Below are 115,343 nucleotides of genomic sequence, written 5' to 3'. Positions count from 1 at the left end.
GACGGCAGGTCAGCGACGCTGACCCCCACCGCCGCACCGGCCGTCGTCACCGCCAACATGGCCGAGTTCGTCGACGCGGCCGCCGACACCGAGGCCCGCAAGCAGCACAACGCGGGCATCGGCGCGCTCATCGGCGCCGGCATCGGCGCTGTGCTCGGCTTCTTCCTCGGCGGAGTAGGCGCGCTGGTCACCATCCCGATCGGTGCGGGCATCGGCGCCCTCATCGGCTACTCGACGCCGTAACGGGTCCCGAGTGGTGGCCGGCCTCGCGCGGCCACCACTCGGATCGTCGCCCGGGTCGCCACCATAGGGTGGCGCCCGGAGGACACACGAGTGTTTTACGAAACTGTCTGTGGGACAAGATAAGTTGAGCAGCGAAGCCGTGAGACCGCGCGGCGCTCAGGAGGCTCCGCTGTGTCCGACCCCGCACGCTATCCGATCGCTCATCAGGGCCGGACATTTCAACAACTCCCCCCGCGGCCGCGGCAGTCGTCGGGTGGGTGGATCGTGGCGGCGGTACTGGTGATCGTGGGCGGAATTCTCGGCGCCATCGGTGTCGGCGCCATCGGATTCTTCCGCATGTCGGACAGCGTCGACCGATACCAGCGCGTCACGGTCCCTGGTTCCGGCGATCTGAACCTCGCGACAGGCGATTACATCGTCTACTTCGAGTATCCGGGTGCGGCCACGATCGAGCCGCCGGAAGCAGTGCGAGCCCGATTGACCGACCCCACGGGGCAAGTCGTGCCGACCGAGGCCCTCAGTGGTGAGCAGTCGTATCAGCTGAGTGGCCACGAGGGAACCGCCGAGTTCACCTTCCACGCGGACCGAGACGGCGTCTACACCCTCGAAACCGACGGCGGCCCCGGCATCACCCTGGCCATCGGCCAAGACCTCGGCTCCGCCCTCGCAGGCCCGATCCTGCTCGCGGTGGCGATCGCGGTCACCGCCATTGTGCTCGGCATCGCCATTCTGATCGTCACCCTCATCCGCCGCAGCCGCTCCCAGCGACCACCGGCAAGCGGATTCAGGCCCGCGATGCCTCCCTCGATCTAGACAACGCTCCGGCGCAGGGCAGATACCTTCGCGGCAGTTCGCAGCCGGACGCTCGTCCGATCAGCTGGCTCGGACTTCTCACCAGCGCGGCTAAGGTCGGCAAGGTTGGTATAGCGGCCGAATCGAGGGAGCGATCATGAACGCGTCGAACGAGCGCACACGCAGTGGCTGGGAAGACATCGTCGCCGCGGATCCGGCGCATTCGAGCCGGTATGTGGAGCGGTTCCGGGCGCTCGCCACGCAGGGGACCGACATCGTGGGTGAGGCGCGGTTGGTCGACGCGATGCTCGGACGTGGCAGCCGGGTGCTCGACGCGGGGTGCGGGCCGGGGCGGACCGGTGGATACCTGCACGATGTGGGGCACACGGTGGTGGGCGTCGACGTCGACCCGGTACTGATCGACGCGGCACGCGCGGACCATCCCGGTCCGACCTGGCTGGTCGGCGACCTCGCCGAGCTGGACCTGCCCGTCGCCGACTTCAACGCCATCGTGTGCGCGGGCAATGTGATGACGTTCCTGGCCCCGTCCACCCGGTCGGCGGTGCTGGCGGGTTTCGCCGGGCATCTCGCGCCGGGCGGGCGGGCGATCATCGGGTTCGGTGCGGACCGCGGCTACGAGTTCGCCGAGTTCCTGACCGACGCCGGAAACGCCGGGCTCACCGTCGACCTGCTGCTGTCGACCTGGGATCTTCGGCCCTTCACCGACGACTCCGACTTCCTGGTCGCGGTGTTCTCCCGAACCCCCGGTCCTGGCACCTCGACACGGCCCGACGCATGATGGTCTCCGAGGAGCACTAGACCAGGAGGCGCAGGTGTCCGAAACGACGGTGGACGAGGTGCTGGCCGAACTGACCGCCCTCGACGACCCGAAGATGCGCGCGGTGAACGAGAAGCACGGCGACGATCACGGCGTCAACCTCACCAAGCTGCGCGCGCTCGCCAAACGCCTGAAGACACAACCGGTGCTTGCCCGGCAGCTCTGGGACACCGACGACACCGCGGCGAAACTCCTCGCCCTGCTGATCTGCCGCCCGAAGATGTTCGAGCGTGACGAACTGGACGCGATGATCCGCCAGGCGCGCACACCCAAGGTCCACGACTGGCTGGTCAACTATGTCGTGAAGAAGAACCCGCACGCCGAGGAACTGCGTGTCGGCTGGTTCGACGACCCGGACCCGGTGGTCGCGAGCGCGGGCTGGGCACTGACCACCGAACGAGTCGAGAAGAAGCCCGAGGGCCTCGACCTCACCGGTCTGCTCGACCTCATCGAAGCGCAGATGAAAACCGCACCCGATCGCCTGCAGTGGGCGATGAACCACTGCCTCGCCCAGATCGGTATCGACCACCCCGAACACCGCGCCCGCGCCCTCGACATCGGCGAACGCCTCGAGGTCTTGAAGGACTACCCCACTCCCCCTGGCTGCACCTCCCCGTTCGCGCCCACCTGGATCGCCGAGATCGTGCGTCGGCAGAGCGCCTAGCGGTTCCTGTGCGGCGTGCTCACACTGCGGTGGCCGTGCTCGCGATCGTAGGTCGCCCGCGGGCGGCCGATGGCCGTTAGCGTGTCCGCATGGGTGTGGATGAGATCTGTGATCGATTCGTCGAGGACTACGCGGCCGCTGATCCGGTCACGGCGACCATGTTCGGCATCGCGGGACACGACGATCGCCTGACCGACTATTCGCCCGCCGGGCACGAAATTCGGGCGCGGATAGCGCGAAACGCGTTGCACGCCATGCTCGACGCACAACCGGCCGATGACGGCGAACGGGTGGCGAAAGCTGTGTTCACCGAACGGGTCGGGCTCGACGTGGAGATCCATGACGCCGGGCTCCCTCTCGCCGCGCTCAATGTGATCGAGAGTCCGGTCCAGAACATTCGGATGGTGTTCGACGTGATGGCCGCCGAGACTGCCGAGGACTGGGCGGTGATCGCCGAGCGTCTCGCGGGGGTGCCCGAGGCGCTGGCAGGCCTGCGGGCCTCGCTGCTGGTCGCGGCGGAGCGCGGGCAGGTCAGTGCGCTGCGCCAGATCATCAAGGTCGCCGAGCAGGCGGACACCTGGGCGGGTTCCGGCGCGAACACCGGGTTCTTCACCACTTTTGTCGCCGCCGCGGAAGCTATCGAGGGTGCGCCGCTGGCGCGGCTGCGGCAGGGCGCGCAGGCTGCCGAGCAGGCCTACGCCACTCTCGCCGAGTTCCTGCGCGCCGACCTCATGGCGAGCGCGCCCGCCAAGGATGCCGTCGGCGAGCAGACCTACCGCCTCTGGTCACGCTATTTCACCGGCGCGAACCTCGACCTGCGGGAAGCCTACGACTGGGGCTGGGCGGAGTTCGCCCGGCTCGAGGCCGAGATGATCGCCGTTGCCGCCCGGATCGCACCGGGTGCCTCCCTCACCGAGACCGCGGCAGTGCTCGACGCAGACCCGAAATACCGGGTGCGCGGGCGGGCCGGACTCCGGGCGTGGCTACAGCAGATGTCCGACGAAGCCCTGGCATCGTTGCGCGAGGAGCACTTCGAGATCCCCGACGAGCTCATGCGATTGGAATGCACCATCGCGCCGCCGGGCGGAGTCGTCGGTGCGTATTACATCGGCCCGACCGCCGATTTCAGCCGACCCGGACGCATGACCTGGTCGGTGGAGCCGGACAAAGAGGATTTCACGACCTGGCGCGAGGTCAGCACGGTCTATCACGAGGGTGTGCCCGGCCATCACCTCCAGATCGCGACCGCGGTGTACGAGGCGGATTCGCTGAACACATACCAGCGGTTGATGTCGTTCACCTCCGGGCACGGCGAGGGGTGGGCGCTCTATGCCGAACGCCTCATGCAGGAACTCGGCTACCTCGACGACGACGGCCACCTGTTCGGCATGCTCTCCCAGCAGCTGTTCCGCGCCGCCCGCGTGGTCGTGGACATCGGGATGCACCTCGAATGGGAGATTCCGGCCGGCGCCGACTTCCACGAGGGCGAGCGGTGGACTCCCGATCTCGGCCTGGAGTTCCTGCTGACGCGGACCCTCGAGGACGAGGCCACCGCTCGCGACGAGATCGACCGCTACCTGGGCTGGCCCGGACAGGCACCCGCCTACAAGATCGGTGAACGCCTCTGGCTGGCGGCCCGCGAAGAAGCCCGGGCGCGCGCTGGAGCGTCGTTCGACATGCGGCGATTCCACACCCGCGCTTTGCGATTGGGCGGCATGGGACTGGACACGATGCGGGCACAACTCGCCGCCATGGAGTGAGCGGACTTCAGAACAGGCTGGTCTGCGCTGGTTCCGGCGTCGCCGTGATCGTGGAGTCGAGTTCGATGCGGCGACCGACGAGGCGCGTGTCGTTGACCAACACGAGTTCGCTCGCGCCCGCGGGGTCCCGGCAGGCGATGGTGTGGCCGTGCGCGGTCACCGCGTCGAGGACGTATTCGCCCGGCTCACCGGCGATTTCGGTGGCGACCGGGAATCGGCCGTTGGCCTGGATCGTTGCGTAGAAGTCCCGCCCGCCCGACCAGGCGATATCGGTGCGCGTGATGTCGGCGGGCAGCGTGCCCGCGGCGTGCTCGGCCGCTTCGGCGACCGCGGATTCCAGCACCGCCCAGGGGCGCAGCGGTTTCGTGAGGATGCGGGTCTTCGTGACCCCGGCGACCGCCTGCCCGATCCCGGCTCGCTCGGTCACCGTCCGCTCCAGATCCCGAACGTGCAGTCCATCCGGGGAATCGGTGATGAACCGGGCGACCAGCGCACCCTGTTCGAAGAGACGGCGATTGCGCCGCGACGCCGAGGCCGTACCGACCTTGGTCATCCCGTCCCCGAAATACGCGATGTAGAGGTGGTGTGGCTGCGACATGTAGTCGCGGACCTGTTCGGGCAATGCCGCGAGCGGACCCCGGTGGCTGTGCACCACCGACCACCCCTCGGTGATCCGGCACTGCTCGCACTGGCGCCCGGTGTCGACCCGTGCGCGACGAGGACAGGCGACTCGCCCGCGACGTCCTGCCCCGAACCCGTTGTAGCCCAAGCAGAATCGTGCCGAATCGGTGATCCGGAACGCCAGCCGCGTGCCGACTCCGGGCAGCAGCTCGGTGGTCCCGTCGTCGCCGAGCAGCTCGTAGAACCATCGACCCTGCTCGTCCCAGCGAGTGCCGTAGTACAGGGCCGTGGAGGTCATCGGTCGAACCTACACCGGCCGGTCGGTGCGGATCACAAGTCGGCAGCCGAAAGATATCTGAACCACCAGTAACCCCCGCACGATTTCCCACACCGTGAATCGGTCCCCTACGTTGAGCGCACAGCAGGGGTGCGAAACCGGTAAGGGGCAAACAATGGACGATCTCGAGCTGCTACTCGACACGGCATTCACTGTGACACCGACCGTTCACATGGATTGCCTGACGCAACAGCTGATGTTCGCCGTCGAATCCTGCTCGCGCAACGGAATCCCCTTTCCCCGAATATGGGAAGAGGTCGAAGACGCACTCGACATGGTCCCGGCGGGTATCCCCGCGGAGTGGCGTTCAGGATTAAGGCTCTACCTCAGCGATCACGTGATTTCGGCATTCATGAATGTGCCGGCCGACGCGAAACCGCTACCCGGCGTGTGAGCTTTTTCGGACCGGCGCCAACGCTCGATCACCGGCATTGGACAGATTCCAACGCACCGCCGCGCGGCCTCGGCCGCTGTTAGCGTGCGGCAGTGCGTATCTGGCTGTTCCCGACGATCGTCCTGACCTTGCTCAGTGCGCTGATGGCCACGATGTATCTCGGCTACATCGTCGACCCCGAGAAGAATCTGCACGACTTCCCGATCGCGCTGGTCGACCAGGATGTGGGCGATACGCTGGGTTCGCCACCGCAATGGCGCGATATCGGCAACGAGATCACCACCGCATTGCGCGACGCTGTACCCGCGGACAAGATCGACCTGCGCGTACTGGGAATTGCCCAGGCCGAAAGACAGCTACGCAGCGGCGAACTCTACGGCGCGATCATCATCGCGGGCGACTTCACCAAACGACTCGGCAATCTCGGCACAGGGAGCGTGATTCCCGGCGAGATCGAACGTCCCACGATCACCGTGCGGACCAATCCACGCACCGGCGCGTTCGCCTCGGCGATCGTGCAGCGATTCAGCGACCGGGCATTGACCGAGGTGAACACACGGATCGGTGAGCAGCTACTCGATACCGTGACCGGGACACTCGGTCCTGACTACGCACTGCCGGGTGCGACCGCGGTGACGCTGCGCAACCCGGTCCAGGTGATCCACACCGAGTTCCATCCGCTGCCCGACGGCAGCGGCGCCGGGCTCGGCGCGTTCTTCTACGCGCTCGTCCTGCTGCTCGCTGGCACGCTCGGCGCGATGATCGTGCACACGATGGTCGACGGCGCACTGGGATTCGTGCCGACCGAGTACGGGCCGTGGTCACCGGACGTGCGGCCCGCGCGGATCTCCCGATGGCGCACACTGCTGCTCAAATGGGGCGTGCTCATCGTCGCGGCACATCTTGTGGCGGCGGTACTGCTCGTCGTCGCGCGCATGCTGGAGATGCCTGTCGCACAGCCCCTTCCGCTGTTCCTCTACAGCACGTTCGCGATGATCGCCGTCGGTGTCACCGGCCTGTCGGTGCTCGCCGCGCTCGGCTCGGCGGGGCTGCTGGTGAACCTGATCGTGTTCGTCATTCTCGGGCTGCCGTCCTCGGCCGGTTCGGTGCCGATCGAGGCCACACCACGTTACTTCGGCGTGCTGGCCTCGTTCGAACCGCTGCATCAGGTGTACACGGCGGTCCGCGCGATCCTGTACTTCGACGCCGATCTGGGATCCGGGCTCGCGAGGGGCTTCTGGATGACCGCGCTGGGCCTGGCGGTCGGGCTGGTCCTCGGTGCGGTGAGCACGTCGGTCTATGACCGCGTCGGACTGCACCGCAACCGTGCAGCGAACAGGTGACCCCACGGGCTTGTGAGTCCGCACAACCCCGGCTGTGAGGTCGTCGTGATCCCACCAGGCCATTCCATGGGACCGGCGACTACGACCTCCGATGTGGCTATGTTGCGATTCACACAAGTCCCACGACCAGCCCCATTCGCTGTCTGCCACACCGGAGTGCACTCGATGAATTCTCAAGCCATGGACCGGATACCCAATCCGCTCACCATCGCGGGCGGCCGGGCCGCGTCGAGTTTTCTGGGAAACGCCGACGAGCTGGTTTCGCAGCTGGTCTCCTATTTCGCCGAGAACGTGATGCCCTGCCAGTCACTGCCGAGCGAGGCGATGCGGGGTGACGTCACCGAGTTCACCCGCCGCTGCCTGGCGCTGGCGATGGAGATGCTGGACAAGCGCACCACGCCGTCCGAGCAGCAACTGGTGGCGCTGCGCGCGGCATCCGCCCAGCACGCGCGGGAGGGCGTGCCCGTCGGCACCCTGTTGCGCGCCTACGCCGAGGGGTTCCGGATCGGCTTCGAGCTCGTCGTCGGGCAGGTGACCGCAGCCGACCTCGCCGAGGTCGTCGCGGGTACCCGTCTGCTGCTGCGCACGCTCGAGGTCATCAACGCGACCGTGACGAGCGCCTATCTCGACGAGCAACGCCAGGTCGCCAAGGAACACCAGACCGGCGCGCAGACGATGGTGTCGGCGCTGCTGAGCGGCCACGGTGTCGGCGCGCTCACCCGGCAGACCGGAATCAGAGTCGCCGATTCCTATCAGGTGGTGGCGCTGATGATTCCGGAGCTGGCCGAGGAGCACGACCCGCGCGTGGACGCGCAGGTGGTGGCGCGCCGCAAACTGCGGCGCGTGCAGGCCGCACTGGCCGATGCTTTCGCCTCACGGTCACTCGCCCTGCTGAGTACCAACGGTGGCACCCTGCTGATCCCGAGCGATGAACCCGAGCTGCCGCGCATGACCGGCGATGTCCTCGCCACGATCGGCGCGACCTCGGGAGTCGAGCTCACCGCGACCCTGGTGCCCGCCCCGACCGAGCAGATCCCGCAGGCCACCGAGGAGGCACACGAGCTGCTCGAGCTGGTGCGCGGCATCGCCAAACCCGCTGGGCTGTACGAGCTCTCGGATGTCGCGATCGAATATCAGCTCACCCGCCCCGGTCCGGCGCGCGAGCATCTGGCCGGTGTCATCGCCCCACTCGCCACCCATCCCGAGCTGCTGGAAACGCTGCGGACCTATATGGCCACGGGCCTCAATCGGAAAGCCACCGGCCGGCGACTGCATGTGCACCCCAACACCATCGACTACCGGCTGCGTCGAGTGAGCGGGCTGACCGACCTCGATCTGACGACCGCGGAGGGCATTCTGCGGGCCCGTATCGCACTGCTCGCCGACGATATGGTGCACACCAGGGGCGCCGCGTGATCTCACGTGGCGCCCCTGGCCGGGCTCACGCGATCAATGCCAGGGCCGCGGCGATGCCGGATCGGTAGCAGGCCTCCAGCTGGGCGCCCAGCAGATAGTCACCCGCAAGCTGGAGTCCCGCAACGGATTCGGTCTGTTCGCGCACCACCGTGCGGAAGCCGGCGTGATCGGGCAGGTAGGCGCAATGCGCCGCGGCCCAGCTGCGTGTTTCGGTACGCACCCGCTCGATCGCCGGGCCGCCGAGATGACCGCGTACCTTCGCCTCGGCGTCGTCGATCCACGTCGCCAAGAGCTGCGCATCCGGGCTCGGCCGGGCATCGCGCCCGCTGAAGGTGTAGCGGACGATGTCGAGATCGTTCACGCCGTAGACCCCCGCCGCACTGCACGGCCCCGAGTCGAACGCGATCGAGCGAACGGTGCTGCCGAAGAAGGGCTGCTCGTACTGCACCACCGCGACCGTGGACGGGTAGTAGGCCACCTCGCTCAATGCCTTGCTCAGCGCGGGAACCACGGGTTCCAGCAGTCCGGCGGCGGCGTGCGCCGGGGTCGCCAGGACGACACCGTCGTAGGCGGAAAAGGTAGTGGCACCGCCGTTTTCCGCCGTATCGAGTCCGATCACCCGGCCGTCCCGCACCACGAGGCGATCCACACGGGTGCCGAGCCGGACCGGCACCTGTCCGGCGAACCAGTCCAGCACCGGCTGCATGCCGTCGACGAGCTGGTCGTAGCGGTCCTGCACCATGCCGAGGCTCACCCCGAACGCGCCGAGGTATACCTCATCCGGTTCGGCGGCGTTGAGCCGGACTGTCAACGGTCGCAGCACAGTACGTCCGAACTCGGTGCCGAAATGCGCGCCGAGCGCGACGTTGTCGTTGGCGGTGCCCGCTTTCCCGAACCAGTCCGACCCCAGGTAGCGATTGCGTTCGTCGAATCGAACGCGCGCACCGTAGTAGAGCATGCGCGCCGCGTCGATCGGCGAACCCATGCGCAGCAGATGGCGAAGGAATCCGGCGATGCCGGGGTTGTCGAGTGTCACCAGTTCGCCGTTGATGATCTGCGAGCTGTTGATCCCGAAGGGCTCGTACGCCCGCTCCCCGGACGCGGCGACGAACCCGCGCAGCTCGTGGTAATGGCGGCCGATGTTCTTGCCGCCCATCATGATCGGCCGACCGCCGAGGGTGTCGAAGCCGCAGCGGCCGCCGAGCACCGTGTCCTGCTCGAGCAGTTCGACGGTGTGGCCTGCCCGGTGCAGCGCGAACGCGGCGCCGATGCCGGACAAGCCGCCGCCGACAACCGCGTACCGTTTCGCCGATGCTGTGGTCATGATCCGAGCTCCTGTCGTTGCGTGGACACGGGATAGTGCGCCAGCTCGACGTGAGCGAGGGCGATGCGGTTGCCGTACTGGTGCAGCGCCACTTCGACCGTGATCTCGTCCAGGTCGAGATCGCCGACGGCGGCGGTGGTGCAGGTGATGGGGGCGTCCAGTTCGGCGAAGTCGGTGAACTGGGCTTCGAGGTCGATCACCGCGGCGACCGGTGAGGTGAGCAGTCCCGCCGAGGTCGCGGACAGCACCGCTGCCTGCCGGAACGCCTCGAGCAACAGCGGGCCGGGGACATGGTCGTATTGGTGGTCGAAGAAGCTCGGATGGCCGCGGTCCACTACCACGACGAGGTCTTGGGCCGTGGTGCGGGCGAGCACGACATTGCGTGGGTCGCGCCTGCCGACGAGTTCGGGTGGCAATCGCCGCACCGAGTCGGGACCGACCGCAGCGAGGGTGGAGCGCTTGCCCTGCTGGAGTTCGCGGAACTCGTCGTAAGCGTCACGGGGAAAGGTGATTCCACTGCCGCGCAGCGTCATGGCCAGTGCCCCGTGGACGGACAGCGTGGCGTCGAAGGATACATCGTGGTAGTAACCGCGCCCGGTGCCCGCCGCGCCGGGTCGCAGGCGCACCACCCCCTCGAGCGGGTCGCGTTCACTGTCGCGGAACAGGCTCAGGTCTTCCACCGCGAACGCCATCCGTTGCAGGCTGGCCGGTGCGTCGGCGGGCACACCCAGGTGTCGCTGACCGACGACGAGCAGTGCCTGGCGGACGGCCTCGACGGCGGAGAACGGATCGTGGTAGGCGACGAGCCGATCGAACCACAGCGAGTGCGCCCGTGGCACCTGCACGGCGGCAAGGTATTCCGAGCTGCCGACGACGGCGGTGTCGGCGACGTAGACCTCGGCGAGTCCGCGCCGGTGAGCCAGCGCGGCGGGCACCAATTGTTCGAATCCGAGGGTGCCGCGTACCGGCGACAGTCCCCCGTTCACGCGAGCACCGCCTCGTGGGTCGGCGCGTCGGTCCAGATCCTGGTGGCGAGTACGGCGCCCAGTGCCCGTGGCGTCGGGTGGGTGAACAGATCCTCCAGTGAGAGCTGGGTGCCCGCGGCGGCATTGATCCTTCCGCGGAGTTCGAGGGCGGACAGCGAGGTGAGCCCGATCGCGAGAACCGTGGCGTCGAGGTCGATCTCGTCCTCGGTGAGGTCGATGAGGATCTCGCGGATCTGATCGACCACCAGGTTGACCGCGACATCGCGGCGCCGGTCCTCGGGAACGGTCAGCAGGTCCGAACGCGCGGACGGTGCCTCCCCTGCCGGTGCGTCACGCCGGGCGGCAGTCCGGTCACCGGCGAGTTCGGCGCCGGCGACCCCGATCATGCTTTCGAGGACGGCACTGTCGGTGTGAACCCAGTAGCGCCGATGCTGGAACGCATAGGTCGGCAGATCGACGACCCCGGTGGTGTCGTCGGAACACAGTGCCGACCAACCGACTTCGGCACCGGCCACCCAGGCTCCCGCAACGGCTTTGATCGCCGAACCGGCTTCGTCGGCCCCGGGTCGCAGCACCGGAATGGCCGTGCTGCCGGTATCGGCGAGTGTCTCGTAGACCAGGCCGGACAGGGTGTCTCCCGCACCGAGTTCGAGATAGGTGACGACGCCGGATTCGTGCAGCCGCAGCACACTCTCGTGGAAACGCACCGGCTCGCGGGCCTGACGTACCCAGTAGTCGATCGAAGTCAGCTGTCCCGGTGCCGATTCCGTGCCGGTCACGGTGGAGAGGAAAGGGATGCGCGGTTCCTGGAGTCGAACGGTCGCGACGACCGAGCGGAATTCGTCGACGATCGCGTCCACGTGCGGCGAGTGGAAGCCACGGTCTACGCCGAGCCTGGCTACTCGTCGGCCGCGTTCGCGCCAGTGCCGGGCGAGCTCACCCACCGCGGCGACATCGCCGGCGATCACGGTGGCGTTCGGCCCGTTGGCCGCGGCGACCGACACCTCGGTCTCGCGACCGGCGATGGAGGCCGCGACCTCGGCCATGGTTGCCCGCACGGAGACCATCGCTCCCGGGTCCATCCGCTGCATCAGCCGACCGCGCGCGGCGACCACAGCCACCGCGTCGTCCAGGGACAGCACACCCGCGACGTGCGCGGCGGAGAGTTCACCGATCGAGTGACCGACAACGAAATCCGGTACTACACCCCAGGATTCGAGCAGCCGGAACAGCGCCACCTGCACGGCGAACACGGCGGGCTGGGTGTAGTCGGTCCGCGCGAGCAACTCACCCGTTCCGAACATCTCGGTCCGCAACGGATGCTCGAGATGGGCGTCGAAACCCGCGCAGATCGTGTCGAGCGCCTCGGCGAACACCGGGTACGTGTCAGAGAGCCCGCGTCCGATGCCCGCCAGTTGTCCGCCCTGGCCGGGGAACATCATCGCCAGCTTGCCGCCGGTGCCGCGGCGTGACAGGACTGCCGAGGGGGCGGTGTGTTCCTCGGCGATGGCCGTGAGTCCGTCCAGGAACTCACCGCGGGTGTTCGCCACGACGACGGCGCGATGGTCGAATCTCGTTCTCGTGGTTGCCAAGGAGTGCGCGATGTCGGCGAGATCGTCCGGGGAATTCGTGACAGCCGCGCGTAGGCGGGCCGCCTGGTCACACAGTGCGGCGGCGGTGCGTGCCGAGAGCAGCCATGGAGCCGGCGAGGGCGTGGGCCTCGAATGCGCCGGGGCGAAGGTCTGCGTGGAGGCGGCCGCGGGCACCACTGCGTGGCGGGTATCGGCCGAGATCATCTCGGGTCCTTCGGGTTCCGGTGCTTGCTCGACGATCAAGTGGGCGTTGGTGCCGCTGATCCCGAAGGACGACACCGCGGCCCGGCGTGGGTGTTCGGTGGTCGGCCACGGCTGTGGCCGCAGCACCAGCCGGATTCGATCCCCGGTCCAGTCGGCGTGCGAGGTCGGCGCGTCCACGTGGAGCGTGGGCGGAACCATCCCGTGGCGAATGGCCTGCACCGCCTTGATCAGTCCGGCCACGCCCGCGGCCGACTGCGTGTGTCCCATATTCGATTTCACCGATCCCAGCAGCAGTGGCGGCGCATCGTCGCGCTGCCCGTAGGTGGCGAGCAGGGCCTGCGCCTCCACCGGGTCACCGAGCACGGTGCCGGTGCCGTGGCCCTCCACCATGTCGATGTCGGACGCGCGCAGGCCGGCATTGGCCAGCGCGGACCCGATCACCCGCTGCTGCGCCGGTCCGCGCGGTGCGGTGAGCCCGTTGGACGCGCCGTCACTGTTCACCGCCGAACCGCGCAACACCGCGAGCACTCGGTGTCCGTGCCGCTGCGCCTCCGAAAGACGTTCCAGGAGAACGACACCGACTCCCTCACCCCAGGCGGTGCCGTCCGCGCCCGCGGCGTAGGACTTGCATCGCCCGTTGGGCGCCAGCGCGCGCTGACGCGAGAACAGCGCGAACGGCATCGGGGTGGACATCACCGTCACGCCGCCGGCGAGCGCCAGGCCGCATTCGCGCAGGCGTAGCGACTGCATCGCCTGATGAATCGCGACCAGTGACGAAGAGCAGGCGGTGTCGACGGTGACCGCCGGTCCTTCCAGACCCAGCAGGTACGCGACCCGACCCGCCGCCATCGAGGCATGGTTGCCGGTGAAGTAGTAGGTCTCCGCGCCATCCCAGGCCTGCGTGGCGCCGAATCCGTAACCTTGATCGCTGAATCCCACGAACACACCGGTATCGGTGCCGCGCAACGTCGTCGGGTCGACGCGGGCCTGCTCGACCGATTCCCAGGCGAGCTCGAGCAGCAGGCGCTGCTGCGGGTCCATCGCCTCGGCCTCGCGCGGGCTGATCCCGAAGAATCCGGCGTCGAACTCGCCCGCTCCCCCGAGGAAACCACCTTCTCGCACATAGGATTTGGCGAATTTGTCCGGGTCGGGATCGTAGAAGCCGTCCACGTCCCAGCCGCGATCGGCCGGGAACTCCGAGATCAGGTCGCGCCCCTCGATCAGCGCCTCCCACAGGTGCTCGGGCGATTCGATCCCACCGGGGAATCGGCACGACATTCCCACGATCGCGATCGGTTCCCGTGCGCGTGCCTGCTCGTCCTCGAGCTGCTGTCTGGTCTCCTGTAACTGCCGGGTGGCGCGTTTGAGATACGTGCGAAGTTCCGCTTCGGTGGCCATCGGTCTCTCGCTTTCTGTCTCGGCTCAGACCGAACGGACCTGGTCGATGAGATCGAACAGGGCGTCGTCGTCGGCACCGTCGATGTTGTCGACCAGATCGCGCGCCGAGTCGCCGCGCAGGGTGCGCACGAGGTCGTTGATCCGCAGCAGCAGCTCCTCGACCCGCTCCGGCGGCAGCTCCACACCGGCGCATCCCGCCGCCACTGCGTCGAGCTGTCCGGCGATGCGGGCGCCCGGGTCGTCCACGGGCGCGATCTCGGTGCGCAGGTAACTCGCCAGCGCGGCGGCATTGGGGTAGTCGAAGACGATCGTCGTGCGCAGCTTCGCGCCGGTGGCCGCCTCGAGCCGGTTGCGGAATTCCACGGCGCCCAACGAGTCGAAGCCCAGGTCGGTGAACGCGGTATCGGCGGGCACCGCCTCCGCCGACGCGTGACCGAGGACGGCCGCCGCGTGCGACCGGATGACGCCGAGGATGATCCGCTCCTGTTCGGCGGGCTCCTGACCGGTGAGGCTCGACAGCAGCTTCACCGACTCATCGGAGCCTCCGCCGGCCGCCCGGCGCGGGCCGCGCAGCAGCGAGCGCAGCATCGCGGGCATCTCGTCGACATCGCCGAGCGAGCCCAGCGCCGTGAGGTCAAGGCGGGCGGGTACGGCCAGTGCTCTGCCGGTCGACAGGGCATTGTCGAACAGGGACATGCCGTCGTCGTCGGTGAGCGGGATCAGCCCTTCACGGCGCATTCGCCGCAGGTCGCGCTCGGTCAGGTGCCCCGTGATGCCGGTCCCGCGCTCCCACAGCCCCCACGCCATCGCGGTGGCGGTCAGGCCACGGTGTCTGCGGTGCTGGGCCAGCGCGTCGAGGAACCCGTTGGCCGCGGCGTAGTTGGCCTGGCCCGGGTTGCCGAGCAGGCCCGCGATCGAGGAGTACATCACGAACATCGCCAGCGGGCGCCCGTCGGTCACCTCGTGCAGGTGCCAGGCGGCATCGGCCTTGGGGCGCAGCACTGTGGCGATATGTTCGGGAGTGTGCTCGCTGAACAACGCGTCCTCGACGACGCCCGCGGTGTGGACGACGCCGGTCAGCGGATGCGCGGCGGGGATCGCCGCCACCAGTGCGGCGAGAGCGTCGCGGTCGCCGACATCGCAGGCGGCGATGTCGACCTGGGCGCCGAGCGCGGACAGTTCGGCGGCGAGTTCGCTCGCGCCGTCCGCGTCGAATCCGCGACGACTGGTCAACAGCAGGTGCCGAACTCCATAGGTGGTCACCAGGTGCCGGGTGGCCAGCGCGCCGAGTCCACCGGTGCCGCCGGTCACCAGAACGGTGCCGTCGCGGTCGAGCGGGGTCGGCACGGTCAGGACGTATTTGCCGACGTGGCGTGCCTGGCTCAGCTGACGGAACGCCTCGGGTGCACGCCGCACGTCCCATCGGGTCACCGGAAGTGGTTGGAGGTCACCGAATTCGAACAGCTTGCGCAGTTCGGTCAGTATCTCGTGCAGCCGGTCCGGGCCCGCCTCCATCAGGATGAAGTTCTGGTATCGGACGCCCGGGTGGGTTGCCGCGATCTCGTCGGCGTCACGCAGATCGGTCAGACCCATCTCGATGAACCGACCGCCGCGCGGCAGCAGGTCCAGCGACGCGTCGACCTTGTCGCCCGCGAGGGAGTCGAGCACGACATCGACACCACGTCCGCCGGTCGCTTCGAGGAACTTCGCCTTGAACTCGGTGGTTCGCGTATTGCCGATCCGCTCGTCGTCGAAGCCGTTCGCGCGCAGTACATCCCACTTGCCGGGGCTGGCCGTGACGTAGAGATCCAGCCCGAGATGGCGGGCCAGCTGGACCGCGGCCATGCCGACGCCGCCGGTGGCGGCATGGATCAGCAGCGACTCCCCCGACCGCACCCGCGCCAGGTCGACCAGCGAGTAGTAGGCCGTGGCGAACACGATCGGCGCGGCCGCCGCCTCGTCGAACGACCAGCCTTCCGGAATCTTGACGACCGTGCGCCGGTCGGCCACCACCGTGGCGCTGACGCCGGTGAAGATGCCCATCACCCGATCGCCCACCGCGAAGTCCACCACATCGGGAGCAACCTCGATGATCACCCCCGCACCCTCGCCACCGATGGCGGTGTTCGGGATCGGGTACATCCCGAGCACGATCAGCACATCGCGGAAGTTCACACCCGCCGCCCGCACCGCGATCCGCACCTGCCCGGGTCCGAGCGGCTCGATCTCGGCCGGCGCCAGGAGCATGTTGTCGCCGTGGAGGGTTCCGCGCCCGTGGTCGACCAATCGCCACTCGTCCTCGCCGAGCAGCTCAGCCGACCCGACCGTGTCCGCACCCGCGCGCACCAGGCGCGGCGCGTGCGTCTCCCCGTGCCGGATCGCCAGTTGCGGCTCGGTGGTGAGTGCGGCGCAGCTGCGCACCGCCTCGCGGTAGTCGCCGCGATCATCGAGGTCGAGCAGCGCGATGCGACCGGGGTTCTCGTTCTGCGCGGACCGCAGCAGACCCCACACTGCCGCCCCGGCCAGGTCACCGACATCCTCGGCGCCATGGATCGCCACGGCGCCGCTGGTCACGAAAATCACCAGGGCCTTGGCGAATTCGTCGTCGGTGAGCAATCGCTGCACCACCGTCTGCACGGCGATCACCTGCTCGCGCACGGCGGCGGGAACGGACGCGGTCGCATCGCTGTGCACGCGCACGACAACGAGATCGCGATCAGCGCGTGCGCAGCGCTCGACAACTACTCTGCTGTCGGCAAAGTCCAGCTCGGACCATTCGCCCTGTTCCGCGATGGGTTCGGGCGAGGGTACGGTCACCCAGTTCATCTCGTACAGTCCGCCGTCCGAGGACGCCGGGCGCTGACCCAGCGCTTCGAGGGAGATCTCGCGCAGCGCCAGTGATCGCGCACCGGCCACCGGCCTACCTGCCGAATCGGTGAGTTCGAGACCGATGCGGTCGGGGCCGACCGGTGTGAGGCGAACCCGCAGCGACGACGCGCCGACCGCGTGCAGCGAGACGCCTTCCCAGGCGAACGGGAGCCGGATCTTGCCGGATTCGGTCGGGCCGACCGTGCCGGTCGCGATCATCGCGTGCAGTGCGGCGTCGAGCAGCGCGGGGTGCAGACCGAACTCGGCGGCCTCCCCGGCGGCTGATTCGGGCAATGCCACCTCGGCGAGGATCTCGTCGCCATGGCGCCAGATCTGGCCGAGGCCACGAAAAGCGGAGCCGTAGTCGTAGCCGACCGCGGCCATCGCCTCGTACGGGTCGCCGACTGCCACCGCCACCGCACCCGCAGGAGGCCAGGCACCGTCAGCGGACGCCGCGACCTCGTCCGACGGCTGCAAGGTGCCGGTGGCGTGTCCGGTCCACGCCAGCTCCTCCACCGAAGCTGTCTGTAGACGCGAGTACACCCCGACTGTCCGATGCCCGGATTCCTCAGCCGGTCCGACCAGCACCTGTAGTTCCACCGCGCCGGTCTCGGGGATCGCGAGCGGGGCTTCGAGCACGAGTTCGCCGACGGTTGGGCATTGCACGAATTGGCCTGCATGCCAAGCGAGTTCGATGAACGCGGTGCCGGGCAGCAGGACCGCGCCACCGATCCGGTGTCCGGCCAACCACGGGTGCGAGTGCAGCGACAGTCGCCCGGTCAGCAGCAATCCTCCGTCCTGGGCGAGGCCGATCTTCGCACCGAGCAGCGGATGGTCGTCGGCGTCCAGCCCGGCGCCACGCACATTGCTGCCCTCGCTCACCTCGAGCCAGTACCGATCACGCTGGAAGGCATAGGTAGGCAGGTCTACCGGGCGGGCGTCGGCCCCTTCGAAGAGCGGGCCCAGATCCAGTGCTGCCCCGTGGGAATACAGCGCGGACAGTCCTGCGACGAACGCGAGGTCGCCCGCGATGCCCGGCCGCTGCAACGCGACGGCGGCCATCGCCGCACCGTCGTCGACGATCTCGTGCACCATCGCCGTCAGCGCGGACCCGGGGCCCATCTCGGCGAAGCAGTTGACCCCGCCCTGTTCACGCGCCCACCGCACCGCGTCCAGGTAGCGAACCGGCTCGCGCAGGTGGCTCACCCAGTATTCCGGCGAGCACAACTGCGCGGCCTCGGCCACCTTGCCGGTGAGCGCCGAGATCACCGGCAGGGTCGGCGGGCGATAGGTCAGGCCCCGGCAGATTTCGCCGAATTCGGCCAGCACAGCATCCATCTGGGGCGAATGGAACGCATGACTCACCCGCAATCGGTGGGTACGCACGCCGTCGGCCGCCAACTGCTCGGCGATGGCGTCCACGGACGCGTGCGCACCCGAAACAACCACGGACGCGGGCCCGTTCACCGCGGCGATGCTCACGTCGCCGTATCGACGCACGAGTTCGGCGACGGTCTCCGCGTCCGCGGCGACCGCGACCATCGCCCCACCCTGCGGCACGGACTGCATGAGCCGACCACGCGCGGCGACCAGGGTGCAGGCATCCGGCAGCGACCAGACCCCGGCCACATAGGCCGCCACGATCTCGCCGATCGAGTGACCGAGCACGAAAGCCGGTCGCAATCCCCATGATTCGGCCAGACGGTACATCGCCACCTCGGTAGCGAACAGCGCGATCTGGGCGACCTCGGTTCGATCGAGCGAGGTCGCGTCTGCCCGATCGTCGAAGATCATCTCGCGCAGCGGCGTATCGCGATGCTGATCGAATTCCGCGCAGATCTCGTCGAAGACGGCGCGATAGAACGGATAGCCCTGGTACAGCTCGTGCCCCATCCCGGCACGTTGCGCACCCTGACCGGGGAACATCACCGCGGTGACGGCCGCGATCGCGCTGCCACGCACCACATTCGGTGCGCCCTGCCCATCCGCGAGCGCTCGCAGCCCGGCCGTCAGCTCCTCGGCATCGTAGCCGACGATCACGGCGCGATGCTCGAACCGGGCGCGGGTGTCGAGCAGCGCGACACCGATATCGACCGGGTCGGCGCCACGTTCTGCCTCGACCCGACCGAGCAGCGCGCCTGCCTGCGCGGCCACCGCCGCGGCGGACCGCGCGGTGAGGACCCACGGAATCACCGGCGGTGCGACGGATGCGGGCGATCGCTCGATCGCCGGGGCGGATTCGCCCCGCTCGATGACGACGTGCGCATTGGTGCCGCTGATCCCGAACGACGACACCGCGGCGCGCGGCGTCCGCCCGGTCGCGGGCCATGCCCGCGCCTCGGTGACCAACCGGACCGAACCGGACGACCAGTCCACGTGCGGCGTCGGCTCGTCGACGTTCAGCGTCGGCGGCACCACGCCGTGCCGCATCGCCATCACCATTTTGATCAGCCCACCGACCCCGGCGGCGGCTTGCGTGTGCCCCATATTCGACTTGAGCGACCCGAGCAGCAGCGCCTCGCCGCCCTCGCGCTCGGCGCCGTAGGTCGCGAGCAAGGCCTCCGCTTCGATGGGGTCACCCAGGCGGGTGCCGGTGCCGTGCGCCTCGACGACGTCCACCTCGGTCGTGCTCAACCCGGCATCGGCCAGCGCGGATCGGATCACCCGCTGCTGGGACCGCCCGTTCGGGGCGGTCAGACCGTTGGACGCGCCGTCGGAATTCACCGCGGTGCCACGCACCAGACCCAGGATCTTGTGCCCGAGGCGCCTGGCCTCGGAGACGCGCTCGAGCAGCAGCATGCCGACGCCTTCGCCCCACGCGGTGCCGTCGGCGCCCGCGGCGAACGACTTGCATCGGCCGTCGGCCGCCAGCGCACGCTGGGTGGAGAACGCGACGAACGCGGCGGGCGTCGCCATCACGGTGACACCGCCGGCCAGCGCCATCGTCGACTCACCGGAGCGCAACGATCGCACCGCCTGATGAATCGCGACCAGCGAGGACGAGCACGCCGTGTCCACGGTGACCGACGGACCTTCCAGTCCCAGCACATACGACACCCGGCCCGAGGCGATACTCGACGCCTGACCGGTCATCAGGAACTGTTCGATCGTCGCGCGCACCCGCTCGTCGATATCGCGCGACGACGGGCCCTCGGTGTCGGGCATCAAGCCGACGAAGACGCCCGTGGCACTGCCGCGAACAGTCGTCGGGTCGATGCCCGCCCGCTCGAAGGCCTCCCAGGCCGTCTCGAGCACGAGTCGCTGCTGCGAATCCATCGCCTGCGCCTCACGCGGGCTGATCCCGAAGAAGTTCGCGTCGAATCCGGTGGCGCCGTCGAGGAATCCGCCCGTGCGCACATACGACTTGCCCGGCACACCCGGCTCGGGATCGAACAGACCCTCGACATCCCAGCCGCGATCGGCCGGCCACGGCGACACCAGACTGCGCCCCTCGACTGCCGCCTGCCACAACTCCTCCGGCGAGGTGACCCCACCCGGATAACGGCACGCCATGCCGACGATGGCGATCGGCTCGGTCGCCCGCGCTTCCACATCATCGAGGCGCGCGCGGGTGGTCTGCAGTTCCCGGATCGCCTTCTTCATGTAAGTGCGTAGTTCGTCTTCGCGAGCCATAGGGCAAACATCTCCTGCATCAGAGGTATCGACAGGGAATCGAGCAGTGCGGCGGGATCGGGTATTCGCCCGGCAATCCACTCGACAACACTGACCGGCGCCACGCTACGACAGCGGGCAACCGAATTCCCCGCGCGCCGGGCCTCTTTGGGAAACGACCAACAGTCCTCGCGTCGTCCCTGACATTTTCCAAACGCATTGCCACCCGGTGACCGCGATTCGTAAGGTCATGCGCCATGGCAAGGACTCCCGATCCGATACCGGATCAGCACGGCCGACGATTCGTGATCACCGGAGCCAACGGCGGCCTCGGTGAGGTGGTAACCCGCACGTTGGCAGCCCGTGGCGCCACGGTGATCATGGCGTGCCGTGATACCGAACGGGGTCGCGCCATCGCTGATCGGCTGGTCGGCGATATCTCCGTGGCGGCCCTGGATCTTGCCGATCTGTCCGACGTACGGCGCTTCGCGCAAGAGCGCGGCGAATTCGATGTGCTGATCAACAATGCCGGATTGATGAATGTGCCGTTCGCCCGTACCGCCGAAGGATTCGAAACACAATTCGGCGTCAACCATCTCGGTCACTTCGCTTTGACGGGCCTGCTCCTGGATCGGATCCAGGACCGGGTCATCTCTTTGTCGAGCATTTCCCACGGGTGGACCAAAGCACTACCGCTCGACGATCTGCGCTTCGAGCACCGCCGATACAGTCGACACGCGGCCTACCCGGAATCGAAGCTGGCCACCCTGATATTCGGCCGCGAACTACAGCGCAGGCTCCGCGAATCCGGGTCGACGCTGCGTTCCTACGCTGTGCACCCCGGCGTCGCACCGACCGGCCTCGTCGCCAAGACGCAGACGCCACTCGACTACGTCGCCGAACCGTTCATCCGCCTGGTAGGCCAATCACGCACCGCGGCAGCGCAATCGATGCTCTACGCCGCCACCGCCCCGGATGCGGATCCCGATATCTATTGGGGCCCGACCAAGCTGTTCAACACCCGGGGACCGGTCAGCGCCTGCCCGTCGAGCGCGCTGTCGCAGGATCGGGCCCTCTGGCAGCAGTTGTGGACGGCATCCGAACGCGCCACCGGTGTTCGCTACCCCGCGTCGGCGGTGATCCGTGAGAATTAGCCTGCGCACCCTGGCCTGCGCCGTCATGGTCGGGCTTCTCACCGCCTCCGGCCCGCCGTCGGCCGCCGGGGCACCCCCGGTGTACCCGGCTCCCGACCCCGATCCCTTCTACGCCGCGCCCGCCGACATCGCGAGCAAGGAACCCGGGGCGGTCCTGGCGGTCCGGGTCCAGGAGCCACTGCCCTACTTCCCCACCGCCACAGTCACTTTGGTGAAGTTCCGGTCCAATGATTCCCAGGGCAGGCCGATCGCCGCGACCACCACGATCCTCACCCCGAAAGACCATCGCCCCGGCGCGCCGCTGCTGTCCTACCAGCACATCATCAATGGTCTCGGCACCCAGTGCGCGGTCTCGCGGGCCCTCTACGCCTACGATCCGAATCTGCTCTATCGTGCTGTGCCGCTGCTGAACACGATGCTGCTGCGCGGCTGGAGCATCGCGCTGCCCGACCATCTCGGCCCCAACGCCGCCTACGGCGCGGCCAGACTCGGCGGCCAGATCACCCTCGACGGCATCCGGGCCGCGACCAGGGTCGCGCAACTGGGTCTCGCCGACAGCCCGGCGGCCATGCTCGGGTACTCCGGCGGCGGCATGGCGACCGGCTGGGCGGCCGCGCTCGCACCGCAGTACGCGCCCGAACTGCGCCTGGTCGGCGCCGCGCAGGGCGGGGTGCCGATGAACATCACCACGATGGCGCGCGCACTCGGCTTCGCCCCGCATCCCATGTTCGGCCTCGCGATGGCCGCGGCACTCGGACTCGAACGCGAATACCCCGACCGCCTGCCGATCAGCGGGCAGCTCAACGACACCGGCTTGGCGGTGCGCGATGCCATGGCCAACGGGTGCACGGTCGAACTCATCGCCGCCGGAGCCATGCACAGCGCCTCCGACCTCGCCTCGACCGTCTCACTGATCGACGACCCGCGGGCGTGGGAAGTCGGCGACGCCAACAGCCTGGAACTGTTCGAGCCCGTGCCGACGATCCCGATCTTCGAGTGGCACACCCCCATCGACCCGCTCATCCCCGTCGACGCGGTCGATCGCACGAACCAGCGCTACTGCGAGGCCGGGACACCGGTGCAGTCGGAGCTCTATCCGAGCCCCGACCACCTGGCCACCGCGGTCATGGGTTTCCCGTCTGCCGTCGCGTGGCTCGACGCCCGCTTCCGCGGCGAGCCCGCACCGAGCAACTGCTGACTTCCGCCAGAGAGAAGGATCCACCATGCGCCGGATTTTGACGGCCGCACTCACGGTGCTGTTCTACGGCCTCACCCTCGCCATCTTCGCTCCCGCGGCGACGCCGGAGCCGCGCTACCCCACCCCCAATCCCGATCCCTTCTTCACCGCACCGGCCGATATCGGCGACTTCGCGCCCGGTGATGTGGTGCGGCAACGGAAGTTCGACCTCGGCCCCTACCAGGGCACCGACATCTGGCACGTCGCCTTCCGCTCGACCAACTCCGCGGGCGACCCGATCATGGGCGTCACCACGGTCCTGATCCCTGCCGGCGTCACGAACCCGCCGCTGGTGTCCTACCAGGCGCTGATCAATTCCCTCGGCACCAAATGCAACCCGTCCACCTCGCTGATCAACGACGAAACCCCCGACGCGTTCGGCGCGGCGCTGCCGCTGGGCCGCGGTTGGGCGGTCGCCTTGCCGGACTACCTCGGGCCGAATGTCGCCTACGGCGCCGCCCGGCTCAGCGGCATGGTCACCCTCGACAGTGTGCGAGCGCTCCAGCGCGCGCCCGAACTCGGCCTCGGCCAGTCCCCCATCGCCCTCGCCGGGTACTCCGGCGGCGGGCTGGCGACCGCGTGGGCGGCCGCGCTGCAACCGACCTACGCACCGGAACTGAAGCTCGCGGGCGTCGCCGCCGGCGGCATCCCGGCCGACCTCGAACAGATGGCCCTCGGGATCGGCTTCGGGCACCATCCCGGTTTCGGCCTCGCCTGGGCGGCGGCGATGGGCCTGGAGCGCGAATACCCCCGGCGTCTGCCCATTTCCGACCAGCTCAACGGCGAGGGCCTGTGGTTCCGTGACTTCACCGCTGACGAATGCCGGCGCTTCCTGCTGTTCCACGGTGTGGCCCGCAGCGCCGAACAGCTGGCGGCGACCAAGTCCCTGATGGACAGCCCCGAGGCACGAGCGGTGTTGCGGGAGAACAGTTTGCGCTACGACCCCGAGGTGCCCGAGACGCCGATGCTGATCTGGCAGGGCGTCTTCGACGAACTGACCCCCTTCGACGCCGTCGAAGACGTCGCCACCCGCTACTGCGCGGCAGGCGCGCCGGTCACGTTCTCCCGCTATCAGATAGCCGAGCACATGACGACCGCGGTGGCGGGTCTGCCCGAGGCCTGGAACTTCATCGAAGCCAGGTTCCGGGGCGAACCCGCGCCGACCCGCTGCTGATCAGAGCGCGCCGAGCAGGTCTTCGAGATGGATGGGCACGTGGCGAACGCGGACACCGGTGGCGTGGTGGATCGCGTTGCCCACCGCGGCCGCCGAGCCGACGATGCCGATCTCGCCGATTCCCTTGCTGCCCATCGGGTTCAGATGCGGATCGTGTTCGTCGATCCAGCTGACGTCGATGTCGCCGATATCGGCGTTGACCGGGATGTGGTACCCGGCGAGGTCGTGGTTGACCACGGCGCCCAGGCGCGGATCGAACTCGCTCTGTTCGAACAGCGCCATCGACAGACCCATGGTGACAGCGCCGATGAACTGTGAACGGGCCATCCGTGGATTGATGATGCGGCCCGCGCCGAAAACGCTGACCACGCGCGGAACCCGGATCTCGGCGGTGTCGGTGTTCACGCGGACCTCGACGAAGTGCGCACCGAACGCATGCGTCGAGAAGTTCTCTCTCCCTGGATATTCGGGCGCCTCGACGGTGGTCTCGGCGCCGTCGGCGGGTTCCGGCCCGAAGCGGTCACGGAAGGCCCGCGCGGCCGCCACCACGGCCGAACCCCAGGACGCCATGCCGGTCGAACCGCCCGCGACCGTCCCCTGGGGGAGATCGGAATCGCCGATGCGCAGATCGATGCGATCCGAGTCGACCCCGAGGGCGTCGGCGGCGATCTGGCCGAGGGATGTCCAGGTGCCGGTACCGATATCGACGGCGTCGATGGCGACTTCGTAGCGATCCCCGGTGTAGCGCACGCGGGCGCTGTTGCCCGCGGAGGTATCGGCCGGGTAGGTCGCCGCGGCGACTCCGGATCCGACCAGCCATCGGCCTTCGCGCCGCGACTTCGGGGCCGGGTCACGCTCTGCCCAGCCGAAGCGCTTCGCCCCGGCACGCAGGCATTCGACCAGCCCACGGGTGGAGAACGGGCGCCCCGATTCCGGGTCGACCTCTGGTTCGTTGTGGATGCGCACAGCGATCGGGTCCATGCCGAGGGCGATCGCGAGTTCGTCCATCGCCGTCTCCGCGGCGAACATGCCCGGACAGTGCCCGGGCGCCCGCATCCAGGACGACACGGGAACATTCAGTGCCGCGAAACGGTGCGAGGTCGATCGGTTGGCCGCCGCGTACATCACGCGGGTGACCACGGCGGTCGGCTCGGCGAATTCCTTCACGGTGGAGGCCTGCGCGATCGCGTCGTGAGCGATGGCGGTCAGGGTGCCGTCGGGGTGCGCGCCGAGCCGGACGCGCTGGCTGGTCGGCGTCCGATAACCGGCGAGGGAGAACAGCTGTTGCCTGGTCAGCGGCAGTTTCACGGGTCGCCCGTCGCAGAGTTTCGCGGCCATCGCCGCGAGCACGATATTGGCGTGCGGCTCACCTTTGGATCCGAAGCCACCGCCGACGAAAGGCGCGATCACCCGCACCCGCTCGGGCGCCAGGCCGAACAGGGGCGCGATCTCGGCGCGCACCACATGCGGGCCCTGGGTGGAGTCGAACAGCGTCAAGGTGTCGTCGGTCCAGTGCGCGATGGTGGCATGCGGTTCCATCGGGTTGTTGTGGACCATCGCGGTCGTATAGGTGTGGTCGATGGTGACCGGGGCGATCGCCATGGCGGCGTCGACGTCACCGATCGTGGTGTCGGGCGGGAAAGCCGCCGCTCACTTCCCCGGGGTTGTGGAGGTCGTCCCGGTCGGCACTGAACGTGACGTCGGCGGTCTGCTCGTCGTAGGTCACCCGCACGTGCGCGGCCGCTTCGCAGGCCACCTCCAGGCTCGTCGCTACGACGGCGCCGATCGCTTGCCCGCGGAATGCGATCTCGGCGTTCTGCAGGATGAACAGTTCGTTGTCGTCGTCGACGGCCAGCCGGGGAGCGTTGTGGTGGGTGAGCACGGTGACGACGCCGTCCATCCGTTCGGCCACGGAGGTGTCGATCTCGCGGATGCTCCCGCGGATGATCGTCGACTGAATCACGAAGCCGTACAACGGATCCTGTTGCGGATTCTCCATCGCGTAGGGCGCGACACCGCGGAGTTTGGCCGGCCCTTCGATACGGGTGGGCGAGCTGCCGATCGCCGGTGAGTTCATCGCACCTCGCTCAGCTCGCGCAGGGCCGCGACGAGCACATTGCGCGCCAAGGGGATCTTGAAACCGTTCTGCCGCTGTGGGCGCGCAGCGGCGAGTTCGACATCCGCCGCGGCGGCGAAGTTCTCCTCGGTGGCCGCCCGGCCGCGCAGTTGCGCTTCGGCGGCGAATGCTCGCCATGGTTTGGCCGCGACACCGCCGAACGCGATCCGCACATCCCGCACGACGCCGTCGGCGATGTCGACGGCGGCGGCCACCGAGACCAGGGCGAACGCGAACGACGCACGATCGCGGACCTTGCGGTAGGTGGAGGTGCTCGCCCACTCGAGTGCGGGCAGGTCGACGGCGGTGATCAGGTCACCGTGGTCGAGGATCGTGTCCCGGTCGGGTTCGTCGCCGGGCAGCCGATAGAGGTCGACCAGTGGGATCTCGCGCTCACCGACGGCGCCGAGCACCCGCACCACCGCACCCAGCCCGGCCATCGCCACCGCCATGTCGGAGGGATGGGTGGCGATGCACTGATCGGACGTGCCGAGGATGGCCTGGTCGCGATCGAACCCGCCGATCGCCGAGCATCCGCTGCCGGGTTCACGCTTGTTGCACGGCACAGTCGAATCCTGGAAGTAGGGACATCTGGTGCGCTGCAACAGATTTCCGCCGGTGGTGGCGAGATTGCGCAGCTGGGCCGACGCACCCGCCAACAGCGCCGCCGACAGCATCGGGTACCGCGCCCGGATGGCCGGATGCGCGGCGAGATCGGCATTGCGCACCGCTGACCCGATGCGGACACCGCCGTCGGGCAGCTGGGTCACCTGATCGAGCGGCAGTCCGCTGACATCGACGAGCTTGCCCGGCGCGATGATCCCGAGTTTGAGGTGATCGACGAGATTGGTTCCCGCACCGAGGAATACGGCGTCGGGCTCGACGAGTACCGCTGCTACCGCTTGCCCCGCGTCAGTGGCGCGTTCGTAGGCGAACTCCCTCATCGAGCGACCTCCTGAATCGCCGCGACGATGTTCGGATACGCCCCGCAGCGACACAGATTGCCGCTCATGCGTTCCCGGATCTCGTCGGCGCTCAGCACGATCTCGCCCGTGGGGTCCGCCGTCACGTGACTCGGTGCGCCCGCCCGCACCTCGTCGAGCATGCCGACCGCCGAACAGATCTGGCCCGGCGTGCAGTAGCCGCACTGGAAGCCGTCGTGTTCGAGGAATGCCCGCTGGACCGGATGCAGGTCGTCACCGTCGGCCAGTCCGTCGGCGGTGACGATCGTCGCCCCGTCGTGTGCGACGGCCAACGCGAGGCACGACGTCGCCCTTCGGCCGTCCAGCAGGACGGTGCACGACCCGCATTGCCCGCGGTCGCAGCCCTTCTTCGGGCTAGTGACGCCCAGTTGTTCACGCAGGGCATCCAACAGGGTGGTGCGGGTGTCGATGTCCACCACCCGCGTCCGCCCATCGACGGTCACACTGATCCGCGCTCGCATCGAAACGGCCTCTCGTCGTGGGACACCGACTCCGCACAGGCCCCTCCGGGCCCGCTACCAGCACGTACGCAACCACAGTACGCACTTCGGCCACGCTACCAATCCGGCCGTCGACCGTCGTGCACCCCGACCACATCCGCCGTGGTTTCGCCGGAGATCACCACCGGCGTGATCGCCGGGACGTGCGCGCTGTGTTTCAGCCGGCGAAGCGGGCGTTCACCCAGGCGAGGGCGTCGTCGTTGCCCGCGCCGAGGATGGCGCGGTGATCGACGCCGGGGTAGGTGCGGTATTCCACGGGTTGGCCGGTCAGCTGCTGCTGAGCGACCATGGCGTCGGTGCCGGCGGGCAGGACGACGGTGTCGGCCTTGCCCTGCAAGACCAGCATCGGGGTGGTCAGCGCCAGCCCGCTGGGGTCGTTGTCGTCGAGAACCCGCACCAGCGCACCGGGATCGGCGTCGGCGGAGAACGTGTCACCCGCGCCGAGCCCGCCCCAGGAATCCCGCGCACGCAGCTGTCCGATGCAGCGGTCATCGGCCTGGCCCACCATCGAATCAGCTTCGGCGGTAAGGAATGCCGACGGATCGATGTCGGCGACGGTCTGGGCGCCACGGATGAACAGCGGAATGAACGACACCGAGCCCGCCGGTGCGTCCACCTTCTCGGCGATGCCGGTCCGCCGGGCGAGGGTGAAGGCCTGCACGACCGGCCCCAGATGCGAGGCGGGCGCCATCGCCACCGCACCGAGCAAGCGCAGTTGCGGCGCCCACTGCTGCGAGCGCGCGTTGGCGTAGACGGCGGCCTGACCACCCTGCGAATGTCCCATCGCCACCCAGCGAGTCCCGATCTCGGGCGCGATCACCCGCGCCGCCAGGGCCATGTCCGCGACCGCACGCTGCTCGGCCTCCCCGATGAGATAGCCGTGCGGGCCCGGCGTACCCAAACCCTGATAGTCGGTCTGCGCCACCGCGTATCCGGCAGCGATCCATCGTGCCAGGGTCTCGCGCGTCAACGAGGTGTAGTCGTGAGCGGGAAATCCGGCGCCGGTGTCCCGCGAAGGTGCGCACACGTCGGCGGTGCCGGTGGTGCCGTGTGCCCAGGAGATCAGCGGCCAACCGCCGGCCGGCGGGGTGCCCTCCGGGACAGCGACCGTACCGGAGACGGCGACCGGCTGACCGTGCACATCCACCGACCGGTAGAGCACAAGGAAATTGCGCGCCCCCGGCAGTCCCGGCTCCCCGCCAATCGGCTGTGACGAGATCACCGATCCGTGCTCGCCTGCCACCGATTCCGGTGCCGGAGAATAGAATTCGAGACCGGCCGACGTGGGCTCGGCGGTGGCGGCCGGGACCGCCGAAGCGCAGACGGCCAGCACCACCGCGACTGCCCGTGCGCATCGACGCAGGACGATCGACGCCGGCTCCGTGCCTGATTCCATCACCACTGAATCCTCCTGATTCGTCGCGTCGAACACGTCCCGGTCGGGCCGCGGCGCAATATACCGCTCCGCCCGACAGCGCTCCCGTGGCGCACCGATGAGTTTGCGGGGGCGACATCGTCGTAGTGATAGACAGTGGATCGATCGGGATCCGCGCGCGCCGGGGCACCGAAAGGAACGAGCTATGAGGATCGCTACGTCGAAGGACGGCACCGAACTCGCCTACGACGTGTCCGGTGACGGGCCTGCGCTCGTGTACATCACCGGCGCGACGTGTTTCCGGCGGTTTCGGCCGATCGCCGCCGACGTGCGGGTGTTCGCCACGCGCTTCACCGTGTACAACTACGACCGGCGCGGCCGAGGCGACAGCGGGGACGTACAGCCGTATGCGATCGAGCGGGAAGTCGACGACATCGAGGCGATGGTCGATGCCGCCGGTGGGCGCGCGATTCTCTACGGACATTCCTCGGGTGCCGCGCTGGCGCTCGAAGCGGCGGTACGGATGCCGGACAAGATCGACAGGGTCGTGATCTACGACGCCCCCTATGTGCACGACGAGGCCGAACGGGCGTCCTACGCCGAGCTGGCCGCGACGGTGCGTGCGCTGCTCGACCAGGCGAAGAACGCGCGAGCGCTGAAGGCGTTTCTGCGTGGGATCGGGATGCCGGGCGCGTTCGTCGCGCTGCTACCGCTGTTTCCCGGGTGGACGACGATGAAAGCACTCGCCCCCACACTGATGTACGACATCGCGATCACCGAGACACTTCCCCCGGTGGAACGTTTCGAGAAGATCCGGGTTCCCGTGAAAGTCGTTGTCGGGGAGAAGAACCCGCCCGGGATGCAGCAGGTGTCCCGGGAGCTCGCCGAGGCGATTCCCCAGGCGAGGCATCAGGTGCTCGCCGGGCAGGACCACATGGTCAGTGCCAAGGCGTTGCTGCCGATTCTCACCGATTCCGCCGCGAACGATTGAACCCGGACCTGGCTTATCGGCCCCAGATCTATGTCGTCGTCCACGACGCCGGGGGAATCGTTCGGGTGGGCGCGGGCGCGGCGGCCAGAGCCTCGGTTCGGCTCGGGTAGACGGGTAGCCACTCGGTGAGACCGGCCGCGACGATGATCCGGTTGGTGACCGACGGCACGGGATTGACCACACTCATGCGCAACTGACTCTGCTGCGCGCGGGTCGCCATGTCGAGGATCGCCCGGCAGGACATGAACGTCACGTCTCTGATGTCGATCACCAAGTGGCCCGACTCCCCCTCCGCCGTGATGGCTCCGTCGAGAATGGTGCGCCATCGAGGCAGGTTGCAGGCGTCGATCTCGCCGTGCACGTGCAGAACGGTGGCCGTGTGATGGAGAGTGACCTCCGCACGCAGTGTTGAGTCGGATTCATCGATCCGCGACGGTTGGTCGCCATGGCCGGAATGGGTGTTCACGAGTGCCCGATCCCTCGACACCGGCAGGTGTACACACTGCCCCGGCCGGTCCTGGTTGCTCAAGACCGGCTGGTGATTTCCATTTCAGCACGCTCAATCGACTGTGTCTGCGATTGTGATGGATCTGATGCGCCCGGCGTCGCGATCAGCGGCAGCCCTCGAGGGTGGCGTCGGCGAGCTCGCCGATCACATCGGCGATCTCGCGTCGTCGATTCATCGCCGCCAGCTGCCGGCGCGCGCCGTTTCCGCGCTCGCCGAGCGCCCTGACCGCATCGGTGACGAAGTCGTGATCACCACAACGATGCAATGCCGATGCGATGTCCTCGACGAGCCCGGCCAGCAGGTCCCGGTGGGGAACGACGCGCCCCGCGACGAGGTCGAGGCCGTTGCCGTCGAGCCCGGATCGCGCGGCGTTCCAGTAGGCGGCGCGCAGGACTTCGCCGGGCACGTTGGGAGCGGGAATGTCCTGCGCGATCGCGTCGAGCGCGGTAGTGACGATTCCGCGGATGAGGGCGGCCAGCAAGGCGGATTCCTCGGCTGTCGCCGGGACATCGCTCACGCGGATCTCGACGGTCGGAAAGGATTCCGACGGGCGGACATCCCAATAGACCATCTTGTTGTCCAGGATGCTGCCGCTGGATCGCATCATCGCGACGATCGATTCGTAGTCACGCAGCGACCCGAAATACGGCGGCGGACCCGCGCTGGGCCACCGGCGCCACAGAATACTGCGCCAACTCGCGTAGCCGGTCTCGCTGCCGCGGTAGATCGCCGAATTCGCGGTCAAGGCGAGCAGTACCGGCAACCGTGGCCGGACATGATTGCTCACCAAGACCGCGGTTTCGCGGTCGGGCACCGCCACGTGCACGTGGCACCCGCACAGCCCCTGCTCGTGGGCGATCATGCCGAAAGCGTGCGCGATGCGCTGATAGCGCGGCGTATCGGTGACCGGGTATCCCTCGGGGACGGTGGGTGGTACCGCGACCGCCAGCAACCGGGTGCCGTGCTCGGCCGCGCATTCGGCCACCCGGCGCCGTGCGGTCCGCAAGTCCGCCAGCAAGGCGCCGATCTCGGAGTGCACCGCGCTGCTCGTCTCGACCTGACAGCTCGTCAGCTCCAGCTGCAGATCGATCCCGGCCTTCTTCGCCGTCTCGGCGACCAGCGTGTTCTTCGGCGCGGGCGCGCCGGACTCGGGATCGGTCAGCAGGAACTCTTCCTCGACGCCGACCGTCGGTACATGCGCGGACACTTCTCACCTCCAGCACCTGCGGAGCGGGCCCGGGTCATCGGTCCGGTGAAGGACCGATGACCCGAGCGGCGTGACCGGTCAGTCGCGGAAAGCGTCCTTGACCTTCTCGCCCGCGTCCTTCAGGTTCGACTTGACCTGCTCGCCGCGACCCTCGTTCTCGAGATCGCGATCGTCGGTGGCGCGGCCGGTGGTTTCCTTGGCCTTGCCTGCCAGCTCTTCGGCCTTGTTCTTCGCCTTGTCAGCGATACCCATGGCATTCCTTTCAGGCTGTTTCTCGGCCACTCGGTGGCCGCGGGCCGTCCTGGGGACCCATCGACGGCCTACCCGGGTCTGTCAGGTGCAAACAGGCGCGGCGCCCAGGGTGAATAATCAACGCATGACCGAACTGGACAACGCATCCACCGCAGAGCGCGCGCTTGTCGAACGCGTGGTCGGGGTCGGCGACTCGTTGACGGTCGGCCGATTCCGGTTTCGATTCGCCACCCGGCAATGGGAATGGTCCGATGAGGTCGCGCGGATGCACGGCTACCAGCCCGGCACCGTGCCGACCACCGAGATGCTGCTCTCGCACAAGCATCCCGACGATCGTGATCGGGTCGCGGCCATGATCACCTCGGTCGAGGACAGCGGCGCGTTCTCCAGCCACCACCGCATCATCGATACGCACGGCCGGGTACGCGATGTGCTGGTCGTGTCGGAGCCGCTCGTCGACGCGGACGGGACGGTGATCGGCACCGAGGGCTATTACATCGACCTGTCCGACACCGCGGCCGGATACCGGCGCGAGGCACTCGACAGCACCCTGCCGGGGCTGCTGGAGGCGCGCATGGTGATCGAACAGGCCAAAGGCGCGTTGATGCTCGCCTACAGCGTCAACGCCGACCAGGCGTTCCGGGTACTCCAGTGGCGCTCACAGGAGACCAACGTGAAGCTGCGCGCCATCGCCGAACGGCTGGTGGCCGCGCTGCCGACCGTGGCCGGTGACGAGGTGCGGTTGCGCACCCGGCTCGACCACGTCCTGCTGACCGCGCACGAAGGCGCCCAGGTGGACGCCAACGGTTAGTGACGACCCGCGACCACGCGGAAGATGTCCAGCCGCGGATCGCTCGCGTCGGGCACGTTCATGCTTCCGCGGCGACTCCGGTGCGCAGATAATCCATGACGGCCGCGTCGATCCGCTCGCCCGGCACGATCGCGGGAATACCGGGTGGGTACGGGGTGAGTTGCTCGGCGGCGATCCGGCCGACGGTGGGCGCGCAACCCGTCGGCGGCTTGGTAACCCCTCGCGCCGACAGGGTGAATCCGTAGCGGCTGAGCCCGCGGCAGTCGGCTACCGCGGCGACCAGCGGGGCCGTGCGGTGGTCCATCGAACCGACCTCCCTGATTGCCTATAGCCGCGCCGCGAGGCCGGGGCGCGGTGACACCGAGGACACGGGCCGAGCCGAGCCGGGGGCGAGTGGCTCGGTGAGACCTCGAAGGATCGGCGGCGGGGGCAGGTCGGGGCCGGGCGGCTCCGGCGGAACAGGCACCGGATCACCGGGACCGGGCGGAGTCGGCGGGGCGGGCACCGGATCGGGGCCGGGCGGGCTCGGCGGCGGGGGCACCGGATCCGGGTCGGGTGGGCCCGGCGGGCGAGGAATCGGATCCGGGCTCGGCGGGCTGGGTGGGGCGGGCACCGGATCGCCCGGGTTCGGCAGGAACGGGTCCGGCGGAGGGCCTGGTGGTGTGGGTTCCGGCGGTGTCGGCACCGGGCTCGACTCGGTGCGCTCGATCGCGAACATCATCGCCTCCTGTCATCGGGTGTTGCGGCGGGCGCACGCCGTTGGGCACCCGCGAAAAGCCGCGACGCAGGTCGAGCGCGCACCGCGATGACGCCGTTGGCATCGTGATGGTGCGCTCGACCTGCCCCGAGGTAACTCCGGTGTCGACACCGTCCTACGAAAGCGTGGCTGAGCCGGTTCTTCGGCGCCCGTTCCACATTCGGCCGATCGCCACACTTGATGGGATGCCCGCGCACTCGCACTCGAAACGACGGACGCGCGCAGTGTCGGTATCGGGTCAGGCGTCGGCTTCGATGCGCGCCCACGCACGATGCTCGGCGAGATCGGTGAGCAGCGCGCTCGTCGCTGCCACCGCGTCGGCGACGGTGATTCCCGGTGCATCGGGTTCGATGTCGTTGCGCTGCAGCACCGAGGCCGCTGTGCCGACCGCGGCGATCGCCTTGCCGTGCCGCCACATCTCCTCGACCAGCAGGTTCACGCGGGAGTCCGCCGGCGCGGCCAGTAACAGCGCGCCGTCGAATTCGACCGATCGCATGGTGGCGAAAGTCCGTGCCACCGGCACACCGTCGATGACACCGCCGCGCGCCGCGACGACCATCGGCCGGACCCTGGCCTCCTCCAGCGCGGTCGAGACCTCCCGTATCGCTTCGCCCGAGGTGGTGTCGTCGACCAGCAGGGCCACCGTGCGCCCGTCCACCGGGAAGCTGCCGTGTCGCTGCGACAACGCGGGACTCGGTGCGAGGTCGACATGGTCGCTGTTCGGGGCGGGCTTGTCGAGGCCGAGTTGACCGGCGACGTACTCGGCCAGCCCGTCGTCGACATTGACCAGCATCTGCAGAGCGCGCCGCTGGATCGTCTCGGACTGGCATTTCCCGAGTTCGAAGGAGAACGCGTCGGCGAGATGCCGCTGTTCGCCGGTGGTCAGGCTGCGATAGAACATGCGCGGCTGCGAGTAATGGTCGGCGAACGACACCGATCCCGCACTGTTGGCGGAGGTCCGCAGTTTCGCGGTCGGCCGCGGAATGGGTGTCGGCGATTCGACGAAGGCTTCGCCGGCGAAACTCGCCGCGTAGGGGCAACCGCCGCCGAGCGAATTGGGTTTGTAGGCAGCGACTCCGGGGTGCACGGCACCCTGGTGCATCCCGTCCCGAAAGAGGTCGTTGACGTCGGCGTGCGGCGTATTGATCGGCAACTGGGTGAAATTCGGGCCGCCGAGCCGGCTGATCTGGGTGTCGAGATAGGAGAACAGCCTGCCCTGCAGCAGCGGGTCGTCGGTGACCTCGATGCCCGGAACCAGGTGTGTGGGGCAGAAGGCGACCTGTTCGGTTTCGGCGAAGAAGTTCTCCGGATTTGCCGTGAGCCGTAAGGTGCCGATGGTCCGCACCGGCGCGAGTTCTTCGGGGACGATCTTGGTCGGGTCGAGCAGATCGATGCCCTCGAAGAGGTGCTCGGGGGTGTCGGGAAATACCTGCACACCGAAATCCCATTCCGGTGCGTAGCCTGCCGCGATCGTGTCGGCCAGATCCCGGCGATGGAAATCCGGGTCGAAACCGGCCGTGAGCTGCGTTTCCTCCCACAGCATCGAATGCACGCCCAGGCGCGGCTTCCAGTGGAATTTGACCAGACTCGTCGTGCCGTCCTCGGCGACGAGACGATAGGTGTGGACGCCGAATCCCTCCATCATCCGCAACGACCGTGGCAGCGCCCGGTCCGACATGTTCCAGAAGGTATGGGCGGTCGCCTCGGTGTGCAGTGTGACGAAATCCCAGAAGGTGTCGTGGGCGGACTGCGCTTGCGGAATCTCACGATCCGGCTCGGGCTTGCCCGCGTGGATCACATCGGGGAATTTGATCGCTTCCTGGATGAAGAACACCGGAATGTTGTTACCGACCAGGTCATAGACCCCTTCGCCGGTATAGAACTTCACCGCGAAACCGCGGGTGTCGCGCACCGTGTCGGCCGACCCACGTGAGCCGAGCACCGTCGAGAACCGTACGAAGACCGGGGTGCGCGCGTCGGCGGCCAGGAACTTCGCGCGGGTCAGCGACGCGGCGGCGCCGTTGGCGACGAACACACCGTGGGCGGCGGTGCCACGAGCGTGCACGACCCGCTCGGGGATGCGTTCGTGATCGAAGTGGGTGATCTTCTCGCGCAGATGGAAGTCCTGCAGCAGCGTCGGGCCGCGCGGTCCCGCCTTGAGCGCGTGATCGGTGTCGGCCACCCCCGCGCCCTGCGGGGTGGTCAGCCGAGGTCCCTGCTGGGCGCGCACGCTCGCGTCACCGGGAATCGGCGCACCCGTGGGGCTGCGCAACGCGGGCCCCTGCTGGTCGGCTGCCGGACCCGCCTGCTCACACGGTGTCCCGGCGTCCTCGTCGGGCGGAGTCGGCGGATGGGTGAATTCGGAGGGAATATCGCGGTCGGTCATGGTATTTCGTCGTCCCTTCGTCGCGCGCGGGGAATTCGGAGAACGGCCTGCCACTTCTTCGACGGACTACCGCGTTATCGGCGGGGCAAACAGCGGTTCGGACTCGGCTCGTGGGGTAAGCGGCGCGTATGGAGATAATTGCGATCGTGGCTTTGGTTGCCCTCGTCGCGGTGGTGCTGGTGATGCGCAAGACCCGGGGCAGGCGACCGGGAGAACCGGAGTCGACGGGCAACGACCCGAAATGAGCTCGAGGCGTGACCCGGCGGTTACGGGGTAACCTCCGACAAACAGTAGTGGATGAGGGAGGTGGCGTGCGGGCTCGAGATCGCGACACCGCTCCCCGCTCGAGAACTGTCGGGTTCCAGGTGCCCGCCGAACTGGACCAGCTGAGCATGGTGCACGCGCTCGCCGAGACGGTGCTGCTCGTGGGCGGTTTCGCGCTCGACGAGGTCACCGACCTGCTGCTGGCCCTCGACGAGGTCGCCACCGCGTTGATGCTGGTCGCGACGAAGGACTCCCTGCTCGACTGCGCGTTCACCGGTGGGGACGGAGCGCTCGGCGCCCGGGTGAGCGCAGTGGCACGAGAGCCCACCGCCCTCGATGAGCAGTCCTTCGGCTGGCATGTCGTCGCGACGCTGACCGACGCGCTGCGCACCGACTACGCCGGGTTCGACGCAGCCCGCGACGGCTACCCCACCACGGTCGAATTCGGCTGGATCCGGCGATTGCACGGACCTGCCAAGTCGTGACCATTGCGCGCTAGCCTCGTGGGTAGGGCATAGCCCCGGGTCCCGGTGGGTACCCCATGAACACATCTGCAACCGCCTGGAAGTGAGGCAAGTAGCGATGACATGGGAATCAACGACAGCTTCGGCCGACCGTTCGACCGCCCGGCGATCTCATTCGCACGGCGACAGCTACGACAACATCGAACCGTGGTTCGAGAAGCTGCGGGCGCTCGAGCCCGGCGACGAACACCACGACACCGTGCGCGCACAGGTCATCGAACTGTGCTTGCCGCTCGCCGATCACATCGCGCGCAAGTTCAACGGCCGTGGCGAGCAGTTCGACGACCTCGAACAGACCGCCAGGGTGGGGCTGGTGCTCGCCGTAGATCGCTATGACGTCACCCGCGGCTCCTCCTTTCTGTCCTTCGCGATCCCCACGATCATGGGTGAGGTGCGCAGGCACTTCCGTGATCGCACGTGGGCGGTACGGGTGCCACGACGGCTCAAGGAGATCCAGCTCAGGATCGGGCCCGCCACCGAGGAACTCTCGCAGCGGCTCGGCCGATTCCCCACCGCGCACGAACTCGCCGACGAGCTCGATGTCGACCTGGTCGAGGTCACCCGCACGCTGGTCGCGGGCAACGGCTACCAGACCAACTCCATCGACGGCGTCACCCACGACGGCCGGGACAACTCCACCCAGCCGATCACCGACACGCTCGGCAGCGACGAGCCTTGCTACCAACTCACCGAGGACGCGATGGCGGTCCGTCCGCTGATCGCCGCGCTGCCCGCCGAGGAACGGCAGGTGCTGATCATGCGTTTCTACGAGTCCCAGACGCAGGGCCAGATCGCCGAGCACCTGGGTGTCTCGCAGATGCAGGTCTCGCGGATCCTGTCGCGGACCTTGACCTTCCTGCGTGAGCAAGCGCTCGCCGAGCCGACGTCGACTCAGTGACAGCGGCGCTGACACGTGCCAGAATTGTTCCAGGTTGAGACCTCCAGCCGACCCCGGTCCTCGTCTACCGCTCCCCCCCAGCCGGTAGATGCCTGTCGGCAGCGACGACCGGTCATTCCTGTCGCACAGGAGGTTCTATGTCTGTGGTCACGGATCGTCGGCATTCGAGTCGGCTGCGCTGGTACCGCGGATGCTCCGCGGATGCCGCGGCCGAGCTGGCCTTGCGCGACCCGGGACGACCTGGCTGCTGGGTACTCCAGGGCGGCATCGAGCTCGACGCGGCGCGCCTGCCACGATTTCGTTCGCTCCTCGATCGCTCCGTGCGTTCGGGCGCACGCGTCGTCGTCATCGACCTGCGCGACACCGAATTCCTGAGTATCCGCGTCGCGGCGATGCTGCGCGATGCCAAGGTCGAGGCGTGGACGCACCGGGTCGACATCCGCCTGCTCACCGGCACCCGCGAGGTGGAGCGAGCACTGGATCTGGTCGGTGTGCGGCCGCTGTTCCGGTGTTACCTGTCGATCGATGAGGCCTCCCGATCAGAACCAGGTCACTGACAGGCCGTTTCGCTCACCCTGATCCTGGGTATGCGCTCGATGAAGCCACTCCGCGCACGCTCGGGAGGAGGACATCGTGGATTCGAGCGACCGGATCATCACCTCGACCCGCGCGACATCGACCCGCGTCCAGATCGACGCCGATCTGAGCCAGGTTGTCATGCTCCGGGCGGTCGCCGAAACCGTCGCCTTGATCGCCGGTTTCACCGTCGACGAGGTAGCCGATATCCGCGTAGCGCTCGACGAGGCGGCCACCTGCCTGATCCTCGACGCGGTACCCGAATCCCAGATCCACTGCGAGGTGACCGCCGACGGATTCCGGATCCGGATCGCTGTCACCGCGGTCTGTGACAGCGACCACCCGATCGACACGACCGGATTCGGCTGGCACGTGATGCACTCGATCACCGACCATCTCGCCGCCGAACACGAGACCTACGACCGGGAACAGGGCGGTTACCCCGTCGAGATCGCCTTCACACAGGTGCGACGGGTGCACTGAGCACCTCGCGTAACGAGCTGCGATCCTCGTTCCAGCACGTCAGTACGTGATCGGCGAAGCGATCCTCGAGCAGGTTCGTCGCCTGGATGCCGAACACGACCGAGGCGGCCTGGCCGGGTTCGGTGGCCAGCAATCCGGCGATGACATCGCGGCGCATCACCTGTTCGTGCACGGCGTCGGCTTCGACGTGTTCGGCGTAGAAATGCGCGCACGCGGGATGCGGGAGCAGCGTGCGGGCGAGCTCGGCCAACCGGCGCGACGCAGGCGGCGAGGTGATCTCGGCATTCGCGAAATGGCCGATCAGCGCGCCGCGCAGGCCACGGTGCAGGCCGAACAACGTCATCATGTCCACCAGCGCCAGCATCGGCGCGGGCACGGTGTCGAGGTAGTGCAGGTAGCCCGGCTCGAGGTCGGCGCCGGACAGCAGATCGGCGAAGAGTCGCGCGTGCACGCGTTCGCCGCGGCCAGCGCCGAACTCGTCGAACTCGACCGCCACCAGCGACGCCTTCACCTGTCCGCGCAGGCGCGGGATCACCCAGGCATACGGGTCGGCTTCGATGTGGTGATAGATCGAGCGGTGGACGAAGTATTCGCGCAACCGGTCGGCCGTCCCCCGCTCGGCGAGGAATCCCGCGATGCCGTCGGTGTCACGGGTCGGTTCGAGGAGACGGTCGAGTTCCGCCTCGACGTCCTCGCCGCCGGGGACATCGGCATGCAGGGCTGTGAGCAGCTGGTTCTCCAGGTCGCGGCGCAGGCGCAGCAGGTCGGGGTCCCACTCCCAGTTCTCGTCGACACCGCCGAATCCCTGATAGTGCAGCTCGTAGCAGGTGTGCAGGGTCAGCAGAAGATCCTCGCCGTAGGGGTCGAGGCCGCCGGCCTCGGGAACTGCCGAACCCGGTGTCCGCGTGAGCAATTCGGTGACTGCGGCAGACAACTCGCCACGCGGCCGCGGCAGTGATCGCAGCGCCGTCATGGGGCACTCCTCGGATGACGTCGGCGCCGGTGGCTCGTATCGCACAGCGGGTAGGTGCTCGACCGGCGACACAGACACAGCGCCACTACGAAACGGTCGCAGTGCAGGACCGTCCCGTCGGGGGTGACCACGTCGACGGGACCGTCGATGAGCGCGGGCCCGCCGTCGGTGAGCACGACCCGCCGCGCCTCAGGCTGGGTCGGCGACGGGAGATGATGTTCGGTCGACACGGATCACCACCAGTTCCTCCTCGCGCTGACCGGGCTGGATGAAGCCGTTGGCGGCCAACCATCCGGCGCGAGACCGCATGACCGGCCCGAACGGCACCGTTCCGGTCGCCGCGACGTGTGCGTTCTCGCCCAGTCCACGCAGTTGGCACAGGCTGCGCTCGGGGTCGCTGATCGCCGAATGCACGATCAAGCCGACGCCGCGCTCGGTGAGCAGATCCGGCAGCATCGCGCACAACCGGTCGAGCACGCTTCGGCCGTCGGGGCCCGCGTCCCAGGCCAGCGCCGCCCCGCGACCGGTCGCCCGGCCCGCGGGAACGTAGGGCGGATTCGCGACCACCACGTCGAAGCGCGGCAGCCGCAAGGCAGATCCGAAATCGCCGTGCAGCAACTCCACCGCGATGCCGCGCAATCGGCAGTTCATCCACGTCGACATCAGCGCCGACCAGGACAGGTCGACGGCGGTCACGCTGCCTGCACCCGCCGCGGCGGCGGCCATGGTGAGCGCGCCGGTCCCCGCGCAGACATCGAGCACTCGCCCGCCGGGTAGCGACGGCACTTCACGCATCGCACGACTGAGCAGCCAGGTATCGGCCTGCGGCCGGTAGACGCGCGGCGCCCGCAGGACGACCATCTCAGTGTCCCCGGGGCTCGCCCAAGGCGAGACCCTCCTGCGCCTTCACCCGCCGGTGCTCGGCGACAACGAGCCCGATCCCCACCACCAGACACACCGCACACGCCACACCCGCGATCACGGCCCAGCCGCCGAAGCCGTACCCGGCCGCGGTGAGCGTGAGACCGAGCAGCACCAGCCCGATAGCGGCAAGAATCAATCCGGGCCAATTCCTGGTGTCTCTGATCGACTCGCCCGCATGGGTGCGAGTGGTCCGAGCGTCATCGGGAAACTGTTTCTCTGACTGATTCATCGCGCAGCTCCTTTTCGAGGACGACACCGCCCTGTCGTGGACATGCCCGCAATCCGTCGAAGCAATCAGCCGCCCTCGCGCCGACCCGGTCGAAACACCGATCGACCAGGTGATTCAGTTCGTTTCGATGACCTCGGTCACCGGGCGGCGCGGGGTGGCCTCCAAGGGTGCCGCGGCGTGCGGCATGACGCCGACTCGGATCATGACGTGCGGATAGGCGCATTCCTGGAGGACCGTGGTGCGGATCTGGTCGCGTAGATCCAGCATGCCGAGCGGTTCGGATTGCAGGCTCGTCGCCAGGCCGAGGTAGGTGGCCTGCAGCAGGATCGCGCTCGTCGCCTGACCCGCGCGCAACTGGGAGACGCGGTTGTCGTGCGGGGTGCACACGACCAGCCAGTGGGCGGAGTCGGGCTCGTCGGTGTACTCGGACAGTTCCGCTTCGGCGAAGACCCGCACCGGTAGTTCGTCCGATGAGCGTGCGGCGGGCGCGTTGCGGGCAGGTACGCCGTTGGGCTCGCCGTGGCAGCCGCTCCATTGATCCAGTTCCGCCAGGTAGTTCGTGTCTGTCGCGTGCCGGGCGGCGGCTCGGCGCATGGGGGCGGCCAGCTGCGAGAGCATGCTGTCGGGGACGTGCCGGGCCGCGGCCCCGAATCGAGCCGCGCATCGCGACACCGCACGCAGGTCGCGCGCGGGCACCGGCACGCCGGGATAGCGGCGCCGATCGGATTGGCGCAGGTGGATGGCGGCGGCCAGCCGGATATCGCGATCGGACGGCGGACGCGGTGTGAACCGCACCTTCGCGAGGTGGTCGGGTCGATCCGGGTCGGGCAGCCGATCGATCTCGGCCTGCCAGCCCAGCATGGCGAAGGCCACTTCGAGATGATGCAGCGCGGCGCCGCAGCTCACCACGAGAGCGCGTGCCAAGGGGTCGGTGGCGGGTACCTGACGCCCGAAGTCGGCGAACAGATCGACGCGGCCGCGCTGGATCCGCCAGCGCCACGGTTGGGTGTTGTGCACCGAGGGAGCACGCACCGCCAATTCGAGTGCGTCTCGGCACGTTGTGATGCTCGGCATGTCTCGCCAGTCTTCCTTCCTGTGCAGGTCGACGTACTGCGGCCGGACCCGACCCTAGGTGGCGAATCTGAGAAATTACACAGCCGGATAGACCTCGGTCGGGACGCTGGTGGCCGCTGCCCAGTGCAGCAGGCAGTCGCGGGTATCGAAGTGCCGCACGTCGCCGGCACCGAGGTCGACGGTGATCCATCGGGTGTTGACGTCGTGATCGATGCGCTGCCAGCTGTCGCAACCATCGCGGTCGCAGTGTCGAGCCAAGGCCATCGGAACGCTCCTACTCGTGATGCGAAGAGACCAGGATATAGGGGCATTCGGTGTGGTCAGGACCACTCCTACGACTTCGGGGTCATAGCGAGTTGATGAATCCGTCGCACACGCCCGTCGTCGGCGACGCTGCCGATCATGATCCATTCGATCCGCAGGTGTCCGAGCTTGCGAGCCGCGCGTTCAGTTATCTCTGACATACCTGACAATTTTAAGTGGGCTGTTATCGTTGTCAATCGTGTCAGAGATAAGGCGGCGCCGTCAGCGAGTAGAGGTAGGACGCAACCGGTCGGCGCTGGTCGCGGCCGCGATCCGGGTACTGGGCGAGCATCCGGAGGCGAGCATGGCCGAGATCGCCGCCGCGGCGGGGGTGACGCGCCAGACCGCGTACGCGCACTTCGGGACCAGGGAGATGTTGCTGGCGTCGGTGCGCGACGAACAGAGCCGACGCACGCTCGACGCACTGGAAGCCGCCGACCTCGACACCGGCACCGCCACGGCGGCTCTCGACCGGTTCCTCGCCGCCGTCGCCACGATGCTGGCCGAACAGACGAGATTCGACTTCTCCAACAGTGACTTCGCGGCCGACGCCGCACGCCACGTACCGGTCGAGGACAACCTCGACGCGCTGATCCGGCGCGGCCGCGAGACCGGAGAATTCACGACGGATCTGTCCACCGAATGGCTCGTCGCCGCGACGATCGCGCTCGGCCACGCGGCGGGGCAGCAGCTGCGCGGCGGCCGGGTCGACGCGGCCACGGCGGCCACTCACTTCCGATCGTCGGTTCTACGCCTGTACGGCGCCGGCTGACCGGGCTCGGTCGAATCCTGAGCCCGGTCCGCCGAGTACTACGCGGGCAGTCGCGCCTCGATCGCGTCGATGATGCGCGGACGCAGATCCGCGACGCTGACGATGGCGTCCACCGAACCGACCTCGACCGCGCGCTGAATGTTGTGCACGCGGTCGAATTCCGCGGCCACATCGCCCAGCTTCTCCGCGCGCACCGAGGACCGTGTCTCGTCGAGTTCGGCACTCAGCGTCGCGCGGTCGGTGCCGACGGCATTGGCCACCCGGCTTTCCAGCTCCCGCACGCGTGGATCGGCCGCGGTCCTGGCCTTCACCTCACCGGCGAACACCACCGCGGCGGCAGGCGCGCCGCCGAGCACCGAGGCGAACGACCCTTCGAGCGCGAGCACCGTCATGTTCGGGTTCAGTGCCTTCGAGAACACCACGAACGCACCGCCGTGGTAGCGCGAGATCACGCAGAACACGATGGGGCCGTCGAAATTCACGATGGCGCGGCCGATTTCGGCGCCGTACTCGAGCTGCAGCTTGCGCATCGATTCGGGCGACCCGTCGAAGCCGGACAGGTTCGCCAGCACCACCAGCGGCCGGTTACCGCTGGCCGCGTTGATGGCCCGTGCCGCCTTCTTCGACGAACGCGGGAACAGGGTGCCCGCGGTGTAGGTGTCGGGGCCGTCGGTGGACGGGAAGCCGCGTCGCGCCACATTGCGTGACTCGATTCCCAACAGGCACACCGGGATTCCGCCGAGGTGCGCGTCGTGCACCACCGCGGTCTCGGCGTCTGCCATCCCGGCCCAGCGCTCCAGGACCGGGTGGTCCTGGTCGGCCAGCGCCCGCATCACGGTGCGAATGTCGAAGGGCTTCTTGCGATCCGGGTTGGCGTGGGCGGAGAAGATCTCGCCGACGGTGGCGAAGCTGCTGTCCGCCAGCACATGCGGGAAGCTCGAGATGTCGCGGTCGACGGGATCGCCGGTCGCGGCCCGACGCGGCGCCTGCTCCCCCGGGGCGACGTAGGTGTGGTCGTAATGGGCCATCAGCACATCGCGAGCGGCGGACAGGTTCGGCGCCCAGTACTGCGCCTGCCCGTTCGGGCCCATCACCCGGTCGTAGCCGCCGATGCCGAAGTTGTCCTCGGCCGAGACGCCGCCGGAGAAGTCCAGCGACTGCTTTCCGGTGAGCACCATGGCCGAGTCGGGCGTCATGACCAGCACACCCTTGGTGTGCATGAGCATGGTGGCCTCGGCATTCCAGTACGGCTGCGCGCCGACGTTGATGCCGGCGACCACGATATTGATCTCGCGACCGTCCTGGGTGAACTCGACGATCCGCTTGAGCGCGGCCGCCACCCAGTCCATGTTCTCGGTACCCGAGGACATCGAGATCCGCGCGCCCGAGGACAACGCGTACCACTCGAGCGGCACCTGCAGGCTCTCGGCCAGATCCAGCGCGGCGATCACCCGGCGGCATTCCGGCTCCGAGAGCGCGCCGAGGGACTTGGTGGGGTCACCGAGCAGCAGCACTCGGGTCACGCCCTGCGGATGCTGCGCGGTCGCGGTGGTCACCACACCGGCGACGATCGCCGCGGTGTTGTGGCCCTTGGGCCGATCGACCGGCACCAGCGCATGGTTCGCGTCGAGATCGTATTCGGCGAAATCGCCCAGCAGCGAGGTCAGTTCGTACGGGTACACGGTGTTGCGGGCCGCGGCGCGCAGCACCTTCTGCCGGTATTCGTCCAACGGCTCGACGGGTTCGTCGGTCCGTTCGCCGACCGTCACGTCGGATCCACCGTCGGGACGGAACGAGATGCGCACGCCGACCTTGGTGAGCTCGCCGGTCTCGGGATCGCGCTGGCGGGCGATGAGCAGGATTTCCTCGAGCCCGGCGCCCGCGGCCGTCGGCAGCACGTGGCCGCCGATGGTCTCGAGCTCCGCGCGGGTGACATCCATGTGCGGCCAGATGTACATCACGATGCGGTTGGTGTTGAGCCGCTTGGCCGAGGGGAACCGCGACTGGGCCCGCCGGATCGAGTCGACGCAGGTGGCGATGGCGCTCTCGGCGGTGGGCAGGGCGACCAACCGGCCGTCGTGATCGCGCAATGCCGCGAGGTCACGGACCTGAGCGAAGGCGATCAGGCGCTCGTCGGAGGGGTTCTCCTTGGCCACGCCGCGGAACAGGTAGACCTCTTCGTCCGAGGACGGCAACCGGGTGAGGTCGAACTTGCGCAACCGCTCCAGCTGCATCCGCTGCGCGATGTAAGGGTGCAGTCCGCGGATCAGCCGTTCCTCGGCCATCCCCGTGACCGACGGACGGAAGGTGAAGTGGTGGTGCATGACCGAGCCGCCGCTGCCCGCGACGGTGGCGGTGATCCGGTGCACCTGATTCGGCACCGGGTGCGCGCCGAGCACCTCCTGCAGGGCCGCGGCCATCGCGTCGAAGTCCTCGGGCTGCGATTCCCAGCTGAGGTAGATGTCGGCGTCGATGGAGACGGCGCCGCTCGCCAGTTCGGCGAGCCCGTCCAGTGCGGCGTCGAGCTTGTCGAAGCCGACGGCGGTCGAGACCAGCGTCGAACCGTAGCGTTCGGCCACGACGAACGTGGTGTCGCCGACCTGTTCGGTACGGACGCCGGTGAGGCCCTTGTTGCCGTAGTAACGCCGGGTCAGCACCTCGAGCATCGAGGTGTGGTCGGGCTTGTCGCGCTCGAGCCGCTGGCCGAGCAACCGCACCAGGGGTTCGGTGCTGCGCACCATTTCGGCGATCCGGGCGCCGCGGTCATCGGCGGTCGGGTTCGCGTCCAGGTAGCTCAGGTGCCTACGGACGTTGGTGTACACGCGAGCACGGTTGCGGCGCAGCAGCGGCTGGCCGTACCAGGCGTAGACCAGACCGCGAGCGAGATCGGCGATCACCGGGAAACGCACCTGCGTCGCCGCGACGAGGCGCTCGAGCGCCAGGCCGACGGGTTCGCGCAGCACCTGGTCGGGCATCGGCTCGTTCAGCCATTCGCGCAGCAGCGCGGTGACGACGGTGACGGTGTCGGTGGGACGCTGCTGCGCGAGGAAGATCCGGAAGACCGCCGCTTCGAGGTCGGGCGTGCGGTCCAGCTCGGTGATCCCGTAGTGGCGCAGCGCCGTACCGAGTTTGGCCTGGTAGGACTCGGGGAGCCCGGCCCGCTCGACATCGAGGCTCTGCAGGTAGGTGTGGAAGTACTCGCGGGCGCTGTGGACGTGGCTCTGGCCGTGATCGTCGTCGGCCGACCGATTGTGGCTCAGCTCGGCGAGATCGGCGAACATCTGCACCAGTTCGAGCTCTTCGGCGAGCGGGCGCAGGCTGTCGGCAACCGCTTCGCGACGGGCCGTGAGGTAGTCGTCGAGGACGCGACGGTCGTCGTGCGGGTCCACGTCGAAGCCGAGCAGCAGGCTGCTCAGATCCTGCAGACCGCGTGCCACGCGCTCGTGGGCGCGCAACGGTGTCGGCGCGCTGGGCAGATCGAGCTCCACAGTGCCGGTGGTCTCGGCCTCGGCGGCTTCGTCGCCGTCGGCGAGCGGTTCGAGCCGCAGCAGCGGCGCGCCCGCTTCGACCTGGGTGCCGACCGAGACCGCGCATTCCTTCAACCGGGCCCGGAACGGTGCGCGCAGCACCGTTTCCATCTTCATGCTCTCCAGCACCAGCACGGGCGCTCCGGCCTCGACCTCGGCGCCGACCTCGAGCGGCGTGCCGACGACCAGCGCGGGGGCGGGCGAACGGACGACACCGCCCTCGTCGCGGCTGATCCGGTGGGTCACGCCGTCGACGTCCACCACGTGGGTGGGTCCGTGGGTGCCGGTGATCAGGCGGTAGCGGGTGCCGTTGACGACGATCTGGCCGGTGTGGTGATCGAAACGCTCCAGATCGACATCGGCGGTGCGCAATTCGCCACCGGCCTCGATGCCGACGCGGAAGCGGTGCGCGCCGATCCGGGCCACGCGCACGCGGTAGCCCGCGCCACGCAGTTTCAGATCCAGCGGCCGACCGCTCTCGTGCTGCACCTGCGGACGCCCGCCGGACGCGGTCGAGAGCAGTCGATGCCGCTCGACCCGCTCGTCTTCCTCGTAGGCGTCGATCGCGGCCACCGCCAGCGCGACGGTGGAGTGCCGATGGGTCACCAGGCGGCCTTCGCCGCGCACCCGGTCGATCCAGCCGGTGTCGGCGCTGGCGTCGATGACCTCGGGCTGGTCGAGCAGGTCGAGGACGAAACTCTTGTTCGTCGCGCCGCCTTCGATGACGACGCGGGTCTGGGCCATTGCCCGGCGCAGTCGGCCGAGGGCCTCGTCGCGATCGCGGCCGTAGGCGATGATCTTGGCGATCATCGAGTCGAAGTCGGCCGGAATCGTGTCGCCCTGGCTGACGCCGGTGTCGACGCGAATACCGGGGCCCGCGGGCAGATCGAGGCGCACGATGCGGCCGGGCGCGGGCGCGAAGTCGCGGTCGGGGTCTTCGGCGTTGAGGCGGGCTTCGATGGCATGGCCGCGCTCGACCGGCGGCTCACCCTCGAGCTTGATGCCCGAGGCGACCCGCAGCTGCGCGTGCACCAGGTCGAAACCGGTGGTGAGCTCGGTGATCGGGTGCTCGACCTGCAGGCGGGTGTTGACCTCGAGGAACGCGAACAGCTGGTCACCGGGGTGGTAGAGGAACTCGACGGTCGCCGCGCCGCAGTACCCGACCGCGATCGCCAGGCGCTCGGCGGAGCCCTTGAGTTCGGCGGTCTGCTCGGCGCTCAGTACGGGAGAGGAGGATTCCTCGATCACCTTCTGATTGCGTCGCTGCACCGAGCAATCGCGCACGCCCAGCGCCCACGCGGTGCCCTGACCGTCGGCGATCACCTGGACCTCGACGTGGCGGGCGCCCGTGACCAGGCGCTCCAGGAAGACGACGCCGCTGCCGAAGGCGCGGGCGGCCTCCTGCTTGGTGCGCTCGTAGGCGTCGACGAGTTCGGCCTCGTTGGTGATCACGCGGATGCCGCGACCGCCACCACCGGCGGTGGCCTTCAGCATCAGCGGGTAGCCGATCGCGGTGGCCGCTTCGATGGCGTCTTCGACGGTGTCGACCGCGCCCCGGCTCCACGGCGCGACGGGCACGCCGACTTCCTCGGCGATCAGCTTGGCGCCGATCTTGTCACCGAGCTTGCGCATCGCCTCGGCGCTCGGCCCGACGAAGGTGACGCCGATGTGGTCGCACAGTTCCGCGAACGCGGGATCCTCGGCGACGAAGCCCCAGCCGACCCAGGCCGCGTCGGCCTTGGTGGCCACGAGGGCGTTCTCGAGGGCTTTGAGGTCGAGATACGGGCGGGCCGAGGCCGGACCGAGGTCGTAGGCGATATCGGCTTCCCGGACGAAGGTGGCATTCCGGTCCACGTCGGTGTGCAGGGCTACGGTTTCGATCGGTAGCCCGGTTGCCGCCGCCAGATCACGGACGGCATGGATGAGGCGCATAGCGGCCTCGCCCCGATTCACGATGGCGATACGGCTGAACACTCGCCGACTCCTTCCATTTACCCAGGACATCGTCCTGCGGGTGAGATTTGCAACTCCCGGTCCGTGCGCAGTCTGCACCCCCGTGCCCCATATACAAGCACCGTGCGCGGGTTACCGGCACGTAGCCAAGGCACGAGCGGCCGCCGAGCACCATACAACCCGACGAACGCGAGCGGCCGAAGGCGCTCAGATGACCGCTGGCGGGCGTCGCGATGCCCGCTGGTTGAACAAGTATCTCCCCCGAGTGAGTGGACGGCCAAGGTCTGCGGTCCCGGACCATCCACTCACTTCGAAATCCTATCAATCATGTTGACCTACAACATATTCGAGGTGAACTTCCACCCGTCCCACCAGGTGCGGGACGCGGGCGGACCTTCGACTGTCATCCGTGCCATAACTCCGCGCCCGAGATCGTGAGTTCTTCCAGTCGGCGCGCCGAATCGGTCGCTTCGGCACGCGGGCTTCTACCGTCGGGTCCGTGTCAGCAGACTCTCCCGGCAACGCCGCCCCCTCCTATGACTACGACGTCTTGATCGTCGGATCCGGGTTCGGTGGCAGCGTCACCGCCCTGCGCCTGGTGGAAAAGGGATACACCGTGGGTGTCCTCGAGGCCGGTCGCCGGTTCGCGGACGCGGACTTCGCCGCGACCAACTGGGATCTGCGCCGGTATCTGTGGGCCCCAAGGTTGGGTTGCTACGGCATCCAGCGCATTCACCGCCTGCGCGACTGCTTCATCCTGGCAGGCGCCGGGGTCGGCGGTGGTTCGCTCAACTACGCCAACACCCTCTACAAACCGGGATCGGCGTTCTTCGGCGACCGGCAGTGGGCCGATATCACCGACTGGGACGCCGAGCTCAGCCCCCACTACGACCAGGCCCGCCGCATGCTCGGCGTCGTACGCAATCCGCACATGACGCCGGCCGACACGATCATCGAGTCGGTGGCCCACGAGATGGGAGTCGGTGACACCTTCGTGCCGACCCCGGTCGGGGTGTACTTCGGCGAACCCGGCCGGACCGCCGCCGACCCGTACTTCGGCGGCGTCGGTCCCGAGCGCACCGGCTGCATCGAGTGCGGGGAATGCATGACCGGCTGCCGTCACGGCGCCAAGAACACCCTCGTCAAGAACTACCTCGGGTTGGCGGAGCAGGCCGGCGCCGTGGTCTCGCCGATGACCACGGTGACCGCGATCCGGCCCCAACCCGACGGCAGCTGGCTGGTCGACACCGAACGCACCGGGAAGTGGATCCGCAAACACCGTGCCACCCGATCGGCGCGACATGTCGTCCTGGCCGCGGGCACCTGGGGCACCCAGCACCTGCTGTTCCGCATGCGCGACACCAAGGTGCTTCCCGGGATCTCGCCGCGACTGGGTGTGCTCACCCGCACCAACTCCGAGGCCATCCTCGGCGCCGGACGCACCGAGGTCGACCCCGCCGTCGACATCACCAAGGGCGTGGCGATCACGTCCTCGTTCCATCCCACACCGAACACCCATGTCGAACCCGTGCGCTACGGCAAGGGATCCAATGCCATGGGACTGCTCAACACCTATCTGGTCGACGGCGATCAGCGCCTGCCGCGATGGTCGCGGGTGCTGCTCATCGCCGGGCGACACCCGGTGCAGACCGTGCGGCTGCTGCGCACCAACCGGTGGAGCGAGCGCACGCTGGTGCTGCTGGTGATGCAGAGCCTGGACAACTCGATCACCACCTACACCCGGCGCGGGGTGTTCGGCCGCCGGTTCACCAGCAAGCAGGGTTTCGGCGAACCCAACCCTTCGTGGATTCCGCCCGGGCACGAGGCGACCCGGCACGTCGCCGCGAAACTCGGTGCCACACCGGGCAGTACCTGGCCCGATGTGTTCAACGTCCCGATGACCGCGCACTTCATCGGCGGTTGTGTGATCGGCACCGATGCGAGCGACGGCGTCATCGACCCCTATCACCGGGTCCACGGCTACCCCGGTCTCAGCGTCGTCGACGGTTCGGCGATCTCGGCCAACCTCGGTGTCAATCCGTCACTGACGATCGCCGCCCAGGCCGAACGCGCGGCCGCGCTGTGGCCCAACAAGGGCGAACCGGATCCGCGCCCGGCGATGGGCGTTCCGTACGAGCGGATCGCCGCGGTGGCACCGAACAACCCCGTCGTTCCCGCCACCGCGACCGCCGCCCTTCGCCTGCCGATCTGGCCGGTCACCGCGTCCACCCACGAGGACCGCTGAGCTCGGTGTAGAGAATGCGATGAGATCGCCGACCGAGACTTTGTGACCTCTCCCGCCTCCCCCGCTTATCGCGCTGCCGCACCGTGATTCGACTACCGTCGCGCACAGCATTTGAGTTGGTTGGAAGGTGGCAGTAAGCGTGGTAAGTACCAAGGCGAAGCTCGACGGGCTGGCCGAGATTCTGGCGATCGCCGCGGAACCAGCAGGTGAGGCCGCCGTAGCCAAGCGAGCGAAGAAGGGCGTTCCGAGCGTTCGCGAGCGGATGAACATGCTGCTCGACCCTGGGACATTCATCGAAATCGGAGCGCTGGCACGACAGCCCGGACAGCCTGATGCCCTCTACGGTGACGGACTGGTGACCGGTCGTGGGCTGATCCACGGCCGGACAGTGATCGTGATCGCTCATGATCCGACCGTGTACGGCGGGTCGGTCGGTATCACGGCGGCGCGCAAGTTCATGCAGGCGCTGAAACTCGCGTTCGACAACGGGTGCCCGGTGGTGACGATCAACGAGTCCCCCGGCGCACGGGTTCAGGACGCGGCCGGTTCGCTCGCCTCGTTCGGCGATATGACCCGGGTTCTGGAGAAGCTGTCGGGCTATGTGCCGCAGGTGTCGATCATGCTCGGCAAATGCGCGGCGGGCTCGGTCTACGGGCCGATCAATACCGACGTGCTCGTCGGCACGAAGGACACCTACATGTTCGTCACCGGGCCCGACGTGATCAAGGCCGTCAACGGTGAGGACATCAGCGCCGAGGCGCTCGGCGGCGCGGAGGTGCAGGCCAAACGTGGCACCCTGCATCACGTCGCGGACAACGAGCAGGAAGCCTTCGACTGGGCCCGCAACTACCTCAGCTACATGCCGTCGAGCTGCCTCGAACAGCCGCCGGTCGTCAATCCCGGCCTGGAACCCGACATCACCGCCTACGACCTGGAACTCGAGACGATCATCCCGGATTCCGATCGTGCGGGGTACGACATGCACGACGTCCTGTTGCGCCTGTTCGACGATGGTGAATTCCATGAGATCCGAGCGGCTTTCGCCCCGAACCTGATCACCGGGTTCGCCAGGGTCGACGGCTACCCGGTCGGCGTGATCGCCAATCAGCCACTGGTCCTCGGCGGGTCCGTCGACGCCGCGTGCTCCGACAAGGGCACCTACTTCATCCGGCTGTGCAACGCCTTCAACATCCCGCTGATCTTCGTCACCGATACTCCCGGCGTGCTGCCCGGCCTCGATCAGGAAGACGCGGGCGTGATCATCCGGGGCGGCCGGATGCCGCGGGCGATCATCGAGGCGACAGTACCGATCATCAGCCTGGTGGTGCGCAAGTCCTATGGCGGCGCCTACGGAATGATGGGCTGCCGTCAGGTCGGTGCCGACGTGAGCTTCGCCTGGCCGACGGCCCGGATCGCCGTGATCGGCGCCGAAAGTGCGGTCGACCTCGCCGCCAAACGCCAATTGGCCGCTGTCCCCGAGGAACACCGCGCCGCGGCGCGCGATTTCATGATCAACCAGTACAACGAGACCATCGCCACCCCGTGGGTCGCCGCCGAGCGCGGCTACATCGACGCGGTGATCGAGCCCTCACGCACCCGCCTCGAGATCCGGCACGCACTGCGCCTGCTGCGCGACAAGCCGCCGGTCAAGCCGGAGTTCAACCCGCGTAAGCACCCGCTCTATCCCATGTGATCAGCCTGCGCGCGAACTGGTTTCGCTCGGGCTTCGATAGAGCTCTGTTGATCCGGACCCACGGTGGGCCCGGATCAACAGAGCGGCGCGCAGATGACACAGACCGGACACGTCGTTGAGGTCGAACCCGGTCATCTGGCCGATCCTTTTCAATCGGTAATCGACGGTGTTCGTGTGGATGAACATCATGCGAGCGGTCCGCGCCCGCTGCATATTCGTGGACATGTACACCTCGAGCGTGCGTAGTAGTTCCGGATGCGCTTCGAGGGAATCGACGATGGAACTCAGATAGTCGCGCGCGGGGCCCGGCCGGGTCAGCTGATATTCGAAGGCCAATTCGTGCGGACGATATACCTTGCTCGGACCACCGAATCGATGCACGATTTCGACGAGTTCATGGACTTGCTCAGCGGCGTGCGGGATTTCGGGCGGCGTCGCCGACGTCGCCACCGCACGCACCGGCACCTGCGCCGCGGCGGACAGGTGCACGATCAGCTCATCCAATTCCACCTGGGTGAATTCGTGCGCGGGCAACAGCAGAGTGCCGCCGTCCACGCTCAACAGCGACAGCACCTTCCCTTCACAGCGGTCCGCCAGTTCTGCCTGCACGCGGCGCAATTTGCGTCGGGCGACGACTTTGGCGTCGAGGGTGGGATCGAATTCCTCCGCGTGCGGCGGTAGTTCCAGTGCCATCACGTGATAGCGATCGGCGACCTCGATGCCGCATTCGCGCGCCATCGTCGAGGTGTTCTGGCCGCCGAGCAGCGCCGAGGTGAGGGTGTGCACCGCGGTGTGATGCTCGCTGTCCACCGATCGCAATTCGCGGACGTAGGCCACCGAGACCGCCGAGGTGATCATCTTCTGGGCGTCCATCAACCGCCGAGCCACCCCGACCACGGTGTCGTAGTCATGATTGGTGACATTGGTGATGACGAGATCGAAGCCGAGTTTGAAGCCCTCGTGCACGGCGTCGTGAATGGTGTCGATCGGGATTCCCTCGCGCGCCCAATCGGCGGCGGCGGCCTGTACTCGCTCGACCCGTCCCGGGATATCGCGGCCGTCGAGCATGCTCCTGGTCAGCTCGAGACAGACGCGGGTCACCGTGGTGACGTCTCCGTCGAGCGCTTCGCCGGGCAGCGTGCCGCACGGCACGACATTCTCGATGAAATGCACCACCATCTGGCGGGATATCGTCCGCACATCCTTCAAGGGGTTCGACACGGGCCGCCCCGAAACGGTCAGGAACGGCTCGATGGAAGTTGCGCCAGCCATGATGAATCCTTCCCACCCAGATCACTGGGCAAGCCCCCAAACTACCGTGAACGACAATCCCCCGTCCAACCTTCACTTGTGACAAAGAGTAAGAGAAGGCTGGATCAATGATGCTTTCCGACAAACAAACCCGCGGGCCTGCGGGTCCACAACGATGCGGCGGTGGCGGATCCGAACCGGAGCCGCGCACATCTTCACTCCGTGAACGGTGTCGCCACCGCCGCATTTAGCCGTGTCAGTCGGTTACAGGCAGAAGCTGACCTCGAGCACCGGGAGCGGAAGGGGGACACACACTTCCACCGAACCCGAGACGGGCGCAGGCGCCGCGGCCGTGGCGGTGCCTGCGCCGATCGCACCGGCTGACAGCACGATCGCGGCGACGGCGAGCGGACGGGAAATTCTGAAGTTCATACGGTCATCCTTATTTGCACTCTGTGAAGCATCCCAGCTTCGGGACATCTCGATCAGATCACGGTCACCATGCAAACCGCTATCACCGTGCACAGGTTTTGACGTTCCAATTCCCTTTCCGCGGAATTGTCATGGATTTCCACAACAATTTCCATCGCGAACGTCTCGCGTTTCGTGGCACCTTCAGGTATTGCGCGGCCGCCTGTCCCGGGCGGGATTCGGGATCGGTTGCGGCACTTGACGCATGAGCCATCTGCGCGGGCCACCACCCGGAAGGTCGAGCACCCCGGTCGTCTCGAATCCGAGGCGTTCATAGAAGGACAGGTTGTGGGGATTCGTCGTTTCCAGGTGCACGGGGACACCGTCTGCGGCAGCTCGGTACATTCCCGCCGCGATCAGATCCCGTCCGTGTCCGTGTCCACGCGCCGCCGCGGAGACACCGACGGCCAGCAAGTGCCAATGCTGCTCCTGCACACCGGCCGCGTAGGTCGCGCGCGCACCAGCGCTGGCACGTCCGGCATGCGAACCGTAGGTGTGGATCGATCTCAGCTGTCGACCCAGCGTCGCTCGCGGCAGGATATGAAAGGTGGCCAACCATACCGCGACGCCGACGATCGCGCCGGTGCTGTCGAGCGCGAGGTCGACGCCGTCGCTGCAATCGCGTGCGTCATCGAGCGAGAATCGAAACGATCGGACGAGCCGGGTTCTGCGGCTGGATTGCTTCGGGTGCAGCCACAAGGTCGCCGGATCCTCCGCCAACGCCGCCGCCAGGAGTTCGGCGGCGACACCGAAGTCTTTCCGGTTGCCGGGGCGAATCCGCCGGGCATCGTCCTGTACCGCATCTCCCACGGGCGGAATGATAATGGCGAGCCGTCCGTCCGGCTGCTCGAGCAGGGCGCTCAGACGGGGACGGCTCGGCCGCGCAGGTAGGCGATGACGTCCTCGGCGCCCGACTCGTTCGGGTCGGCGACCGATGATCGGAACTGGTTCACCGCATCGTCGAGTCGCGGTCCGGGTCCGTGTTCGGCGAGCAGAACGATGATCGCCTCCAGCACGGCAGGCCGCGGATTCGGGTCCGCCAGCAGTTCGTCCAGATAGGCGTCCGGTTCGAGCAATCGCAGTGCCCGGCGCGCGTAGGCATGGACGCGCACCGGCAAGTCGGCGCGTACGGCGTCGACGTCGGCCTGGAGTGCGGGCCGCTCCCGGTGGGCCGGATCGACACGCAGCCACCACAACTCGGTCAGCTCCGCGCTCAGGCCGTGGTTGTCGATCACTCCGGGCCCGGTGGCTTGTTCGAGCGCCGCGGGCGGGAGGTCGCGCGCAGCGTCACGCCATGCGCAGAATTCCCACCAGGCGGTCGGCGTCGCGCTGAGCTCGAGGCCGAATCCGAGCGCCTGCTGACCGTCTGTCCAGGTCCGCTGGACACGGGTGCGGCGGATCGAGGCGACCCCGCCTTCGGTGACCTGGGTCCAGGAGGCTTCCGTTCCGTGAAAGCCGTAGGGCCGCAACAGCTTTCCTGCCTCGCGGGTCAAGCGGCGTAGCGCAGAGTCCGGTCCGTCCATGAGAGCAGACTAACTTCGCGCACCGACAAGTTCGGTTCACCGAGCAACAGCGCCCGCTCCGCCGCATGTCGCGGTGGAGTGAGATTCGCGCCCGGCGGTGGTCCGTTCGTACTAGGAATCGACGACGCGGGCGCCCGTCGTCGCGGCGCGCACCGCGGCGGTGACCTGATCGGGCGCCTCGACCATCACCAGGTGCCCCGCGCCCTCGACGACGATCGCCCGCGAGGGTCCCAACGTGCGGTTCAGCGTGGCGCCGGCGCGAGCGCACAGCACTCGATTGCGGCTGCCCCAGACCGTGGTGATGGGCGGAAAGTCGTGGGGCGGCACGAACTCGTCCAGTTCGCCGAGCCGCGGGATCTCCCGGGAGATCGCGGCGGTGACCATCAGCCGGCGAGGTTCGGTCCAGCTCTCGCGCAAGTGCGCGACGATGTCCGTCGCGTGCGGCGCTTTCTCCGAACCCAGCTGTTCTGCCACGATCAGTCCCGCCAGCGGGCCGGGAATGCGGACGCGGGCAAGCAGTGAGTCGATATGCACGCGCCGACCCAGTCGGGCCGCCCATGCGGTGCGGGTCGGCCGCAGCGTGGCCGGGGTCAGCGGGCTGCTCAGCACCAGTGACCGCACCCGGTCGGGATTGCGCTGCGTGTAGAGCAGCGACAGCGCGCTGCCGAAACAGTGGCCGACCAGCGTCACATCGCGCAGATCCTGCTCCTCGAAGAACGCGGTGACCATGGCCAGATAGTTCTCGACGGTGTATCCGTCGTCGGGAGCGTCGGAATCGCCGTAGCCGATGAGGTCGATCGCGAAGACCCGATGCGTCTGCCGCAGCGCATCGACTTGCGCGCGCCAGATGTGGCGGTCGCCGCCGAGGTTGTGCAGGAAGACGATCGGGGGGCCCGCACCCGCCTCGTCATAGGCGATCGACGTTCCGCGAAAGTCGAAATACCGCATCGCGGGGCTTCCTTCCGATGGCAGCCACGTGACCACGTCGTCGTGGTCAACCCACGGTAGCGCCGACCCCCTCGTCCGCACGGCGAAACTCTCGCTTCTGCTCCTCGGCACGCCACACCACCAGGGCGATGATCAGCGCGAACGCGGCCAGCGCTGTCCCGGTTCGCAGGAAGTGGAACAGATCCCACCGCACGAGGATGTCGGCGTAATCGGCGGGCGCCCCGTCGACAGCCCAGGCGTTGATCTTGTGGTTGATCGGCACGTTGCCGAGCCTGGTGATGAGGAACGATCCGACGACGAGTAGCGCGGCCGCCGCGGCGAGCACCCGGTCCCTGCCCGCCTGCACGACGGCCAGGACGAGGCAACTCAGCGCGGCGGCGGCCATGGTGAGTTGCATGCTGATGCTGTTGTTCTGCATGAGCTCGGTGTGGAATTCGAGGCGCATCTGCAGCGGGACCCGATGAAAAGTCGGGACCAGATTCGCGGCACCGTAGCCGAACGCACCGGCGAGAAGACCGGTGGTGAGCAGGGCCAGTGCGCGTATCGGAGCGTGTTTCATGAGGTCGAAGTTAGCCGCCCGCCGCTAACTCTGACAAGAGTGTCAAATTTAATCGAGGCAGAACTCGTTGCCTTCGGGGTCGGCCAACACGATCCACCCGGCACTCATCGGCGGCTCGGGCTCGAAGCGCTCGACCCGCTTCGCACCCAGCGCGACCAGTCGCGCGCACTCGGTCTCCAACGCCGCCATCCGCTCGTCCCCCTGCAACCCGGGCGCCGCCCGCACGTCGAGGTGAACCCGGTTCTTCGCGACCTTGCCCTCGGGTACCCGCTGGAAGAACACCCGCGGACCATGACCGTCCGGATCCTCGATCGCCGATTTCGAGTTCCGCTCCTCCGCCGGAACCCCGATCCGCGCGAGAAACTGATCCCACACAACGAGCGGATCCACCCCGGCGGGCACCTCGACCCCCGGCGGCCCCGGATGCACGTACCCCAGCGCATCCCGCCAGAAGGTCGACAGCGCGGCGGGATCGTGCGCGTCGAAGGTGATCTGAATATGGCGGCTCATCATTACTCCGTTCATGGCAACCGAACACACGGCGTGACAGATCTTCGGTCACCGTATGTCAGAGGTCCGACAATCTGTCGCTGTCGTTGCCGAGGACGGTGATTCGCCCAGTCCGAACCTGGCGTGGACGGCCTTCATCCAGGTGGGGGCCCACCAGCAGTCGTCGCCGAGCAGTTTCATCGTCGCGGGGACCAGGAGCATGCGCAGGACGGTGGCGTCGATGATGAGCGCGGCGATCATGCCATAAGCGACGTATTGCATCAGAACAAGGTCGGAGAAGGCGAAGGCGCCGGTGACGACGAGCAGGATCAGGGCGGCGGCGGTGATGATGCGGCCGGTGTGAGCGGTGCCGATGCGCACAGCCTCCGTCGTGGAGGCACCCGCGGCCCGCGCTTCGACCATCCGCGAGAGCAGGAAGACCTCGTAGTCGGTGGACAGGCCGTAGATGATGGCGATGATCACCACCAGCATGTTGGCCTGGATGGGTTGCGGGGTGAAGTTCAGCAGGCTCGCGCCGTGACCGTCGATGAATATCAAGGTGAGGATGCCCAGCGTCGAGCCGAGACCGAGCGCGCTCATGAGCGCGGCCTTGATCGGCAGGATCAGCGAACCGAAGGTCAGGAACATCAGCAGTGTGGTGACGAGCAGAACGAGCGCGATCATCCACGGGATGCGCTCGAGCAGCGCGTCGATGCTGTCCTTCTGGATGGTGGGGACACCGCCGACGAGCATCTGGACCCCGTCGGGAAGTTCGATGCCGCGCAGGTATTCGATGGTGTCACCGGCCGCATCGGAGTCTGTGAGCGTCGTTGTGGTGCGGTAGACATCGGACTGCACCGGCGAGCGCGACGGCAGTTCGAACTTCGCCGCCAGCCCGGGTGCCCGGTTGGCCAGTTTCAGGGCCGCACCGATCGCGACGCTGTCGCCGGAGACGAAGATCAGGTCGATCGGATCCGATCGGCGGCCGGGGAAGGTCGCGTCGATCTGCTCCTGCGCGACGCGAGTGCTGTTGTCCGGCGGTAGATATCGTTCGCTGAAGCCCCCGAAGGCGAGGTTGCGGGCGGGCAGGATCAGCAGCACCAGCACCACGCACAGCACACCCGCGACCTTCACCGGATGCCGCATCACCCACTGGGTGCTACGACCCCAGAAACCGTTCTCCACCTCGTGCGCTGACTTCGTTCGCCGGAGCCGTCTGCTGCCCCACAGATCTACGCGCGCACCGAGGATCGCGAGCATCGCGGGCAGCAAGGTGATCGCGGTGAGCGCCGCCAGCGACACGGTCGCGATCGCGCCGTAGGCGATGGATTTCAGGAACCCCTGCGGGAACAACAGCATGCCGCCCGCGCTGGCGATGATCATCGTCGCGGAGTACACCACGGTGCGCCCCGCCGTCGTCATCGTGCGCCGCACCGCCGACGCGGTGTCGTAGCCTTCGGCGAGTTCCTCACGGAAGCGACTCACGATGAACAGCCCGTAGTCGATGGCCAATCCGGCGCCGATCATCGAAACCACCGGCGCGACGAAAGAGTTCACCTCGGTGACGTAGGTGAAGGTGCGCACGATCCCGCTCGCACCCGCCATCGTCAACCCACCCACGATCAACGGCAGCGCGGCCGCGACCACACCGCCGAAGATGAAGAACAGCAGCAGCGCGACCACCGGGAAGGCGAGGACTTCCATCCGCCGGATGTCGTCGGACAGGGTGTCGTTGAGTGTTCCCGCCACCGGTTGCAGGCCGCCCACCTGCACATCGACGCCGGGAATCGCGAAGGCGTCCTTCACCTTTCTGGTGTTGCGCAGCATCTCGGTGTCGTTGTCGCCGACGATGGCCACGGCGGCGACCGCGCGGGTGCGGTCGCCGGTGGCGAACAGGGAACCACTCGCCCGGCCCGTTTCCGTCGGCCAGTAGGCGCCGTTGACGCCGGCGATCGCACCGGGGTACGCACGAGGCAGGCTGTTGAGGTTGTCGACGATCTTGCGGCTGAACTCGGGATCGTCGACGGTCCTGCCGGGCGGCGCGGTGTAGAGCACCACCACATCGAGGTCGTGGTTGCGACCGAACGCACTGTCGGCCAAGCGCCCTGCCAGCGCGGATTCCGAGCCGGGATCGTCCATGCCGCCGGAGCTCAGCTCATCGTGCAGACCCAGGCCGTATCCGCCGAGCGCCAGCAATGCGGCCACGACGACGCCGAGTACCGCGAACCGGAATCGATGGATCAGATCGCCCCAGCGCGCGAACACTAGCTCGCCGCCCGTTCATCGGTTCCGAGCGCCATCTCCAAGAGGCCGCATCCTTTCCGGTGGTCCGCCTGATGTGCCTCCCACCAAAAGTACCGCCACTTCGCGTCTTCCGGCCGAGCGCGATGCCGTGGAGCGATACCGTGCCGCCCTCGCAGCAGAATCGGTTGCCGCGGAACGGGATCGCAGGGCAGCGGTGGACGCTCGGGCATCGCGAGGTCGGCGAGCTGGGCGAGATCGCCCCGACCTACGACCGCGCGCGCTGACCGACACCGACTTCCCGCAGCGCGGCGATCAGGAAATCGTTGACCGCGTCGGTTCGCTCGAGGTGCACGAGGTGGCCTGCGCCCAGAAGTTCCACGACCGCGCGGAGATCGGTGACATTGGCACGGAGCGTGGCGAGGGGGTCACGACCGCTGAAGCCCTCCATGTCGGGGTCGTTCTCGCCGTAGAGGAAGTACGTCGGCACCTCGATCCGGGCGTCGGCGAAGGGCTCGGTGAGCTCCCAGTTGCGATCCAGGTTGCGGTACCAGTTCAGGCCTCCGGTGAAACCGGTCCGTTCGAATTCGGCGGCGAGGGTGTCGAATTCGTCCTCCGTGAGCCAGGCCCACGGCAGCGCGGGCGCCTGGGGCAGCACATCCAGGTAACCCAGACCCGGCGGGTTCTTCCAGGTGTCGAGATAGTGGTAGTCGCCGGAGAGGGAGAAGTAGACGCGGGACAGGAATTCCCTCGGCCGCGCGGCGAGTTCGACATCGGCGACGCCGGGTTCCTGGAAGTAGGACAGGTGCAGGAAGTGCCGCTGGGCGGCCTTGGTCCAGAACGCCGAGGGCGGGCGCGGCGGGCGCGGCGAGTACGGATTGTTCAGCACCACGACGGCTTCGACCCGCTCGGGGGCGCGCAGCGACAGTTCCCACACCAGTTGGGCACCGAAATCGAGGCCGACGAACACGGCCTTCTCGGCGCCGATGTCATCGAGTAGCGCCAGGAGGTCGCCGATCACGGCCGCGTTGGTATAGGCGGCGACATCAGCGGGCGCCTCGGTTCGGCCGTACCCGCGCAGGTCGGGCGCGATAGCCCGGAATCCCGCCTCGGCCACGGCTGCGATCTGCCGGTGCCAGATGAACCCGGTGTGCGGAAAGCCGTGACAGAACACGACCGGGTAGCCCTGCCCCTGCTCGGTGACATGCATCCGGATTCCGCCCGTGTCGAGGAATCTCTGCTCCACTACCGCCTCCAATTTCTAGAACGTGTTCTGGTTTGACGGTAGTGTCCTGAGGTCATGAGCGGAACACCCAAGATTCTGGCCGGGCGCGTCGCGGTCGTCACCGGGGCAAGTCGCGGCATCGGCAAAGGCATCGCCCTCGAATTGGGCGCGGCGGGCGCGACCGTGTACGTCACCGGGCGCACCACCGAGCCGGGCAGACTGCCCGGCACCGTGCACGAGACCGCCGCGATGGTCACCGAGTTCGGCGGGCACGGCGTCGCGGCGGTCTGCGATCACCGCGACGACGACGCGGTCGAGCGGCTCTTCGCCCGGATCCGCGAGGAACAGGGCCGCCTCGACGTACTGGTCAACAACGTCTACAACTCCCCCGCCGCCGCCCGCTGGCTGGGCCGCAAGTTCTGGGACGTGCCGCCCAGGGCCTGGGACGAGACCTTCGAAATCGGCGTGCGGTCGCACTACGTGGCCAGCGTTTTCGCCGCGCCACTGCTGATCGAGTCGGCCGGGCTCATCGTCAATGTCTCCTCCCCCGGCGCGCGGCGGTACATGCACAATGCCGTCTACGGCGTCGGCAAGACCGCACTGGATCGCCTCACCGCCGATCTCGCCCACGATCTGAACGGCACCGGCGCGACCGCCGTCTCGATCTGGCCGGGAATCGTCGATACCGAACTGCTGCAACTGATTCCGGCCGACGAGCACGGCCACCGCCGGGTGACCCTGCCCGGCGAGGGCTCCTTCGATCTCGACACCGCCGAGACCCCGCGTTTCCCCGGGCGGGCCGTGGTGGCACTGGCCGCCGACCCGGGCCGGTCGACTCGCTCCGGGAAGTCCTGGAAAGTCGCCGACCTCGCCGAGGACTACGGATTCACCGACGTCGACGGACGCATCCCGCGCGCCGACTGACTCCCCCTAGAATTACCTGCGACAGTGCGTTACATTTACATTGAGGATCAGCCGCTCGATGGCTGTCCAGGTGACAACGGAGAGAAACAATGACGTTCTCGAAAACCGCGGCTGCCGAGTACGCCGAAACCCTGCACACACTGTCGGAAGGGTCGGTCCATCGCCGGTTCGACCCCTACCTCGACATCGACTGGGACGCACCGGAACTGGCGATCGATCGCGACGATCCTCGCTGGGTGCTCTCCGACGAGCTCGACCCGCTCGGCGCCACGAGCTGGTATCAGAACCTGCCGCTGGAGCGCCGGATCGAGATAGGGCGGTGGCGACAAGCCAACGCGGCCAAGGTCGGGCTGGCATTCGAATCCATCCTGATCCGCGGGATGATGCAGTACGCCATGACCTTGCCCAACGGCTCCCCCGAATTCCGGTACTGCCTCCACGAGATGACCGAGGAGTGCAACCACATCCAGATGTTCCAGGAGCTGGTCAATCGCATCGGTGACGATGTGCCGGGCATGCGACCGATGTTCCGGGTGATGTCACCGTTCATCGGTGTCGCGGGCGGCTACTTCTGGGCCATTCTGTTCATCGGCATCCTCGGCGGTGAGGAACCGATCGATCACTATCAGAAGGCGCTGATCCGCTCCGACAAAGAGACCCAGCCCGCCCTCCTGCGGATCATGCAGATCCATATCGCCGAGGAGGCGCGCCACATCTCGTTCGCCAACGAGTTCCTGCGCACCCACATCGCCCGCATGGGCCCGGTACGCACCGCGGTCTGCGCGGTGGCGTTCCCGATCGCGATGCGCTGGCTGGCCGACGAACTGGTCAAGCCGTCGAAATCCTTCGCCACCAAGTTCGACATCCCCGACGAGGTATTCGACGACGCGTTCTGGCGCAGCCCCACCTCCCGTCGGATCCTCAGCGGATTCTTCGGCGACATCCGAACGCTGGTCGACGAACTCGGCATGATGAACCCGGTGACCCGACAGTTGTGGAAGCTACTGAAAGTCGACGGCGGCTACACCCGCTACCGTGGTGAGCCGCAACGCCGGGCGAGCTGATCGCGACCGATGCCGAGCGAATAACCCGCACCGTCGTCAACTAAGATCAACGACGGTAATTCTCGGCACCCGAACGAACAGGACTCCCATGGCGCGCAAAGTCGTTGTCACACTTGTCGATGATTTCGATGGCACGTCCGCTGCCGATGCGACTGTCACATTCGGAATCGATGGGGCGGCCTACGAAATCGACCTGTCGGATGCCAACGCGGCACAGTTGCGTGAGGTGTTCGAACAGTGGGTTCCGTACGCGCGTCGCACCGGCCGCGCGAAGGCAGGCGCCGCACGTCGTCTCGGCGCGGCACCGGCGGCAGAATCCACCCGGCGCAACGATCTCACCGAGATCCGGGCGTGGGCTTCGCAGAACGGACACACGGTGTCCAGCCGCGGCAGGATCTCGGCGGACGTCATCTCGGCCTATGAGCAGGCCTCGGCGTAAAGTTTCGGTTCGAAAACAGCACGGCGCGCATTCCCTCCGCGCGCCGTGCTGTTTTCGTTTCAGTTGGGCAGCGGGATATCGGCTTTGAATCGCTCGCCCGGCGGGAGACCGCGCAGCACCGCACTGGTCCAGGCGACCGCGGGCGGCCAGCCCGCGACGGCATTGACGATGTGTTCCGGCAGCGGCATCGTGTAGAACCGCAGATCCGCGCCCCGGTTCCAGTAGTCGTTCACCGTCGGTAGTACCGCCGACGTCGGGATCAGTTCGTCCCAGATTCCGTGCCACCAGAAGATCGGGCTGTCCGGAATATGGTGTCCCAGACTCTGGTCTGCGAGAACCTCCATCACACCCGGTGCCGTTTCGAGTGACTTCCCCGGCTGGAAATAGGCACTGATCGGCCGGTACGCGCCGGCGGCGGCGATCGTGTAAACGCAACGACTGCGCATATCCGCCACGATCGCCTGCCCTTCCGGGGTGAGCAATTCCCTCGCGTCGAACTGGTCGGGAAATTCCCGCGACAACGCGGCGAACCCGAGCCACATCGTGAAATTACTGGCGCCGGTGAGGCCCGGCTGCTGGGCGATCGCGTACCGGGCCTGGGCTCGCAGATCGGCGGGGAATCCACCCACCGCGGTGCCGAGCAACCGCACATCGGGGGCGTAGCTCTCGCGGAGTTCAGCCGCCCGGATCGAACCGGAGCCGCCGCCGGAGTACCCGTAGAGCGCGATCCCGGAGTCCGTCAGGCCCAATGCCGAGTTCTTCATGGCGCGCAGACTGTCGAGCACCATTTTGCCTTCGTCGTAGGTGTTGAAGGTATTGAACTTGCCGTCGAAGTCGGCCACATTGATCGCGAACCCCTGCGCGAGCCAATACACCGCCAGCGCGGCCTCTTTCATCGTGCCCGTTTGCAATGTGTAGGACGGGTTGCACGACGAATCGGTCGCGTCGATGGCCTCCTGGAAGGACACCACCGGCCGCGGACTGCCCGACCACGGGATACCGGGAACGATCACCGAGGTCGCGGTCGCGATCGGGTTGTCGTGCACGTCGTTGCTGCGGAACAGCAGCTGTTCGGTATGCACCGGGAACGGTAGGCCGAGCAGGCGTGTCTGCACCGTTCGGGAACGGATGATCTGGCCGGGCGCATAGGAATCGAGGTCCGCCGGGTCGTCGTACCAGGGATCCTCGGCGGGCACCGGGATCGGCAGCATGTCGTAGAGCTGGGGTTCGGCGGGCAGCTGCGGGAGCTGGTTCTGATCCGGCGGGAAACTCGGATACGGGTCACCGGCGGCGGTGCCGACACTCGATATCGCCAGGCACACCGCCGCCAAGGGCACCGCCGCCCACCTCGTTCCGAGCCTGCGTCCCCACCCCGGGCGGACGGTGGCTGCCGTGCTGCGCTGCATGGCGTCTCCTCTTCTAGGTGACGCTGATTACAGCACGATGACTTGTTTCTAACAAGAGGCCTTATTCAAATCGAGGATGGAGCGGATCTCGTTCCTCTTCGACCCGGCAACCAAGCCGACGGCCGAACGATGAGCACCGATCGCCTTGTGCGAGTGGATAACCGGCGCGCGGTAGAGTGCGCGTGAACGTTCACAGGGGTGTCGGCGCTTGATTCGGGGGAATACGGTGGACGAAGTCTTGGCCTTGATCGGGGTGGGTGGGCTGATCCCCACGATGATCGCCGCGGTGTCAGCGTGGTTCTCCGCGACATTCAGTCGCCGCATCAGCAAACGGGCCATCGAAGTCACCATGACCGGCGACACCACTGCCCCGGTCGTCTCGGAAACAGCGGATCCGACCACCGGCGACACCGGGACGCCGCGTCATCGAACAGAGGAATACCTTCGCCAGGTACGCAGTGCGATGGCGCAGAGCACGGCGTTCTTCTGGGCGTACATGATCAGCGGTTGCTGCGGAGTGGTGGTAGTCCTCGCCGCGGCGTCAATGGTGGCGTTCGGCAATCGCGACGCCGCCGCCGCGACCTCGATCATGGGCGCGGTGCCGGTCGGGATCACCGCGCTGTTCTACAAACGTTCCACCGACCTCGACAAGATCGTGGGCGAGAACCTCACCCGCTTGAGCAAAGCCGACGAGATCGCCGAGGCCAACCGCGCCGCCCACGATGTGGTGTCGCGGATGGGCGCCGGTGCCGATCAGGACCGGCTCCTGGCGATGATCGGTGTGCGGCAGCTCTTTCCGTCCGCTACACCCACGGAAGTGGCCGAACTACTTCGCACGGTGCCCGTCGAATCCGGGACGGTGACTTCGCGGGTGTGACGTGCCCACAGCGTTCAGTTGCCGTACTGCGCGGTCTCCGGACGCTCGATCAACAGCACGTGCGCGACCTCGTCGGCGACCGGCCGATGCCGAATTCCTTTGGGCACCACGAATAGTTCGCCGGGTCGCAGGATCACCGGTGCGCGGTCTGCCAGTTCGATGCGGAACGTGCCGTCCCAGCAGAGGAAGAGTTCGCTTCGTCGTGGTGGTGCCAGGGAAACTCACCCGCCAGCCGGGCGACGCGGACGACGGTGTCGTTGACCGTTGCCAGCTCGTGCTGCTGGAACGGGCCGGGCAGGGCGGCGATGGCCGCGGGGATCGAGACGGAACCGGTGGTGCTCGAGACTGTCATGGTGATCATCGTCGGGCCGCGCGGGGCGCCGATCCAGCGCCAATCGAGCATAATTGGTTTGCCTATGGAACCAATTGACGTGACAGATCGGCTCGGCCGCTGGTCGGCGGGGCGCGGACCGCTGTATGCCCTGCTCGCGGCCGGTTTGCGCGCGCTGATCGAGGACGGCGAACTGGCGCCGGGGGCGCTGCTGCCGCCGGATCGGACACTCGCCGTCGCCTTGTCGGTCGGGCGGAGCACCGTGGTAGCGGCCTACGACCTGCTGCAGGACGAAGGCCGGATCGTGCGCCGACAGGGCAGTGGCACCCGGGTCGCGGGGACGCCACGGGTCGATCCACCGGCGACCACGAGTGAGCCGATGTTTCTGGACCTGCTCGAGCCGCGATCCGACGTGATCTCGCTGGCCTGCGCGGCACCGGACCGGCCGCCGGTCGAACTGGCCGAGTCCTATGCGGCGATGCTGCCCGCGCTGGCCGCGACGACCGACGACATCGGCTACTACCCGTCGGGCCATCCGGCGCTTCGGGAGGCCGTCGCCGAGTACTACCGGGGGCGCGGCCTGCCGAGCGAGGCCCGGCAGATCCTCGTCACCGCCGGCGGGCAACAAGCACTGTCGTTACTCGCCCGGGCTTACCTTCGGCCCGGCGATCGCGTCCTCGTGGAAGCCCCGACCTACCCGGGCGCGTTGGAAGCCTTTCGCGCGGAAGCGGCGGTCGTCTCCGGAGCGCCGCCCGGACTGCACGGTTTCGCGGGTGCGATCCGAGACCGCCGGCCCGCTCTCGCCTACGTGATCCCCACCTATCAGAACCCGACAGGGTCGGTGCTTTCCACGCTCGCGCGCCGCGGCCTCGCGGAAACATCAGCAGCGGAAAGGATTCCGCTGATCGATGACGAGGTGCTCGCCGAACTCGGCTTCCCAGGCCATGAGACTCCGCCGCCCCTTGCCGTGTTCGCCGACACCGTGATCACCATCGGATCGCTGAGCAAGAGTGTCTGGGGCGGACTGCGTATCGGCTGGATCCGCGCGGAGGCCCCCGCCGTCGCCAAGCTCGCCAGACTGCGCGCGGTGCACGATCTCGGCGGCAATCTTCCTGCCCAGCTGGCCGCGGCCGAGCTACTCCCCCGCCTCGACGGCATGCTGCGCACCCAGGCCGCCGAACGCGAACGTCGCCACGAGCACCTGCGCGCCGAGCTCGCGCGCCGGATCCCCGAATGGGACGTGCCGCCGGTCCGGGGCGGACAGACACTCTGGATCCGGCTGCCGCGCGGCGACGGCGCCTCCTTCGCACAAGCAGCACTGCGACATCGTGTTTCGATCCTGGCGGGCGGTGGTCTCGATCCGACCGGTGGCAGCGAACGGCATCTGCGGATCCACTTCCTGCATCCGCTGGAGACCCTCACCACCGCGGTCGATCGCCTCGCGCAAGCGTGGCGCACCTACCGCCCGCCGGCCACACCCACCGCCGCCGCGCCTCCGCTCGCGCTGTAGCCGACGCAGAGGTTGACCTTGACGCAGCGTCAGGGTTGCACCCTTGTCGCATGACGAACAACGACATCTCCTCGACGAAGCCCGCACCGCCGGTCGGCGGGTTCACCGAGATCGACGGCAATCGCCTTTTCGTCCACCGGTCGGGCAGCGGTGGACCGGCGGTGGTCTTCCTGCCCGGTGCGAGCGCGATCGGCCTCGACTATTTCGGTGTGCAGCAGCAGGTTTCGCAGTTCACCAGTGCCGTGGTGTACGACCGCGGCGGCACCGGCTACAGCGATCCGCTGCCCCTGCCCCGTACCGCCACCGCGGTCGCCACAGAATTGCACCAGCTGCTGGGCACTCTCGACGAACTTCGCGGCCCTTATGTTCTCGCTGCCCACTCACTCGGATGCCTCTACGCGCACCGGTTCGCGCAGCTGTACCCGCGGCAAGTGGCCGGACTGGTCTGGATGGACGGCTTGCACCGAGACTGGGACGAGTTCATGCCACCGGCGATGGGACTGGCCGCGGCCGCGGCGCCCGCGCCCGACGCCGAGCAGCTCGAACACCTGCGCACAGCCCTTCGCGAGATGCGCGCCGAGCTGCTCGCGGACTACCCGGAACCGGTGCGGCGAGCGCTGACGGAGGCCAAGACGAGCGACGAATCGATCCGGGCGGGCTTCGCCGAGCGCGACGGGCTGCCGGAACTGGCCGCCGAATTGCACGCCGGGCCGAACCTTCCCGATGTTCCGCTGGTGGTGCTCAGCGTGCTGGGCCCGGACCCTCACCAGTCGCCCGAGGCGCTGGCCGAGATCCACGACGGCAGGCGGCGAATGGACGCCGCTGTGGTGCGCGGGGTTTCCCAGGGGCAACAGCGAATTCTCACCGACACCGTGCACCACCGGCTCTGCTTCGATCGCCCCGATGCCGTGGTCGAGGCGATCCGCGATGTCATCGACCAGGTTCGTCGCCGCTAGGATCGACGCGGTGCTCACCATCGGCCAACTCGCGGCGACCGCCGGCGTGACCGTGCGCACCGTACGCCACTACCACCAGGTCGGCCTGTTGCCCGAGCCCGAGCGCGACGCCTCCGGCTATCGCCGCTACCCCGCGCAGGCGGCGGTCGATCTCATCCGGATCAGAACCCTCGCCGACGCGGGCGTTCCGCTGTCGCGGATCGACGCGCTGCTCCACGCCCAGCCGGCCGAATTCGCCACGGCCATCAGCGAGATCGACACCGCGCTCCAGCGCAAGATCGATCAGCTCGCCGAGTACCGCCACCGGATCGCCGAACTGGCGAGCGGGGAAAGCCTTTTCCTCCCCGGCGAGGTGGTCACCCTGTTGAACCGGATGCGCGGTCTCGGCATCAGCGAACAACGGATGCGCCTCGAGCGTGACGCCTGGATCTTGTTGCAAGCGCTGGACGCCGACGCGATCCCGCACCGGATCCGGGAGAAGAACGCCGAATTCGACGACCCGGAAACCACCCGCCTGTACCGCGCGGTCGATGAATCGGTCGACTGGCACCCCCACGACCCACGCCTCGACCGCCTCATCGACGACCTCGACGCCTGGGAAATCGCCCACACCCGCGGCCGCACCCGCTCCACCGAACTGGTCGCTTCCCGCATCTCGGAGTCCTCCCCCGCCTGGCAACGCATCGTCGATGCACTCACCCACCGCGCCGAACAACGAGCCTCCGAACCCTGACCCGATTGCACGGTCCGGACTGCGTCGGATCAGTGCGCCGTGCTGCGGCGCGGAACGTAGCGCACGCTCAGCACCGCTATCGCGACGAAACACACCACTGTCAGGGTAATCCCGATGCGCGCGCCGAAGATCGGATCCGGAGCGGCCAGGCACGCCCCCAACAGTGCGATGCCGATCGCCATTCCGACCTGACGCGAGGTATTGAGGACTCCGGATGCCAAACCGGCATAGCGCGGGTCCGCGGAGGCCATCGCCGCGCCGTTGCTGCTGGGCCCGAAAAGTCCGCACCCGAATCCGACGATCGCGGAGCCGACCAGCACCACCGGCCACCTGTCCGGCTCTCCCACAGCCGAACACACGACGGCCCCGACCCCGGCGGTGAGCGACCCCGTGATCAGTAGCCACCTCATCCCACGGTCCGCCCACCTGCGGTTGAGTACCAGGGTCGCGAACGTCCACAGAACAGCGAACGGCAGGAAGAACAATCCGGTGGTGCGGGCGTCGTAGCCCCACTGCGTCTGCAGGAACACAGCGAGCATGAATTGCAGCCCGTAGGCACCGAATTGGAAGGCGAACCCGTTCGCGATCGAGGCGGAGAAGGATGCGCTGCGCAACATCGTCAACGGCAGGACCGGCGACGCAACCCGCGATTCGGCCCCGACGAACCCCGAAAGGAACAGGCCGTCCCGCGTCGAAGAGTCAGAATCGGGTGGCGGTGGCGGTGGCGGATGCGGTGTGGGCGAAGGCCTGTACTCGGGTGGTGAGGCCGGTGTTGAGCCAGCCGAGGCCGAATTGGAGAGGTGGGGCGTCGGTGACGGGGATGAAGGTGACGTCGGGGCGGAGGTAGAACAGGGGCGCTTGTTCGGTGGTCAGGTAGACGCCTTTGCCTGCGCCGACGAGGGCGAGGATCTCCTGGAAGGTGGCGGCGGTCGGACCGGGTCGGATGGGGCGACCGGAGGGGGTCTTTCGGGGGTGGTGGAATTCGTCGAAGTAGGCGGGCAGCTGCGGCGGATTCTGGATCATCGCGGCATCGGCGAGGTCTTCCAGTGACAGCGCTGGTCTGTGGGCGAGAATGTGGCCGGCCGGGACCGCGAGCATCTTGGCCTCGGAGATCAGCGGCGGGCCGATGGTCATGTCGGGCTCACGCATCGGGAAGCAGCACAGCATCGCGTCGACCTCGCCGCTGCGCAACCGATTCGCACCATCGCTGAGCTGCAATTCGGTGATCCGCACAGCGCATTCGGGATGCCTGGCCTCGAAGCGCTCGGCGACTTCCAGCAGATACCGTCCACCGGCCGATCCGAAATAGCCGACCCGCACGGTGCCCTGGATGCCACGCCCGGCCAGTTCGGCGTTGCGCACGCTGCGCCGAACCTGCTCGTAGGCGGGGCGAAGTTCTTCGCACAACTGACGGCCGACCGGGGTGAGGGCGACCTTGCGACTGGTCCGTTCGAACAGCGCCACCCCGACCTGACGTTCGAGCCCCTTGATCGTCTTGCTGACATGCGCTGTGGAAACCCGCAGCCGCTCGGCGGTTCGGCCGAAATGCAGTTCCTCCGACAGCGTCAGGAACGCCTCGATCTCGTTTCGCTCCACGGCCGCCTTCGATCATTGCTCGCCGGTTAACGACCCTTGGGTGATTTGTCGTTGATCACGCCCGGCGAACTGTTGATCATAGATCCGTCTACGAAATATGTTCAGAGAGGCCGGTTTCGACATGGCGGTAGTGCACGTCCCGCAGATCAGGCACAGGGTCGTCGAGGTCGACGGAGTGCGGGTCTTCTATCGAGAGACCGGACCCGCGAACGCACCGGCGCTGCTTCTGCTGCACGGCTTTCCGTCGGCCTCGCACCAGTTCCGCCGGCTCATGGACGCCCTCGGTGGCCGATTCCGGATGATCGCCCCCGACTATCCCGGTTTCGGGCACACCCAGGTCCCCGACGATTTCGTCTATTCCTTCGAACGGCTGGCCGACGTCGTCGAAGGCTTCGTCGACGCGATCGCCCTGGACCGATTCGTGCTGTACGCCTTCGACTTCGGCGGACCGGTCGGCCTTCGCCTGGCCACCCGCCGCCCCGCGCGGATCGCGGGACTGATCGTGCAGAACGCGAACACCTACGACGACGGCCTGTCCGACATGGCACGCGCGATGACCGCGAACAAGCCGGGACAGCCGGGTGCCGAGGACAACGTTCGGCAGATCCTCGAACTGCCCGTCACCCGCGGCCAATACGAGGGCGGCACCACCGATCTCGAGCTCATCGCACCCGACGGCTGGACCCTCGACCAGCATTTACTCGACCTCCCCGGCCGCAAGGACGCGCAGGCGCACCTGGCCCTCGACTACCACACCAATGTGGCGCTCTACCCGGTGTGGCAGCAGTGGTTGCGCGAGCACCGACCGCCGACGCTGGTGCTGTGGGGTCGCAATGACGCCTTCTTTCCCGAGGCGGGCGCCAACGCCTACCTCCGCGATCTGCCCGACGCCACCGTCCATCTCTTCGACACCGGCCATTTCGCGCTCGAGGAGAACCTTCCCGAAATCGCCCCGCTCATCAGCGATTTCGTTGACAGCCTGGACCGGGGCAAGCCGATGAGGATCGCTGTCATCGGCGCCACGGGCAATCTCGGCGGTGCGGTCGTCCGCGAGGCGACCGCTCGCGGCATGCAGGTCACCGCGCTCGGCCGGGACACGGTGGATGTCACCGACGCGGCCTCGGTCAAGAACGCCGTCGCGGGACACGACGCCGTCGTCGCGGCCGTCAAGGGCGATGACCGACTGGTGCCGCGTGGCGCGCAGACCCTCCTGGAAGCACTCCCCCTCGCCGGGGTCGACCGCCTGGTGTTCCTCGGCGGGGGCGGCAGCCTCGAATACGCACCGGGGCACCGTTTCGTCGATTCGCCCGACTTCCCCGCCCAGTACCTGGCGACGGCCCGTGACCAGTGCGAAGCGCTGGAAATCTTGCGTGCCGCCGACTCCCCGGTCCGGTGGTCGTATGTCAGCCCGCCGCCCGTTCACCTGATCCCCGGCGAGGCGACCGGCGTCTATCGCGCCGAGGCTCGCGACACCCCGATCGTCGACGCCGCTGGTGAAAGCCGGATCAGCGTGGGCGATTACGCGAGCGCGATCGTCGACGCGCTGGCGGAGAACACCTTCGTCGGCCTGCGCTTCACCGTCTCGTACTGAGCGGTGCCGCGCCGTCCTCAGCGCCGGAGAAGCTCACGCAGGGCGGCGGTGACGGTCTGGGGGTCCTCCTCGGCCATGAAGTGACCCGCGTCGACGGTGCGGTGGTCGAGGTCGGGCGCCCAGCTCGACCACAGTGCCGCCGCTTCGTATCCGAGCGCGGCGCCCCAGTCCTGCTGCATGACCGTGACGGGCATGGACAGTCTGGCGCCTGCCGCGCGGTCGGCACGGTCGTGGTCGATATCGATGGTTGCCGAGGCGCGATAGTCGGCCACGATCGAGGGGACAGCGTCACGACAGGCGTCGAGGTACGCGGCGCGCACGGGCGCGGGGATCGCGTCGGGGGTCTTCGCCCACTGGTCGAGGAAGTAGGCGAAGAACGCGTCAGCGCTGGCGGAGATCATCTGTTCGGGCAGTCCGGGCGGCTGTGCCATCAAGTACAGGTGGAACCCGACGGCGGCGGTGGCGCCGTGCAGCACTTCCCACATGTCGAGAGTGGGCAGCACGTCCAAGCAGGCGAGATGGGTAACCGCGTCCGGGTGGTCGAGCCCGGCGCGGAAGGCCACCAGCGCGCCGCGGTCGTGACCGGCGAGCGCGAAGCGGTCGTGGCCGAAGGCAGCGGCGGCAGCGACGATGTCGGCGGCCATGCGCCGCTTGGAGTAGGTGTCGCTGCCGGCTTCGGCGGGTTTGTCGCTGTCGCCGTAGCCACGCAGGTCCGCGACTATCACCCTGTGGTCGGCGGCCAGGTCGGCGGCGACGTGACGCCACATCAGGTGGGTCTGCGGGAAGCCGTGCAGCAGCACGATCGGGGTTCCCGCACCGGCGACGGCGACGGTGAGGGCGACATCGTCGGCGACCGGGACGCGGTGGTAGTCGAAACCGGGAATGGTGCGGGTCATCACGTGGGCTCTCGCTTCGTTCGAAGGGTGTTCCGCGGGGTCTGCGCGGAGCGAGTTCGAGCGTGCGGTGTCGCGATGAGCAGCCGATGAACGCGCACTACATTGGCCTGATGCGGTTTCAGGTGCTCGGACCGGTCATCGCGCACGACGACCGCGGTGAGCCGGTCGCGCTGCGCGGTCCGCGCTACCGCGAAGTGCTCGCACGGCTGATCCTCGCGCACCGGCGGGTCGTTCCGGTCGGTCGCCTGGTCGAGGACCTGTGGGACGAGCCGCCTCCGAACGCGGTGGGTGCGATCCGTACCTTCGTCGCCGGATTGCGGCGCGCACTCGAACCCGATCGTCCGCCCCGCACACCGCCACGACTGCTCGTCACCGAAGGGCTCGGTTACGCGCTGCGGCCCGAACCGGAGGATGTCGACGCGTGGCGATTCGACGATGCGGTGCGTGCGGCGGCAGCCCTGCCGCCGGAAGAGTCGTTCTCGCTGCTCACCGACGCACTGAGCTGGTGGCAGGGGCCTGCCTATACCGACTTCGCCGACGCCGGATGGGCGCAGGCCGAACGGTCGCGGCTCACCGAGCAGCGGTTGCTGGCCGTCGAACGTCGCGGCGCGGCGCAATTGGCACTGGGTGCCGCCGCCGCGGCGGTTCCCGACCTCGACGCGCACGTCGCCGAACATCCCTGGCGTGAAGACGCATGGGGGCTGCTGGCCACCGCCCTCTATCGTTCGGGCCGCCAGGCCGACGCGCTCGCGGTTCTCGCCAGGGCACGGCGGATGCTGGCCGATGATCTGGGCATCGACCCCGGACCGGCACTGCGCCGCCTCGAACACGACCTGCTCCGCCAGGCCGAATACCTCGACCCGGTCGCGACCGACCCCACGGTGCGGGTGTGGGAACAGGCGCGGGCCGCCTACGACAGCGCGGTCCCGCCGCGTACGAGGACGCGGCTGGAATCGACCGCGGGCCTGATGCGCGATCTCGCGGTAACAGGTGGCGGCGGTCTCGCGGCCGCACGCGCACACCGGATTTCGGCGGTGGTCGCCGCCGACGACCTCGGTGACGCCGAGCTGACCGCGCGGGTGATCGGCATCTACGACGTCCCCGCGATCTGGACCCGCTCCGACGACCCGGCGCAGGATCGACGCCTCGTGGGCATCGCCGAGAAGACACTCCTGCGCCTGCCCGTCCACGATGATGCCGATCGAGCCAGGCTGCTGGCGACCATCGCCGTCGAATCGCGCGGCGCCCTGCCGGTGGGCGATCCGACCGAGGCGGGACTGCGCCCGCTGCGTGCCGCCCGTCAGGCCGAGGAGATCGCCCGGCGGCTGCACGACCCCGCCCTGCTGGCCTTCGCACTCAACGGTGTGTTCATGCAGAGCTTCCAGCGAGCGGGACTGGCGCACCGGCGTGACGCTGTCGGCACCGAGATCATCGCGGTGGCAGCCAACAGCAAACTCGCGACCTACGAGATACTGGGCCACCTCATCCTCATCCAAACGCGGTGCGCCTCAGCGGATTACACGAGCGCCGACCAGCACGCCGAAGCCGCGGACGCGCTGGCACAGCGGTATGAATTGCCGCTGGTCGAGGTGTTCACCAGCTGGTACCGCGCCTTACGGGCCAGCGCGACAACAGACCTCGCGGTTGCGGAAGCCGCGTACGTGACAGCGGCCGCCTCACTCACCGGAGCAGGCATGCCGGGACTCGACCGTGGTCTGTTGCCACTGGCGCAGCTGAGCCTGGCTCTGCGGCGACACGAGACCGGCAGAATCGCCATCATCGACCCCGAGACGGACTGGGGGCCCTACAAATCCTGGGTCGAGCCCGCCCTGCTCGTCGCGCGGGGCGAGCTCGACAGTGCGCGAGAGGCCTTGCACACCATCACATCCCCGCCGCGCGACCTGCTGTTCGAAGCACTGTGGGCCATCGTGGCATACGCGGCCACCGCCGTCGGCGATCGCGAGACCATGCGCCGAGCCCGGACCCAGCTGGCCCCCGCGGCGGCCGAAACAACGGCGCAGAGTGGACTTCTCAGCGTAGGCCCGGTTCGCGCCTACCTCGACGAGATCGATGCGGCGCTGTCACGGTCGTCTCGCGGGTGAACAACGAACTGCGCGCCGCCCGAGCCGGCCGATGCGATCAGGAGAAGACGTAGTCGGTGAGTGGGAAATGACCGCTGCGCCAGGCGGATTCGATGGTGGAGGTGGGACGTAGGGGGACGTCGCCGTGTTTGTCGAAGTAGTAGCTGTTGGCGGTGACGCAGCTTTCGTCCCAGAACACCTGGCCGCCGCGGCGGGCGAGCATCTCGCGGAAGTAGCGGTCGTTGGCTTCCTCGGTGACCTCGATGCGGTCCGCGTCGTTGGCCCTGGCGTGGTGCAGGCAGCGCAGGATGTGGCGGGTCTGGTTCTCGATCAGCGTGAAATAGGAGGCCCCGTTGTAGCCGTAGGGGCCGATGATGGAGAAGAAGTTCGGGAAGCCGGGAACGCTCACGCCCTCGTAGGCTTGCAGCCGGTTCTCGTCCCACCAGGTCTCCAGATCGCGGCCACCGACGCCGTGCAGGTCATAGGTCGGCATGTTGCCGGATTCCATGACCTTGAAGCCGGTGGCGAGGATCAGCACGTCGGCGCGATGTTCGGCACCCGTGGCGGTGCGCACACCGGTGGCGGTGATCTCGCTGATGGCCGCGGTTTCCAGGGTCACGTTCGCACGGTTGAAGGTCGACAGATAGTCGTTGGAGAAGCTCGGCCGTTTGCACCCGAGGGCGTATCGCGGGGTGAGCGCGTCCCGGACGGCGGGGTCCTTCACTTGACGCCGCAGGTGGGCCAGGCCCGCGCGTTCACCGATGGCGGCGGTGGGCAACGAGCGGTGATAGTGGGCGGCGAGCGGGAAGGTGACCTCCACGTAGGTCTGACTCACCAGGCGGGTCACGGTCCGTCCGCCGGGGACCTTCAACGCCAGCCGGGCGGCGAGAGGCAACGGCAGGTCCGGGCGCGGCAGGCACCAGATCGGCGTGCGCTGGAACACCGTCAGATGTTCCACCCGCGAGGCGATCTCCGGGATCACCTGGACCGCGGAGGCGCCGGTGCCGATGATCGCCACCCGCTTGCCCCGCAGGTCCTGGCGATGATCCCAGCGCGAGGTGTGCATGGTCGCGCCCGCGAAGCCTTCGATGCCGGGGATATCGGGCAGTTTGGGGCGGGTGAGCACACCGGTCGCGCTGATCACGAACCGTGCGGTGAGGTCGTCGCCGTCGGTGGTGTGCAGCACCCAGTGGTCGGCCCGCTCGTCGAAATCCGCGCCGACCACGGTGGTGCCGAAGCGGATTCGCGAACGGAGTTCGTACTTGTCCACGCACGATTCGGCATAGGCCTTGAGTTCGCGACCGGGCGCGTAGACCCGTGACCAGTCGGTGCGCTGTTCGAAGGAGAACTGGTAGCTGAACGACGGGATATCCACGGCGACACCGGGATAGGTATTCCAGTGCCACGTGCCGCCCACGCCGTCGGCCTCGTCGATGATCACGAAGTCGTCGAACCCGGCCTTGCGCAACTCGATCGCCACGCCGATGCCGGAGAAGCCGGCGCCCACGATGACGATCTCGTGGTCGATTCCCTTGGTGCTCATGCGATCTCCTTCACGAGTGCGGCCGACGGATGCAGCCGGCGAGGCCGGGCGACGGTACGAACGACACAGCCCGCGTCGTCGGCGTAGACGATGCTGTCCACCTGATGCTCGATGCCGTCGACGGTGCGCACACCCAGCGGCACCAACCGCGCGATCGGCCAGGTCACCAGGGTGCAGTGCGGTTGCCGCAGGGTTCGGTAGTAGCTGTTGTGCATCGCGACGCCCGCGGTGTCGTCCGGTGTCAGGCGGTGTCGCAGCCACGAATCACGCACCTGGACAGCCAGATTGACACGGGCGACGAGTCGCAGGAGCCGCTGCGGCATCGTCGCGGTGGGCAGCGGAACGCGGGGGAGCACCCACACCGCCTCGGTCTGGAACACCGTCACCCGTGCGGCCTCGGCGGCGATGCCGGGCAGCAGGCGCGCGGCGGCCGCCCCGCTGCCGATGATCGCGACCCGCTGACCGGTGAACTCGTGCCGGGGCGCGAAGGCTGTGCGGTGCACCTGGGAACCGGTGAAGGTATCGGCGAAACGCGGCGTCGTCATTTCGCCACCGGTTCGTAGGTGAGCTCGTCGGACCAGGACGGCCTGCGGCCGAGCACCCGGATCGGGAACCGATCGATACAGGCATTCGACACGTCGGCCAGCAGCTGGAACGGCTGACGGCGGTGAATCGTGGCCTTACCGTGCATCTTCACCACGTGGTAGAGCGGGAGCTTGCGGATGGCCGGGCTGCGCTCCCCCACGTTCTCGAACCGGCGCACCGCCTGCCACAGCTTCTCCTCGTCGAGGCCCAGCGCCATGATGTTGGTCGACATCCGTGACAGCAGCGGCGCGTACAGCAACGCGCCGAGCACGAACGACGGACGCACCGCGAAACCGGCTGTCTCGATGACGGTTCGGCGCAACGGTCCCGCGCCGAGTTGTTCGAGAACCTGGAAACCTACTGCGAGGTGGCGAGATTCGTCGCTGTTGATGTGCCGGAACACCTCGTGGCACACCGGGTCGTCGACCTCGTCGAGCAGGAACTTCACCAACGCGCCGTCGAGGGCGGTCTCCAGCGACGGGATGACGGTTCCGAGCACGGGCAGGGTCAGCTGGTCGGCGTAACGGTCGAGCCAGCTGATGACGAGGCGAATGTTCTTGTTGGGCACCGGCATCGCCTCGCCGTCGGGGAGCATGCCCCAGCGACGCATCAGCGCCAGTTCCGCGTTGGCGTGCTTTTGTTCCTCGGCGTGGAAGTACCGGTAGATCTCCCGCAGTGGGCCGGGCGGCGCCTGGCGGGTCAGGGCGGCAAAGCCGCGGGCCCCGACGTGTTCGATCCACACCAGGTCGGCCATGAAGGTGGCCAATCGCGGGCGTTGCTCGTCGGTGATGGTGTCGGCGCCCGGTGCGTCCCAGTCGATATCGGCCAGTGCCCACTGCTTGGCGCGAATCGTGGCGAGCATGTCGGGGTAGGCGAACGTCATTGTTCGATCTCCTTCGGTGTGGATCAGCGCACGACCCGCTCCAGCAGGCCTGCCGAACGGGTGTAGGTCGCGGGTAGCCAGCGTTTGGCCTGCCACAGCATCTTGGCCTCGAGCTGCGGCACCACATACAGCTCGCCACGGTCCACCGCGTCCAGCGTGGTGCGGGCGATGGCGGTAGGCGCGCGGCCGGTCCAGCGCAGCAGCAGCCCGCCGAGGCGCTCGGCGGTGTCGTCCATCGGCGAATCCGCGGTCATGATATTGGTTTTCACGCCGGTCGGGCACAGCACCGTGACGCCGACGCCGGTGCCGGCCAGCTCGGCCGACATCGTCTCCGACAGCGCCAGCACACCCGCCTTGCTGACGTTGTAGGCGGCCATCCGCGGTGCCGCGCCGAACGCGGCCGCCGAGGCGACGTTCACCAGCGACCCGTGCCCGGCCGCGCGCAGGATCGGCGCGAAGACGTGGCAGCCGTGGATCACGCCCCAGAGATTCACCCCGAGCGTGCGGTGCCAGTCGTCGAGGGCGAACTCGCCGACCACCGGCCCGCCCGCGCCGATGCCCGCGTTGTTGACGACAACGGTGGGCGGGCCGCCGAACCAGTCCTGCGCGGTGGCCGCCAGCTGTTCGACCTCGTCGATCACGGTGACATCGCAACGGGTGCCGATCGCCTTGCCGCCCCCCGCCTCGACCAGTTCGGCGGTTTCGGCCGCACGGTCGGGGTCGATATCGGAGCACACGACGCGCCCGCCTCGACGACCCAATTCGACGGCGAACGCACGTCCGATTCCACTACCCGCGCCGGTCACCACAGCATCGGCGGCAGCGGTTCGGCGGTGTCCGCCGAAGGGGAACAATCGCATGGCAACTCCCGGGTCGACCCGGTGAGGCTCTAATTGGTGGCATCTGCCACCATTGGCCGCACCTGACACCAATTAGGCGCGCGGAGGAGTACTTTGTCAACCATGGATGTGCGCGCACCGGCACGGACCTGGGGCGGGCGGACCGCCGAGGAGCGCAGAGCGCAGCGGCGGGTCGGCCTGGTCGAGGCCGCCCTCGATATCTGGCTCGACCACGGCTGGGCCGCGGTGACCATGCGCGGTGTCTGCCAGCGGGCCTCGCTCAACGATCGCTACTTCTACGAGCACTTCGCCGACCGCGACGAACTACTGGCCGAGGTCTGGGACGAGGTGTGCGCCGGGGTGTTCGCCGAACTGGCGAGCGTCGTCGCCGAGAATGCCGACCGGACCCCCCTCGAGATCACCCGCGCGGCCATCGCCTGTGCCGTCGGATTGCAGACCGATCTGCGTGGACGCGCCCGGATTCTGCTGGCCGATCACGCGGGCAGCGCCGTGCTCGAACAGCGCCGCAAGACCATGCTCACCGACGCGACCGATCTGCTCATCGCCGCCGCCTGGCCCTATCTGCGCCCCGACGTCGACGAAACCGCCATGCGGATGAGCACATTGGCCGGCATCGGCGGCTTCATCGAACTACTGTCCGCGTGGCGGTCCGGTGTGCTCGACGTGGACGCCGAGCGCATCGTCGATCACACCAGCGCGATCGCGGCGCAACTCGGCGCGATGTTCCTGCCCCCGGAGATCATCGGATGATTCGCGCCGCACGCCGGGCGGCGTTCGGTTCGACCGCGCGGCGGTACTACGCGGACCCTTTCAGCGCGCGCAAGCCGGCCGCCATGAATTCCGGGGTGGCCTCGGCGGCCCGGTCGGCGGCGGAACCGGTGTCGGAACCCTGATGCGCGCGATGGGTGATGCCCTCGCCGATGATGCCGAGTTTGAAGTTGGCCAGCGCGAGGTAGAAGCCCCAGTTGTCGAGCTCGCGCCCGGACGCGGTGGCGTAGGCCTGTGCGAGCGTGTCGGCGCTCGGCAGGCGCGGGCTGGTCCACGCCGCACGGGTCCCGAGGATCACGTCGAAGATCGGCGACCGGTACACGCACATCAGGGCGACATCGGTGAGCGGGTCACCGAGGGTGGACAGCTCCCAATCGACCACCGCACGGACCGTTGCCGGGTCGGCGCTGTCGAGGATCGTATTGTCGATACGGAAGTCCCCGTGCACGATCGAAGCCGATGTCTCCGGCGGGATCGCGGCGGCCAGTGCGGCATGCAGGGCCGCCACATCCGCGAGCTCGCGGGTTTTGACCCGCTCCCACTGGGATGCCCAGAGCTTGACCTGCCGGGCGACGAAACCTGCTGGCCTGCCGAATGATTCGAGACCGACAGCGCCCGGGTCCACCGCGTGCAGATCGGCGAGAACGCGGACCAGCGCGCGCACACTCGAATTCACCTGCTCATCGGTGAGCGCGGACAGATCGTCCTGGTCGCGAAACACCGTCCCGTCGACGAACTCGACGACGGTCATCGGCGCGCCCAGCGCGGATCCGGTCGCGTCGAAGGCGATCGTTCTCGCCACGGGCACAGCCGATGCCTGCAACGCGCTGGTGACGGTGTACTCACGGGCCATATCGTGCGCGGACGGGGTGAGCCCGGCGACCGGCGGGCGGCGCACCACCCAGCGCGAGACGTCATCGGCGGCGGCGAAGGTCAGATTCGACCGGCCCCCACTGATCAGTTCGACGCGCAGCTCGCCTTCCACCTCGACGCCGTTGGCGCGCAGGAACTGTTCCAGCGCGGCGATGTCCATGCCCGGCAGTGTCATTCGGAATCCCGCTTCGTCCGCTTGGCGGCGCTCACCGCGCGTTTGGCGATGGCCCAGCGATGCACCTCGGAGGGACCGTCGTAGATCCGGAACGGGCGCACCTCGCGCGAGAGTCGCGCCAGCGGCAGGTCGGCGGAGACGCCGAGACCGCCGCACATCTGCATACTCCGGTCGACGATGCGGAAGATCGCCTCGGCGGCATAGGTTTTCGCGATGGAGGTGGCATTCGCGGCGGGCTCGCCACGGTCGAGTTCCCAGCAGGCACGGGTCAGCAGTGCGCGGGTGGCGGCGATGTCGATCTCGTTGTCGGCGATCATCTTCTGGACCATGCCGAGGTCGCCGAGGCGCGAACCGAAGCCCTCGCGGTGCGCCACGTGCGCGACCGCGACGTCATGACCGCGACGGGCAGCGCCGAGCCAGCGCATCACATGGGTCATCCGGGCGGGGCCGAGCCGAACCTGGGCGTATTCGAAGCCTCGGTCGACTTCGCCGAGTACCGCGGACTCCGGGACGAGAAGGTCGTCGAAGAAGACCTCGCAGTGGCCACCGATCATCGACTTGTCGAGGGTGTCCAGATGGCGGCCGACGCGAATACCCGGGCTGTCGGCGGGTGCCAGGAACATCGTGGCGCCACCACGTTGGCCGGGCTCGCCCGAAGTGCGGGCCATGATGATGAAGAACCCCGCCCCGTCGGCGCCGGTGATGAACCATTTGTGGCCGCTGATGCGCCAACCGCCATCGGCACGGACCGCGCGGGTGCTCAGCGCGGAAGGGTCCGAGCCCGCACCCGGCGCCGGTTCGGTCATGGCGAAGGCCGAGCGCACCTCGCCGCGAGCGAGCGGGGCGAGGAACTGCTGTTTCTGCTCCGGGTCGGCGATGTGGGCGAGCATGTGCACATTGCCCTCGTCGGGGGCGGCGATATTGAGGGCCGTGGGGCCGAACAGCGAGTAGCCCGCCTCCTCGAACACCGGGGCCCGGTTGGACATGTCCAGACCGTGGCCACCGTATTCGAGCGGCGCGTGCGGGGCGAAGACACCGGCATCACGGGCGGCCTGCTGGAGTTCGAGGCGCAGCTTCTCACCACCGGCCGCGGTGATGTCGCCGTCGTGCGCGTCTTCGACCGGGAGCACATGGTCGCGGACGAAGGTGCGGGTGCGGTCGGCCAGGCTCTGCACCTCGGACGGATAGGACAGGTCGATCGGCACGGGTCCGCTCCTCGGCTCGGTTGCCGAACGATCGCTCGGCACATTGACTGTTACGACAGTCGCACGCGCGTATTCATGCTGTCAACAAGCCTGGTAGGACTCAAATGTTTGTTCAGCTATTCTGAACATCATGGATTCGACGGCAGCCGAACAGCAGGCGATGGGGGCGCGGGTGCGCCAGGCGAGGACCGCGGCGGGGTTGTCACTACGGGCGACCGCGCAGCGAATCGGGGTCAGCGCGGCCACACTGAGCGCCATCGAGACGGGCAAGACCGGCGCCTCGGTTTCGCGCCTGCGATCGCTCGCCGCCGAGCTGGGCACGACGGTGGCCCGGCTGATCGGCGACCAGCGCACCACCGGCGCTCCTCCCCCGGCACCGCGCGCGACTGATTCGCGCCCCACCCGCCCCGACGGAAGCCCCGCGCACGGTGAAACCGGATCGCCCGACTCCGGCGCACCGAATTCCTGGCGTGAGTTCCCGCCCCTGGTTCTCGACCCGGTGCTCGCCGCCGCCATCGATTCCTTCGTCGAGACCGGGTATCACGGAGCCACGATGCGCTCGATCGCCGCGCGGGCGGGCATGAGCGTGCCCGGTGTCTACCACCACTATCGCGACAAACAAGACCTACTGGTCCGCGCACTCGACCTGACCATGGACGAATTGCACCGGCGGGTGCGCGCGGCACGCCTCGACGGCACGAACGGCCGCGAACGAGTGAGCCGTGTCGTCGAAGCGCTCGCCCTGTTCCACACGCACCACCGCGAACTCGCCTTCATCGGCGCCAGCGAGATGCGCAGCCTGAACCCGGCCGATCGTGATCGGATCACAGCCTCCCGCAACGAGATCCAATACCTTCTCGATGCCGACATCGACGCCGCGCTGACCGAGGCGAACCGATCGACCGCCCGGGCCCGCGACGCGGGCCGTGCCATCGCGACGATGTGCACCGCACTGCCCCAGTGGTTCCGGCTCGACGGCCCGTCCTCTCCCGAACAGATCGCCGCCGCCTACGCGGACTTCGCCCTCGGACTGCTGGGCGTGGACGGCCCGCACCGATAGCGGAACGGCAGGACCGTGCCGGAAATCAGTTCACCGCGTACGGATATACGTCGGAGCGACCCTGGAACGACAGGATCCGCGGGTTCTGTACCCGACCGTCGCGAATCTCGATCGCCCGGCGAATCGTTTCGCTGCCATCCCACGCCGGGGGGCCGCCGAGCACGACGGGCAGGTACTCGAGCAGAGCTTCGGAGTTCTCCCACGTCGCCGAGTCCCAGAGAAACGAGGGGCTGTGGTCGACACCGTAGTAGTGCAGATCGTCACCGACGGTGAACATCGGATCGGCGAACGAGGTCGGGCGCGAGAACTCGAAGCCCATTCCCTCGTCGCACGAGACGTCGACGAAAAGCGTTCCGCGCGAGAAGAGTTCGAGGTCATCGTTCATGATGAACGTCAACGGGTCCTCGGTGTCCTGGAACATGCAGTTCACCACCACGTCGTAGTTGGCCAGCATCTCCGCCAGCGGCCCCGGCTCGGGCGCCTTCAGCGCGAGTGTCCGGCCGGGCAGTCCCGGATCACGCTTGAAATGCTGCATCCGCACCGAGGCGAACGGCGAGGCCACCGCCGACACACTGCGCTGGGTCAGCACGGTCACATCGCTGATCCCCAGTGCCGACAGCGCCCGCACCGCACCACGCGCGGTGGCGCCGAAGCTGATGACCGCCGCACGCATCCGGCGACCGTAATCTCCACTCACGCCGCGCAATTGGAGGGCATGCATGACCGAGCAGTAACCGGCCAGTTCGTTGTTCTTGTGGAACACGTGGACGCTGAAAGCACCCGACTTCGTCCAGTGGTTCATCGCCTCCCAGGCGATCAGCGTCAGGTCGCGGTCCACGGCCAGCTGGGTCATGCTCGCGTCCTGCACACAGTGCGGCCAGCCCCACACGGTCGTGCCGGGGCGCATCTGCGCGAGGTCTTCGGCCAGCGGCTTGGCCAGCAGCAGCACATCGCACTCGGCGAAGAGCTCGTCGCGAGTGCGATGGCCCGCTACGAGTGGGGCGAGGACGTCGTCGGGGTAGCCGAATCGGTTACCGTAACCGTGTTCGAGGTAGATCTGACCGCGCAGCTCGGGATCGATGCGGTCGAGGTGGGCCGGGTGGATTGCCAGCCGGTGTTCGTTTTCCTTGCGAGAGGTCGCGACGACGCCGACCGTCAGGTGTTTCACAGTTGCTTCACCTGGTCAGCCTACCCGTAGGCCCTCAGCTCTCCGCCTTGCTGGTGATGTCGTCGAGGGACTCGCCCATGGTCTCGGGCACCCGGCGATAGCAGAACACCAGCGACAGCGCGGAAACGACCGCGAAGAGGAAGAACATCGTCGACGCGCCCCAGAGTTCGCCCAGCGGCGGGAACACCAGGGAGACGGTGAAATTGCCCATCCAGATGAGGAAGGTGCAGATACTCATCGCGGTGGCGCGGATCGGGGCGGGGAAGATCTCCGAGATCAGCAACCAGGTGGGCACCCCGACGCCGAGCTGGAAGGCACAGACGTACACGATCATCAATGTCACCAACACATAGCCGGTGGCAGTGCTCTGCGTGAGACGTTCCATCAGACCCATACCGACCAACGCGACGACCATGATCGCCAGGCCGAGGAACATCGGTGGGCGCCTGCCGATCTTGTCGACCAGGCTCATGCCGAGCATCACGCCGAGCACCGCGCCGACACCGATGCCGATCGACGAGGTGATCGCCGCATTGTCACCCATCCCCGCCTGGGCGAGAGTGGACGGTGCGTAGTAGATGACGGTATTGACGCCGACGAATTGCTGAATCAACGCCAATCCGATTCCGGTGTAGAACAGCGCGCGCACCTTCGGTTTCCGCAATTGGTCGCTCAAACTGTCCTTGACCGCCGCATCGGCGGCCTCGGACTGTTCGATCTCGGCGATCGTCGGCTCGACATTCTCCGGGTAATAAGACTGTTCGAGCACTTTCTTCGCATCGGCGGTACGGCCCTGTTTCAGATACCACCGCGGTGAATCCGGCATGAAATACATGCCGATCACGAGCGCCGCCGCCGGAACGGCCGCCATCGCGAGCATGAGCCGCCAGTTCCCGGTCGGGGCGAGCAGCGCGTTGACGATGTAGGCGAGCAACTGCCCGCTGGCGATCATCAGCGAGTTCATCGACACGAGGCGCCCGCGATAGGTCGGCGGGGAGATCTCGGAGACGTACATGGGGACCACCAGTGAGGCGGTACCGACCGCGACACCGAGGAACAGGCGGGTGATGATCATGACCGTGGCATCGGGCGCCAGCGCCTGGGCGAGCGCGCCGATGAAGAACAGGGCGCCCGCGAACAGCAGCGTCGTCCGCCTGCCCCACCGGTCGGCCATCCAGCCGCCGGTGATCGAGCCGATCGCGGCGCCGATGAGCAGCGAACTCGTGATGACGCCGACCTGGGTCTGGCTCAGCGCGAAATCAGGCGTGAGGTAGACCAGCACGCCGGAGATGACGCCGGTGTCGTAGCCGAACAGCGCGCCGCCGAGCGCGGCGATGACGACGACAGTGAGCACGAACTTCTTGATCCTGGCCCGCATCGCCTCCCGCTCCGGCGAATCGGGTGGCGTCTCGACCGGTGGTTCGGTGACCGGGGACACCATCACCGGCTCCGGTCCGTCCTGGACGGTGTGCGGTACCCGGACCGAGGTATCGGTATCCGGCCCGATGAGGCGGCCGCCGGAAACCTGCGCCACAGGCACGGTGGGACTCGAGACGGCGCCGCGCCGCTCCGGCTCCTTATCGGTGGATCCACGAGGGGAATCGGGCATGTCCACACCTCCGCCGGATGGAGTAGGTCGATTCCTGCACCTTAATCGAGCGCGGAAGATTCGCGATAGCTCGAAATCCATGGATATTGTCGTCCGCAGATCAGCGGTAAGGAGCGATCGGGGAATGTATCCCACCCCCTGCGTGGGATACATTCCCCGATCAACACGCTTTTATCGGAATCGCCGCCGACCGAAATGCTCGCCGTTTGCCCGGATCGGAGAAAAGCGTCGCGTAACCATCCGACACCATCCATCCGTCAAACCGTAACCACCGAATGCCGCTTTTGCCGGGTTCCCACGAATCTCGTCGACGCTCGGTTATCGACGATGCAGCGACCGGACGGTGACCGCGCCCCAGAGCATCAGGCTCGCGGCCGCGGCCATATAGAGGAAGTAGGCCAGCACAACCAGGACGGATCCGTAATTGCCCACCCAGTCACCCAGTCGCAGCAGGCCGGCCACACCGAGGCCGAGCAGGATCAGCCCGAGAATCAGCCCCGGCATCGCCAGCGGCGCGATGGGCGATTCGATGGCGGAGGTCGCCGAGACGCGGCGACCACGCTCGGTAACTGACAGATTGCTGTTCGATTCGAAGTAGATGCTGCTCATGACAACAAGTCCCTTCCGGACAGCCGCCCCGACACGGCCGATAAGTGATCCGTACCGGATCCTTTGATGACCGCCACGCCGCAGCGGAAGTGCGGGTCGTTCGCGACCCCGGATCCGTGTCGATCCGGTCGATGATCACGAACGGTTAACGTTCAGCAATTACGAGCTTGCCAGCCAGGCCGACCAGAGAATAGGCGATGTGATCTGCATCACATCGAACTCCTGTGCGACACGATCCGATAACGTGCGTTACATTTCGCCGGAACACGGGCTGGAACTGGCGAAAACCCGACACAACTGGGCATTTGTTCAACAGGCCGACATTGATGTCATTTATCGAACCGTTACGGCCCTGACGTGGGAAAACACACACTTCCGCCCACCGCGATCCAGTTGGTACCCCCATGAGCCACCGACACGCCACCGTGACGGAAACCGCCCGATCGGGACCGGCCGGTCCGGGAGGAACCGATCGTCGAGGCGCGAAACTTTCCGACCGCGACTTTTGCGTGGGTTCGAACGAGGGAACGCGTCACGTCGGCTATCTTGATCTAGTTTTTCGATGCTGCTGGATCGTTCGTGTCGCTTCGCCGAAATCGCGTGCCGCGTGAGATCCACGCCTCGCGCTGTCGGCGACCCTCTCAGACGAAGGGACGCCGGTCACCATGCCCGCACCCGTTATCCTCCACGGCCGCATCGCACGGCTGGAACCTCTCGCACCTCACCACGTTCCGGGACTGATCGCCGCGGCCGCAGCGCTCGACGGACCGGCCGGGTTCACCGTCGTCCCGCACGGTGACCAGGAGGCGCGCACCTACGTCTTCCAGGCCGAAGCGGCGCAGCTGGCAGGCACAGCGCTGGCTTTCGCGATCGTCACCGTCGCCGACGAGTGTGTGGTCGGGGCGACCCGATTCACCCGGCTCGACTACTGGCAGGGACCACTGACCTGGCCGTTGTCCGCCGAACCGGTCACCTCGTTGCCCGGCGGGGCGATCCCCGACGCCGTCGAGATCGGCAATACCTGGCTCACCCCCGCGGTGCGGGGCGGTCAGGTGAATCTCGACTCCAAGCTGCTGCTGCTCACCCACGCCTTCGACAGCTGGGGCGTGCGGCGGGTGACCCTGCGCGCCGACGCCCGCAACTTGCGCTCCCGGGCGGCGATCGAACGGCTCGGCGCGGTGAGTGACGGTGTGCGCCGGGCACATTCGCGTGGGCTCGACGGCGCGGTGCGTGACACCGCGTTCTATTCGATCCTGCACGACGAATGGCCGGGGGTGCGCGGGCGGATCATCGAACAACTGGCCGCCCGGGCCGCCCTGCGGGGCGCGCCGTTGATCCCGGCGACCGCGGCGGCGTTGCGGCCGTTGGCTTCTTCGCCGATCGGTTGAGGTCTCAGCCCCGCGACGACTCAGCCCCGCGACGACTCGATACGGTCGGCGATCAGGTCGGCGAGTTCTTCCGGGCATTCCTCGGGCAGCCAATGCGAGCCGTCGAGCACGGCGAAACGATAGTCACCGGTGACGAATCCGCGGGTCAGTTCGGCACCACGGCGGGTCAGCGCCGCGTCGCCGGTACTCCACACGTGCGTCACCGGCACGGTGACGCGTGCCGTCACCGCGCGCGGTGTGATCAGCGCCAAGGCGCGATACCAGTTCAACGCGGTGGTGAGCGCGCCGGTGTCGATGATCTCGGTGTGCACGCGGTCGATCGCGTCGGCGGACATGCCCGATGTGGCCAGGATCTGGTCGAAGACGCCGGGCCGCGCGCGAATCAGGCGCTCGGGGAGCACCGGCAGCTGGAACAGCGCCATGTAGGACGAGCGAAGGAGCTGATCGCTGCTGATCATCGAGCGGGCGAAGGCGCCGGGATGCGGCACCGACACGGTCACCAGCGTGCGGACGAGTTCGGGGCGGGCCGCGGCCACCGACCAGGCGACCATCGCGCCCCAGTCGTGCCCGACCAGATGCACCGGACCGCGGTCGATGTCCTCGATCAACGCGACCACGTCGTCGACGAGTTCGGGAACGCGGTAGGCGAGGCGGCCGGACGGCCGAGCGCCCGGTGAGTAGCCGCGCTGGTTCGGGGCGATGGTGCGGTAACCGCGCGCGTTGAGCAATGCGGTGAGTGGCTGCAACGAGGTCGCGGTCTGCGGGAAGCCGTGCAGCGCAACGACGACGGGGCCGTCGGGCGGTCCGGAGTCGACGACGTCGAACTCGAGTCCAGCCCTGGTGAAAGTGGTCAACTGGGTGCTCAACGAACCCTCCGATCCAGTAACTTACTTATCGGTAAATTACTCGGGGCCCGTGCCCGGCGTCAACAGCGCTCACCGTCCTGTTCCCCCGTGCACGACGGCGACTTCCGCACCACCGAGATCGAAGGCCCGGTGCAGGATGCGCACGGCTTCGTCGAGGTCGGTGTCGCGGACCAGCACGGAGATGCGGATCTCCGAGGTGGCGATCAGGTCGAGGTTGATATTCGCCGCGGCCAGCGCCTCACAGAAGCTCGCGGTGACGCCCGGATTATTGCGCATGCCCGCGCCGATCAACGAGACCTTGCCGACGCGGTCGTCGTAGCGAACATCGGCGAAGCCGATCTCGGCACGGCGGTCGCGCAGCAAGGCGACCGCCCGCGCGCCGTCGGCGGCGGGCAGGGTGAAGGTGATGTCGGTGCGTCCGGTACCGGTGTTCTGCACGACCATGTCGATGCCGATCTCGGCGTCGGCGACCGCGCGGAACACTTCGGCCGCGTAGCCGGGCTCGTCGGGCAGGCCGACGACGGTCACCTTGGCCTCGTTGCGGTCGTGCGCGACGCCGGTGAGCACGGCCTGGTCGGCCGGGATGTCGGCCATCGAGCCGAAGACGGTGGTGCCGATCGCGTCGGTGTAGGACGAGCGCACATGCACCGGTACCTGGTAGCGGCGCGCGTATTCGACGCAGCGCAGCATGAGGACCTTCGAACCACAGGCGGCCATTTCCAGCATCTCCTCGTAGGAGATCTGGTCGAGTTTCTGCGCGTCGGCCACGATGCGCGGATCGGCGGTGAAGACTCCGTCGACGTCGGTGTAGATCTCGCACACATCGGCCTTCAAGGCCGCGGCGAGCGCGACGGCGGTGGTGTCGGAGCCGCCACGACCGAGAGTGGTGACATCGTCGCTGTCCTGGCTCACGCCTTGGAACCCGGCCACGAGCACCACCTCGCCGTCGTCGAGTGCGCGGCGCACCCGGCCCGGGTCGACTTCGATGATCTTGGCCCGGCCGTGGGCGCCGGTGGTGATCACGCCGGCCTGCGAGCCCGTCAACGATCGGGCTTCGGCACCCAGTGCGTGAATCGCCATGGCCACCAAGGCGTTCGAGATCCGCTCACCGGCGGTGAGCAACATGTCCAACTCGCGCGGTTCCGGCGCGGAGGCGATCCGGCCCGCCAATTCGAGGAGCTCATCGGTGGTATCGCCCATGGCCGAGCACACCACCACCACATCGTGCCCCTGCTTCTTGGTCTCCACGATCCGCTCGGCGACCCGCCGGATCCGCTCCGCGGTGGCTACCGACGAACCGCCGAATTTCTGCACAACCAGGGCCATCCCGAGTCCTCTCCCCTGCTCCCCCGCACGCGATCCGCGGGTGACCCCTTCGAGTATCCAGGCAATCCGGGCACGGCCGTACCAATTCGGCAACGAAAACGACTGCCGCCGAATGGTTTCGGCGGCAGCCTTCGATCGCCCCTGTTCGGTGCGCAGAGGGCGGGCCGGCCCATCGACCGACCGACGACACCGCGTTTGCGTCCGAGATCATCATTGGTATAGCGTTCTGAACATGTTCAATGAACATGTTCAGTCGCGGTCGGAGCAACAGGCGGCGACGCGACAGAAGGTCTTGGCAGCAGCCGAACGGCTCTTCCGCGCCCAGGGGTTCAAGGCGACCACGATTCGGCAGATCGCCGCCGAAGCGAACGTGAGCACCGGGACCGTCATGGCTGCCGGCGAAAAGGACGCGCTGCTCGTCTCGCTCTACGACAACTGGATCACCGCGGTACACAACAGCAGGCAATCCGAACTCGCACCCTCGACGAAGACCGCGACCACCGAGGACGTGCTCGAGCTCTTCGCGCCCTTCGTCGGACATTTCGCGCTCGACTCCGAGCTCTCACGCGAGTATTTGGCGATCCTCGTCCGCGGAAACCATGAGTCGGTGATCTTTCGAGACCTCGCGCTGGCCCTGCTGGGCGAACTCGAAACCGTGCTCGCCCGATCAGCGCTGCCCCGCAGCCAGGTCGGCCACGGCGCTCGGACCATCTATCTCGCCTATCTCGGCTTGCTGATGACCGCGTCCAGCGGTGCCATCGAGATGCCCGCCGCGGCCGAACAACTACGACAAATCATCGAATTCGTCATCACGCCCCCGAAAGGAAACCAATGATCCACGCTTCCCAACCATGGTGGCTACCAGCACTACTCGCGGTCTCGCTGTTCGCCGACGCGCTCATGTCCGTGCGCCCGCCGATGTTCATTCAGCGATGCCTCGACGGCGTCCGGTTTCCCCGCGACTGGTGGTGGACACTGATCGCCATCAAGCTGGCGGCCACAGCCGGTCTCCTTGTCGGACTGAAGTATCCCGGCGTCGGATTCGCCACCGCGGTCGGCGTGATCGCCTATTTCGGATGCGCCGCGTACGCCCACTACCGGGCCCGGTTCCTCGGATACGAGTTCTGGATCAACTGCCTCGGCATGCTGGCCCTGGCGGTGGCGGCGACGATCACGTACGTGGTGTAAGCCGCAGCGCTGTCCGGTACCCGACTGGTCCGCCGCACGGGGCAGCGGCGGCGGACCGCTGCCACCGGGCATTTTCGGCGGATCAGACCGAGCGCGGATCCCATGTCGTGACGGCCCAGATGACCACCACATCGAGCACGATGATCAGGATCGACCACGCCGGGTAATACGGCAGCCACAGGAAATTCGCGATGATCGACAGTGACGCGATGACGACCGCCACAATCCGCGCCCAGGTCGCGCCGCTCATCAGCCCCACCGCGCTCAGCGCGAGTACGATCCCGCCGATGATGTGGATCCAGCCCCATGTCGTGGTGTCGAATTCATAGACGTAGTCGATGCCGACGACGAACAGGTCGTCCTCGGCCACCGCGGCGATGCCCTGCAGAACGGACAACACGGCGACTACCAGGAGCAGGATCGCGGCGCCGATGGACGTGCCCGCGGCGAAACCCTGCCGGACCGGATGCCCGGTTTCCGATACGTGAGCCATCATGAATCCTTCCGTAGAAGACCGACGTCCAACGTTTCCCGATGGGAGCCGCGAGGGCCTCACCCGAAACGGATGAATCGGATTGCCACACGCGATGCGCGGCTGGTCACCCGTGTTCTTCGACTGCGTTCGAGGTGGCAGTTCGCTACTGTGCCTCGGGAGGGTTCGAGCCCACTGCTGCCGCTGAATGGTTTCGGCGGCAGCACTCGATCATCCCTGTTCGGTGGGTACGACAATGAGTTCGGCGACGTTTACTCGGCGTGGTGCCGAGACGGCGAAGGCGATCGCGTCGGCGATGTCCTCGGGGAGCAGGATTTCCAGTCCCTCGCGCCATCCGGCGAGCTCGGCGCGACGGGTGTCGTCGCGCATTCCGGCACCGAGTTCGGTGCCGGTGAATCCGGGTTCGATGTTCTTGACCCGAACACCGCGTGGACCGAGTTCGGTGCGCAGAGTGCGGGTCAGGTGCGCTACCGCGGCTTTGGTGGCGCAGTAGACGCCGTAGTTTGCAAACGCGGCGTGGCCGCCGATGGAACCGACGAACACCAGGTCAGCGCGTCGACCCGCGCCTGCCGCGGCGAGTAGGTCATCGATGAAAGCTCTTCCGGTGTAGAGCAATCCGTTGATATTCGTCCCCACCATCTGATCCCATTCGTCGATCTCGGCCTGCTCGAACGGCGCGCCGAGCATGATGCCCGCGTTCGCGACGACCAGATCGACGGAGCCGAACGCGGCACGCACTTGCGCCGCGGCGTCCAGGACCGACTGCCGCACGCTCACGTCGACAGTCACCGCGAGGGTGTTCGCGCCGAGAGTGCGCGCGAGTTCTTCCAGCCGATCCTTACGCCGCCCGAGCAGCGCGACCTTCATGCCGTCGGCCGCCAGCCGTCGCGCGGTGGCGGCACCGATACCGCTGGATGCTCCGGTGACGACGGCGACTCGGCCTTCGATGTTGTGTGTCATGACCACAACGTTCGTCTCGGTCCTCGACGCGTGCCAGGTCGGAAACTTCCTGGTAGTGCGAGGGCCACCCAGCCGCCGCGAGGTCGGCATACCCTCGAAAGCATGGATACCGACAACCGTCTCGGTGCGTTCCTGCGGGCCCGGCGCCAGCAGGTGGGCCCCGAAGAGTTCGGGATGGCCGGTGGCGGTCAGCGGCGCGTGGCCGGACTCCGGCGCGAGGAAGTGGCCATGTTGGCCGGGATGAGCGCCGATTACTACATCCGGCTCGAACAGGGCCGGGACAAGCACCCGTCCGATCAGATCGTGGCGGCGCTGGCCCGGGTGTTCTCGCTCGACGACGACGGCATCGCGCACCTGCGGGAATTGGCGCGCCCCGCACCGCGACGCAGTCGCGCACCGCGACGACCGGAACGGGTCACGCCGAGCCTGCTGCGCCTGATGCGCACCTGGTCGGACACCCCGGCGCTGGTACTCGGCCGGTATATGGATGTTCTGGCCGCGACGCCGTCGGCCATCGCGCTGAATTCGTGTTCGGCGCCGGGAGTCAATCAGGTCAGGATGGTGTTCCTCGACCCCGAGGCCCGCAACGTTTTTCCGGATTGGCCGAGAATCGCCGCGGAGACCGTGGCCGGTCTGCGGGCAGGCACGGGCACCGATCTCGACGACCCACGTCTGACCGAGCTGGTGGGCGAACTGTCGTTGAAGAGCGAGGATTTCCGCCGCCTCTGGGCCAAGCACGATGTCCGCGCGAAAACCGCCGGGGAGAAACGTTTCGTCCATCCCCTGGTCGGTGAGCTCGGCTTGTCCTACGAGACCTTCACGGTCAACGGCGCGCCGGGCCAGACGCTTGTCGTCTACCACGCCGAGCCGGGTTCTGATTCCGCACAGTCACTGGCCCTGCTCGCGGGCCTACCCGTCGAGGACGCGCCCGTGAGCTCGCCGGCGCGCTGACCCCTCGGCAGCGCCACCTCGACTACAGGCTGAAGGCGATCGCTCGCAGGATCAGGACGGCGACGAACACGGCGGTGAAGGCCAGGTCCAGGGAGAAGTCGCCGATCCGGATCGGCTTGAGTACCTTGCGTACCGGGGCGATCACCGGTTCGGTGGCGGCGTGGGTCACCTCCCTGGCTTTGCGGGCCCACTGGGGTCCGTTGCCGAGCGCATCGATCCAGTCCACCACCATCCGGGCGATCAGCAGCACCAGAAAGACTGTCAGCGCGTAGCCGACCAGGGTTCCGACAAGACTCATGACGCACTCCCTCGCGGAGGCCGCAGAGGACCTCTTACCGCTCTCAACGTGCCCGACATTGCCAAGGTGTCCACCACCCGGTTGTTCTCAGTCGATTATCAGGCCCGCGGCCACGTTCTTCGTGGTGATCGCGGGCGCGGCGTGGTGGCGTCCGAGCGGTAACCACCAACGATTCCGACCCGAGCAGTACCAGCGTCGGCATGGTGATCGTGACCAGCCGCTCGCGCGCACAACACAATTGGTCGACCATCTGCTCGACCGCGTGCTCGACGCCTGAAAACGAAGAGCCCCGGCGATATTCGCCGGGGCTCACTCGTCTGACACTCGAACTACTTCTTGCGTTCCTTCTTCTCGCGCACACGCACCGAAATGCGCACCGGCGAACCGTCGAAACCGAACTCCTCACGCAGGCGGCGCTCCAGGAAGCGGCGGTAGCCTGCCTCGAGGAACCCGGTGGTGAACAGCACGAACGTCGGCGGGCGGGTGCTCGCCTGGGTGGCGAACATGACGCGGGGCTGACGGCCGCCACGCATCGGCGGCGGGGTGGCCGCGATGACTTCCTTGAGCCAGGTGTTGAGGCGGCCGGTGGAGATGCGCTTGTCCCAGGACTCGAGCGCGGTTTCCATCTGCGGCACCAGCTTCGCCACGGCGCGGCCGGTGTGGGCCGAGATGTTGACCCGCTGGGCCCACGGCACCCGCACCAGATCGCGATCGATCTCGCGCTCGAGCATGTAGCGGCGGTCCTCGTCGACCAGGTCCCACTTGTTGAACGCCAGCACCAGCGCGCGACCGGAGTCGGCGACCAGGCTGATCACACGCAGGTCCTGTTCGGTGATCGGCACCGAAGCGTCGATCAGCATGATCGCGACCTCGGAGGCTTCCAGCGCCGACTTCGTCCGCAGCGAGGCGTAGAACTCGGTGCCGGTGGCATTGGAGACCTTGCGGCGCAGACCAGCGGTGTCGACGAACTTCCACGTCTTGCCACCGAGTTCGACCAGCGAGTCGACCGGGTCGACGGTGGTGCCCGCGACATCGTGGACCACCGAACGCTCGTCGCCGGCCAGCTTGTTCAGCAGGCTGGACTTGCCGACGTTCGGCTTGCCGACCAGTGCCACGCGACGCGGTCCCGCGACGGCGGTGCCTTCGCGCGGGGTCTCGGGCAGCGCGCCGAGCACGTCGTCGAGGAGGTCACCGGTGCCACGGCCGTGTGCGGCCGAGACCATACGCGGTTCGCCCAGACCCAGCGACCACAGCGAGGCCGCCTCGATTTCGACCTTCTGATCGTCGACCTTGTTGGCCACCAGGATCACCGGGATCTTGGAGCGGCGCAGCTTGCGCACCGCGGCCTCGTCGGTCGTGGTAGCTCCGACAGTGGCGTCGACGACGAGCAGGATGGCGTCGGCGGTTTCCATCGCCACCTCGGCCTGGCGCGCGACGTGCTGCTGCAGACCCTTGGCGTCGGGTTCCCAACCGCCGGTGTCCTGCACCATGAAGCGGCGCCCGGCCCAGTTGGCCTCGTACGAAATGCGGTCACGGGTGACACCGGGAACGTCTTCGACCACCGCTTCGCGGCGGCCGAGAATGCGGTTGACCAGGGTCGACTTGCCCACGTTCGGGCGTCCGACCACGGCCAGCGTGGGCATGGCGACGTGCTGTTCGCCTTCGCCGTCCCCGTCGATGTCGAGGACTTCCCATTCGGACTCGTCGGTCCAGGTTCCGTCGCCTACGAGAATCTCTTCGATCATCGCGGACCTCCTGTCGTGGCCGAAAGCTGCTGAGCCACCACGCGGTACAGCTCCTCGATGGTCTGTGCCATCGTCAGGTCGCTGGTGTCGACGAGCACCGCGTCGGCGGCGGGGCGCAACGGCGACACTGTGCGGGTGGAGTCGAGGGTGTCGCGGCGCTGCACGTCGGCCAGCACGGCCGCGTAATCGTCGCCGCGGCCCTCGCGGATGTTCTGTGCGTTGCGCCGCTCGGCGCGTGCCTCCGCGGAGGCGGTGAGATAGATCTTGGCGTCGGCGCCGGTGAGTACGACGGTGCCGATATCGCGGCCTTCGACCACGATGCGCCCGGCCATCGCCGTGATCTCGCGTTGCAGGGCGACGAGCTGCTCGCGCACCTGCGCCACCGCGGAAACAGCGGAGACGGCCTTGGTGACGGCGTCGCCGCGGATCTCCGCCGAGACGTCCTCCCCGTCGAGTTCGATCACCTCGTGGCTGGGGTCGGTACCGATCGAAAGCGGCAGTGCCGCAACGGTTTCCGCGATCGCGGCCGAATCGTTCAGCTCGACACCCGCACGCAGCACGCGCAGGGTCGCGACCCGGTACATGGCACCGGTGTCGAGGTAGCGGGCGCCGAGACGCGCCGCGAGCCGACGCGACACGCTGGACTTGCCGGTGCCGGAAGGACCGTCCATCGCGACGACGAGCGTCGCGTCACCGGTCATCCGGTCGCCGGTGAATTCCAGGGGAAAGTCCACACCGTTCACAGCTGCACCGCCTCGTAGAGTTTGCCGATCTCGTCGCGGCCGAGCACCCGCAGCGTGCCGGGACGCTGGTCGCCCAGCGCCACCGGGCCGAGGTGGGTGCGCACCAGCCGGATCACCGGGTGGCCGACCTCGTCGAGCAGCCTACGCACGATGTGTTTGCGGCCCTCGTGCAACACGAGCTTCACCAGCGACCGGCCCTGGTAGGCCTCGAGCACCATGAACTTGTCGACCTTGGCGGGCCCGTCCTCGAGCTCGACGCCTTCGCGCAAGCGCTTGCCGACCAGGCGGTAGTTCACCTCGCCGTCGACGGTGGCCAAGTAGGTCTTGGGAACTTCGAACGAGGGGTGCATCAGTCGATGCGCCATCTCGCCGTCATTGGTGACCAGCAGCAAGCCCTCGGTGTCGGCATCGAGACGGCCGACGTGGAACAGGCGCTGACCAGCGGCGATCCGTTCGGCGATGATATCGCCGACGCAGGGGCGCCCCAGGTCGTCGGACATGGTGGACTGCCAGCCCCTCGGCTTGTTCAGCACCAGGTGCACCAGTTCGTCGCGGACCACGACACGGGTGCCGTCGACGCGCACGACCGCGTTCTCGGCGTCGATGCGCAGACCCTGCTCACGCACGATCTTGCCGTCGACCTCGACGCGACCGGCCGCGATCATCTCCTCGGCGGCGCGACGCGAGGCCACACCCGCCTTGGCGAGAACCTTCTGCAGACGTTCGCCTTCGCCCCAGGGAAGCTTCTTGGGGCCCTCGGTGACGTCGGCGTGCTGGTGCCGCGCGGGCTTGGCGTTGTTCAGGATCGTTGGAGCGACGACCTTCTTCTGCGGCTTCGTGGTCTTCTTGCGAGCCGCGAAGGCTTGTGTGCCTGCCGAAGCGCCGCTGCGCTGACCGGCGGTGCCTCCACGCTGTCCGCGGTCGGCGTCACCACGTGGGTAGCCGCCACCGCTGGAGGCACCGGTGCTGCGACGGTCATCGCGCTGACCTGCGCCTGCGGGGCCACCTCGACGGTCGTCACGCTGGTAACCACCGGCGGACGCGCCGCGACCGGTCGGGGCGCCGCGTCGATCGTCACGCTGGAAGCCACCGGGCGAACCGCCGCGACGGTCCCCACCGGTGGACGCGCCACGACGGTCATCGCGCTGGTACCCACCACCGGTGGATCCACGGCGACCGCCGGACTCGGCGTCACGCTGGAAACTGCCCGCGGACCGGGCTGCTGTCTGATTGCCGCGCTGGAAGCCACCCGCGCCGGTGCCGCGGCGGCCCGGAGCCGCTGCGCGGGAGCCGCCCTGCCCGGTGCGCGTACCCTCGCCACGGTTGCCCGCAGTTCGGTTCGCGCCACTTCGGGGCTGGTCGCTGCGACTTCTTCGATCCGGTGTGCCATCTCGGCGAGCGGAATTATTCATCTGTCCTGTCAATCGTCGGTGCCGAGATCCATGTCGGACTCGGCGGGTTTTTTCAGCCTGGTGAACCGGGGATCGGTTTCCAGGCTCTCGCTGATCTCGTCGATCAGATCGACGCCGGGAAGCAGCGGCGCCAGCAGTGGCAGGTCGCCGAGAGAGGCGAGCCCGATCCGTTCGAGGAACAACTCGGTGGTGCGGTACAGCGTGCCGTTGGTTTCGGGGTCCTGACCCGCTTCCGCGATCAAGCCTCTGGCCAGCAGCGTGCGCATCACTCCGTCGACGTTCACCCCTCGGACCGCGCTGACCCGCATGCGGGTCACCGGCTGGCGATAGGCCACTACCGCCAAGGTTTCCAAGGCGGCCCGGGTCAGCTTCGTCCGGGCCCCGTCGAGCAGTACCCGCTCGACATAGGGCGCGTACTCCTGTCGAGTATAGAAGCGCCATCCGTCACCGACGAAACGCAGGTCGATGCCGCTGCCCCGCGCACTCAGTTCCGCCGACATCGCGCGCAGCACGGTTTCGACGCGCTCGCTGGTGTCGTCCAAGGCCGCTGCCAGCTGTTCTGTCGGTGCCGGGGCGTCGACAACGAGCAGCATCGCCTCCAGCGCGGACCGCAGTTCGAGGTCGTCGAGTGGCTCGGAGGTGAATTCCGCCACTGCTTCCGTCATGCTCTGCCTCCTCGGATGATCGCGGGCCCTGCGTGGTCACACTGCGCTGCCGCCTCCGGGCCTGACGCGCTCATCCGTAATCCTCCTCGAAGGTCAATGCCACTGCTTCCGCATCAGGGTCGAGCTCGCCGAGCCAGCTGACAGCCAACGGCCCGAGCGGATCGGGTTGGTCGAAGGCGATGGTCTTACCGCGGTACAGCTCCAGCAACGCCAGGAACCGCGCCACGATTTCCACCGGGACTGTGCAGTCGACCACCAATTCGGCGAAGGTCGTCCAGCCGCCCGGCCCGCGTTCCTTCAACATGGCCAGCACCACCTCGGCCTGCTCGGCGACCGAGATGGTGTGCATGTGCAGATGCCCGAGCCCGACCTCGGCGACCGGACGTGGCCGGAAGGCCGCCGCCGCGATCTCGGCGAACGCGGCGATGTCCACCCCGAGAGTGACCTCGGGCAGCAGTCCTTCGAACTGTTCCTCGAGCGCCACCGACCGCGGATACCGGCGCAGGGCCGCGGCTTCCAGCTCGGCGAGCAGTTCGGCCACCTGCTTGAACGCGCGATATTGCAGCAATCGCGCGAACAGCAGGTCGCGCGCGTCGAGGAGTTCGAGATCGTCGGCGTCGGTCATCTCACCCGAGGGCAGCAGCCGGGCGGCCTTGAGGTCGAGCAAAGTGGCGGCGACGACGAGGAATTCGGTGGTCTGATCGAGAATCTTGTCCGCGCGCAGCTTGGTGTTCTCGGCCAGCTCGGCGGTCAGGGCCTTGGTGTAGGCGATGAATTCGTCGGTGACCTGGTGCAGCGCGACTTCGGTGACATCGAGTTTGCGCGAGCTGATCAACGTCAGCAGCAGATCGAACGGCCCCTCGAAATTGGTGAGCCGCAGATGGAATCCGGATTTGTCCGCGGCCGGCACCGCGTCTTCGGGTACTGCTTGCACCGCAGGTGTAGCTCCGATCACCGGCCAGACCGGTGGATGACTTCACGGGCCATCGCTCGATACGACTCGGCGCCGCCCGATTTCGGCGACCAGGTGGTGATCGGCTCCCCGGCGACGCTGGCGTCGGGGAAGCGCACGGTGCGTGAGATGGCGGTGTCGTAGACCAGGTCACCGAACACCTCGACCACCCGCGACATCACCTGACGCGAATGCAGCAGGCGCGCATCGAACATGGTGACCACGATGCCGTAGAGGCTCAGTCGCGGATTGAGACGGTCGCGCACCTTCTCGACGGTGTCGTTGAGCAACGCGAGCCCGCGCAGCGAGAAGTATTCGCATTCCATCGGAATGATCACACCGTCGGAGCAGGCCAGCGCGTTGACCGTGAGCAGGCCGAGCGAGGGCTGGCAGTCGATGAGGATGTAGTCGTAGCGATCGCGCACGCTGTGCAGGGCGCGGCCGAGCGACTGTTCGCGGCCGACCTCGTTCACCAGCTGGATCTCGGCGGCGGAGAGGTCGATGTTGCTGGGTAACAGGTCCATGCCGTCGACCTTGGTGGTCTGCAGCACGTCGTCGACCTTGGCCTTGCCGCCGATCAGCAGGTCGTGCACGGTGAGTTCGAGATCGTGGTGTGCCACCCCGAGCCCGGCCGAGAGCGCACCCTGGGGGTCGAGATCGACGAGCAGCACCCGGCGACCGTACTCGGCCAGTGCCGCACCGAGATTGATGGTCGAGGTGGTCTTTCCGACCCCGCCCTTCTGGTTGCACATGGCGACGACGAGTGCGTCGCCGTGTCGCTGGACCTGGGGTGGATCGGGTACCAGTCGCAGCGGGCGCCCTGTCGGGCCCATCTCGACGGCCTCGGCGACCTGTTCCGGTCCACCGTCCCACGGTGTTTCCGCTGTCGTCACGATCCGCTGCTCCTTATACGTTTTCCTTGCCGGTAACCCCTGTCGAGGGTAGCGAGGCCGATCCGGGACCGGCTCGCTTTCGTACGGTCCAACTCTGGGTAGACGCTACCGCTCGGACCGGTGAGGTGCGGCATGGCAACGCCGGGCGTGTTCGCACGATACCTGCTCAGCGGGTATCGGAGGTGCCGGTTCACGTCGCACGGGGATGGGCCGTGGCCCACACTTCACGCAGGGTGCTCACCGTCACGAGCGTGTAGATCTGGGTCGTGGTCACCGAGGCGTGGCCGAGCAGTTCCTGCACCACCCGCACATCGGCGCCGCCGTCGAGCAGATGGGTCGCGAAGGAGTGACGCAGGGTGTGCGGCGAGACCGTCGCCCCGATTCCGGCGCGTTCGGCGGCGGTCTGCAAGACCTGCCACGCGCTCTGCCGCGACAGTCTGCCGCCGCGGGCGTTGAGGAAAAGAGCTCCGCCGGAACCCTTTCCGCTCGCGGCGAGAGCGGGTCGGCCGCGCACCAGGTACGCGTCGACGGCCGCGAGTGCCGGACGGCCGATCGGGACGAGGCGCTGCTTTCCGCCCTTGCCGTGCAGCACCACACAGCGTTGCTCGGCGTCGATGTCGTCGACGTCGAGTCCCACCATCTCCGAAATACGCGCGCCCGTGGAGTAGAGCAGCTCCAGCAGTGCCCGGTCACGCAGTCCGCGCGGGCCGCCGTCGGCACCGTCCGGTTCGCCACCCGCCGATTCGAGAAGCCGCAGAACCTGGTCGTAGGGCAGTGCTTTGGGCAGCCGGCGACCCGGCGCGGGTGGTTTCACCGCGTGCGCCACATCGGTGTCGGTGAGGCCCTCGGCGGCGGCGAACCGGTGCAGTCCACGGACCGCGATCAACGCCCGCGCCACCGAACCCGCGGCCAGCGCGGGATGATCGGCGCCGCCGGCGCGCAACGCCATGGTGAATTCGGCGACATCGCCCTGGGCCACCGCACCCAGCGATTCGACACCGCGCCCGGTCAAGAAACTCCGGTACCGGGCGAGGTCGCGGCGGTAGGCGCCGAGGGTGTTGCGCGCGGCTCCGCGCTCGACCGCGAGATGGTCGAGGTAGGCGGCTATCTCCCGTTCGAGCACGCCCTCGCCCGTCTAGTCCCCGCCGACCGCTGCGGTACTCACGCGTGGTTGCCGTGCGTCGACTGCGCCTCAGCGGCTTTACGCCGCAGGAACGTGGTCGGCTGACCGGGCCACGGTGCGTCGGGTGCGCGCAACGGCACCCCGCTCGCCTCGGCCGCGGCATAGGCGAGCACCCCGGCGACCGCGGTCGCGTTCACGATCTCCCCCGCCAGCGCGGCTCGCACCGCCTCGGCGAGGGGCATCCGCACCAGCTCGAGGTCGGCTTCCTCGTGCTCGGGATCGGGCCGGTCGGTGGCACTGAGACCGGTCGCGAAGAACACGCGCAGCGCCTCGTCGGTGAAGCCCGGCGACAACGCCACATCCACCAGCACCGACCACTGCGCGGCGGCGAGGCCCGTCTCCTCGGCCAGCTCACGCTTGGCCGCGGTGAGCGGGTCCTCGCCGTCGATGTCGAGCAGCCCGGCGGGCAGCTCCAGCAGCCTGGTGCCGATCGGATGCCGGTACTGGCGGATCAGCACCACGTTGCCGTCGTCGTCGAGCGCGAGCACCGCGACAGCACCGTGATGCTCGATCACCTCACGCTCGGCGACCCGCCCGTCCGGCATCCTGACCTGATCCTGGCGCAGGGCCAGGATCGCGCCGCTGTAGAGCACCCGGCTCGACACCGTCTCGAAGTCGTGACTACCGGGCTCGCTCATGCGTTCCTATCGCCGATCTTCCTAGGCTTCCGCGGTGGCCTGCTCCGCGAGCTCTTCCTCCGGGAAGTCTACGGGAAGGCGTTCGGCCAGTTTGTATTTCAACGCGGCGTTGATCAGCGCCGCGAACAGCGGATGCGGCCGGGTGGGACGGCTCTTGAGCTCCGGATGCGCCTGGGTGGCGACGAAGAACGGATGCACCGAAGCCGGGTACTCGACGAACTCCACCAGGTGCCCGTCGGGCGAGGTGCCGGAGAAGACGAGCCCGCTCTTGGCGATGGCGTCGCGGTAGGAGTTGTTCACCTCGAACCGGTGCCGGTGCCGCTCGGACACGTTCTCGGTGCCGTACGCCTGCGCGACGACCGAGCCCTTCTTCAACGTCGCGGGGTAGGCGCCCAGTCGCATGGTGCCGCCCAGATCGGCTTCACCGGCGACAACGTCTTCCTGGTCGGCCATGGTCGAGATGACCGGATTCTTGGTGTCGGGCTCGAATTCGGCCGAGTTCGCGTCGGCGATACCGACCGAACGCGCCGCCTCGATGACCACGCACTGCAAACCGAGGCACAGGCCGAGCAGCGGGATACCGCGACGGCGGGCGTAGCCGATCGCGCCGAGTTTGCCCTCGATACCGCGGATGCCGAACCCACCGGGGATCAGCACCGCGTCGACGTCACGCAGCGCCGCCTGCGCGCCGACCTCGGTCTCGCACTCGTCCGACGGCACCCAGCGGATGTTCACCTTGGCGCGATGGGCGAAACCGCCCGCGCGCAGCGCCTCGGTCACTGACAGGTAGGCATCGGGCAGATCGACGTACTTGCCGACCAGCGCCACCTCGACGGTCTCACGCGGAGAGTGCACGCGATCGAGCAGATCGCCCCACACCGCCCAGTCCACATCACGGAACGGCAGCCCCAGCTTGCGCACCACATAGGCATCGAGGCCCTCGCTGTGCAGCACCTTGGGGATGTCGTAGATCGACGGCGCGTCCGGCGTGGAGATGCACGCCTCCACATCGACGTCGCACATCAGCGCGATCTTGTTCTTAAGACCCTGCGGGACCTCGCGGTCGCACCGCAGGATCAGCGCGTCGGGCTGGATACCGATATTGCGCAGCGCGGCCACCGAGTGCTGCGTCGGCTTGGTCTTGAGCTCACCCGAGGGCGCCAGATACGGCACCAGCGACACATGTAGGAAGAACACGTTGTCGCGACCCACATCGTGACGGATCTGGCGGGCCGCCTCGAGGAACGGCTGCGACTCGATGTCACCGACGGTGCCACCGATCTCGGTGATCACCACATCCGGCACGTGCCCCTCGAGATCGGGGCCCTGCATCGCCAGGATGCGGCTCTTGATCTCGTCGGTGATATGCGGAATGACCTGCACCGTATCGCCCAGATACTCACCGCGGCGTTCCTTGGCGATCACCGTCGAATAGATCTGGCCGGTGGTCACGTTCGCGTCCATCGTCAGATCGCGATCGAGGAAACGCTCGTAATGACCCACGTCCAGGTCGGTCTCGGCACCGTCTTCGGTGACGAACACCTCGCCGTGCTGGAACGGGTTCATGGTGCCCGGATCGACATTGAGATACGGGTCGAGCTTCTGCATCGTCACCCGCATACCGCGCGCGGTCAGGAGCTGACCGAGGCTGGAGGCGGTGAGACCCTTACCCAATGAGGAGGCGACGCCACCGCTCACGAAGATGTGCTTGGTGGCACTTTTAGCCTGATTCCGTTGATGACCCACGGACCACCACTGTACCGCTAGTCCGTCTCTCCGCGTATTTTGCCGGTCGTTTGCGGGCGGCGTGTTGGGTTCGCGGGCCTGCGGAGAGGCGCTGATCGACGCCTGGGCGTACCCGGTGGGTTACCCATGTTCTTGCGTGATCAGTTGTTACGCCGGTACGCGGGTCGCGAGATCGTGCCTCGGCGAGGTGGTGAGGTTCTCACTCAGCGGGGCATGGCTACCAGAGTCAGCGACGTCGCTGTCGGGCCTGTTCCGTAGCGGCCCGCGCCGCCGGTCAGCTGTTCGGTCAGGGCGAGTGTCGTTGTCACTCGGCCTGTTTCGCGATCGATGTTGTCGACGGTGGTGACTGTTGTCGCGAGGGGGGCCTGGGCTCGGACGGTGGCTATCGCGGCGTTGCCCTCGGCGGCACCTTGGCGGCCCGCGAGGACAGTGCCCGCGGCTCGGGCTCGCAGGGCGGCGGTGAAGCGGGCGATAGTCGCGCCCTCGCCGGTGTCGGGTTCGACACCGTTGCCGGTGATGACCACGGCAAGTTGCGCGGGTCTCGTCGGCGGGTCGGTGTAGGTGAGGAAGTCGCCGCCCCGGAGGGTTTCGAGGATCAGGGACAGTTCCTCGGGGGTGCTGCGGGGATGGTTGGTCACCGGGTCTTGGAGCAGGGCCAGGCCGAGGAGGTCACCTGCGAGGCTGCCCTGGTCTACGGCGCCGGTGTTCAGCTGGGCGCCCGCGGGGACGATATTGGTCAGGGCGGAGCGCATGCGGTCGCCCTCCCCCGCGTCGACGAAGGACTCGGTCAAAGCGATGCGGCCGGTCACGGTGGCGCCCGCGGTGCGCAGGGAGTCACTCACGCCGTCGATGTCGGCGGGGTCGGCGTCGGGGGTGGTGAGGACGACGACGGTGCGATCGGCCAGGGTGCCGTTCAGGATGCGGGCCGCCGAGCCCGCGATGAACCGGTCGGCGGACTCGAGGCGGGCGGTGAGCTGCGCGTTCTGCGCGGTCAGTTCGTCTACCTGGGTGTTCAGATCGGTTTTGTCCGACCGGAGGCCCGAGATCATGTTGCCCGCGAGGGTGTGTGACCCGAGCACCACGCCGACCGCGAGCGCGAGGAAGATCGCCGCGATCGAGATGGCGTGTTGACGCAGCGAGATCACAGCAGACCACGCACCCACAGGACGAAGCTGTTCCAGTACTCGATCGCCCAGTCCAGCACCTCGGAACCGTTGTGCGAGGCCAAGATCACCACCACGATCGCCACCAGGGCGGCCAGCACCACCAGCGCCACCGCGGCGCCCGCGGAACGATGCCGGTACAGGGTCGACACCGCGTTCGCGTCGACCAGCTTCGCGCCGACCTTCAATCGGGTCAGGAAGGTGGCCGGATTGCTGTCACGCCGGCCACGGTCGAAGAAGTCCTCGAGCGAAGCGGGCGCGCCCGCCAGCACGATCAGCGACGCGCCGTGATGGTCGGCCAGCATCAACGCGAGATCGGTCGGCGAACCCGACGACGGGAACGTCGTGGCGCCGATACCCAGGTCCTGGATGCGCTCGAGGCCCTTGGCATGGCCGTCGGTATCGGCGGGCAGGATCATCTCGGCGCCGGATTTCAACGTCTCCGTGCTGATCTCGTCGGGATCACCGACGATCAGGTCGGGCGTGTACTTGAGCTTGCGCAAGGTATCGGCGCCACTGCCCACACCGATCAGAATCGGCGCGTACTCCTTGATGAACGGCTTGAGCCGCTGTAATTCCGCGAGATGGCCCGAACCGTCGGCGATGACGACCACGTGCCGATTACGCATGTCCAGCTCGATATCGGGCACGCCGACACCATCGATCAGCAGCGCGCTCTCGGTACGCACGAATTCGGTCGTGTTCCCCGCGAACGCGTCGAGGTGATCGGCGAGGCCGTTGCGCGCCTCGATCATCCGGTCCGCGATGGCCGACTCGTCGAACTCGATGCCCTCGACCAGGACCTCGGGTTCCTTCTTGGTGAGCCTGTCGGCGTAGACGATGCCGCCGTCGATGCGGACCTTCGACCCGTCCTTGATCCTGCCGAACGCGTCGGAGGACACCGTGTCCATCAGCACGATCCCGTTGGCCACCAACACCTCTGGCCCCAGATTGGGATACCGCCCGGAAATCGATGGCGAGGTGTTGATCACCGCGAGCACCCCCGCCTCGACCAGCCGATCGGCGGTGTGGCGGTCCAGGTCGGTCTCGTCGAGGACGACGACGTCCCCGGGACCCACCCGCCTCAGCAGTCGTCCGGTATCGCGATCCACCCGGGCGATCCCGGCGACACCGGGCAGCGTTTCCGTGTTCCGTGACAACAGCGCCGGCATCTTCATGAGGCCGATGATGAAGCCAAACCCTCAACCTTTGGTGGAGGCGCGCCGGTCGGAGCACGGGTGACGACTACCCGTATGCTCCGGGTCACAGACATTTCGGACAGGAGACACATCCATGCCACGTAGCACCGTCGAAACGGTCTTCGACGCACCTCGCGACATCGTCTACCGCCTCTTCACCGAGCGTGAGGCCGTCAGCCCGTACCTGCCGATCCAGGTCAAGCTCGTCAAAGCAGGCGATCCGGCCACCGGCGTCGGCGCTCAGCACCTGCTGGGTTTCGGCAAGGTCGGCGTCACCGAGGAGATCACCGCGCTGACCCCCGGTGAGCGGATGGAATACAAGATCGTCAAGGGCGCCCCGGTCAAGCGCCACGTCGGCACCATCACCTTCGCCGATACGAGTGAGGGCGGTACTCGGGTGGTCTACACGATGGAGTCGGAGCCGTCGCTGCCGGTGCCTGCGCCTGCACTGGAGTTCGGGTTGCGTCAGCTGACCAATCAGCTGATCGGCGGGGTGCGTAAAGCACTGCGCTGAGGTTGGTGGGGCGCGGGACTCGGTGATCGGTAGTCCTGGAGGCACTGGCTGTATTTTTGGCGCGCTGGCGCGCGCGTGTCCGCGGCCCTGATTGGCCCGCCGGTCAGGCGCCGGGGCTTGCTCCTTCGTCGCCTACGCCCCGGCCCTGACCGGCGGGCCGGCCGCGGACCGGCCACTTCGTGGCCGTCCCTCCCTAGGGGTCGGGAGTACGGGTGGCTGGGTTGGGTGGGATGTTGAAGACGGGGACGGGCCGGGTGTGCGGGGCGGTTGAAAGTGCGGTCGGTCGACTTCGGGTGTGGTGACCGACCGTTTTGGGGGTAGTGCTCGCTTCAGGCGGGTAAGCGCTCGGCTCGGGCGGTTTCGAGGAGTTCTTCCGCGTGGGCGCGGCCGGTCTCCGTGTCGTCGAGGCCTGCGAGCATACGGGCCAGTTCCACCACTCGTTCTTCGTCGGTCAGCGCGCGAACGCCGCTGTCCACCTTCCCTTTTCCGTCGTCGGACTTGTTCACCACCAGGTGGGTGTCGGCGAAAGCCGCCACCTGGGGCAGGTGGGTCACGACGATGACCTGATGGGTGCGGGCCAGCCGCGCCAGGCGCTTGCCGATCTCCACCGCGGCCCGGCCGCCGACACCCGCGTCGACCTCGTCGAACACCATGGTCGCGCCGTGATCGGATCCTGCGAGCACTACTTCCAGGGCCAGCATCACTCGCGAGAGCTCGCCGCCGGACGCACTCTTGCTGAGCGGCAGCGACTGGGCTCCCGAATGCGCCGAGAGCCGGAATTCCACTTCGTCACAACCGTTCGAACCGGCGTGCAACAGCGCACCGTCGATCTCCAACGGCGCGGAATCCTGGGCACTGGCCTGCAGCGGGCGGACCTGGACTTCCAAGCGCGCCTTCCCCATCGCCAGCCCACTGAGTTCGGTGCTCACCGCGCTCGCCAGCTTGCCCGCCGACTTGGCACGCGCGGCACTGAGTTTGCGTGCCGCCTCGCGCACTTTGCCCGCTGCCGTTTCGACCTCACCGGCCAGCTTGGCCAGCGCGTCCTCGGACACATCGAGCGAGTCCAGGCGCGAGCGCGACTCGTCGGCCCACGCGATCACACCGTCGATGTCGGGTGCGTATTTGCGGGTCAGCGACTTGAGCTCGGCCTGACGGTTGAGCATCGTGTCCAGTGCGCTGGGATCGGACGGCAATTCCGACAGATAGCTGCTGAGTTCGGTGGTCACGTCGACCACCACCGCGATCGCCTCGCCGAGCCGCGGAGCCAGCGCGGCCAGGGCCGGGTCGTCGGCGGAATCCAGGCGGGCGCGGGCGCCACCGAGCAGATCGAGCACGCCGCCACCGTCGGCCGGCGCGTCGGTCGGGCCCGAGAGTGACTCGTGCGCGGCGACGCCCGCCTCACGCAGGGAATCGAGGTCGCTGAGTCTGCGGATCTCGGCGACCAGGCGGGTGTCCTCACCGGGTTCGGGCGCGATGCCGTCGATCTCGGTGAGCGAATGCTTGAGCCGGTCGGCTTCCAGCGCCAGTTCCCGACTGCGCGCGGTGCGTTCGAGCAGTTCGGTCCGCGCGTCCAGCCAGGACCGCCGATGCACCTGGTACTTGCGCAGCAGACCGGCTACGCCGTCGCCGGCGAACTGGTCCAGTGCCGACAGTTGCTGCTCCGGCCGCTGCAACCGCAATTGATCGTTCTGGCCGTGCACGGTCAGCAGCCGGGAGGTGAACTCACCGAGCACCGCGGCGGGCACCCCGCGCCCACCGAGGTGCGCGCGCGAGCGTCCGTCGCTGTTGACGGTGCGGACCGCGATCACGCTGCCGTCCTCGTCGGCCTCGGCACCCGCCGATTCCAGCACCTCTCCGACCGCCGTGCGAGCCGCGTCGTTCACGTCGTCGACGACGAAACGGCCCTCCACCACGGCCTTCGCCGCACCCAGGCGTACCCGTCCGGCGTCGGCGCGCGCACCGCTGAGCAGGTGCAGGCTGGTGACCACCATGGTCTTGCCCGCACCGGTCTCGCCGGTGAGCACGGTCAGACCGGCATGGAACTGCGCGGTGGCCGTCGAGATGACACCGAGTCCGTCAATCCTGATCTCCGTCAGCATCAGTGCTCTTCCGTTCGCTGTCTGCCCCGCCAGCCGGTGACCGGCAGTTGGAACTTTCGCACCATCCGGTCGGCGAAGGGTGCCGAATCCAGCCGCACCCAGCGCACCGGACGTTCGCCGCGCACCACTTCGGCGCGGCCGCCACGCGGCAACGCGAGAGTGCGCCTGCCGTCGAGGAAAACGATCGCATCGTGTCCGGTCGCCACGGTCTCCACCGCGATCAGCGACTCCGGGCTGGTCACCAATGGCCGCGCGAACAACGCGTGCGCGTTGCTCGGAATCACCAGCATCGCCTCCAGTTCGGGCCACACCACCGGTCCACCCGCCGAGAACGCGTAGGCGGTCGACCCGGTGGGCGTGGAGATGAGGATGCCGTCGCAGCCGAACGCCGAGACCGGCCGCCCGTCCACTTCGAGCACCACTTCCAGAACACCCATCCGCTGGGCGTTCTCGAGGCTGGCCTCGTTGAGCGCCCAGCCGCGTTCGACGATCGTGTCGTCCACGCGCACCGTGACGTCGATGGTCATCCGGTTTTCCACCTGGTAGTCGCGATCGACCACCTGCGAGAGCGCCTCGTCGAGGTTCTCGGCCTCGGCTTCGGTGAGAAAACCGATGCGGCCCAGGTTGATTCCGAGCACGGGCACACCCGCGGGCCTGCCGAGTTCGGCCGCGCGCAAGAACGTGCCGTCGCCGCCGAGGGCGAGCACCATCTCACAGCCCTGGGCCGCGGACGGGCTGTGCGGCACCACCCGCACCGGATATCCGGCTTCGTCTTCGAACCGGGTGCTGTCGGCCTCGTCTGCCAGTACCCGCAGGCAGATGCCCGCTTCGGCGAAGATCTTCGCCACCCGGTGCGCGGTCTCGATGATCTCCGCGCGACCGGGATGGGCGACGAGCAGGATCTCCCTGCCGCCGGCATGCGTACTCACTGCGGACCCTCCTCGACAGCCTGCGCGACCAGCGCCCGCACCTGTTCGGCGTCGTAGTCGAACGGGCCGACCTTGCGCAACCACAGGAAGTACTCGACATTGCCCGACGGACCGGGCAGCGGGCTGGCGACCACACCCAGGGTGCGCAGCCCGAGCGCCGCGGCGGCGGTCGCCACATCACACACCACTTCGGTTCGCAGCGCCGGATCACGCACCACACCGCCCGAACCGACCCGGTCTTTGCCGACCTCGAACTGCGGCTTCACCATCGGCAGCAGATCGGCGCCGTCGGCAGCGCAGGCCGCCAGTGCCGGGAGGACGAGCCCGAGCGAGATGAAGGACAGGTCACCGACAACGATTTCGACTGTGCCACTGATGGATTCGGGTGTGATGTTGCGCACGTTGGTGCGGTCGAACACGCGGACCCGGTCGTCGTTCTGCAGCCGCCAGATCAGCTGGCCGTAGCCCACGTCGACCGCGACCACCTCGCGCGCGCCCTTGTTCAGCAGCACATCGGTGAACCCACCGGTCGACGCACCCGCGTCCAGGCACCGCTTACCCGCGAGGCCGAGCCCCTCGGGTTCGAACGCCTCGAGCGCGCCGAGCAGTTTGTGCGCGCCCCGCGAGGCCCACGACACCTCGTCGGGTTCTTCCCGCACGATCAGCGGGGTTCCCGTCTCCACGGCCGTCGCCGGCTTCACGGCGACGGTTCCGGCAATCAGGACGCGGCCCGCGCTGATCAGCTCGACCGCGTGTTCTCGCGATCGCGCCAACCCGCGGCGAACCAGTTCGGCGTCCACCCGCGCTCGTCTGGCCACCTCAGATCTTGTCCACTGTCGCCAGCGCGTCCACCAGTACGTCGTGCGCCTGCTCGAGGATGCGCGCACGGCGGGTGATATCGGCACCGGCCTCGGTGTTCTCCGCCGGGCCTACGACAGGACGCGGACCGAGTTCGGCGAGTAGTGCGTCGACCTCGGTCTTGATCCGGCGCGGATCGGCCGGTTCCTGCTGCGCCGGCGGGCCGGGCAGGTGAGCACCCGGCACGGGGATCCCGGGCCGGGGTGGCTGTGACGCGCCGTTCGGCGGTGAACTCGCAGTACTCATCGTGGCGTCAACGCTATCGGATTTCCGAATCGCCCGCGCGCACCCGTACCGCCCGGCCGGGATACTGTCGCAACAGTTCCGCGATGTCCGCCGGTGCGGCCGCTTCTGCCAGTGCGGCGTCGTTGAGGGCGTCGAGCGTGGCGGCGATATAGGTAGGGATCCGGGCGGCGGGTGCGTTGATCACCTCGTCGAGGGTGCTGACTCCGGTCAACACCAGCAGCGAGTCGAGGCCGAGGCCGTTGGCCCCCTCGATATCGGTGTCGAGGCGGTCGCCGACGACCAGGGCACGGCGGGTGCCCGCTCGCTCGATCGCGTCTTCCATCAGCGGCGCGTAAGGCTTACCCGCGACCAGGGGCTCACGATCGGAGGCGGTGGCCAGGGCGGCGACCATCGAGCCGTTGCCGGGAGCTAGGCCGCGCTCGTTGGGCAGGGTGCGGTCGGCGTTGGCTGCGATCCACAACGCGTCGGCGCGCAGGGCGTAGGCGGCTTCGGCGAGGTCTGGCCACGCGGTCGCCGGCGAGTGACCTTGGACGACCGCCGCCGGCGGGGTCTCGCCGAACCGGCGGATGGGCTCGAGACCGACGGCTTTCACCTCGGCGGCCAGATCGTCGGTGCCGACGACCAGCACCTTGTCGCCGGGGCTCAGCCGTTCGGACAGCATGCGGGCGGCGGCTTGCGCACTGGTCACCACATCGTTCGCGGTGGCCGGGTAGCCGAGTTCGTCCAGGTGGTGCGCCACGGCACCGGGGCCACGCGCGGCATTATTGGTGACGTACACGAGCCGCTGCGCCGAATCACCATCCGGGACAAGCGCTTTGGGCGCACCTTCGATGACGTCGGGTCCGCGGTACAGCGTTCCGTCCAGGTCGAGCAGCAATGCCTCGTATCGATCGCGTAGCCGGTCCATCCACCCTCACTTCGTCGTCTCTGCCGGGTCGGACACCTCTGCGACCCTAGGCGAAGGCACCGACAGCTTCGGTCCCCCTCGGCTGTCGAATAGCGCTCGCACCCTTCATGATCGAGCATGTGCCACGTGTTCGTGCGCGATGTCCCCAGTTGCGGACGTCTCGCCCAGCGCGTCGCGGGCGCTCACCGACGCAACAGGGAAACCGGGCCGGTTGCCGACCGAAGTAGCTCCCCTGCTCACACAGCGTGCTCGATTGCCCGCATCGCAGGAGGCCGGTCCACTGCTCGAGCGGACCGAGCACATCTGCGCCACGCCCGATCCGGCGGCGCCGGCCGACATCATCCTCTGATGACATGCGAAAAGGCCGCAGGCCGGGAAACCTGTCTGCGTTCCCGGCCTGCGGCCTTGTGGTTCTACTGTGCGTCGCCGGTGAGTTCGGTTGCCCGCTCCTCGGCGTCGGTTTCGTCGTCGAGGTCGGCGGCGGCGGCGTTGAGGAACCACTGCAGGCCGTCATCGGTGCGGCCCGCCGCCACCAGCGCGTCGGCGTAGGCGTAGAACAGACGCGCGGCGGCGGAGCCCGTGCGTGACGGGTCCAGATCGGAGGCTTGCAGCGTCACGACGGCCTGGTCGAACTGACCCAGATCCATCCGGGCGCCTGCCACAACGATCCGCAGCTCGGCGGCTTCGTCACCGGTGAGCGTCTGTGCTTCCTCGCTGCGACCGAGCTCGATGGCCCGTTCCGGCCTGCCGAGACCGCGCTCGCAGTCCGCCATCACCGCGAGCAGCCCGGCGCCACCGGACATGCGTCGTGCGGTGCGCAGCTCCGACAGCGCCTCCGCCCATTCCTCGGCGTGGTAGGCCACCACACCGGCGGTCTCACGCACCACCGCGATGCGGCCCGCACGCTGCCGTGCGGCCCGAGCGTGTGCCAGCGCCAGGCGCGGGTCGTCCTCGAGCAGCTCGACGGCCATCACCATGTGCCGGGCCACCGAATCGGCGTTGTTCTTGTCCAAGCTCAGCAGGTCGCGGCGCACGGCCGGGTCCAGATCGGATGCCTGCACGTCCTCGGGCAGATCGGGCTCTTCGGGACGAGCCGCACGGCGATCGTCCGGCCGCCCACCCGTCGTCCGAGCGCCTTCACCGCCGCGACGGCGGTCATCGCCGAAGTCACCCGACCGCGACGGACCGCCGGACGCCGAGCCACTGCGCGCACGGTCGTCACGGTCCGAACGGGCACCGCGATCCGCGAATCCACGCCGCTCGCCACGATCGGCGTCACCGCCGGCCCGATCGCCGCGATCCGAACCGCGGGAACGGTCGTCACGGTCGGCCCCATGCGAACGGTCGTCGCGATCCGACGCACTTCGGGCAACACTGTCACGATCGGCGCCGCGTGGGCTCTCGTCGAGGTCGGAATCATCGCGGGCGACGTCATTCAGATCGCCACTGTCCGAGCCGCGAGCGGCGGCACCGGACCGGCTGTCGAGATCCGAGTCGACCCGCGAGCTGTCGCTCTCGGACTCGTCGGCGTCACGAGGACGGTCACCTTCACCGGTGTCGATCGTGGTCGCCTTGTCGTCGGTCTCGGTTACACGCGCCGTGGCCGAGCCCGCGTTGTCTTCGGACTGCTCAGTGGACGCTGCCGACTCGTCGGTTGCGGGCTTGTCGCTCGCCGTCGCGGAGGTGCCGCCCGACGCGCCGGCCGAGGCCGTGCTGTCGTCCTCGGTGATCGACTCGTCGATATCGGAGGCAGCCGATGCCGAGACAACGCCGAGCACGTCACTGTCGCGCTCACGACGCTTCTCGCGGTAGGTGCCGTCGAGCGGCTTGCCGTCCTCGCCGACGAACTTGCCCTGGCTGCCACCGGAGCGCGCGTCACGCTTGAAGCCGCCACGACCGCGGTCGTCGTCGCGCCTGGGCCCACGATCGTTGTCGTCGCGCCGCTGGTAGCCGCCCTTGCCGCTGTCGTCACGACGCGGGTAACCACCCTTGTCGTCACGCTTCTGGTAGCCACCGCGATCGGAGCCACCACGCGAACGGTCATCGCTGTCGTTACGACGGAAGCCACCACCCGGACGGTCACTGCCGCCTTCGCTGCGACGGAAGCCACCACGATCGGAGCTGCCGCCACGGTCACTGCCGCGATCGGAGCTGCCACGCGAACGGTCGTCGCCTTCGTTACGACGGAAACCGCCACCCGAACCGCCGCGGGGGCGATCGTCATTGTTGCCGCGGTATCCGCCACGGTCGCCGCCGCGGTCGAAACCACCTGTGGGACGGTCACTTCCGCCCTCATTGCGCTTGAAACCACCACGGTCACCGGAGCCACCGCGACCGGCGTCGTCACGGCGCTGGTAGCCGCCGCGGTCGCCACTGTCGCTGCGCTTGAACCCGCCGCGATCGTTGTCGTCACGCTTCTGGTAGCCGCCACGATCATTGTCGTCACGGCGCTGGTAACCACCGCGACCAGCATCATCGCGCTTCGGGTAACCGCTCTTGTTGTCGTCGCGGCGCTGGTAGCCACCACGATCAGCGGAACCGCCACGATCCGAACCACCACGGGGGCGATCGTCGTTGCCACGGTAACCACCACGGTCGCCGGAGCCACCGCGACCGGCGTCATCGCGGCGCTGGTAGCCACCGCGGTCGCCACTGTCGCTGCGCTTGAATCCACCACGGTCGGAGCTGCTGCCGCGGTCGTCGCGGTTGTAGCCGCCGCGCTGGCCTTCGGGACGACCGGAGCCGCGATTGTCGTCGTTGCGACGGAATCCACCCCGGTCGGAGCTGCCACGGTCAGAGCCACCACGACCTGCGCTGCTGCCTCGGCCTGCGTCGTCGCGGCGGAATCCGCCGCCTTCGCCACGGCCCGAGCCGCGATTGTCACCGTGTCCGCCGCGGGGGCGATCGGTCGGTTCGCCTCGCCGGCCGAAACCGGGGGCGTCTCCGTCCCGGCGGAAAGGCTTCCGTCCGTCGTTGTGTTCCGACACGGCGATCCCTCTCTAGGTTCCCCGACCTGCGGGGAGTGTTGTCAATGACCCCGCCACTAAGAATTCAACCACGGACGAAGGACGGGGCATCGTCCGCCTGGCGTACCGAACTCGTATCGAGTCCACAAACGCCGATAGGGGACCCAAATAAGGGTCCCCTATCGCGAAGGATGTTCCGGCAGTGTCCTACTCTCCCACACCCTGTCGAGTGCAGTACCATCGGCGCAGGTGGCCTTAGCTTCCGGGTTCGGAATGGGACCGGGC

At 67.8% G+C, this 115,343-nt stretch carries 103 protein-coding genes, 1 rRNA gene and 3 pseudogenes (1 of these 107 running past the window's edge); 37 read left to right on the top strand and 70 right to left on the bottom strand.

Annotated features, from left to right (window positions below; translation table 11 throughout):
* The 5 genes from ACFTS5_RS12200 to ACFTS5_RS12180 form a co-directional block, all read left to right on the top strand.
* On the top strand, positions 1–243 hold the 3' portion of the coding sequence (locus tag ACFTS5_RS12200; RefSeq protein WP_378630243.1) for a hypothetical protein. Its footprint begins 336 nt before the window's first position; 243 of the gene's 579 nt are visible here — the last part of the coding sequence; the start codon falls outside the window, past its left edge; its stop codon occupies positions 241–243.
* Between the two features lie 171 nt (positions 244–414).
* A complete protein-coding gene (locus ACFTS5_RS12195) occupies positions 415–1,056 on the top strand; it encodes a hypothetical protein (protein WP_378630242.1) in 642 nt (213 codons plus the stop codon).
* Positions 1,057–1,192: 136 nt separating this feature from the next.
* Entirely contained in the window at positions 1,193–1,834 is a 642-nt protein-coding gene (locus tag ACFTS5_RS12190) for a class I SAM-dependent methyltransferase (protein WP_378630239.1), read from the top strand.
* A 34-nt stretch (positions 1,835–1,868) separates the two neighbouring features.
* Positions 1,869–2,537 carry a DNA alkylation repair protein gene (locus ACFTS5_RS12185; protein ID WP_378630237.1) on the top strand — a complete coding sequence of 223 codons (669 nt, stop codon included), beginning with the start codon at positions 1,869–1,871 and terminating at the stop codon, positions 2,535–2,537.
* Positions 2,538–2,626: 89 nt separating this feature from the next.
* Positions 2,627–4,297 carry a DUF885 domain-containing protein gene (locus tag ACFTS5_RS12180; RefSeq protein WP_378630236.1) on the top strand — a complete coding sequence of 557 codons (1,671 nt, stop codon included), beginning with the start codon at positions 2,627–2,629 and terminating at the stop codon, positions 4,295–4,297.
* A gap of 7 nt (positions 4,298–4,304) precedes the next feature.
* On the opposite strand, the gene ACFTS5_RS12175 is transcribed toward ACFTS5_RS12180, so the two are convergent.
* Positions 4,305–5,216, bottom strand: coding sequence for a hypothetical protein (locus ACFTS5_RS12175; protein ID WP_378630233.1), 912 nt, complete (start codon positions 5,214–5,216; stop codon positions 4,305–4,307).
* Between the two features lie 154 nt (positions 5,217–5,370).
* Here ACFTS5_RS12175 and ACFTS5_RS12170 point away from each other — a divergent pair, with 154 nt between their 5' ends.
* From ACFTS5_RS12170 to ACFTS5_RS12160, 3 genes are all read left to right on the top strand, one after another.
* Positions 5,371–5,649: a hypothetical protein gene (locus ACFTS5_RS12170; protein ID WP_378630230.1), complete on the top strand. Its 279-nt coding sequence runs from the start codon at positions 5,371–5,373 to the stop codon at positions 5,647–5,649.
* Between the two features lie 92 nt (positions 5,650–5,741).
* Positions 5,742–6,992: a YhgE/Pip domain-containing protein gene (locus ACFTS5_RS12165; protein ID WP_378630229.1), complete on the top strand. Its 1,251-nt coding sequence runs from the start codon at positions 5,742–5,744 to the stop codon at positions 6,990–6,992.
* Between the two features lie 165 nt (positions 6,993–7,157).
* Entirely contained in the window at positions 7,158–8,408 is a 1,251-nt protein-coding gene (locus ACFTS5_RS12160; RefSeq protein WP_378630226.1) for a PucR family transcriptional regulator, read from the top strand.
* Between the two features lie 25 nt (positions 8,409–8,433).
* Here the strand turns inward: ACFTS5_RS12160 and ACFTS5_RS12155 are convergent, their stop codons facing one another.
* Genes ACFTS5_RS12155 through ACFTS5_RS12140 form a run of 4 tightly spaced genes read right to left on the bottom strand, consistent with a single transcriptional unit; the run spans position 8,434 to position 20,413 of the window.
* A complete protein-coding gene (locus ACFTS5_RS12155; protein ID WP_378630225.1) occupies positions 8,434–9,732 on the bottom strand; it encodes an FAD-dependent oxidoreductase in 1,299 nt (432 codons plus the stop codon).
* Positions 9,729–10,718: an AfsA-related hotdog domain-containing protein gene (locus ACFTS5_RS12150; protein ID WP_378630222.1), complete on the bottom strand. Its 990-nt coding sequence runs from the start codon at positions 10,716–10,718 to the stop codon at positions 9,729–9,731. The genes ACFTS5_RS12155 and ACFTS5_RS12150 overlap by 4 nt, the downstream gene beginning before the upstream one ends.
* Entirely contained in the window at positions 10,715–13,912 is a 3,198-nt protein-coding gene (locus ACFTS5_RS12145) for a type I polyketide synthase (RefSeq protein ID WP_378630220.1), read from the bottom strand. Before ACFTS5_RS12145 ends, ACFTS5_RS12150 begins: the two co-directional genes overlap by 4 nt.
* 24 nt (positions 13,913–13,936) lie before the next feature.
* Positions 13,937–20,413, bottom strand: coding sequence for a type I polyketide synthase (locus ACFTS5_RS12140; protein ID WP_378630217.1), 6,477 nt, complete (start codon positions 20,411–20,413; stop codon positions 13,937–13,939).
* A gap of 236 nt (positions 20,414–20,649) precedes the next feature.
* On the opposite strand from ACFTS5_RS12140, the gene ACFTS5_RS12135 reads away from it, so the two are divergent.
* From ACFTS5_RS12135 to ACFTS5_RS12125, 3 genes are read left to right on the top strand one after another with little or no spacing between them, the layout of a single operon-like run.
* Positions 20,650–21,546, top strand: coding sequence for an oxidoreductase (locus ACFTS5_RS12135; RefSeq protein ID WP_378630215.1), 897 nt, complete (start codon positions 20,650–20,652; stop codon positions 21,544–21,546).
* A gap of 25 nt (positions 21,547–21,571) precedes the next feature.
* On the top strand, positions 21,572–22,744 hold the full coding sequence (locus tag ACFTS5_RS12130; RefSeq protein WP_378631429.1) for a lipase family protein: 1,173 nt from the start codon (positions 21,572–21,574) through the stop codon (positions 22,742–22,744).
* A 25-nt stretch (positions 22,745–22,769) separates the two neighbouring features.
* Positions 22,770–23,957, top strand: coding sequence for a lipase family protein (locus ACFTS5_RS12125; protein ID WP_378630212.1), 1,188 nt, complete (start codon positions 22,770–22,772; stop codon positions 23,955–23,957).
* Here the strand turns inward: ACFTS5_RS12125 and ACFTS5_RS12120 are convergent.
* The 4 genes and pseudogenes from ACFTS5_RS12120 to ACFTS5_RS12105 all read right to left on the bottom strand — a co-directional run bounded on the left by ACFTS5_RS12120 (position 23,958) and on the right by ACFTS5_RS12105 (position 28,952).
* Positions 23,958–26,034 (bottom strand): annotated as a pseudogene (locus ACFTS5_RS12120) (xanthine dehydrogenase family protein molybdopterin-binding subunit).
* Complete coding sequence (locus tag ACFTS5_RS12115; protein WP_378630210.1) at positions 26,031–27,017, bottom strand: FAD binding domain-containing protein; 987 nt, start codon at positions 27,015–27,017, stop codon at positions 26,031–26,033. The pseudogene ACFTS5_RS12120 and the gene ACFTS5_RS12115 overlap by 4 nt, the downstream one beginning before the upstream one ends.
* On the bottom strand, positions 27,014–27,517 hold the full coding sequence (locus ACFTS5_RS12110) for a 2Fe-2S iron-sulfur cluster-binding protein (protein WP_378630208.1): 504 nt from the start codon (positions 27,515–27,517) through the stop codon (positions 27,014–27,016). Before ACFTS5_RS12110 ends, ACFTS5_RS12115 begins: the two co-directional genes overlap by 4 nt.
* Positions 27,518–27,713: 196 nt before the next feature.
* Positions 27,714–28,952, bottom strand: coding sequence for an alpha/beta hydrolase family protein (locus ACFTS5_RS12105; protein WP_378630206.1), 1,239 nt, complete (start codon positions 28,950–28,952; stop codon positions 27,714–27,716).
* A 184-nt stretch (positions 28,953–29,136) separates the two neighbouring features.
* On the opposite strand from ACFTS5_RS12105, the gene ACFTS5_RS12100 reads away from it, so the two are divergent.
* A complete protein-coding gene (locus tag ACFTS5_RS12100) occupies positions 29,137–29,922 on the top strand; it encodes an alpha/beta fold hydrolase (RefSeq protein WP_378630205.1) in 786 nt (261 codons plus the stop codon).
* A 28-nt stretch (positions 29,923–29,950) separates the two neighbouring features.
* Here ACFTS5_RS12100 and ACFTS5_RS12095 read toward each other — a convergent pair whose 3' ends face one another.
* The 3 genes from ACFTS5_RS12095 to ACFTS5_RS12085 all read right to left on the bottom strand — a co-directional run bounded on the left by ACFTS5_RS12095 (position 29,951) and on the right by ACFTS5_RS12085 (position 31,889).
* Positions 29,951–30,388, bottom strand: coding sequence for an anti-sigma factor antagonist (locus tag ACFTS5_RS12095; RefSeq protein ID WP_378630202.1), 438 nt, complete (start codon positions 30,386–30,388; stop codon positions 29,951–29,953).
* 145 nt (positions 30,389–30,533) lie between these two features.
* Complete coding sequence (locus ACFTS5_RS12090; protein WP_378630200.1) at positions 30,534–31,637, bottom strand: glutamate--cysteine ligase; 1,104 nt, start codon at positions 31,635–31,637, stop codon at positions 30,534–30,536.
* Between the two features lie 78 nt (positions 31,638–31,715).
* Complete coding sequence (locus ACFTS5_RS12085; RefSeq protein WP_378630197.1) at positions 31,716–31,889, bottom strand: CsbD family protein; 174 nt, start codon at positions 31,887–31,889, stop codon at positions 31,716–31,718.
* A gap of 124 nt (positions 31,890–32,013) precedes the next feature.
* Here ACFTS5_RS12085 and ACFTS5_RS12080 point away from each other — a divergent pair, with 124 nt between their 5' ends.
* Complete coding sequence (locus tag ACFTS5_RS12080) at positions 32,014–32,700, top strand: PAS and ANTAR domain-containing protein (RefSeq protein ID WP_378630196.1); 687 nt, start codon at positions 32,014–32,016, stop codon at positions 32,698–32,700.
* Here the strand turns inward: ACFTS5_RS12080 and ACFTS5_RS12075 are convergent.
* From ACFTS5_RS12075 to ACFTS5_RS12065, 3 genes and pseudogenes are all read right to left on the bottom strand, one after another.
* A pseudogene (locus tag ACFTS5_RS12075) lies at positions 32,697–32,881 on the bottom strand (ornithine decarboxylase); the annotation flags it as partial. The gene ACFTS5_RS12080 and the pseudogene ACFTS5_RS12075 overlap by 4 nt on opposite strands.
* A 144-nt stretch (positions 32,882–33,025) precedes the next feature.
* Positions 33,026–33,418, bottom strand: coding sequence for a hypothetical protein (locus ACFTS5_RS12070; RefSeq protein ID WP_378630194.1), 393 nt, complete (start codon positions 33,416–33,418; stop codon positions 33,026–33,028).
* Positions 33,419–33,695: 277 nt separating this feature from the next.
* Positions 33,696–35,843 (bottom strand): catalase, encoded by a 2,148-nt coding sequence (locus tag ACFTS5_RS12065; protein ID WP_378630193.1) that lies wholly within the window; start codon positions 35,841–35,843, stop codon positions 33,696–33,698.
* Between the two features lie 311 nt (positions 35,844–36,154).
* Here ACFTS5_RS12065 and ACFTS5_RS12060 point away from each other — a divergent pair, with 311 nt between their 5' ends.
* From ACFTS5_RS12060 to ACFTS5_RS12045, 4 genes are all read left to right on the top strand, one after another.
* Positions 36,155–36,592: an anti-sigma factor gene (locus ACFTS5_RS12060; protein WP_378630190.1), complete on the top strand. Its 438-nt coding sequence runs from the start codon at positions 36,155–36,157 to the stop codon at positions 36,590–36,592.
* A 97-nt stretch (positions 36,593–36,689) separates the two neighbouring features.
* Complete coding sequence (locus ACFTS5_RS12055; RefSeq protein ID WP_378630189.1) at positions 36,690–37,529, top strand: RNA polymerase sigma factor SigF; 840 nt, start codon at positions 36,690–36,692, stop codon at positions 37,527–37,529.
* 137 nt (positions 37,530–37,666) lie between these two features.
* Entirely contained in the window at positions 37,667–38,086 is a 420-nt protein-coding gene (locus ACFTS5_RS12050; RefSeq protein WP_378630187.1) for an STAS domain-containing protein, read from the top strand.
* Between the two features lie 76 nt (positions 38,087–38,162).
* Entirely contained in the window at positions 38,163–38,588 is a 426-nt protein-coding gene (locus ACFTS5_RS12045; protein WP_378630186.1) for an ATP-binding protein, read from the top strand.
* Here ACFTS5_RS12045 and ACFTS5_RS12040 read toward each other — a convergent pair.
* The 7 genes from ACFTS5_RS12040 to ACFTS5_RS12010 form a co-directional block, all read right to left on the bottom strand.
* Entirely contained in the window at positions 38,563–39,561 is a 999-nt protein-coding gene (locus ACFTS5_RS12040; protein WP_378630184.1) for an iron-containing redox enzyme family protein, read from the bottom strand. The genes ACFTS5_RS12045 and ACFTS5_RS12040 overlap by 26 nt on opposite strands.
* Positions 39,558–39,737: a CDGSH iron-sulfur domain-containing protein gene (locus tag ACFTS5_RS12035; RefSeq protein WP_378630182.1), complete on the bottom strand. Its 180-nt coding sequence runs from the start codon at positions 39,735–39,737 to the stop codon at positions 39,558–39,560. The genes ACFTS5_RS12040 and ACFTS5_RS12035 overlap by 4 nt, the downstream gene beginning before the upstream one ends.
* A gap of 13 nt (positions 39,738–39,750) precedes the next feature.
* The gene (locus ACFTS5_RS12030; protein ID WP_378630181.1) at positions 39,751–40,422 is read right to left on the bottom strand and encodes a HemK2/MTQ2 family protein methyltransferase; all 672 of its coding nucleotides are present in this window, start codon (positions 40,420–40,422) and stop codon (positions 39,751–39,753) included.
* 1 nt (position 40,423) lies between these two features.
* Positions 40,424–40,714, bottom strand: a complete 291-nt coding sequence (locus tag ACFTS5_RS12025; RefSeq protein WP_378630179.1) for a hypothetical protein — start codon at positions 40,712–40,714, stop codon at positions 40,424–40,426.
* Between the two features lie 114 nt (positions 40,715–40,828).
* Complete coding sequence (locus tag ACFTS5_RS12020) at positions 40,829–41,788, bottom strand: Acg family FMN-binding oxidoreductase (protein ID WP_378630178.1); 960 nt, start codon at positions 41,786–41,788, stop codon at positions 40,829–40,831.
* Between the two features lie 75 nt (positions 41,789–41,863).
* Positions 41,864–42,052, bottom strand: a complete 189-nt coding sequence (locus tag ACFTS5_RS12015; protein WP_378630176.1) for a hypothetical protein — start codon at positions 42,050–42,052, stop codon at positions 41,864–41,866.
* Positions 42,053–42,120: 68 nt separating this feature from the next.
* A complete protein-coding gene (locus tag ACFTS5_RS12010) occupies positions 42,121–42,252 on the bottom strand; it encodes a hypothetical protein (protein ID WP_378630174.1) in 132 nt (43 codons plus the stop codon).
* A gap of 38 nt (positions 42,253–42,290) precedes the next feature.
* On the opposite strand from ACFTS5_RS12010, the gene ACFTS5_RS12005 reads away from it, so the two are divergent.
* Positions 42,291–42,863, top strand: a complete 573-nt coding sequence (locus ACFTS5_RS12005; RefSeq protein ID WP_378630171.1) for a TetR family transcriptional regulator — start codon at positions 42,291–42,293, stop codon at positions 42,861–42,863.
* Positions 42,864–42,901: 38 nt separating this feature from the next.
* On the opposite strand, the gene ACFTS5_RS12000 is transcribed toward ACFTS5_RS12005, so the two are convergent.
* Complete coding sequence (locus ACFTS5_RS12000) at positions 42,902–48,364, bottom strand: carboxyl transferase domain-containing protein (RefSeq protein ID WP_378630170.1); 5,463 nt, start codon at positions 48,362–48,364, stop codon at positions 42,902–42,904.
* 478 nt (positions 48,365–48,842) lie between these two features.
* Between ACFTS5_RS12000 and ACFTS5_RS11995 the strand changes: the two genes are divergently transcribed.
* Positions 48,843–50,588, top strand: a complete 1,746-nt coding sequence (locus ACFTS5_RS11995) for an FAD-dependent oxidoreductase (protein WP_378630167.1) — start codon at positions 48,843–48,845, stop codon at positions 50,586–50,588.
* A 139-nt stretch (positions 50,589–50,727) separates the two neighbouring features.
* Positions 50,728–52,281, top strand: a complete 1,554-nt coding sequence (locus ACFTS5_RS11990; protein WP_378630165.1) for an acyl-CoA carboxylase subunit beta — start codon at positions 50,728–50,730, stop codon at positions 52,279–52,281.
* Here ACFTS5_RS11990 and ACFTS5_RS11985 read toward each other — a convergent pair whose 3' ends face one another.
* The 9 genes from ACFTS5_RS11985 to ACFTS5_RS11945 all read right to left on the bottom strand — a co-directional run bounded on the left by ACFTS5_RS11985 (position 52,282) and on the right by ACFTS5_RS11945 (position 60,973).
* A complete protein-coding gene (locus tag ACFTS5_RS11985) occupies positions 52,282–53,553 on the bottom strand; it encodes a PucR family transcriptional regulator (protein ID WP_378630163.1) in 1,272 nt (423 codons plus the stop codon).
* Positions 53,554–53,796: 243 nt separating this feature from the next.
* Positions 53,797–53,964: a hypothetical protein gene (locus ACFTS5_RS11980; RefSeq protein WP_378630161.1), complete on the bottom strand. Its 168-nt coding sequence runs from the start codon at positions 53,962–53,964 to the stop codon at positions 53,797–53,799.
* 183 nt (positions 53,965–54,147) lie between these two features.
* A complete protein-coding gene (locus ACFTS5_RS11975) occupies positions 54,148–54,813 on the bottom strand; it encodes a GNAT family N-acetyltransferase (RefSeq protein ID WP_378630160.1) in 666 nt (221 codons plus the stop codon).
* Between the two features lie 50 nt (positions 54,814–54,863).
* Positions 54,864–55,526 (bottom strand): hypothetical protein, encoded by a 663-nt coding sequence (locus ACFTS5_RS11970; protein ID WP_378630157.1) that lies wholly within the window; start codon positions 55,524–55,526, stop codon positions 54,864–54,866.
* A 111-nt stretch (positions 55,527–55,637) separates the two neighbouring features.
* On the bottom strand, positions 55,638–56,474 hold the full coding sequence (locus ACFTS5_RS11965; RefSeq protein WP_378630156.1) for an alpha/beta fold hydrolase: 837 nt from the start codon (positions 56,472–56,474) through the stop codon (positions 55,638–55,640).
* A gap of 46 nt (positions 56,475–56,520) precedes the next feature.
* Complete coding sequence (locus ACFTS5_RS11960; protein ID WP_378630154.1) at positions 56,521–57,033, bottom strand: anthrone oxygenase family protein; 513 nt, start codon at positions 57,031–57,033, stop codon at positions 56,521–56,523.
* 48 nt (positions 57,034–57,081) lie between these two features.
* Complete coding sequence (locus tag ACFTS5_RS11955; protein WP_378630152.1) at positions 57,082–57,543, bottom strand: VOC family protein; 462 nt, start codon at positions 57,541–57,543, stop codon at positions 57,082–57,084.
* 48 nt (positions 57,544–57,591) lie between these two features.
* A complete protein-coding gene (locus ACFTS5_RS11950; protein ID WP_378630150.1) occupies positions 57,592–59,787 on the bottom strand; it encodes an MMPL family transporter in 2,196 nt (731 codons plus the stop codon).
* A gap of 244 nt (positions 59,788–60,031) precedes the next feature.
* Positions 60,032–60,973, bottom strand: a complete 942-nt coding sequence (locus tag ACFTS5_RS11945) for an alpha/beta fold hydrolase (RefSeq protein WP_378631427.1) — start codon at positions 60,971–60,973, stop codon at positions 60,032–60,034.
* 90 nt (positions 60,974–61,063) lie between these two features.
* On the opposite strand from ACFTS5_RS11945, the gene ACFTS5_RS11940 reads away from it, so the two are divergent.
* From ACFTS5_RS11940 to ACFTS5_RS11930, 3 genes are all read left to right on the top strand, one after another.
* Positions 61,064–61,912, top strand: coding sequence for an SDR family NAD(P)-dependent oxidoreductase (locus ACFTS5_RS11940; protein ID WP_378630149.1), 849 nt, complete (start codon positions 61,064–61,066; stop codon positions 61,910–61,912).
* 89 nt (positions 61,913–62,001) lie between these two features.
* Positions 62,002–62,976 carry a diiron oxygenase gene (locus tag ACFTS5_RS11935; RefSeq protein WP_378630146.1) on the top strand — a complete coding sequence of 325 codons (975 nt, stop codon included), beginning with the start codon at positions 62,002–62,004 and terminating at the stop codon, positions 62,974–62,976.
* 88 nt (positions 62,977–63,064) lie between these two features.
* Positions 63,065–63,415 (top strand): Lsr2 family protein, encoded by a 351-nt coding sequence (locus ACFTS5_RS11930; RefSeq protein ID WP_378630144.1) that lies wholly within the window; start codon positions 63,065–63,067, stop codon positions 63,413–63,415.
* Between the two features lie 59 nt (positions 63,416–63,474).
* On the opposite strand, the gene ACFTS5_RS11925 is transcribed toward ACFTS5_RS11930, so the two are convergent.
* Positions 63,475–64,821, bottom strand: a complete 1,347-nt coding sequence (locus ACFTS5_RS11925) for a lipase family protein (protein ID WP_378630142.1) — start codon at positions 64,819–64,821, stop codon at positions 63,475–63,477.
* Positions 64,822–65,047: 226 nt separating this feature from the next.
* Between ACFTS5_RS11925 and ACFTS5_RS11920 the strand changes: the two genes are divergently transcribed.
* Complete coding sequence (locus tag ACFTS5_RS11920; protein WP_378630140.1) at positions 65,048–65,698, top strand: hypothetical protein; 651 nt, start codon at positions 65,048–65,050, stop codon at positions 65,696–65,698.
* 107 nt (positions 65,699–65,805) lie between these two features.
* Here the strand turns inward: ACFTS5_RS11920 and ACFTS5_RS11915 are convergent.
* A pseudogene (locus ACFTS5_RS11915) lies at positions 65,806–65,853 on the bottom strand (hypothetical protein); the annotation flags it as partial.
* Positions 65,832–66,050, bottom strand: a complete 219-nt coding sequence (locus ACFTS5_RS11910; RefSeq protein WP_378630139.1) for a hypothetical protein — start codon at positions 66,048–66,050, stop codon at positions 65,832–65,834. The pseudogene ACFTS5_RS11915 and the gene ACFTS5_RS11910, both read right to left, overlap by 22 nt.
* Positions 66,051–66,129: 79 nt before the next feature.
* On the opposite strand from ACFTS5_RS11910, the gene ACFTS5_RS11905 reads away from it, so the two are divergent.
* From ACFTS5_RS11905 to ACFTS5_RS11895, 3 genes are read left to right on the top strand one after another with little or no spacing between them, the layout of a single operon-like run.
* A complete protein-coding gene (locus ACFTS5_RS11905) occupies positions 66,130–67,539 on the top strand; it encodes a PLP-dependent aminotransferase family protein (RefSeq protein WP_378630136.1) in 1,410 nt (469 codons plus the stop codon).
* 50 nt (positions 67,540–67,589) lie between these two features.
* A complete protein-coding gene (locus ACFTS5_RS11900) occupies positions 67,590–68,495 on the top strand; it encodes an alpha/beta fold hydrolase (protein WP_378630135.1) in 906 nt (301 codons plus the stop codon).
* The gene (locus ACFTS5_RS11895; protein ID WP_378630132.1) at positions 68,467–69,228 is read left to right on the top strand and encodes a MerR family DNA-binding transcriptional regulator; all 762 of its coding nucleotides are present in this window, start codon (positions 68,467–68,469) and stop codon (positions 69,226–69,228) included. The genes ACFTS5_RS11900 and ACFTS5_RS11895 overlap by 29 nt, the downstream gene beginning before the upstream one ends.
* Before the next feature lie 29 nt (positions 69,229–69,257).
* Here the strand turns inward: ACFTS5_RS11895 and ACFTS5_RS11890 are convergent, their stop codons facing one another.
* Both ACFTS5_RS11890 and ACFTS5_RS11885 read right to left on the bottom strand, forming a co-directional pair.
* A complete protein-coding gene (locus ACFTS5_RS11890) occupies positions 69,258–69,908 on the bottom strand; it encodes an MFS transporter (protein WP_378631426.1) in 651 nt (216 codons plus the stop codon).
* 19 nt (positions 69,909–69,927) lie between these two features.
* Positions 69,928–70,824, bottom strand: coding sequence for a LysR family transcriptional regulator (locus tag ACFTS5_RS11885; protein ID WP_378630129.1), 897 nt, complete (start codon positions 70,822–70,824; stop codon positions 69,928–69,930).
* 121 nt (positions 70,825–70,945) lie between these two features.
* On the opposite strand from ACFTS5_RS11885, the gene ACFTS5_RS11880 reads away from it, so the two are divergent.
* Positions 70,946–72,415, top strand: coding sequence for an alpha/beta fold hydrolase (locus ACFTS5_RS11880; protein WP_378630127.1), 1,470 nt, complete (start codon positions 70,946–70,948; stop codon positions 72,413–72,415).
* A 17-nt stretch (positions 72,416–72,432) separates the two neighbouring features.
* Here the strand turns inward: ACFTS5_RS11880 and ACFTS5_RS11875 are convergent, their stop codons facing one another.
* Positions 72,433–73,311, bottom strand: a complete 879-nt coding sequence (locus ACFTS5_RS11875) for an alpha/beta fold hydrolase (RefSeq protein WP_378630124.1) — start codon at positions 73,309–73,311, stop codon at positions 72,433–72,435.
* Between the two features lie 110 nt (positions 73,312–73,421).
* Here ACFTS5_RS11875 and ACFTS5_RS11870 point away from each other — a divergent pair, with 110 nt between their 5' ends.
* Positions 73,422–75,413 carry a BTAD domain-containing putative transcriptional regulator gene (locus tag ACFTS5_RS11870; protein WP_378630122.1) on the top strand — a complete coding sequence of 664 codons (1,992 nt, stop codon included), beginning with the start codon at positions 73,422–73,424 and terminating at the stop codon, positions 75,411–75,413.
* 37 nt (positions 75,414–75,450) lie between these two features.
* Here ACFTS5_RS11870 and ACFTS5_RS11865 read toward each other — a convergent pair whose 3' ends face one another.
* The 4 genes from ACFTS5_RS11865 to ACFTS5_RS11850 are packed head-to-tail and all read right to left on the bottom strand — an operon-like array spanning position 75,451 to position 79,263.
* A complete protein-coding gene (locus ACFTS5_RS11865) occupies positions 75,451–76,935 on the bottom strand; it encodes a flavin-containing monooxygenase (protein ID WP_378630120.1) in 1,485 nt (494 codons plus the stop codon).
* Positions 76,932–77,480: an NAD(P)/FAD-dependent oxidoreductase gene (locus tag ACFTS5_RS11860; protein ID WP_378630118.1), complete on the bottom strand. Its 549-nt coding sequence runs from the start codon at positions 77,478–77,480 to the stop codon at positions 76,932–76,934. Before ACFTS5_RS11860 ends, ACFTS5_RS11865 begins: the two co-directional genes overlap by 4 nt.
* Positions 77,477–78,403, bottom strand: coding sequence for a ferritin-like domain-containing protein (locus tag ACFTS5_RS11855; RefSeq protein ID WP_378630115.1), 927 nt, complete (start codon positions 78,401–78,403; stop codon positions 77,477–77,479). The genes ACFTS5_RS11860 and ACFTS5_RS11855 overlap by 4 nt, the downstream gene beginning before the upstream one ends.
* Before the next feature lie 23 nt (positions 78,404–78,426).
* On the bottom strand, positions 78,427–79,263 hold the full coding sequence (locus tag ACFTS5_RS11850) for an SDR family NAD(P)-dependent oxidoreductase (protein WP_378630112.1): 837 nt from the start codon (positions 79,261–79,263) through the stop codon (positions 78,427–78,429).
* A gap of 102 nt (positions 79,264–79,365) precedes the next feature.
* On the opposite strand from ACFTS5_RS11850, the gene ACFTS5_RS11845 reads away from it, so the two are divergent.
* Entirely contained in the window at positions 79,366–80,013 is a 648-nt protein-coding gene (locus ACFTS5_RS11845; protein WP_378630110.1) for a TetR/AcrR family transcriptional regulator, read from the top strand.
* Between the two features lie 46 nt (positions 80,014–80,059).
* On the opposite strand, the gene ACFTS5_RS11840 is transcribed toward ACFTS5_RS11845, so the two are convergent.
* Both ACFTS5_RS11840 and ACFTS5_RS11835 read right to left on the bottom strand, forming a co-directional pair.
* Positions 80,060–81,079 carry a phosphotransferase family protein gene (locus ACFTS5_RS11840; protein ID WP_378630108.1) on the bottom strand — a complete coding sequence of 340 codons (1,020 nt, stop codon included), beginning with the start codon at positions 81,077–81,079 and terminating at the stop codon, positions 80,060–80,062.
* A complete protein-coding gene (locus tag ACFTS5_RS11835; protein WP_378630105.1) occupies positions 81,076–82,284 on the bottom strand; it encodes an acyl-CoA dehydrogenase family protein in 1,209 nt (402 codons plus the stop codon). Before ACFTS5_RS11835 ends, ACFTS5_RS11840 begins: the two co-directional genes overlap by 4 nt.
* A 130-nt stretch (positions 82,285–82,414) precedes the next feature.
* Between ACFTS5_RS11835 and ACFTS5_RS11830 the strand changes: the two genes are divergently transcribed.
* Positions 82,415–83,344, top strand: coding sequence for a TetR family transcriptional regulator (locus ACFTS5_RS11830; RefSeq protein WP_378630103.1), 930 nt, complete (start codon positions 82,415–82,417; stop codon positions 83,342–83,344).
* Between the two features lie 25 nt (positions 83,345–83,369).
* Here ACFTS5_RS11830 and ACFTS5_RS11825 read toward each other — a convergent pair whose 3' ends face one another.
* The 3 genes from ACFTS5_RS11825 to ACFTS5_RS11815 form a co-directional block, all read right to left on the bottom strand.
* Positions 83,370–84,512 carry a N(5)-(carboxyethyl)ornithine synthase gene (locus ACFTS5_RS11825; RefSeq protein ID WP_378630101.1) on the bottom strand — a complete coding sequence of 381 codons (1,143 nt, stop codon included), beginning with the start codon at positions 84,510–84,512 and terminating at the stop codon, positions 83,370–83,372.
* A 34-nt stretch (positions 84,513–84,546) separates the two neighbouring features.
* Positions 84,547–86,121, bottom strand: a complete 1,575-nt coding sequence (locus tag ACFTS5_RS11820; protein WP_378630100.1) for a sugar porter family MFS transporter — start codon at positions 86,119–86,121, stop codon at positions 84,547–84,549.
* 318 nt (positions 86,122–86,439) lie between these two features.
* Positions 86,440–86,730 carry a hypothetical protein gene (locus ACFTS5_RS11815; RefSeq protein ID WP_378630098.1) on the bottom strand — a complete coding sequence of 97 codons (291 nt, stop codon included), beginning with the start codon at positions 86,728–86,730 and terminating at the stop codon, positions 86,440–86,442.
* Between the two features lie 665 nt (positions 86,731–87,395).
* On the opposite strand from ACFTS5_RS11815, the gene ACFTS5_RS11810 reads away from it, so the two are divergent.
* The gene (locus tag ACFTS5_RS11810; RefSeq protein ID WP_378630096.1) at positions 87,396–88,118 is read left to right on the top strand and encodes a GNAT family N-acetyltransferase; all 723 of its coding nucleotides are present in this window, start codon (positions 87,396–87,398) and stop codon (positions 88,116–88,118) included.
* A 20-nt stretch (positions 88,119–88,138) separates the two neighbouring features.
* On the opposite strand, the gene ACFTS5_RS11805 is transcribed toward ACFTS5_RS11810, so the two are convergent.
* Positions 88,139–88,984: an alpha/beta fold hydrolase gene (locus ACFTS5_RS11805; protein WP_378630094.1), complete on the bottom strand. Its 846-nt coding sequence runs from the start codon at positions 88,982–88,984 to the stop codon at positions 88,139–88,141.
* Between the two features lie 69 nt (positions 88,985–89,053).
* Positions 89,054–90,310, bottom strand: coding sequence for an aspartate kinase (locus ACFTS5_RS11800; protein ID WP_378630092.1), 1,257 nt, complete (start codon positions 90,308–90,310; stop codon positions 89,054–89,056).
* A gap of 232 nt (positions 90,311–90,542) precedes the next feature.
* On the opposite strand from ACFTS5_RS11800, the gene ACFTS5_RS11795 reads away from it, so the two are divergent.
* On the top strand, positions 90,543–91,145 hold the full coding sequence (locus ACFTS5_RS11795; protein ID WP_378630091.1) for a TetR/AcrR family transcriptional regulator: 603 nt from the start codon (positions 90,543–90,545) through the stop codon (positions 91,143–91,145).
* On the top strand, positions 91,142–91,498 hold the full coding sequence (locus ACFTS5_RS11790) for a DoxX family protein (protein WP_378630089.1): 357 nt from the start codon (positions 91,142–91,144) through the stop codon (positions 91,496–91,498). The genes ACFTS5_RS11795 and ACFTS5_RS11790 overlap by 4 nt, the downstream gene beginning before the upstream one ends.
* Positions 91,499–91,580: 82 nt before the next feature.
* Here ACFTS5_RS11790 and ACFTS5_RS11785 read toward each other — a convergent pair whose 3' ends face one another.
* Both ACFTS5_RS11785 and ACFTS5_RS11780 read right to left on the bottom strand, forming a co-directional pair.
* Positions 91,581–91,991, bottom strand: a complete 411-nt coding sequence (locus ACFTS5_RS11785) for a hypothetical protein (RefSeq protein WP_378630087.1) — start codon at positions 91,989–91,991, stop codon at positions 91,581–91,583.
* 210 nt (positions 91,992–92,201) lie between these two features.
* Complete coding sequence (locus ACFTS5_RS11780; protein WP_378630085.1) at positions 92,202–92,951, bottom strand: SDR family oxidoreductase; 750 nt, start codon at positions 92,949–92,951, stop codon at positions 92,202–92,204.
* Positions 92,952–93,053: 102 nt separating this feature from the next.
* Between ACFTS5_RS11780 and ACFTS5_RS11775 the strand changes: the two genes are divergently transcribed.
* Positions 93,054–93,902, top strand: a complete 849-nt coding sequence (locus tag ACFTS5_RS11775; protein ID WP_378630082.1) for a helix-turn-helix transcriptional regulator — start codon at positions 93,054–93,056, stop codon at positions 93,900–93,902.
* A gap of 22 nt (positions 93,903–93,924) precedes the next feature.
* Here ACFTS5_RS11775 and ACFTS5_RS11770 read toward each other — a convergent pair whose 3' ends face one another.
* The 12 genes from ACFTS5_RS11770 to steA all read right to left on the bottom strand — a co-directional run bounded on the left by ACFTS5_RS11770 (position 93,925) and on the right by steA (position 106,518).
* Positions 93,925–94,200 carry a YggT family protein gene (locus ACFTS5_RS11770; protein WP_378630081.1) on the bottom strand — a complete coding sequence of 92 codons (276 nt, stop codon included), beginning with the start codon at positions 94,198–94,200 and terminating at the stop codon, positions 93,925–93,927.
* A 329-nt stretch (positions 94,201–94,529) separates the two neighbouring features.
* Entirely contained in the window at positions 94,530–95,945 is a 1,416-nt protein-coding gene (der, locus tag ACFTS5_RS11765) for a ribosome biogenesis GTPase Der (RefSeq protein ID WP_378630079.1), read from the bottom strand.
* Positions 95,942–96,646 carry a (d)CMP kinase gene (gene cmk / locus ACFTS5_RS11760; protein ID WP_378631424.1) on the bottom strand — a complete coding sequence of 235 codons (705 nt, stop codon included), beginning with the start codon at positions 96,644–96,646 and terminating at the stop codon, positions 95,942–95,944. The genes der and cmk overlap by 4 nt, the downstream gene beginning before the upstream one ends.
* Before the next feature lie 38 nt (positions 96,647–96,684).
* Positions 96,685–98,100, bottom strand: a complete 1,416-nt coding sequence (locus tag ACFTS5_RS11755; protein WP_378630077.1) for a pseudouridine synthase — start codon at positions 98,098–98,100, stop codon at positions 96,685–96,687.
* A gap of 8 nt (positions 98,101–98,108) precedes the next feature.
* Entirely contained in the window at positions 98,109–98,765 is a 657-nt protein-coding gene (gene scpB, locus ACFTS5_RS11750) for an SMC-Scp complex subunit ScpB (protein ID WP_101463266.1), read from the bottom strand.
* A 70-nt stretch (positions 98,766–98,835) separates the two neighbouring features.
* On the bottom strand, positions 98,836–99,717 hold the full coding sequence (locus ACFTS5_RS11745; protein ID WP_378631422.1) for a segregation and condensation protein A: 882 nt from the start codon (positions 99,715–99,717) through the stop codon (positions 98,836–98,838).
* A complete protein-coding gene (locus tag ACFTS5_RS11740) occupies positions 99,717–100,550 on the bottom strand; it encodes a ParA family protein (protein ID WP_101463778.1) in 834 nt (277 codons plus the stop codon). The genes ACFTS5_RS11745 and ACFTS5_RS11740 overlap by 1 nt, the downstream gene beginning before the upstream one ends.
* A 250-nt stretch (positions 100,551–100,800) precedes the next feature.
* Positions 100,801–101,733, bottom strand: coding sequence for a site-specific tyrosine recombinase XerD (xerD, locus tag ACFTS5_RS11735; RefSeq protein ID WP_378630075.1), 933 nt, complete (start codon positions 101,731–101,733; stop codon positions 100,801–100,803).
* A 38-nt stretch (positions 101,734–101,771) separates the two neighbouring features.
* On the bottom strand, positions 101,772–102,431 hold the full coding sequence (locus ACFTS5_RS11730) for an NUDIX domain-containing protein (RefSeq protein ID WP_378630072.1): 660 nt from the start codon (positions 102,429–102,431) through the stop codon (positions 101,772–101,774).
* 21 nt (positions 102,432–102,452) lie between these two features.
* Positions 102,453–104,177: a CTP synthase gene (locus ACFTS5_RS11725; protein ID WP_378630070.1), complete on the bottom strand. Its 1,725-nt coding sequence runs from the start codon at positions 104,175–104,177 to the stop codon at positions 102,453–102,455.
* 203 nt (positions 104,178–104,380) lie between these two features.
* Positions 104,381–105,322 (bottom strand): copper transporter, encoded by a 942-nt coding sequence (locus tag ACFTS5_RS11720; protein ID WP_378631421.1) that lies wholly within the window; start codon positions 105,320–105,322, stop codon positions 104,381–104,383.
* A complete protein-coding gene (steA, locus tag ACFTS5_RS11715) occupies positions 105,319–106,518 on the bottom strand; it encodes a putative cytokinetic ring protein SteA (RefSeq protein WP_378630067.1) in 1,200 nt (399 codons plus the stop codon). Before steA ends, ACFTS5_RS11720 begins: the two co-directional genes overlap by 4 nt.
* A gap of 115 nt (positions 106,519–106,633) precedes the next feature.
* On the opposite strand from steA, the gene ACFTS5_RS11710 reads away from it, so the two are divergent.
* Entirely contained in the window at positions 106,634–107,053 is a 420-nt protein-coding gene (locus ACFTS5_RS11710) for an SRPBCC family protein (RefSeq protein WP_378630066.1), read from the top strand.
* A 329-nt stretch (positions 107,054–107,382) separates the two neighbouring features.
* Here ACFTS5_RS11710 and recN read toward each other — a convergent pair whose 3' ends face one another.
* From recN to ACFTS5_RS11685, 5 genes are read right to left on the bottom strand one after another with little or no spacing between them, the layout of a single operon-like run.
* Entirely contained in the window at positions 107,383–109,152 is a 1,770-nt protein-coding gene (gene recN, locus ACFTS5_RS11705; RefSeq protein WP_378630064.1) for a DNA repair protein RecN, read from the bottom strand.
* Positions 109,152–110,081, bottom strand: a complete 930-nt coding sequence (locus tag ACFTS5_RS11700) for an NAD kinase (RefSeq protein WP_378630063.1) — start codon at positions 110,079–110,081, stop codon at positions 109,152–109,154. Before ACFTS5_RS11700 ends, recN begins: the two co-directional genes overlap by 1 nt.
* Positions 110,078–110,899, bottom strand: a complete 822-nt coding sequence (locus ACFTS5_RS11695) for a TlyA family RNA methyltransferase (RefSeq protein ID WP_378630061.1) — start codon at positions 110,897–110,899, stop codon at positions 110,078–110,080. Before ACFTS5_RS11695 ends, ACFTS5_RS11700 begins: the two co-directional genes overlap by 4 nt.
* Before the next feature lies 1 nt (position 110,900).
* A complete protein-coding gene (locus ACFTS5_RS11690; protein ID WP_378630059.1) occupies positions 110,901–111,185 on the bottom strand; it encodes a hypothetical protein in 285 nt (94 codons plus the stop codon).
* 13 nt (positions 111,186–111,198) lie between these two features.
* The gene (locus ACFTS5_RS11685; protein WP_378630056.1) at positions 111,199–112,092 is read right to left on the bottom strand and encodes an HAD-IIA family hydrolase; all 894 of its coding nucleotides are present in this window, start codon (positions 112,090–112,092) and stop codon (positions 111,199–111,201) included.
* A gap of 139 nt (positions 112,093–112,231) precedes the next feature.
* Here ACFTS5_RS11685 and ACFTS5_RS11680 point away from each other — a divergent pair, with 139 nt between their 5' ends.
* Positions 112,232–112,441 carry a hypothetical protein gene (locus ACFTS5_RS11680; RefSeq protein ID WP_378630055.1) on the top strand — a complete coding sequence of 70 codons (210 nt, stop codon included), beginning with the start codon at positions 112,232–112,234 and terminating at the stop codon, positions 112,439–112,441.
* A 64-nt stretch (positions 112,442–112,505) separates the two neighbouring features.
* On the opposite strand, the gene ACFTS5_RS11675 is transcribed toward ACFTS5_RS11680, so the two are convergent.
* Together ACFTS5_RS11675 and rrf are read right to left on the bottom strand one after the other, a co-directional pair.
* The gene (locus tag ACFTS5_RS11675; RefSeq protein WP_378631419.1) at positions 112,506–113,531 is read right to left on the bottom strand and encodes a hypothetical protein; all 1,026 of its coding nucleotides are present in this window, start codon (positions 113,529–113,531) and stop codon (positions 112,506–112,508) included.
* A 1,721-nt stretch (positions 113,532–115,252) separates the two neighbouring features.
* Positions 115,253–115,343 (bottom strand): 5S ribosomal RNA (rrf, locus tag ACFTS5_RS11670); the annotation flags it as partial.

This window comes from Nocardia sp. NPDC056952, assembly GCF_042674185.1.
Lineage (GTDB): Bacteria > Actinomycetota > Actinomycetes > Mycobacteriales > Mycobacteriaceae > Nocardia.
Note: the sequence above shows the minus strand (reverse complement) of the source record. Positions and strands in the feature narration are given on the sequence as shown.

Coding starts and splice junctions, on each gene's coding strand:
- ACFTS5_RS12100 (WP_378630205.1), top strand. CDS start 29,137: ATGAGGATCGCTACGTCGAAGGACGGCACCGAACTCGCCTACGACGTG.
- ACFTS5_RS12125 (WP_378630212.1), top strand. CDS start 22,770: ATGCGCCGGATTTTGACGGCCGCACTCACGGTGCTGTTCTACGGCCTC.
- ACFTS5_RS11970 (WP_378630157.1), bottom strand. CDS start 55,526: ATGGACGGACCGGACTCTGCGCTACGCCGCTTGACCCGCGAGGCAGGA.
- ACFTS5_RS11795 (WP_378630091.1), top strand. CDS start 90,543: ATGTTCAATGAACATGTTCAGTCGCGGTCGGAGCAACAGGCGGCGACG.
- ACFTS5_RS11800 (WP_378630092.1), bottom strand. CDS start 90,310: ATGGCCCTGGTTGTGCAGAAATTCGGCGGTTCGTCGGTAGCCACCGCG.
- ACFTS5_RS11925 (WP_378630142.1), bottom strand. CDS start 64,821: ATGCAGCGCAGCACGGCAGCCACCGTCCGCCCGGGGTGGGGACGCAGG.
- ACFTS5_RS11870 (WP_378630122.1), top strand. CDS start 73,422: ATGCGGTTTCAGGTGCTCGGACCGGTCATCGCGCACGACGACCGCGGT.
- ACFTS5_RS11845 (WP_378630110.1), top strand. CDS start 79,366: ATGGATGTGCGCGCACCGGCACGGACCTGGGGCGGGCGGACCGCCGAG.
- ACFTS5_RS11960 (WP_378630154.1), bottom strand. CDS start 57,033: ATGAAACACGCTCCGATACGCGCACTGGCCCTGCTCACCACCGGTCTT.
- ACFTS5_RS11875 (WP_378630124.1), bottom strand. CDS start 73,311: ATGACCCGCACCATTCCCGGTTTCGACTACCACCGCGTCCCGGTCGCC.
- ACFTS5_RS12135 (WP_378630215.1), top strand. CDS start 20,650: ATGGCAAGGACTCCCGATCCGATACCGGATCAGCACGGCCGACGATTC.
- ACFTS5_RS11710 (WP_378630066.1), top strand. CDS start 106,634: ATGCCACGTAGCACCGTCGAAACGGTCTTCGACGCACCTCGCGACATC.
- ACFTS5_RS12015 (WP_378630176.1), bottom strand. CDS start 42,052: ATGGCCTTGGCTCGACACTGCGACCGCGATGGTTGCGACAGCTGGCAG.
- ACFTS5_RS11955 (WP_378630152.1), bottom strand. CDS start 57,543: ATGAGCCGCCATATTCAGATCACCTTCGACGCGCACGATCCCGCCGCG.
- ACFTS5_RS12180 (WP_378630236.1), top strand. CDS start 2,627: ATGGGTGTGGATGAGATCTGTGATCGATTCGTCGAGGACTACGCGGCC.
- ACFTS5_RS11785 (WP_378630087.1), bottom strand. CDS start 91,991: ATGGCTCACGTATCGGAAACCGGGCATCCGGTCCGGCAGGGTTTCGCC.
- recN (WP_378630064.1), bottom strand. CDS start 109,152: ATGCTGACGGAGATCAGGATTGACGGACTCGGTGTCATCTCGACGGCC.
- ACFTS5_RS12055 (WP_378630189.1), top strand. CDS start 36,690: ATGACATGGGAATCAACGACAGCTTCGGCCGACCGTTCGACCGCCCGG.
- ACFTS5_RS11850 (WP_378630112.1), bottom strand. CDS start 79,263: ATGCGATTGTTCCCCTTCGGCGGACACCGCCGAACCGCTGCCGCCGAT.
- ACFTS5_RS12010 (WP_378630174.1), bottom strand. CDS start 42,252: ATGTCAGAGATAACTGAACGCGCGGCTCGCAAGCTCGGACACCTGCGG.
- cmk (WP_378631424.1), bottom strand. CDS start 96,646: ATGACCGGTGACGCGACGCTCGTCGTCGCGATGGACGGTCCTTCCGGC.
- ACFTS5_RS12040 (WP_378630184.1), bottom strand. CDS start 39,561: ATGACGGCGCTGCGATCACTGCCGCGGCCGCGTGGCGAGTTGTCTGCC.
- ACFTS5_RS12085 (WP_378630197.1), bottom strand. CDS start 31,889: ATGGGTATCGCTGACAAGGCGAAGAACAAGGCCGAAGAGCTGGCAGGC.
- ACFTS5_RS11935 (WP_378630146.1), top strand. CDS start 62,002: ATGACGTTCTCGAAAACCGCGGCTGCCGAGTACGCCGAAACCCTGCAC.
- ACFTS5_RS11855 (WP_378630115.1), bottom strand. CDS start 78,403: ATGACGTTCGCCTACCCCGACATGCTCGCCACGATTCGCGCCAAGCAG.
- ACFTS5_RS12155 (WP_378630225.1), bottom strand. CDS start 9,732: ATGACCACAGCATCGGCGAAACGGTACGCGGTTGTCGGCGGCGGCTTG.
- steA (WP_378630067.1), bottom strand. CDS start 106,518: ATGAAGATGCCGGCGCTGTTGTCACGGAACACGGAAACGCTGCCCGGT.
- ACFTS5_RS11780 (WP_378630085.1), bottom strand. CDS start 92,951: ATGACACACAACATCGAAGGCCGAGTCGCCGTCGTCACCGGAGCATCC.
- ACFTS5_RS11740 (WP_101463778.1), bottom strand. CDS start 100,550: ATGGGCCCGACAGGGCGCCCGCTGCGACTGGTACCCGATCCACCCCAG.
- ACFTS5_RS11680 (WP_378630055.1), top strand. CDS start 112,232: ATGTCCCCAGTTGCGGACGTCTCGCCCAGCGCGTCGCGGGCGCTCACC.
- ACFTS5_RS12020 (WP_378630178.1), bottom strand. CDS start 41,788: ATGCCGAGCATCACAACGTGCCGAGACGCACTCGAATTGGCGGTGCGT.
- ACFTS5_RS11865 (WP_378630120.1), bottom strand. CDS start 76,935: ATGAGCACCAAGGGAATCGACCACGAGATCGTCATCGTGGGCGCCGGC.
- ACFTS5_RS11900 (WP_378630135.1), top strand. CDS start 67,590: ATGACGAACAACGACATCTCCTCGACGAAGCCCGCACCGCCGGTCGGC.
- ACFTS5_RS11730 (WP_378630072.1), bottom strand. CDS start 102,431: ATGAGCGAGCCCGGTAGTCACGACTTCGAGACGGTGTCGAGCCGGGTG.
- ACFTS5_RS11790 (WP_378630089.1), top strand. CDS start 91,142: ATGATCCACGCTTCCCAACCATGGTGGCTACCAGCACTACTCGCGGTC.
- ACFTS5_RS12070 (WP_378630194.1), bottom strand. CDS start 33,418: ATGTTCGCGATCGAGCGCACCGAGTCGAGCCCGGTGCCGACACCGCCG.
- ACFTS5_RS12115 (WP_378630210.1), bottom strand. CDS start 27,017: ATGAGGGAGTTCGCCTACGAACGCGCCACTGACGCGGGGCAAGCGGTA.
- ACFTS5_RS11965 (WP_378630156.1), bottom strand. CDS start 56,474: ATGCGGTATTTCGACTTTCGCGGAACGTCGATCGCCTATGACGAGGCG.
- ACFTS5_RS11840 (WP_378630108.1), bottom strand. CDS start 81,079: ATGACACTGCCGGGCATGGACATCGCCGCGCTGGAACAGTTCCTGCGC.
- ACFTS5_RS11830 (WP_378630103.1), top strand. CDS start 82,415: ATGGATTCGACGGCAGCCGAACAGCAGGCGATGGGGGCGCGGGTGCGC.
- ACFTS5_RS11770 (WP_378630081.1), bottom strand. CDS start 94,200: ATGAGTCTTGTCGGAACCCTGGTCGGCTACGCGCTGACAGTCTTTCTG.
- ACFTS5_RS12025 (WP_378630179.1), bottom strand. CDS start 40,714: ATGAATCAGTCAGAGAAACAGTTTCCCGATGACGCTCGGACCACTCGC.
- ACFTS5_RS11940 (WP_378630149.1), top strand. CDS start 61,064: ATGAGCGGAACACCCAAGATTCTGGCCGGGCGCGTCGCGGTCGTCACC.
- ACFTS5_RS11775 (WP_378630082.1), top strand. CDS start 93,054: ATGGATACCGACAACCGTCTCGGTGCGTTCCTGCGGGCCCGGCGCCAG.
- ACFTS5_RS12170 (WP_378630230.1), top strand. CDS start 5,371: ATGGACGATCTCGAGCTGCTACTCGACACGGCATTCACTGTGACACCG.
- ACFTS5_RS12080 (WP_378630196.1), top strand. CDS start 32,014: ATGACCGAACTGGACAACGCATCCACCGCAGAGCGCGCGCTTGTCGAA.
- ACFTS5_RS11895 (WP_378630132.1), top strand. CDS start 68,467: ATGTCATCGACCAGGTTCGTCGCCGCTAGGATCGACGCGGTGCTCACC.
- ACFTS5_RS11880 (WP_378630127.1), top strand. CDS start 70,946: ATGGCGGTAGTGCACGTCCCGCAGATCAGGCACAGGGTCGTCGAGGTC.
- der (WP_378630079.1), bottom strand. CDS start 95,945: ATGATCGAAGAGATTCTCGTAGGCGACGGAACCTGGACCGACGAGTCC.
- scpB (WP_101463266.1), bottom strand. CDS start 98,765: ATGACGGAAGCAGTGGCGGAATTCACCTCCGAGCCACTCGACGACCTC.
- ACFTS5_RS12065 (WP_378630193.1), bottom strand. CDS start 35,843: ATGACCGACCGCGATATTCCCTCCGAATTCACCCATCCGCCGACTCCG.
- ACFTS5_RS12190 (WP_378630239.1), top strand. CDS start 1,193: ATGAACGCGTCGAACGAGCGCACACGCAGTGGCTGGGAAGACATCGTC.
- ACFTS5_RS11980 (WP_378630161.1), bottom strand. CDS start 53,964: ATGAACTTCAGAATTTCCCGTCCGCTCGCCGTCGCCGCGATCGTGCTG.
- ACFTS5_RS11810 (WP_378630096.1), top strand. CDS start 87,396: ATGCCCGCACCCGTTATCCTCCACGGCCGCATCGCACGGCTGGAACCT.
- ACFTS5_RS12110 (WP_378630208.1), bottom strand. CDS start 27,517: ATGCGAGCGCGGATCAGTGTGACCGTCGATGGGCGGACGCGGGTGGTG.
- ACFTS5_RS11755 (WP_378630077.1), bottom strand. CDS start 98,100: ATGAATAATTCCGCTCGCCGAGATGGCACACCGGATCGAAGAAGTCGC.
- ACFTS5_RS11930 (WP_378630144.1), top strand. CDS start 63,065: ATGGCGCGCAAAGTCGTTGTCACACTTGTCGATGATTTCGATGGCACG.
- ACFTS5_RS11690 (WP_378630059.1), bottom strand. CDS start 111,185: ATGAGTACTGCGAGTTCACCGCCGAACGGCGCGTCACAGCCACCCCGG.
- ACFTS5_RS12130 (WP_378631429.1), top strand. CDS start 21,572: ATGGTCGGGCTTCTCACCGCCTCCGGCCCGCCGTCGGCCGCCGGGGCA.
- ACFTS5_RS12050 (WP_378630187.1), top strand. CDS start 37,667: ATGTCTGTGGTCACGGATCGTCGGCATTCGAGTCGGCTGCGCTGGTAC.
- ACFTS5_RS12140 (WP_378630217.1), bottom strand. CDS start 20,413: ATGGCTCGCGAAGACGAACTACGCACTTACATGAAGAAGGCGATCCGG.
- ACFTS5_RS12145 (WP_378630220.1), bottom strand. CDS start 13,912: ATGGCCACCGAAGCGGAACTTCGCACGTATCTCAAACGCGCCACCCGG.
- ACFTS5_RS11820 (WP_378630100.1), bottom strand. CDS start 86,121: ATGCCCGATTCCCCTCGTGGATCCACCGATAAGGAGCCGGAGCGGCGC.
- ACFTS5_RS12105 (WP_378630206.1), bottom strand. CDS start 28,952: ATGGAATCAGGCACGGAGCCGGCGTCGATCGTCCTGCGTCGATGCGCA.
- ACFTS5_RS11945 (WP_378631427.1), bottom strand. CDS start 60,973: ATGCATGTCACCGAGCAGGGGCAGGGCTACCCGGTCGTGTTCTGTCAC.
- ACFTS5_RS11985 (WP_378630163.1), bottom strand. CDS start 53,553: ATGGCTGGCGCAACTTCCATCGAGCCGTTCCTGACCGTTTCGGGGCGG.
- ACFTS5_RS12175 (WP_378630233.1), bottom strand. CDS start 5,216: ATGACCTCCACGGCCCTGTACTACGGCACTCGCTGGGACGAGCAGGGT.
- ACFTS5_RS11860 (WP_378630118.1), bottom strand. CDS start 77,480: ATGACGACGCCGCGTTTCGCCGATACCTTCACCGGTTCCCAGGTGCAC.
- ACFTS5_RS12030 (WP_378630181.1), bottom strand. CDS start 40,422: ATGGTCGTCCTGCGGGCGCCGCGCGTCTACCGGCCGCAGGCCGATACC.
- ACFTS5_RS11685 (WP_378630056.1), bottom strand. CDS start 112,092: ATGGACCGGCTACGCGATCGATACGAGGCATTGCTGCTCGACCTGGAC.
- ACFTS5_RS11910 (WP_378630139.1), bottom strand. CDS start 66,050: ATGACAGTCTCGAGCACCACCGGTTCCGTCTCGATCCCCGCGGCCATC.
- ACFTS5_RS11815 (WP_378630098.1), bottom strand. CDS start 86,730: ATGAGCAGCATCTACTTCGAATCGAACAGCAATCTGTCAGTTACCGAG.
- ACFTS5_RS12160 (WP_378630226.1), top strand. CDS start 7,158: ATGAATTCTCAAGCCATGGACCGGATACCCAATCCGCTCACCATCGCG.